This window comes from Salimicrobium halophilum, assembly GCF_900100295.1.
In the GTDB taxonomy this organism is placed as follows: Bacteria; Bacillota; Bacilli; order Bacillales; family Halobacillaceae; genus Salimicrobium; species Salimicrobium halophilum.
The window spans coordinates 113,633-223,454 of record NZ_FNEV01000002.1; the positions used below are offsets into that span (position 1 = coordinate 113,633).

The following is a 109,822-nucleotide window of genomic DNA, read 5'->3' on the forward strand; positions in this document are numbered from 1 at the left end:
GCATCCCGTCTTCTGGAGATTGCAGAGCGATGGTGGATACCGTTGGAAATTACCGTATCGACTGCTGCAGGAAATAAACCTGCGCTTTTCTTTTATAATAAACATGGATTCCGGAAAGAAAGAGAAGAAGAAGTAGAAGAAGGAATCGTGCTTGCTCACTTCAAGAAACATACAGAAAGAGAAGAATGACCAGTAAAAGTAAGAATTTCCCTGCATACATCGGGGAAATTTTTTGAATGACTACTAAGACTTACAGGACGAGGAGGATCTGTGTGGGAAGGTCGAAAGGGAAATTGATGAATATTGCAGGTATCACCATTCCAATGCTCATTGTACTCGGCTTGGCTCTTGGGGCGAACATCGAGCCTGGACAGGGGAAAGAGAATCAGGAGATGAATGAGGAAGAAAAAGCGGTCGCTGTAGCGTCGGAACCTGTAATCGATGTTATTTTTGAAGAAACGGAACATTTCTTCGTGAGGCTTGATGAAGAATTCGCCCACATTGATATTGAACTCGACCGTGAGCCGGAAGTAGAAGATGATCGTTTACTTAGCGGTTTCATCTTTGAATTGTTGAGAGAGGGAATCGTAAAAGAAGGTGAAGTGACCCTTTATTATACGGAAGTTCCCGGGACCGTGGAAAAGGAGAGATTTTGATGGACGTACCGAAAGGTCAGAAGAAGGAAATGAAAGAGCGGATCCAAACGTACATATATGAAGAACACGGGGAAGAGATCGGGGAGCTGGCAGCTGAGAATTGGCTTCAGTTCTTCGCGGAAGAACTGGGTGTCCATTTCTATAATCAGGGAATCGCGGATGCGAAAAACATGGTGGAGCAGAAAGTGATGACGATCGAAGAAGATCTTGATTCATTGAAGCGTCCGGTTCGCCGGGGGTAAAGTACATACGGATGAATCAGGGAGGAGGACTGCTTTCAGGCAGCCTCCTTTTTACTTTTTATCCTCTTTCTTCGCAGCACGCATAGCTTCTTCAGGTGTATAGCCCTGCCCTATGAGTATTCCTGAAAGAATGGATTCTTCTAACAACTGTCGATGTGAAGTTTCTTCCGTCGATCGTTCCAGGGCATGATCGGTGAGCGGACGCATATATTGAACCCACTGATCCGGAATACTATACTGCTGAGCGGGTGCACTCATTCCGAGACAGCCATGGACACACTGTTGCCAGGCGACAGTGCCAGGTCTGTAGCCGAGTTCAAAGCAACGCTGACGGCACTGTTCCCAATTTCCCTGTCGTTCCTCCGGATACCATGTCATAATGATTTCCCTCCTTCACTGATAAAATAGCCTATGCATCAGCCTTGAAAAATGAAACTTCCGAGAATGATCATTCGTAAATTATAGAAAGTAGGTGATGTTATGAAAAGAGAAGAAGAATCAAAAGCGGTTACGTCTTTAGTACTTGGACTTCTATCTCTTCCTGTTCCGCTTCTCGGCTGGTTGCTCGGGTTGCTTGCTATAGGGTATGCGCGAGCGGCGATGAGGAAGATGGACGAAAGGAACCCGAAGCGCTGGTATGCTGTAGCGGGAATCGTGTCCGGTGTGGTCGGGATTGTGATGGATCTCGGGATTGTACTTATTGCGCTGATCATTTACTTGTTTTTGTGATAGGAGGTTTTCTATGGAAGGATTAGTGCTCGGGCTATTAGCATTGAGTGTTTTTTTATTTGCAAGGCTTTTGATGATGAAGAAGAAAATCTCCCGCCCTCCTTTTTCTCCGGACGAAGGCACAGAAAAGGAAATTCGTCAGCTGATGGAAGCGGGAGAAGATGTGAAAGCTGTCAAACTGGCGAGAGAAAGGTATGGATTCTCCTTGATAGAAGGCAAACAATATATCGATAAGAAGAAAAACGCCGGATGATTTGTCCGGCGTTTTGAGTACCTCTATTGTTATACTAATTCATTGGCGTACTTGTTCAGTTCTTTACTCTTTTTCTCGATTTCGTCGATGAAGGCGGCGATTTCTTCTGTAGATTCAGCCTGTTCTTTCCCTACTTCAACAATTCTTTTGATCGAATCATTGATTTCTGCCATGGCGCTATGTACATTGTTCAGTGTGTTGCGGATCTTCTCTGTGGAATCCACTGTTTCCTTGGACAGTTTACGGATTTCTTCGGCGACAACGCCGAATCCTCTTCCGTGTTCACCGGCACGTGCCGCTTCAATAGACGCATTCAACCCCAGGAGGTTTGTCTGATCGGCGATTTTTTTGATGAAGGTAAGGACTTCATCCGTGTTGTCCACTTGTGTCTTGGCGTGGTTCGATTGCTCAAGAAGTTTCCCGGAGGCTTGAGAAAGCTCATCAGCCCCGTTAGCTACACTCGTTACACCATCATTCGCCTGCGTAAGAGACGTGACGATCTGTTCCGAGATATCGAGAAGGTGTTTCTGGTTCTGTTCCTGTAGCTGGATGGCCAGAGCTCCGATTACCTGATTATCGATGACGATCGGAGAGGCGAGGCCGGTGAATTCGAATCCGAAGAATTCAGCGTCTACAGTTGCCCGGATATCTTTCCGTTCCTGGATGCACTCGGTCAAAGGTTCGCGAGGATTGATTTTATCTCCCTGTCTGACGCCGAGGTCTATTTTATCACTGGGGTAGTAGGCGAGCCACTGAGCGCGGTCGGATATGCCGATAGCGATGTCCGGCATCATACGCTGGATGAGAGGGATGATCTGCTGGAAGGACTCCAGGGTGGCGGTCGCTTTGTCGTTCGGTTGTTTGTTGACGGCATGTAGCATTGAAAAACTCCTTTTATAAATAAAGTAGATATTTGCTATGTAAGAAAATGAGCAAAAGAACCTGAGACCTATATACCCTGTATCACTTTCCGTCAAACTGGTTTATTCGACAAAATCCGGTAGTCAGGCACCTTTACTGACCGGACAGTGGTAACAATAGAATCAGCTGGATAGGATTGTAGAAAGAATCTCTATCGCATATAATTTTATAAAGGGGAGTGGACGGCGTATGAAATGGTTTTTTCTTACGGGGAGTATCATTGCCATTATTTCGGTGGTTACGGGATGGCAGACGGCAGACTGGATGCTTACGTTCAAGATTTCAGGAATCGCTTTTCTCGTGCCGATGCTCGGAGCCGGTGTTTTCGCAGGTGGATTCCCTGGCGGCGGTTTCGGTCATGAGCATGCATTCCGCCACGAATCGAAAGAGGACCGGTGGCAACGGGGAGATTGGACGAAAAATCTGTTTTTATTGGCGCTTCCGAATCTGATTGTACTCGTCATTCTTGTTGGGGTCGCCTATATGACGACCTCAAGTTCATAGCATAGAAGGTATTCCAAAGGAGAGCGTATATGAAAACGATAAAGAAATGGGGGATCATTGCTTTCGGAGTTCTTCTGATCCCCATTGTGTTCATGATGATCAATACATATGTGAATCCTGATGTAGAAGGCGGGGTTTCTGAAATCATCGAGAGACCTGAAGTGCTTCAGGAAGATTGGTACGGAAGAAGTGGACTTATCTTTTTTACCGGGTTTGAGAAGCAGGAAAAGATTTTCTGTCAGGGGCATGCCATTAAGCAGGGACTACGGACCGAAGTGAGACGTGAAAGCTGTGTTCCGGCGGATCATATATATACTGGAGAAGGTACATATGGTGTGACCTCCTTTAATGGACAGACCCTTCTTCGAGGTTTTACGGCGGCGGATCGAACAGTTACCGTACCTGGGGAGGATGTTTTCGAAAAAACGGAAGGAAAGGTCAAAAGCTGGTACGCTTTTGTTAATCGTTCGGAGGAAGTCGTGCCCATAATAGAATGAAATAAGGTCGGCTGGTGCCGATCTTTTTTATTTGGAAATTTTGAGTAGCTATCGACTTATATATGAACAACTCATGTCAGAAAAGTTAACATTACCACTTGCGCTAATTTTCAGACAATGGTATAGTCTTTAATAACATAAGATGTTAACAAATCTAACATGAAGGAGAAGAACACACACATGGATGCTATTTTTTTGATGAACAATGTCTGGATTATCGTTTGTACCGCACTTGTTTTACTTATGCAGGGAGGATTTATTCTGCTTGAAGCCGGCTCTACCCGCATGAAGAATGCTGGACACATTGCCGGGAAGACCGTCTTTACCGTAGGAATTGCTTCCCTTATGTTCTGGGCTGTAGGGTATGGACTTATTTACGGAGAAGGAAACGCATTTATAGGTTTATCCAACTTTTTCTATGGAGACGCAACGACAATGGGAGAAGGGCTCGCCGGATCAGTGGACTTCATGTTCCAATTGGCATTCGCTGCGATTGCGCTGACGATTGCTTTCGGCGGATTCGCTGAACGTGCCAAGCTTATGGCTTATGTCATTTTCGCTATTTTATTCTCTATCGTCGTTTATCCGGTCATCGCACACTGGATCTGGGGTGGCGGCTGGTTAGGCGCTCACGGTAAGCAGGACTTCGCCGGTTCTACGGTGGTGCACCTGACCGGAGCGATGGCTGCTCTTGCTGCAACAATGATTCTGAAACCGCGTATCGGGAAATACAACAAGGATGGATCCTCGAATGATATCGCAGGACATAATCAGGTGTTCACGGCACTCGGTGTTCTCATTCTTTGGGTAGGTTGGTTCGGTTTCAATGCAGGAAGTACCTTCGGAGTGGAAGATGCGTTCTTCGGGTATGTCGCACTGAATACACAACTCGCTGCTGGTGCCGGTGCAATCGGAGCGATGCTGATGGTATGGCTCCTCTCAGGGAAAGCGGACGTTCCGACAACTTTGAACGGAGCACTTGCAGGACTTGTTGCGATCACCGCCTCCTGTGCTTTCGTTGAACCGTGGGCTGCTGTACTTATCGGTCTGATTGGTGGAATGTTCGTCTACTTCAGTATGAAATTCTTTGATAAGAAGAGAATCGACGACCCTATTTTCGCTCTTTCCGTTCACGGAACTGTCGGGGTGTGGGGGACGCTTTCCAACGGATTGTTCGCAACTCCTGAGCTTGCAACAGTCGGTCGCCCGGGTCTCTTTTACGGAGGTGGATTCGAGCAGCTAGGTGTCCAGCTTCTGGGTGTCGGTGCTTCCGGTCTATACGCATTCGTCGTTTCTTTCGTTATACTGAAAGTGATGGATGTTGCGATGGGTGGACTTCGAGTGAGTGAAGAAGAAGAAATCATGGGTCTTGACATCAGTGAGCACGGTGGTTACGGATATCCGGAAAACCTTACTCCGCCAAAGAGCACGGATAAGTCAGGAGCGTGAGGGAGAGGATGGTAAGCTTGAAGACGTATGAGGATCTCGGGAGAGAAAGAGAAGCGTTGATTTCAGGGAAGATTACAGACAATGAACAAATGAATGATCGCCATGATGAGATCATCCGTGAGACCTTTGACGTCGCACGAGCTACCATCGAAAGTGAGCAGGGACCGCCCCCTGCTCCTTTTGCATTTTTTTTGATGGGGAGTGCAGGACGCCGGGAACAGACAACTTCGAGTGATCAGGATCACGGAATCATTTTCAAAGGGGAAGATGTGCAGGATTACTTTCTTAAACTCGGTAAAGAAGTGAGTGAAGGCCTGGATACGGTGGGGTACCCATTGTGTGATGGGAATGTCATGGCCTCGAATTCCCTTTGGTGCAGAAGTGTGGAAGCCTTTCATCACCAGGTTGCTGGATGGATTGAGGAAGAGAGTTGGCAGTCGCTGCGAAATTTCTCCATCATTTTCGATGGTCGTGTTCTCGTCGGGGAGCCGGAGTTTTTGGAGAATGTGAAAATTGAAGCGTGCCATCTCATCGAGCGTAACCATCTCTACGGACGCTTGCGTGATAATGTCGGCTATGTCAAAAAAGGAGTCGGCGCCTTCGGCCAGTTACTGACGGATCATCCGCACAGTGATCATCTCGAAATCAAACGCACCGTCTACTTCCCATTCGTCAATGCTATCCGGCTTCTGGCAATGAAAGAGAAAGAAACGAGTGCACCTACTGTCCAACGGATGAATGGCATGGAGGGGGCGTATCCTTTTCTTAATTCCTATCGGGACGATTTCGAAAGCCTTCTCTCACTAAGGGTTGAAAAGGATGTCATCACCCCTGATCGTTTATCAAAAGAAGAGAAGAAAGAGTGGAAGTATCTTATCAGGCGGGGACGCAAACTGTTCCGGGAAGTATCCCGTATCATGGAAGAAGGGAATGAATCATGAATCCATTCACGCAATTCGTCAAAGATGTATCGGATCGACTCGGCAAAGGATTCTCGTCGCTTGGACAGAACGATCCTGCCAAAATGGCTTACATGCGGAACCTTGAACGACAGTTGCAGTCGGAGGACATGATGGAAATGCCGTTTGATGATCTCCGTGTAGTCGTGTTCGATCTCGAGACGACAGGATTTTATCCTTACAATGGGGACGAAATTCTTTCTATAGGGGCGGTGCAGGTGAAGGGGAAACAGGTGCTCGAAGAAGAGACGTTCTATTCCCTTATCTACAGTGATGCCCCTCCTTCTGAAGAAATCGAGGAGCTGACCGGAATTACCCAGGATATGTTAGCGGAAGCGCCACCCATCAAAGACGTGCTCAGGGATTTTTATTCGTTCGTCAAAGGAGGCGTGCTCATCGCGCACCATGCGAGGCATGAAAAGCAATTCATGAGCCATGTTACCTGGCGGGAGCTTAAGAAGACATTTTCTTATCGGATCCTGGATACCGCCTTTGTGACGAAAATCGCTCACAAAGAGAAGAATCTGGTGACGCTCGACGAATGCTGCAGCGTATATGATATAGAAATCGACGATCGACATCATGCCCTATCCGATGCCATGGCGACAGCGAAGCTCTGGACCAAATGCATTGAAGATATACAGCAGATGGGATTTGTGAATTTACGCGATGTGTATACGTATCTGGCCAAAACGGAATACGGACGGTTCTGAACCGAACAACAGACTTTCCGGGGGGAAGTCTGTTCGTGTATGATGGAAGAAAAGGAGGGGGAAGAATGGAGGAACGAACGTACAGAGAAGAATTTTACATACCTGAAGGAAAAATATACATGGACGGAAATTCTCTTGGTCTGATGTCCGTCCGTGCGGAAAAGGCCGTAGAGCGAGCAATGACTTCCTGGAAGGAATACGGCATCGATGGCTGGGGCAAAGGCGAAACACCCTGGTTCTCTTTATCAGAAGAACTCGGGAATCGTATGGCACCTCTCGTCGGAGCGAAGAAAGAGGAAGTGATGGTGACCGGTTCGACGACGGTGAATCTGCATCAGCTCGCCGCCACTTTCTATCAGCCGACGAGGAAACGGAATAAGATCATGACGGATGCTCTTGCTTTTCCGACGGATGTATATGCACTGAAAAGTCAGCTCCAGCTGAAAGGTTACGGGGATTCTGAACTTCTTCAAGTAGAAAGCGTCGATGGCCGTGTATTGGAAGAAGAAACGATCATCCGTACGATGACTAACGATGTTGCGTTGATCGTACTTCCGAGTGTCCTGTACCGTAGCGGGCAGATTCTTGATATGGAGCGTCTCACCAGTGAGGCTCACGAACGTGGGATTCTGATTGGCTTCGATTTGAGCCATTCGATCGGAGCGATTCCTCATGACCTGCATGAGTGGGGTGTCGATTTCGCCTTCTGGTGCAATTATAAATATATGAACGCAGGACCGGGGAGTGTCGGAGGTCTTTTCGTGCATGAGCGTCATTTTGACCGGACTCCCGGTCTTACAGGATGGTTCGGCTCTGATAAAGAGGTTCAGTTCGATATGGATCATTCGTTCCGGAAAGCTCCGGATGTCGGCGCGTATCAGCTCGGAACTCCTCACGTTTTAAGTGCGGCCCCCCTTATCGGCTCGCTTGAAATGTTTGAAGAAGCGGGGATCGAGGAACTCAGGAAGAAATCTCTCCGTCTGACGGCCTATTTGATGGATTTGATTGATGAAGAACTTGCTTCCTACGGCTTCGACATCGCAAATCCACGCAAAGACGTGAAGCGTGGGGGACATGTGTATATCGAGCACCCGGAAGCGGCCAGAATCACGAAAGCGCTGAAAGCGGAAGGAGTCATTCCGGATTTCCGGAAGCCGAGTGGGATAAGGCTGGCGCCTGTACCTCTATATAATACCTTCGACGACTGCCGTCAAACCGTCGAGATTCTGAAAATGATTATGGAAGAAAAACGTTACAAAATGTATGACAACGAGCGTGACGTTATCGCATAAGGAGGTGAAAGTATGACGTGGATCGATATTTCTCAGCCGATGAATGAACGGATAGCTACATGGCCGGAAGATACCCCGTTTTCTTATCGGAGAGCGGTTACGAAAGAAGAAAGCGGGTCGGTGAATATCGGAGACATTACGATGAGTGTGCATACCGGTACCCACATCGATGCTCCCTTCCACTTTGATGATGAAGGGAAGCGTGTGCTCGACCTGGATGTAAACGTATATATCGGTCGTGCAGAAGTGGTCGACTGCCGTGGGTATACATCGATAGGACCGGAAGCGTTTGAAGGAATCGACCTCTCCGGTATCGGACGTGTCCTTGTGAAGACGGATGCGAGTACGGACCCTGCGGACTTCCCGGTGGAAGCTCCATATCTTACGCCGGAACTGGCTCCATTTCTAGAGGAGCGAGACATTCGTCTGATCGGTGTCGACGTACCATCCGTGGATCCGATGGAGAGTGAAACGCTGGAAGCACACCATGCGTTGTTCGCTCATGGCGTACACATTCTGGAGAACGCGGTGTTGGCGGACATAGAACCTGGAACATATGAGCTTTGCGCTCTCCCGCTTGCGCTGGAGGAAGCGGACGGTAGCCCGGTGCGCGCTGTCCTGAAGCAGGTGGGCAAAGAATGAGCCGCCTGAAACCTTACGCCGGGATTGTTGCTTTGTTTACTATTGTATCCACCATTCTTCTGGCTGCAGGAATGCTTCTTCTGACAGAATTCGGTGCAACGGATGTCGAGTGGGTGCGTACGTTCGGAAAAGTATATCTATTGATTGTGCTTCCGTATCTCATGCTGGCCCCGTTGACGGGATTCGTATTTTCCTTTTTTGCTGAGAAACGGAAACCGTGGCTGATGCTGATCAACGGCGGGCTGATCATCGGTGTCAGCTTTTACGCGTTCATTATCTTCATGTTCCGCTATGTCGTTTCTTTTGCTCCCTGAATGAGGGGAGAGCTCTTTGTTCTGCGTAAAAATGAACCGCAGAATGGAGAGCTTTTTTAACCTATTCCATGAATCAATTATGTAAATTTCCTTATATCTCTGATGAATATATTGTTAGGCCAGACTTCAATTAGGGTAAAATGAGGTATAACGAAGGGGGGATGTCCGATGAGAAAATGGCTGATGGGAGCCTTGGTTTTTCTAGCTGGTTGTGCCGGGGGAGCCGAAGGGAACGGGCAGGACCTGTCCGGGAAAAGCTTTGAAGACATACAATCCTCCGCTCAAGGAACAGAAGTGAACCTGTTCATGTGGGGCGGAGATGAAGGGATCAATACATATATCGATGAATGGGTAGCCCCGCGTCTCGAGGAGAATTATGATGTTACTCTGAACCGGACACCGATGGATACCGGAGATATCCTGCAGAAACTCAGAACGGAATCTCAGGCAGGCAAGAACGAAGGGACGATAGACATCCTCTGGCTGAACGGAGAGAATTTCCGTAACGCGAAGGAGAATGGGTTGTTGTACGGCTCGTTCCGCGACCAGTTGCCTCATTTCAATAAGTATTATGAAAAAGAGGACTTCGTCTATGATTTCGGTACAGAGACAGAAGGGATGGAAGCTCCCTGGGGGAAAGTCCAGTTCGCTCTTCAATATGATTCAGAAAAAGTGAACAATCCCCCACGCACGTACGAAGAACTTGCTGCGTGGATCGGACAGAATCCTGGAAAGTTCACGTACCCGAATCCTTCCGACTTCACCGGGAATGCTTTCCTGAGGCAGATGATGCTGGCTGTTTCCGGGCAAGAACAGGAAGTGATCGAAGAACCATTCTCAGAAAACTTGGCTCAGGAAGCTACGCAGCCGATGTGGGAAGATTTGAATGCATGGGAGGAGAATCTGTGGAGACAGGGGGAACACTATCCTTCCTCTCTCAGTGAACTCGACCGATTATATAGCGAAGGAGAAGTCTGGATGACGATGGGATATAACGAAGCCCGAAGTGAGCATCTGATTGAACAAGACGTCTTCCCGGAATCGACAGACACGTACGTGATGGACTCCGGATCACTCGGAAATACACACTTTCTCTCTATTCCTTTCAATAGCACCAATCCGGAGGGAGCAATGACTGCCATCAATTTTCTCATGTCTCCGGAAGCCCAGTTGCAGAAGCTGAAGCCGACGTCGTGGGGAGACAATACAGCGATTTCACTGGAAAAACTGGAAGAAGACATGCAACAGAAGTTTAAAGATCTCGACAGGGGAGACAGCGTGCCATCCGCGGAGCGTTTAGAAGAGACGTTCCTGCCTGAAACGGATACGGCCTACGTCGAATGGATTACGGAGAAGTGGGAAGATGAAGTCGTCCGGGCCCCTTAAACCGTGGCTGTTGCTGAGTCCGGCGCTTCTGTTTCTTCTTCTCCCCCTCTATGGACTGGGTGCGGCTTTCTGGAACAGTATCACGGATCAGGGGGCGCTATCTCTGAAGGTTTACGAGGAACTGTTCCGGGATGAGGAGTTCCTTTCCTCGCTCCTTTATAGCGTTTGGATTGCTCTTGCGGCTACGGTTCTGTCCCTTTTTCTCGGATGGTTCCTCACACGGATGTTCGCATCTCTTCTCGCAAGCACGAGTGGGAAGCTTGCGGCGTGGCTACCGATGATCTTCCCTCATTTTGTGTGGGCGTATCTCGTTCTGCTCTTGTTCCGGGAAGGAGGTCTCATCAGCGGCTTGATTCCCGGTGATCCGTCCCTGGCCCAGGATCCGGAGGGCATCGGTATTATTCTTACTTATATCGGCAAAGAGACGCCTTTCGTCATTCTCATGCTGCTTCCTGTCTATCTCACTCGCGAACGTCACTATGATGATCTCGTGGAAACGCTCGGAGGATCCCTCTTCTTCCGGATTCGCGATGCGGAATGGCCGTGGGTGGCACCCGTATTCATAGAAACAGGACTCATCATTTTCGCTTTTACATTCAGTGCCTACGAAGTCCCGGCGCTCGTCGGTGCCACTTTTCCTGAAATGGTATCTGTCCTTACCTACGACTGGTTCTATTCCGGGGACTGGGGGGAGCGACCGCTCGCCTTTGCTGCTATGGTGTTTTCGAGTGTAGTCATCAGCTTGATCGCGTGGGTCGCTTTCTTCCTTATCAATAAAAAACGTCGTCTTTTGACCGAAGGATTGTAACGTATGAAAAAAATTTCTTTTTGGACGATTTTCCTCTGTTTTGTTTTCGTTCCGATCGGCCTGCTCATCTTGCAGAGTTTTACAGCTCCGGGGAGTCTGACAGAACCGTCTATGAACGGGTGGACAGGATTGTTCGAGAGAAGGCGTCTTGTGGAGGCGACGCTGACTTCTCTCGTGATCGGGGCTTTCGTCGTTCTATTCAATATCGTCATCGGGATGAGTGCAGGGAAGGCTCTTGCTCTCTACCGGTTCCAGGGGAAGGATATACTTGACACGCTGCTTTTGATGCCGATTCTTCTTCCGCTGCTGGCGATAACGTTCGGGGTCCATATCGCGATGATCCGTATAGGTCTTGCAGATACAGCGGCAGGTGTCATTCTTATACACCTTGTGCCGACGGTTCCTTATAGTATCAAGATATTCAGAAATGGCTATGTGTCTTTAGGCGGGAAAATTCTTGAGCAGGCGGAGATGCTCGGGGCTTCCGCGGGGCGTACGTTTCTAGATATAGAGCTTCCGCTTCTCCGTGCTCCGATCCAGAGTGTCGTTTTCCTGACTTTCGTCATCAGCCTCAGTCAGTATGTCATTACGGCTATAATAGGCGGAGGGACGGTCGTGACACTTGCCATGGTTTATTTTCCGTTTCTTGAATCGGCCAACACGACTCTCGTGGCGGCATTCTCCCTCTGGTTCGCTTTGCTTCCGCTATCGTTTTACCTGTTCGCAGAAGGGCTGATACGATTATTGCCTTATCAAAGGAGAAGAAGGAGGAGGACACATGACCTCTTTTATTGATGTTCGTGATGCAGAGAAGTGCTTCTCATCGTCTGAAGTATTCGGGGACGTTTCCTTTCATATTGAGGAAGGAGAGATTTTCAGTATCGTCGGTCCATCCGGCAGCGGCAAGACGACACTGCTTCGCTGTCTGGCTGGTCTTGAGACGTTTTCAGGGGGGAGTGTTCATATCGACGGGGAACCGGTCACCGATGTGAAGGCGAATGCCCGTCCGATCAGTCTCGTTTTTCAGCAGCCGCTTCTCTTTCCGCATATGACGGTTCTTGAGAATATCAGTTACGGACTTAAGTTCAAACATATAAAGAAAAAAGAAAGACTTGCCCGCGCTTCGGTATTCCTCGGAAAAGTGGGGATGGAAAAGTACGGGGCGAGTTATCCTCATGAACTATCGGGAGGGCAACGACAACGGATCGCTCTTGCAAGAAGTCTCGTTCTTTCGCCGAAATTGCTGTTACTGGATGAGCCTTTTTCGAGTCTCGATAAGAAACTCAGGGAAGAGATGCGGGAGTGGGTGAGAACTCTTCTGAAACAACAGGGGATCACCGCCATTTTCGTTACCCACGACCAGGAAGAAGCAGTGATGATGGGGGATGTCATCGGCGTTTTCAAAGGAGGCACATTCGCACAGATCGGAACTCCTCATAGTGTGTACGAGCATCCAGCTACTCCGGATGTCGCTCATTTCTTCGGAGATAACTGGGTGATTGATGAAGACAGGTATGTTCCGAGGCGTCACCTGTACCTGCTTAAAGAGAAACGCGATAATCTTCAGCAATGGCCAGGGGTTGTAAGTGGAAAACGTTTGTTACACGGCATAGCATTTTCTCAGGTTGATCTGGATGGCAAGCGTACAATGATTTATGATTCTACCGGCTTCGAGGAAGGGGCGGAAGTGTTTGTGACGATGGACCCTGCAAATATCCGTACGTTCCAAGAGAAGAAGAGTATCGGATGAGCCGGCGGGGAACGAAGGTGCGTCTCTTCCTCGTTCTGACTGGATTCCTCTTTCTTTTGATATGGGTGAATTACCGGTGGCATATAGGCCCGGAGGAGGTTCGTACCTTCATTATGTCATTCGGTTGGAAAGCGCCGCTTATCTATATGCTCCTTTACATGTTGGCGCCATTTGTGTTCTTTCCAGCTTCTGTATTGTCTTTGACTGCAGGAATCACTTATGGCCTGTGGCCCGGAATGCTGTTCATATGGGTAGGAGCGGTCGGGGCGGCTTCCACCGGCTACCTCATCGGGAGCTTTCTAGGAACGAAAATCGCCAGTCTCCGTCACTTTGAGATCACTGACCGTTTACAGAAACAAGTGGCGACCCAGGGTTTTTTGTTCGTATTAACGTTGAGACTTATACCACTCATGGGATTCGGTTTATTGAGTTATCTTTCAGGATGGCTCGATATCCGCTTCCGCACGTACATAACTGCGACGATGATCGGGATTCTTCCGGGGACGTTCGCTTACGTCACAGTCGGCGCCAGTCTGGATAGTGGTAACCCGTGGCTGATTGCCGCAGCAGTAAGTTTCGCTGCCTGCTTCTTCGGAATTATGTACAAATATCGGGATAAAGTAAGAACCTGGATAGGATTTGAGGATAAGGAATGAGGGAGTACTATGTTGGACACACACGCAAGGAAATACGTAGAACCGTCGATTGAACGTTCAGCCCGCTGGTTTCTAGACAAAGGGAGAACGGCGAATGAAGTGACGATTCTCGCCTTTCTGGTAGGAGTTGGAGCTTCTGTATGGTATATCACCGGCTTTCCGGTAGTGGCTGTACTATTCTTATGGTTATCCGGTTTCCTGGATGCCGTAGATGGAACGATGGCACGGCATTCGGAAACGTCACCGTTCGGCACAGTGATGGATGTAACGTTCGACCGGGTGGTGGAGATCGGCATCATACTGGCCATCGCCTTTGTTCATCCGGAAATGCTATGGCCTCTGCTCCTGCTCAGTGTTTCCATCATTTTTTCGATGACGGTGTTCCTTGTGGTAGGTACCGTTTCAGAAAAAGTGGGGATGAAGTCTTTCTACTACCAGGCAGGAGTCGCGGAGAGAACGGAAGGATTTCTTCTGTTCAGCCTGATGATGCTCGTGCCCCAATGGTTGTTCTTCTCCACGCTTTTTTTCTTCGTCGTAGAGACGTTCACCGGCCTGCAACGATTGTTCGAGGCTAAGAAAATATTGTGACTTATATACAGAAAGCAGGGATAAGTATGTACGATATCATTGTCATCGGCGGCGGAGCAGGAGGACTCACGGTCGCAGCCGGTGCTGCATCACTCGGAGCGAAAACCGCTATTATAGAAAAAAGGGAATCTCTCGGTGGAGATTGTCTTCATTACGGATGTGTCCCTTCGAAAGCGCTCATTGAAGCGGCGAATGAAATATACACAGCAAGGAACGTTGCCTATGCGGGAGTCAAGGCTGAAGGGAAAGTGGATCTTGGGAAGGTGATGAAACGAGTCCAGGAATCCGTCACCACGATCGAGGAGCATGACAGTATAGAGAGGTTCGAGTCTCTCGGGGTGGATGTATACCTCGGGGCTCCTGAATTTACAGAAAATCGAGAGTTATTCGTGAACGGTGAGGTTCTACGCGGGAAAAAGATAGTGATAGCCACCGGCTCTACAGTGAATGTGCCGCCGGTAGAAGGGCTTGAGGAAGCAGACTATTGGACGAATGAAACGGTGTTCCAACAGACAGAACTACCGGAGAGGATGGCATTCATCGGAGCCGGTCCTGTAGGACTTGAAATCGCTCAGTCCTTCGCCCGCCTCGGTACGGACGTGACGGTGTTTGAAGGTGGAGCGACAATTTTGAAAAAAGAAGATCGTGCCATACAGAAGAAAGCAATGGAAATTCTGGAGCGGGAGATGACGATTGTGACGGACGCCCGTGTGCAGAAAGTAAGTTCCGGATCCGGGGAGACGGTCGTTCATTACACGAAGGACGGGAAAGAAGAGACGCTGTCCACAGACCGTATTTTCCTTGCTGCCGGTCGCAAACCGAACACCGAAGGGTTGAATCTCTCGCAAGGAGGAATCGTGACGAATGAGAAAGGCTTCATTGACGTGGATGAGACGCTTCGTACGGAGAATCCGAATGTGTTTGCTATCGGAGATGTGACAGGTGAGATGCCGTTCACCCACGTAGCGGGGGAGCACGGGAAGCTCGTGGTTCAGAACGCTCTGTTTTCATTGAAGCGACGTATGTCCTACGAAGCGATGCCCTGGAACACGTATATCACACCGGAAATATTCCACATTGGACGGACGCAGGAAGAGGCTGCAGAGGAATATGAAGACATACTCGTTTACGAGACGCAGCTACAGGACGTGGACCGGTTCGTTTCCGACCATGCATCGGAAGGATTCGTGAAAATAATTACGGATGTCAAAGGAAAGATCCTCGGTGCTCACGCCATCGGGAAAGGGGCAGGAGATTGGATGCAGCCGGTCGTCGCTGTCATGACGGAAGGAAAAACGATCAGAGATCTCTCAGGAATGGTTTACCCGTATCCGAACCATGCTGCCGCTCTCGAGAGTACAGCAAGCCAATATTGGCGCCAAAAATTATTCTCCGGAGTCGTACCGGCTGTCACGAAAAAGGTGATCAGATGGTTGGGATGAACAGATTGTTGTTGATCGGAGGCGGGCATGCGAACGTATATATTCTGGATGCCCTCCGGAAGGAAAGCGTGGATATGGAAGTGACGATGGTCTCTCCCTCCCGCTACCAATATTATTCAGGGATGTTTTCAGGGTTCACCGAAGGATTGTATGAGAAAGAAGATATCCGGATCGATCTCAGGCGTCTCGCCGAAGATGGCGGAGGTTCCTTCATCGAAGGGGAAGTGACGCATGTGGATCCGCAGCGTAAAGAAGTGAAAGTGGGAGAGGATACGATACGATTCGATCTCGTTTCCTTCGATACAGGGTCTCTCGTTAAGGAACCGAATCATCTGCAGGAAGACGTATACTCCGTCAAACCGAACTACGTCTTTCCTGAGAATATCGATCATCTGAAGAGAACACGGGAGCCGGTCATCGTCGGTGGAGGAGCAGCAGGAGTGGAGCTTGCCTTCTCTATGCTGGCGTGGAGAAAGAAGCACCAGGTCCATCAGCGCGTCACGCTCATCCATTCTTCGCATCTTCTCGAAGAGTTCGGAAAAAAGGCCTCGAGGAAAGCCGAAGAGCTCGCTGCGGAGAAAGGCATCAGCGTCATTACCGGAGAACGGGTGACAGATGTCGATAAAGAAGTACTATGGACAGACAGTGACAGGCGTGTATCTCATACAGGAGTCCTTTGGCTTGCGGGAGCGGAGGCGCCTCCTCTCTATGAAAAATCCGGAATAAAAACCGATCAGGATGGATTCATGCTTGTGAATGATCAACTGCAGAGTGTGAGTCATCCCTCTCTATTCGGAGCTGGAGACTGTGTGTCTTTTCTGAAGAACCGGGTTCCGAAAAACGGTGTGTACGCAATCCGCCAAGCACCGGTGTTGTGGGAAAATCTGAAACGGAAATGTAAAGACGAACCACTATCTTCTTTCCGGCCGCAGCGAACGTATATGGCGATTCTTTCTACGGGACAGAAAGAAGGACTGCTCTCCTACGGAGGACTGGTGCTGCATCATCGTCTGTGTTTCCGTCTCAAGCATTTCATCGATTCCCGTTTCATCAAAAATTACGAAACATGAAGAAAGCGAAGCCGGGTTGTCGGCTTCGCTTTCTTATTTATAGGGATGGGTCTGCATTTCTTTCGATGATCTGATATTTCTTATGATTCACACATGTGAGGTGAGAGTCGACGTCTCTGTCCGGAAGTTCTTCCATGACACTTAAATCTACGACGACGGAATTCGTACAGCCGGAAGGGATGACTTTCCCTTTCCACGTGGCCTTTCCACGAGTGAAGCTGACGATATCTCCCGGTACGGCTTTATTCTCTTCTTTTACCGGAGTGTCCTGATCCTGCATGATGTTCCCCCTGCCTTCCTACATATATTTGGTATTCTCATACCACGTTTGAAAAGATTTCAAACCTCTTCACGTGTTGTAAAATGTGCGGGCAAGGCCGGATTCCATCAGCGTCCATGCCTCCAAAGCTTTTTCTTCCGGTCCGAGGTGGGTGAACGCATGACGACACCCTTCGAACTCGTGCAAGTCACAGTCGACGCCGGCATTCTTCAGTTTCCCTGCGTACCGTTTGCCTTCAGGGTTGAAGGCGTCGTATTCAGGAATGATCATCAAAGCGGGTGCTACACCGGACACCTCTTCCGCAAAGACAGGAGATGCATGCGGATGTCCCATGCTTCTCTCATCCGGGATATAAGATTCATTCAAGAAATGGGCGACCTGAGGGAACTTGGCACGATTCTCGTCAGGTTCCGGTTTATCCGCGTGAGACGTGACGAAATCGAGCATCGGATAAGCAAGTACCTGTAGGACCGGCTGCGGTTCCTGCTTTTCTTTCAGGTAAAGGCAAAGCGCAGCAGCCAGGTTGCCTCCTGAACTCTGACCGCCGATGGCTATTTGGTTCGGGTTCAGATACAGGGAAGGAGCGTATTTCTTCAGCCAGTGCCAGACTTCATAAAGTTGTTCGACCGGTTCAGGGAAGGGATGTTCCGGTGCTTTCGGGTAGTCGACGTTCACGACGGCGCAGTGAGCATGATTTGCGATGTGCCGGCAATAGGGATCATCCATTTCTTTATTGTTCATGATGAAGGCACCGCCGTGCAGGTTTATGTACACCGGGAGCGGGTCGTAATCGTGAGCAGAAGGATAATAAACCGAGATTTCGGTCGTCGCGATACGAGTATCGATGAGGAACTCTTTTTTGTCCTCCACTTCCTCATAGGGTACCATCGTTTGTTTACTTTCTTTGTTCGGTAGTAGTCGCAAGGTCGTCGCGACGGTTTTCTTCAGCATGATCATCCCGCCTTTCTGCAGTTTCTCAGGACGATACCCTATTTTTCAGGATAATAAGCATAGGCTTCCCTATTTCAGGGAACAAAAGTAGAACCAAAGGTTTGAAAAGAGAGGTGTATTGTATGTTTTGGATGGTTGCAGCAATGGTAACGACAGCTGGTCTGTTCAGGCACCGGGTGTCCTTTCCGAAAACAGGAACGAAGACGAAGGGGAGTTTTTCGACCATCATACCGGCACGTAATGAAGAAGATAACCTTAAGAGGTTGTTACCGACGTTAGCTGAATCAGGAGAAGTGATCGTCGTCGATGACAATTCGGAAGATGAAACGGCCGAAGTTGCTGAAAGAAGTGGAGCAAGAGTGATCCGCGCACCTGAGTTGCCGGAAGGGTGGATGGGAAAGTCATGGGCTTGTCATAACGGAGCGAAAGAAGCTTCCGGAGAGACTTTAATCTTCCTTGATGCCGATACGTGGATGGAAGAGGAAGGGACCGAACGGATTGTCCGTTACGTAGAGGACCACGATAGTTTGATAACCGTCCATCCGTATCATGTCATGAAGTCCTTCCCGGAAAAATTGTCGGCAGTCTTCCATTCTGTCGTTTATGCATCTACAGGGATTACGGCTCTCGGAACTAAGAAGGGCAGTTCTCTAGGGGGCTTCGGTCCATGTCTCGCACTTCCTGCTTCGCTGTACCGGAACCTCGGGGGTCATGAAGCGATCCGGGGTGAGGTGACGGAACATCTTGCCTTCTCACGGAAGGCTGCTGAGCAGGGGATTCCTGTCAAAGCGTTCAGTGGGAGAGGGGTACTGTCGATGCGGATGTATCCTGCGAGTTTTCGGGCAGTGACCGCCGGTTGGGCGAAGAGCTTCGCATCCGGGGCGGCCTCCGCTTCTCCCTGGATGACGATTTGGAACGTAGCCTGGATTTCTTCGGTATTCTCATTCCTTGCGCGGATTCCTGATATAGGATGGCCTTCCGTGATCGGTTATACCTTCCTATCAGGGTGGCTGGCACGCTTCTGGAAAGACATTGGGAACTTCCATATTGGAGATGCGCTTTTGTTTCCGGTTCATTTTCTGTTTTTCATCTCGTTGTTCACGTATTCTCTTGCAAGTACGTTTCTTCTCAAGCAGACGACATGGAAAGGTCGCGTCATTACATGAGTAGGGCAGCAGGTCAGTTGTGATAAACTGGAAAGCGAGATTCAGGAAAAGAGGGGTAGAATGACAAAAGCGATCATATTCGATATGGACGGAACGTTATTTCAGACAGAGATGGTACTCGAGCACGCGCTGGAAGCTGTCTTTTCTGATTTGAGAAGCGAAGGGAAATGGGAGGGAGCGGCGCCGGTAGAGACATACAAAGAAATTATGGGAGTGCCGCTTCCGGTCGTCTGGGATACCCTTTTGCCGAAAGAAACGGATAAAGTGAAGGAAGAAATGAATGAACGATTTCAGACGTATCTGATTTCATCCATTCAAGAGGGGAAAGGTGCTCTCTATCCGCATGTGCTGGAGACGCTCGCTGATCTGAAAGAAGAAGGGTATACCCTGCTGGTTGCGTCCAACGGGCTCCCCGATTATCTAAAGGCGATTGTGGAAACTTACCATCTCGACCACTACATAAGTGATGTCTTCAGTATTGCTAGAGTCGCCTCCGGAGATAAAGGGGAGCTTGTAGAGAAAGCTTGTAACTCTTATGGAGTGACAAAAGGGATGGGAGTAGGAGACCGGTTATCCGATTTCAAAGCCGCTCACCGAAACCGTCTGAAGGCTATTGGCTGCCGATTTGATTTCTCCAAAGAGGAGGAGCTGAAAGAAGCGGATATTATTATCGATGATTTGCAGGAACTGATGAATATTTAAAAATTTTCCTTTCTTTGAAACTTCCTCCCGGTTCATTCGTAAGCAGGGAGAGAGACGGGAGGGAGAAAATGAATTGGCTATCCGGATTTTTTGTAGTACTTATTCTGTTCGTCATTCCTATTACTTTGGCTAAAACTGCCGACACCCTTCACCAGCGTCTGTTCAGAAAGTGGCCGGATAAAGTCGTTTTTCTGCTTCTCGTCATAACAACGATCCTTTTTGAGGCTCTATTGACATGGACGGTGGCATGGCAGACAGAGATGAGCTATGGTGACAGTCATTTCACGGTCAGTTTCCTTCTTTTGATTCTGGTTTGGTTCATGGAGTTCAACCGGGAAATGGAGAACCGGGAAGCGACCTCACAGAATGTCGGCTTCGGTAGCGGAGAGAAAACGTATGAAATCGAGGCTTTTTCTTTTCGGGTGACTCCGATTTCAATAGGTATGGGTCTCTATTTCGCTGCTGGTCTGATTTTCTTTTTACTATTGTGACCTTAGGAAAAGGAGAGGGATACCTATGTGGGAATCTTGGGAAAAGCGGAAGGAACGATCGCGAAGACGGCAAAAGAGGGAAGAGGCTTATACATGGGCAGACATTCTTTTCGATATTGTCTTGTGGGTGCCCGAAGTACTCGCTCTTCCCTTCCGCCTTCTATATTATTTCGGTAGACTGATCTTCAAGATTTTCGGGTATATATTAGAAGCTATATAAAGTGGGGGAGCCTGTATGAGTTCAAGAATCAGCTTATTCTCTTCCGGTATCATACCGACAATCATCTTCATTTTTCTCTTTAAAGCTGTACAGGAAGGAATAGGTGACAGTACAGGGTATCTGTTCGCTTCTTTTATTCTGCTTCTGTTATTTGCCTGGAGGTCTTCGTTGACGATTGAGGAAGATACTGTGACCCGTCATATTTCTCTCCTCAACAAAGACATACATCAACGGAGGGTATCCTCGGAAGAAATAAGGGAAATAAAGTTCCGTCGTGCAGGATGGATGAGAAAACGATCCATTATAGTGACGAGCGAAGGAAGAAATATGCACATCGGCCAGGCAGAAGATGGGGTGATGGAGTACCTCGAATCATTTGCAAAGCGCCACGAAATTCCTCGGGATTATGCAAAAGAATACAAATGGTTGTGAGGAGGAAGCTCATGTCTGATAAGAAATTTTTCACCATTACTGGTGCCATTGCCTATCTGTCCTGGCCTGTCTATTTTTTGATCGATCGTTCCCACGATTATAAAGGAGACGAAATCGTGGAAGCGATGACGTTTGCGACCGCAGCCGTAGTGGTCTATGCTCTGGTTCTTTTCCTTCATTTCAAAAAAGGATAGGGAAACTTACTCTTTGCCTTTGGTCTGTTCGCACGTATCAAGGGCCAACTCGAAATAGTAAGCAGCTTTTTTATACAGAGATAGCTGCTTGTAACAGTCGGCTACGAGACGGGCGTAGGATATGATGGCACGCTGATTGTTGCTTTCTTTCAGATACGGGAAGAATTCCTCCGTGATGTAAGGCTCCCAGGCTTCGTGAGGTTCAAAAAGAAACAGCTGGTAAAACTGGAGTTCTTTCCACTGCAAAGATTCCCGGCTCAGGCTGTTTTTTCGTTTCCACGCTTCGTGCCAGGTGGTTTCAGCTTCTTCTCTGTGATCATAGCGGTAATAGATCGAAATGAGAAACACCATGGTCGTCATGTAGCTATGCGCATCCTGTCCTTCTTTGTAGGACAGCGAATTCCTCAAATGGTGGATGATCCGTTCCGGTTCATGCAGGCGACTGTACACGTTTGCCAGGTTATGTTCGACGATGCCGAGGATATGAGGCAGGTCGAGTGCTTTGGCTAGTCTTTTGGCCTTGGTAAGCTGTTCGAGCGCTGCATCGAAGTGACGGGAGCGGCTGTAGGAGACTCCCATCTGAATATGCGTGCGGGCACATTGTTCCAGGCGGTAGTGAGGCTGGTAGATTTCAAGAGCCGCTTTCGCGTATTCGAGACTTACCGCATCTTTCTGCTGTTTGGAGACGGCCAGGCTAAGAAGGTAGTAGGCATCCGCTTTCTCAAGTTCATGGAGAACGGGATGAAAATAGTCCTTGATCGCTTTCGTGAGGGCCCGTTCCGCATCCTGCGTATTTCCTTTAACAAGCTCAAGGTTTCCCGTATGCTTCCAATAGAAGAAACGGTTTCTGTCCGAAAGGCCGCTGGTGAGCTCCCGTGTGGCTTGAATCGAGTCTTCCGCTTTTTGCACATCATTCATCAGAATATAGTGACGGATCGCTAATACGTGATAGTCTTCCAGGGTGTTGGAATGCATCGTCTGGGTTATGTAGGGATCGAGCTTCTGATGGATACGGATGGAATCATCCTTCTGATTCTGAAGCAGAACATCTTCCCATTGTTCGAGTAAACCACGCACCGTATCGATTTCTGAATTCTGACGGGAGACGTCCATACCGACCCGTTCAAACAGTTGGGCCATTGTATCTTCCGCCGGCACGAGCTGGTTGTTTTCAATCCGCGACAAATAAGACGGAGACACGATTCCCCGGCACACTTCCTGCTGACTCAAGTTATTCTTCTGACGGTAATACTTCAGTAACGTCCCCTGGTCCATAGCTGTATCCTCCGTTCATTGTAACCCTCTCTATTCAGGAAAACACAAATAATCAGACTTTTCCATAGAGTTGTGCAACTTATACACATTTTTTTGAAGTGACACATGAATTTCTTCTGCTTTTTCACAATAGAAGAAGTATTCAGTTATCACTGAAAGACTGGTAAAGTGAAGGGGAGAACAACGGAGAAGGAGTAGGGTACGATGAAAAAAGTGGCTTGGACCATCGTTTTCTTAGTGATTTTGAATATAAGTCTGTTTGTATTATACGGCACTGTATTTTCTTCAGACGACGAGCAGCCGATTATACCGGGGGAAGAAGTCGTCGATCTACAGGGAGAAGAAGTGAATAGTGCTCCCCCTTACATCAGTTGATTACGGATTGTCTATTTGTAGCAGAGTTTCTTATAAAGAGGATCATGACAGGTTTTTCAACGTGTTTGCGACGGGGGTCGGTATAGAGGAGGAATAGTGTGGTGAAACAATTTTTCAGCAGGCAGGAAGTGCGTAGTGCGCTTCTGATGATCGTTCTGGCATTTCTATTGCTTGGAGACAGCTGGGTGCTGTTCTGGACAGGGATTGTTGCTCTTGGCGCATGGGAACTGATCTTATACATAAAGGAAGAAAGAGAGTACTCGGATATCAGGAGCAGATAGCCATGCTAAGGGTTTGGAAGAGAAGGTACGGCATGGTTTTCTCCAAAAAATTTACAGGTGTGGTTCAAGAGAGAAACGGTTCTGAAGGGATGGTTTCTTTTTTATGCGACGATTTTAAAGGAAGGTGGAGGAAGATGGGGATATTAGTGAGTATAGTAATAATCGTATCCTTATGGTCTATAACGAATACGTTAGAGAAGCTGGTGGGAAAGGTGATGAAGAATCTTGACTATCAGAATGAACGACTTGCCTCCATTGAGGAATTGTTACGGAAGCGAGAGGGAAAGGATATCGGATCAGTGGAGAATTCCAGCAGGAAGAGGGACGAAGATCTATGAATGAAAAGACGGTGAACAATCTGAATTTTGTCAGTCACAAAGGCAGAAATCATAAGCGTCCCGTGATAAAATAGACCAGTAGTGTTCATTTTGATTTTTTAGGTAAAGCGTTTTTTATAATCGATGGAAAGAAACATAACCATGACTGATAAGGAGCTATGAGTAGTGAGCAAAAAAGGAAAATCCCACATCCCGTTTCGCTTGAATATCATCTTTCTGATCGTATTCATATTGTTCGCAGTTCTCATTCTGCAACTGGGGGTCGTCCAGATACTTACCGGCGAAGCGGCCCAGGACCAGATCAACCGGACAGAGAATGTAACGACAGATATCCCCGTTCCACGCGGTGAAATGTACGATAGGAACGGAAATCTGGTGGTAGCGAACGATTCCATGTATTCCATCACGTATACGCCTCCAAAAGGTGTGCAGGCAGAGGATAAGTTGGAATTGGCGGAGAAATTAAGCAATTTTATGACACTTGATACGGAAGGACTTCGGTTAAGGGATAAGAAAGAGTATTTCTTCCTGAAAAATCCGGATGTTATCGAAGAACGAGTAGATGAAGAAGAAACAGCTGACCTTGAACCTGGTGAAGTGTATCAGGTGCAGTTGGACGCAATTACGGAAAAAGACGTTGCCGGGTATGACCAGAAGACCCTTGAAGTGATTGCGATCAATAAAGAACTGAACAAGGCCTATGCCCTTGCTCCACACGTTGTGAAAGACGAGAATATTACGGAGGAAGAGTATTCGAGAGTCGCCGAACATCTCCCTTCTCTTCCTGGAGTGAACGTAACCTCGAACTGGGAACGTGCTTATCCATACGGAAATACATTCAAGAACTATCTTGGAAGTATCTCCTCCAGGGAGCAGGGAGTTCCGCGTGAGAAGTTGGAGGAGTATCTCGCTCTTGATTATAGCCGGAACGACCGTGTCGGCACGAGTGGCCTTGAAGAAGAGTACGAAACGATTCTGCGTGGCGTGAAAGAGAAGGTTCAGCATACGACGGACCGGAACAATAACGTCATCGACTCCAAAGTGATCCGTGAAGGAAAAAGCGGCAAAGACGTCGTTCTTTCCATCGATATGGAATATCAGAAGCGGGTGGATGAAATCGTAAGAGAAGAACTTGCGAAAAACGCACCTTACAATCCGGAACTGAATAATATGCTGGCCGTCGTGTCTGATCCTCAGACAGGGGAGATCCTAGCAATCTCCGGTCAATCCTACAATAGAGATGCCAAGAACCCGGAGGATCGGATCAGTGATACCTCCCATCAGGCTGTCTACAATGCTTATCAGCCTGGTTCCGTGGTGAAGGGAGCGACCATCCTCGCCGGGCTTCACGAAGGGGCGATCGCTCCAGGGACGACAATTTATGATAGTCCGCTACAGTTCCCGGCATCTGCTCCGATGGGATCTTATGCAAACCTTGGTTACGTGAATGACCTTGATGCGCTGCAACTATCTTCAAACGTCTATATGTATCACGTAGCGATGCGTCTCGGAGATTATTACTATCAGGCGAACCAGCCTCTGGGTATGGATACATCCAAGGCGAACAAACTGCTTCGGAACAATTTCCATCAGTTTGGGCTTGGGGTGCCCACCCATGTCGATTTCCCTTTCGAAGCGACTGGATTCGAAGGAAGCGACCCCAGCGGTTCTGATGTGATGCGTACAGCTATCGGACAGTTCAGCAGTTACACGGCATTGCAGCTGAATCAGTATGTGTCCACAATTGCCAACGGTGGGTATCGCCTGCAGCCTCGATTCGTCACGTCTGTTCATGAACCTTCGAATCAGGAAGGGAAACTCGGAGACGTGTATAAGGATTACTCACCTAAGACACTGAATCGTCTGGAAATGGATCAGGCTTATATCGAAAGGGTCCAGGAAGGTTTCAGACAGGTAACCCAGACACCTGCAGGTACGTCATCAGGTGTATTCAACAATGATCGCTTCGGAAAGTATGACATCGTCGGAAAGTCAGGAACAGCCGAAGCGGATACGTATTATCCGAACGGTACAGTGAAGCGTGAACTGACGAACAAAAACTTTGTCGGGTATGCACCGGAGAACAATCCGGAAATCGCGTTCTCTGTCATCGTCCCTGCCTTGGATGTAGAAAGCGAATCACCGAACTACCAAATCGGAGCGAAAGTCGTCGAAGCTTATTTCCAACTGAAAGAGGAACGAGCGAAAAATGAAACGACTTCAGAAAGCACGGAACAATAACCATAAAGCAGCTCTTCCTGTGAGAGCTGCTTTTTCTTTAGAAAAAAGCGAATCGTCATAGATAATTTTCATGAATCAAATGAGAAGTATTTTCATCTATAGTAAAAATGTTACAATGAAACTAATTCGTTATTAGGGGGTACAATTACATATGAACGTTGCTGGTGTGCTTTTTATTGTCATTCCGATTCTGGTGATAGCTGCGATTATCGCCGTCGTTGGATTCTTCTGGTTGAAGTTGAGATACCGAACCGCCAAATCCAACGAAGCTCTGATTATCACGGGACCAAAGCTCGGGGATCCGGACAAAGAAACAAACATTTTCACCGATGATGAAGGCCGTTCGATGAAAATCATCCGGGGCGGAGGTTATCGACTGAAGATGTTCCAGACATCGACGCCGGTGAATTTGACGAGTTTTCAGCTCAAGCTTGAGACTCCTAAGGTGTATACGAACGGAGGAGTTCCGATCGTAGCTGATGCCGTAGCTATGATCAAAGTGGCGGATAGCCTGAAAGGAATCGCAAATTATGCAGAGCAATTCCTGGGAAAAGAACAGGATGAAATCGAACAGGAAATCGTCGAGGTCCTGGGCAGTAACCTGAGGGCCATCCTGTCGAAGATGACGGTGGAAGGAATCAATGAAGACCGGGAAAGTTTCAATGAACAGGTGACGAATATTGCCCAGCGTCAGTTGGATGAAATGGGCTTCAAAATTACATCCCTAGGTCTTACCGACTTGCGTGATGCAGACAAAGATAACGGATACTTAGAAAACTTGGGACGTCCTCGGATTGCCGAGGTCCGTAAGCAGGCGGAGATCGCCGAAGCGAACAGCCAGAGAGAAACGCGTATGCACGTAGCACGCACGGACCAGGAAGCGAAAGAAGAAGAATACAAACGGGAAAGTGCTATTGCGCAGTCCCGAAAAGAGAAAGACATCAAGGACGCGGCGTTCAAAGAAGAAACGGAACGAGCGCGTGCCCAGACGGAGCAGTCCTATGAACTCGAACGTACCAAACTGGCCAAAGAAGTTCAGGAAGAGGACTTACTGATCAAACGTCGTGCCAAAGAAGAAGAACTGGACTTGAAACATATCGAGCGGGAACGCCTGGTTAAGCTTGAGGATGAAGAAGCGAAAGTCCGGAAAGCGAAAGCCGACGCTCAAGCCTACGAAACGACGAAACACGCGGAAGCCGAAGCTCAGAAATCCTCGATCGCCGGGGAAGCTCAGGCAAGAATCAAGAAGGAAGAAGGTTTTGCTGAAGCCGAAGTCATCCGTGAGAAAGGTAGAGCCGAAGCGGAGTCTCGCCGTCTGCTCGCGGAAGCGATGGAGAAACATGGCGACGTGATCATCGTTGAAAAAATAATCGAAATGCTTCCGTTGTTCGCTGAGAAAGTCGCTGAACCGATGAACAACATCGATTCGGTGAAAATCATCGACTCAGGAAACGGACAGGGAGTGCCATCTTTCGGGAAAAGCGTAACGAAATCGATGATGGATATGCAGGAGCCACTGAAAGAGCTTACAGGATTCGATGTGACGAATATGCTTTCTTCTCTAGGGAAAGGGAAAGATCAAGAAAGTGATTCGGAAGCGGTTGGTAGTCTTACAGGTGAACAGGAAGACCTGCCAGAAGATAAAGAGGCAGAGTAATTCAAAACAAACAGAGAGAAGATCACCAGTCACAGGTGTCTTCTCTCTTTCTTATTGTTTGCCCGTCTTTTTTCTCTTCCAGATCCAAAGACAAGCCATGAACAAGGATACGGAAAAGGCAACAAGTGTAGAGAAGAAATAAGGGGGGCGATAGACGAACTCCACTTCGTTGTCTCCGGGCTCAATCTTCGTGCCGATCATTGCATAATTGACTTTCTCCACTTCTCTTGTTTCTCCGTCTACTTCTACACTCCAACCTTTTTCATAAGGGATAGGAATAGAAAGATAGCTATCCTTTTCAGTATCTATGCTTTCTATGGTGATCCGGTTTCCATTGAATTGTGCATTCGGTTGTTCTTCTTTTCCTGACACCTGTTCCAACGTATCGTAATCCGCTGCATACATCTCAAGCTCGTTCAGCGTATAGTCCCCTTTTGGTACACGGAGGGAGATCAGTTTTTCTTTCGGGACACGGATGGTGATATCGTTCACCCCTGTTTTGTAGATGGAATCCCGAGACTTCCGGCTCGTCTGGAAATCATTCACTTCCAGACCGAAGAGCGGGGCTTCTTTGACATTGTTGAACAGATAAAAAGATACATAAATGTCTTCAGCACTTGATTCCATAATCTTCTCAGGAAGCTGGAGATCAATGCCCCCTTGATCTTCGGTAACGACGAGTTGGTCTTCAGAGTAGGTTGCGCCAACGCTTTTGACCTGAACCTGACTCATGAAGTTCTCATGCTCCGGTACTGTTTTGGCCGTCGTGCTTCCATCTTCTACGACTATTCCTTCTAGCATGGCCTGTTCGCGTGAAAGAAAGTGCCTGTCTGCAAGTGATTCTTCAGAATATACGACATCAGACAAACGAACAAAAGGAAGAGGGTTCGTGTTCTCATACGTCACGTAATTTTCACTTTCCTCCGATTGCTCGAAGCCATATGGAATCGTGTACTCGTTTCCTATTTTTCTTAAGACATGATTACTCCGCCAGAGGCTGTGAAGGTTGGCCCGGTCGCCGAAGCCTGAATATCTGCTTACGCTTTCCCGTTTCATATCGATTTCGAGGTCATGGTAATAGTAATTCAGAAGGTCTCCGTTCAAGATGCTGGAGTAAGCACTCGTACCTTGGAAATCCTGGATGAGAGGGGTGTTGTATCTACCATCTGCCATCCATGTCACCCGGGGGAAAGAAGCATCGAGCGACGAGTCGATCAAGTTCTGTTGCTCGCTACTTACATAGTTGTTGCTTAAGATATAGTCTCTCGAGCTCTCATGAACTTCGCCTCCGGCATACAACTCATAATGCTGATAGACATTCATCGTGACGAGCTGAATGAGAATGGTAACGGAAAATAGTCCGTACCATCCAATCGTTCCGTATCTCTGAGTCAGGAAGATGAGGAGTAACGTAAGGAGAACGGATGTAAGGATCAGCTTGGCCCACACACTGTTGAAAGAAAGAGTGGGATCTCCTGCAAGAAAGGCGGCATACAGTACAATCGTACCTGTTGCGACCAGGCTTGAGTTTTTTATTTTTACGTGTTTTAACAGCGGAAACCCTGCAGCTATCGCGCCACCTATAGTAAAAGAGGCGAGATATTCGTAGCGGTGCTGAGGTGCAGATAGGCCATTGAAAAAGCTTGCTGCATACGGAATGTAATGCAATGCGATGAACAGCAGACTCAGCACCGAGAAAAAAAGGAATGCCGGACTTTTGAACTGCCTGAATAATAAAAGCATAACTACGAACAGAGCCGGAACAATGAGATATAGGCTGTCATAAAGTATATTCGTCGTAGCCTCAAAAAGAGGGATCTCCTGCTCATAAGCGGGGCGTTCATTCTGAAGGAACCCGCGGACGGCCGGAATGAACCCGACGGCTCCCACGCCGAATCCGAGCACTACCGATATAGCATAAAGTTTCAATTGCTGAAGTTTCGGTACTTCTTTTCCAAGGAGGGGGATGAGCCACCGGAAGAGAATATAAACGCCTGTGAAGAAGCCATTGATATAAGCGAAATAGAAGTTATCGAAAAAAGAGATCGCTACGGCCAGAATCAGCCATCCGGGTTTCCCTTCTCGAATCACTTTCTCTACTCCGAGAATAAGGAGTGGCAGCCACAGGAACGCATCACCGAAGAATTCCCAATACGTCACGTGATGGTAGTATTTGGCAGCTGTCGCATAAAAAACCGCCCCGAGAAAAGCGGGGAGGGTCCTGCCGTTGATATATCGGAAAACATAGGTCGTAATCATCAAAACGAAAGTCATCCGCATGATACTTATGAACACAGAAGACTGCGCCCAGAATAATATATCCGGCGAATCGATGATGTTCAAGGTTTCCATCAGAAAGACGATCAGAACCGTCGCATAAAAGAACAAGTTGATGCTGTAATAGTAAGCAAGTTGACTGTATGTATCTCCGCCGAGACCGAATTCATAAGAGTAGAAGAAGTCGCCGCTCGTGAACTGATCGTATAGCATGTCACGGAACGGAACCATTTGGGATAATCCGTCATTCGGTCCGGTCATATAGATGCCTTGTGTCCATTGGTATATGAAATACCCGTGGGCGAGAGTCGCCACCAGGAGACTGGAAATCAACAGCAGGATCGTTTTCTTATTTCTCATAGATGTTCACGCCTTACCTTTTCAAAATTTTGCCCGTTACCACAAAGGTGATGGGTACGGTGAAAAACACCGCTGCCAGTGGTGCCACGTTGCCATTCCAGTGAAAGAGATCAACGAACACGAATGTCAGCAGGGAAGATACGGACATGTTGACCACCTGGGTGAAGGGAAACATGAGAAACTTGGTGATCGTCGGCTTTACCCTGTACGTAAAGTAGACGTTCAAAAAGAAAGAAATGACCATGCTGATAAAAAAGGCCAGAATGTGGGAGAGGAGATAGTACCACTCCAGTACGTTGTAAAATAGTACATAAAATATATAGTAGTTGGCAGTATTCATTCCGCCTACCAGAACGAATCTGGTAAGCTCATTGTTCAATTTTTTCATAAACATCCTCTTCTACATTACTTTCTTCGATTAGATAGTGGGGGCGTTTCTTCGTTTCCATATAAATTCTTCCGACGTATTCACCAATGATCCCCAGGCTCATCAGCTGGATACCACCAAGGAAAAGGATAGAGGAGATAGTGGTGAAATAGCCAGGGACATCCACGCCGCGGAACAGAATCATGATGAACATGATAAGGATGTAAACCATGCTGAAGCCCATAATGGCGAGTCCTGCATAAAAAACGAAACGGAGAGGCCGCTGGTTGAAGGAGACGATTCCTTCGATTCCGTATTCCAATAGTTGTTTCAACGACCAGTGGGAATCTCCGTTTTCCCTCTGTACGTTGTCGAAGTGGACGATCTTTTTCCTGAAGCCGATCCAGGAAAACAATCCTTTCGAGAAACGGTTTCCTTCACTAAGAGCAAGTATCGCCTGCACCGCTTGTCTGCCTAGCAGCCGGAAATCTCCCTCTCCATCGGAAAGATTCACCTGAGCCAGGCTATTCACCCCTTTATAGTATAGCTTGGAAAGCATAGAACGGAATTTCGATTCCCCGTTTCTGTTACGTTTCGCTACAACTTGCTGGAAACCTTCGAAGTACCCGTTCAGTAAGTCCGGGATAAGCGAAGGCGGATGCTGAAGATCTGCATCCATGATGATGACAGCCTCCCCTTCCGCATGCTGGAGACCGGCAATGAGTGCCGGTTCTTTCCCGAAGTTCCGGCTGAATGATATATATTTCACTTCTTTTGCATGCCTCGCCCTATTCTTGAGCCGCTGCAGGGTATCATCTTTGCTTCCGTCGTCTATGAAAATCACCTGATAAGAGTAGGGAAGATGTCGGAATTCTTCTTGAAGTGCTTCATGCACCAGATCGATATTTTCACCCTCGTTATAGGCAGGGATCACGATAGAAATCAATAATTCATTCATAGTCTTCCTCCGTCTCCATACTAGCTGTAACCATTCTTCCCTAGCCTTGTAAAATTGAAACTCGTACAAAATACGTGGGACCTATTCACTTTTTCAATTATTGTTTTACCGTGCGTGAGAGAAGGGAAAAGAAGTAACAATGTAATCAGTGCTGAGGAGGCGGTTGCTATGAAGAGGTACATAAGGAACTATATCGTCGGAGTGTCATTCCTATTGTTTTTTCTTGCGGGAGCGTATTCTGCAGAAGCGACTTTCGGGCCGGACTCGTGGCTCGAGTATCGTTTGAATGACAAGAATAACCCTGTCTATGACGAGGATGGGACGGACCCTCTCGAAGCGGTGACTTTCGAGACGGGGGATCAGATCCGTTCTACCCCGGTAGTCATCGGAGACCGGTTATTCGCAGGTAATCATAATACGGGAGAGATGTTCGCCTTCGATATCAAAAGTGGGGAATTGTTATGGGAAAACCAGGCCCCGAATTGGATACACTCTGAAATGATCTACCAGGGCGGAACCGTCTATGTCGGATTCGGGAACCGGTTTTTCGAAAACGGTATCCGTGGTACAGGACAGAGCGGGGTTATGGCCGTAGATGCAGAAACGGGAGAGACCTTATGGCAGACCGAAACGGATGGAGAAGTCATGCCAACGCCTGTGTACCATGAGGGATATGTTTATGCTGCGACAGGAGACAGACATCTCTATAAAATGGAAGAAAGTAGTGGAGAGGTCGAAGAAAAGATTAATCTCGGCCATATCGTAAGTATGTCTTCCCCTAATTATTATGAGGATCACATATTCGTAGGAGGCGGTGCGCCTCGGCCTTATACGTTTTCGGCTGTAGATGTGGAGGAAGATACCGTCACATGGCAGACCGAGATGCCCGATGCTTTCGCAGGGCTTGATGATGTCCCGCCGGCTATCAGCGAAGATATTGTAGTGACAACCGCTTTGGAAGGTCCCGGGCCTCTACCGTTGAAGCAGGTATACGACAACTCAGGTGCTGTAGAAGCATATAAAGAACTCGTTAAATCTCTTGTCGGGAATCAAAAAGAATATCCGGAACATGTAATGTATGCCATGGACACAAATAATGGAGAATTGTTGTGGAAGAAAAGCCTTGGTTCCGGAGAAATGGTGAAAAACAACAAATCGGGAGCACCGATGATCTATGACGGGCGTGTGTATGTAGGGAGTCCGATCACAGAAACGTTTTATTCTTATGATTTACAAACGGGAGAGAAACAGTGGGAATTCAGAAATACTACTATGAAAGCACCCCCTGTAGCCGACGATGGTGTCGTCTATTTCACGAACGCGGAAGGATATGTCCATGCCATGGATGCCGAGACAGGGGAAGAAATCGGTCGTAAAGAACTTGGAGGTACTTTGGCACCCTCTGGTCCGATCATAATGAACGACACTTTGATCGTAGGAAGCCAGGATAGCAACGTCTATGCACTTCCGGTTGAAGAGATTCAGGGGTCTTCGGATGAATTCACTACGAACCATCATGAAGAAAAGAGTATGCTCTCTTTTGTTTCAGTTGTATACGGCGCACCCACCATTCTCCTTATCGTACTGATGATACTTGGAGTAGCAGGCGTACGTATGTTCAGAAAGAAACATCACAATAAATAGGAAGAATCCGGAGAACAGGGACCTGCTTCTCCGGATTCTTCAGTTAAAACTCTTCATATATAGCGGGGTTCTGATTATTCAATCGCCCATCGTCTTTAGTCAATTCATCAATCATTCTCATTTCTCCATCTTCGAGTGTGAAATCGAAAATGTTTTTGTTTTCTTTCTGTCTCTCCGGAGAGGATGATTTAGGGATAGGGATGGTTCCGAGCTGGTAGTGCCAGCGCAGAATCACCTGAGACACCGACTTTCCGTGGCGAGCGGCGATTTCCTGGATGACTTCGTTCCCCAGAATATTGGTCACTCGTGCCAATGGGCTCCATGACTCTGTCTGTATTCCTTTCTCCTTATGGTAAGCGATCTGGTCCTTCTGATTGAAGAAGGGGTGCAGTTCAACCTGGTTGATGGCAGGTAGGATACCCGTCTCTTCTTCCAGGCGTTCTATGTGTTCAGGGAGGAAATTACAAACACCGATGGAGCGGATCAATCCCCATTTCTTCGCATCGATTAATGCCTGCCACGCTTCCACATACATATTCTGTTTCGGATTCGGCCAGTGGATCAGGTACAGGTCATAATAATCGAGTCCTGCCCGGTACAGGGATTCCTGTATGGAAGTGACTGCTTTATCATGTTCATGGTACCGTCCTGGAAGTTTGGAAGTGATGCGAAGTTCGTCACGGGGAACACTGCTGCGACGTACAGCTTCTCCGACGGTACCTTCGTTTTCATAATTGTAGGCTGTATCGATCAGACGATACCCGGAATCGATGGCACTGTGGATGGAAGTCGCTCCATCGTTTCCGTTCAGACGATACGTTCCGAAACCTATCGAAGGGACGATCAATCCATCATTCAGAGTGATCTCAGGGATAGCATTACTCAATATTCATCTTCCTTTCTATGTATTTGTTTAAATATACCTCTCCAGAGAAGAGAGTAAACTTCGGCGCTCATTTCCTGATAATGAGTAGAGGATTCCTTTTCAATTACTCGAAAATCTGACTTCGGTTTGAGTGATATTTTCACCTTTTGTTCTTCTGGATAATTTTGAAACGGATGACTGTTTAATACGTATCACTAGTAAAGGCGGTGATCGGTTGTTACTTCTAGGAGAAATATTTCAGTGGGGAGCGGCGTTCATATTTATTATCAGTTCTTCTTTTTACCTTAATGATTTAGAAAAAAGGAAGAAAAGAAGAGAATTATCTTCTTTTGAAGCTGCCATGCGATTCATCCTTCAGACAGCTTATATTCTGTTCGCTATCGGGTTACTTCTTCAAATCTTTTTCAGGTAGGTGACTTTCTCATGAGAATAATACAAGATGAGTCTTCGTACGGGCTATTCGTCGTGATAACTGTGCTTTCTTTGATGACACTGCAAAAAATCGAACGACTTGAGAAATCGAGGAGGAAGCTATCCGATCAAGTAGCAGGAGAAGCTTTGAGAAAAAAGGAGTATAGCCCTGGGAGGATTCTTCGTTTTTTCGACGGTAAGACCGGGAATAGGGAGAGTAGCTTGTAAGAATACAGAGGAGGACCAGGCATGGAAAATGAAGAGAAAGTCATCCATCACTTCACGGATTTCCGTGAATTTGAAACAGAAGGATTAAAGAATAAAGGAATAGATTTCCCGGAGCTCGAGCAAGTACTCAGTGACTACATATTGAGTCAGGATAGGGATACGCTGATCTTCAAAGAATGTATCGTTCAGATGAAGCAGCGAAGCGATGGAGAAATCCGCACTGTGAAGATCGTTTACCAGGATGATGATATGAACAGTGATATCCGATTATGGGGAGCAAGGAATGACCAGAATGGAGAGGTTCTTAATATGAACGTGGATGCTGTGAACCTTGTGACGGAAGAAGTAGTATATGAACGTTCACTTATTTGAATAGGAAAAGGGTTCTGCTTTAAGTGGCAGAACCCTTTTCCTTGTTCAGCTTCGATTTTCGACTTCCCCGAGTCCCTGTCTCTGCATATTGCCCCACATCCGTTTGCGTCTCGTGAGAAACATCCAGAGGCCTTCGCAGCGCCACCAGACAAGAAGAGGACGATACCAGAACGTTTCCGTCAAAGCGAAGAAATAGAGGATCAGAATACTCTTGATATCCGGGTATTTATGATACGTCCATTCCTCGAGGAGGACAGCCAGAGAAGAGAGAAGAGAGCCGTAAGCTACCGTCACAATCGTCATCAGTATAGCCCATTCAATGGATACGAATGAGAAGAGAATCCCCAGCAAAATAATGAGTATGCCGATGAGTTCGAATACGGCACTTAGGAGCTCGACGAAAAGGTAATAAGGAAGAGAAAAAAGCCCGACCCCTTTGTATTTCGGATTGAAAAGCATCGCCTTATGGATCCAAAGCGTCTCAGCAAGTCCTCTCTGCCAGCGTCTTCTTTGAGCACGCAGAGAAGCATATGTCGAAGGAGCCTCTGTCCAACAGACAGGATCCTGGATATATTCGATTCTCTGTTTGGACTTTTCATCCTTCAAAGAGCGGTGAATGCGTACTACCAGTTCCATGTCTTCTCCCACAGTGGCTGTATTATATCCGCCTGCTTTGATGACGCGACTCTTTTCGAATATTCCGAAGGCTCCCGATATGATGAGTAGCATGTTCATATGAGACAGCCCGAGGCGTCCGATGAGAAAAGCCCGGAAATACTCGATGATCTGGAGAAGGACCATCGGTTTTTTAGGGAGACCGATTTTCCTGACTTCACTCTCCCTGATTTCTGAACCATTTGCTATTCTTACGGTACCTCCAGTCACGGTCACCTGGCCATTCGAATCGATGATCGGTTTCATCGTTTTCAGTAAGGCATCTTTATCCAGAAGAGAGTCTCCGTCGATCGCTGCAAAGTAAGGGTATTTGGAGAAATTGATCCCGGCGTTCAATGCATCTGCTTTCCCTCCATTTTCTTTGCGCAACAAAAACAGATTAGGAAATTCCTTAGAACGATAGCCTTCGAAAACTGGTTGGGTTTGAAAGTGATGCCTGGTGGCAAGGGTGATTCTTTCCATGCCGAACGAGCGGATCATGCGGGACGCCGTTTCATCCTTGGAACCATCGTCGATAATGATGATTTCGTGCGTAGGATAGTTGAGTTTCAGCATGGAGTTTGCCGTATTCACGATTCCTACCTCTTCATTATAAGCCGGTACAAGTACAGACACCGGAAATGTATCCTGGTTAACAGCTGTTTCTTCGATGGTTTCTTCCCGTTCGAGACCCTGTTCCTTCCTTATTTTCGGTCCGGCAATAAGAAAGAGGGTCACGTAAACGGCTGCCACGATTCCCATATACGCAATGACTAGAATAGCTACGATATCGATGATAAAAGTGAACTGGTCCTGATTCATCATTAACTAACCTCCATCGTCAGAAGACGGGATGCCATATCTCTGGCGTATCTGTCTTCATGATGCTCCGACACCTCTTTAAGAAGAGATGCCCCTTCAGGTAATTGTCGTAAAGCTTCAAGAGCGGCGAAACGAACCCACCACTCCCTGTCTCCGGCTAAATCGTTCAAATACATTTCAAACTCCGAGAGACCCAGACGACCTGCTGCCTTAGCAGCCAGCATACGTTCCTCCCAATGAGAGGATTGGAAAAAATCCAGTAACAACTCTTCATCTGAACACGACCCTATCTCAGCAATGGCACGGAGAGCTTTTAAACGGATCTCTTTATTAGGAAGAGAGAGACGCTTCTCGATGAAGGGAAGGGAGGCAGCATCTTTCTTTTCCCCGCAATAGGAAACCACTGCCAGTTGAAGGGAATGAGGGAGCCGACTCTTCGACTGGTCCATCTCACTCTTCAATTGCTCTATGATAGAAAAGGGGAATCTTCTTAACAGCTCTTTGATCATTCTCTGAGAGAGTCGTGAGTCCTGTAATAGAACATCCACTAGTCTCTCTTCTCCGAAAACAGCCAAGGAACGTAACGACTGGCGGTACTCTTCGTCATAGTGTTGGCTTTTCGAAAAAAGGTCCCATATGTCATCTTTCAGGTCTTCCATATGAAATTCTTCGATGAAATACAGGGTGTTCACCCGCTGGGACCAACTTCCTTTCTTCAAATAAAGCCTATAGGATCGACTGAGATGAAGATGAGCAGCATGGGTTAGCTTCCCTTTATCTATTTTGCGGTTACTGTGATCGATCAGATGGTTCAATATCTTTTCGATAACAAGGACACGCGTGGATCCATATAAATCAGGATCCGGAACATCCTGCTCGCTTCCGGTTGTATAAGAGGAGAAGGGAATATACCATTTTTGATACCCTGCATTTACTTCTTCTTCGATGGATATACGTTTTCTTTTGGCGGTAAGTAGATAAAAAAGAACGGATAGCTGCAATAGAAATAGAATAATGATGAACCACAATGCGAATTCAACCATAAGTATGACTCCCTCCCTAATGGAATAGGAATTCGTTCATGATAATGAACACTGATCATTAATTATTACCCTTTATCCAAACATTTGAAAAGTGTTTTTCTACTTAGCAGAGATTAGAAAATACCCGAAGGAGGCTAGTCTGTCCTTCGGGCATCAGAGATGACGATTCAGTGATTGTTGAACGTTTCCTTCATAATGTCATAGGATTTTTTCAATCGTTCTTCGAATTCCGGGATGTCCCACTTCTCCCAGGAGTAATTCATAAACGTATCTACAACATCCTCGGGCTGAGCAGGTAATATGTCTGAAATACCGTTTTCCTTCTCTTGTGTATAAGCAGCGAAGCGGAAGGATTCGAACTCTTCGGATGCTTCAAGACCTCCGGCATACAGGTCAGTCATTTGCTGTTTGGTGCTGGGGTCTTTGACGTTCAACAGCAGCCACGGGATTCTGATCTCGATGATCCCTTCTCCGGTAGAGAAATCTGTCAGAGAGTTATAGTCTTTGGATTCCGGATCTGCATCCCCGTGTGTAAGTTCGCCTGTTTCATAGGAAGTGAAGGGAATCACCTCTCCGGATTCCGGCAATGTGAGCTCTTTGTTCAAAGCGAGTCTGACAGGGTGGAACGTTCCGTTATCCTTGTTCTCGGCATAGGCTTTCTTCTCGATACTATTCAGAACGTACCCGTATTGATAATAGAAAGGATCGTAATAACTGTCCACTTTCAGAGAGGCATCGTCCTTGCTATTGATATCAAGCCGGAAGTCTATACCTTCCTGGAAGGGGACCCCGGAGACATCGGTGATGCCCTGACCTTTGATGGTATCGAAAGCGATGGTGAGAGATTGTTCTTCGAAGGAGAAGGACTTAGCCGTTTCTAAACGAAGATAGAGATATCTTTCGTCATGATCAGCTGCCAAAGAGCGCAAAGGCCCTGATTCTTTTCGTTCGAGTTCCTTGTCCTCCCATGATTCTCCTTTTCCGTCGATCGTCCGCTTCAGACGATCGAAAGCCAACAAACCGAACTGTTGCTCATTCGTCTGAGCGTTGGACCAGAACGGGCGTCGATCCGGATCGTCCAGGTCCATCGTATTCCACGTACGTTTGAACCACTCATCCTGCCATGTGAAGACTAAGCCTCCCATCGCTCCTTCCGCAATGATGTCTTCGAAGAGGCGCTTGTTTATCTCTCCCTGTTCTTTCTCAGAATGGTGACCCTGGTCGAGCCCGAAAGGATTCTCATGAGTTTTTCCCCGGGAGCCGGGTACGCCGAACTCAGCGATGAGCACCGGCATCTCGTGTTGGGAAATCAGGTCGTTGAGATATCCGGCATAACTGTTCTTCTCTCCACGATGATCCGTATAAGCGAGGTATTCTTCGTCATAGTTCAGGAAATCCGGATAATACGGATAGACGTGATAGGATGCGAACATCCCACTGGTGAACGTTTCTTTCGTCTGTACGACGTTCGGATTCACACTTGCCAGGTCTTCCTGAGGCAGAGGTTCGGACGGGTGATCGAGTAAATCGGTCGTCACCCAGTTCGTGAAGCTGATCGGTCTTTCGACATGGTACGTGCCTTTTTCGTACTCAATGGTGAAGTCCATCATGGAAGTGAGCCAATGTTCGAAAGGGGACGCACCCTCTGTGAAGAGATATTGGCCGTCGTAGTCCCCGATTTCCTGGTGTTTTTCATTTGTACCCTGGACCATTTCCGGGTACCACTCGACACCGATGATCCATCCAGCTACATAGTCGGAAATGTCTGCAGTATAGGTGCCACTGGCGTGTCCTGGTTGTTCTGGGATATCAGCATTGCCATGGATGACGTCGATAAGATTCTTGATCTCTTCCCGGAACTTGGTCGTACTTTCTTCGTTGAAACTGTCGAGCGTCTCCTCGAGTGGTTCTTCTTCCGCCCATACGCCGTGAAGCACATAAAGGGGTTCTTCCGCCTCGTCATTGTGGCGTTTCAACGCTTTATAGAACGCCGGGGGATGTCGTGTATATACGCGGAGAGCATTGGCATTCATGTCACTGATCTGTCGGAACCAGCGCGCATATTCCTGTTCGGTAATGGCAGCTTCACCCGGGAAGGCGCCCGGCTTAGCCATCCCCATATTCACCCCTTTGATGACTTCCGTCGTCCATTCCCCGTCTTTATAAATTTCGAATTCATTGGACTTCACCCGTGCAGGACTTTCTTTAGGCTCATTCGTTGTGCTGGCCGCTTGTTCAGGGGAAAATGTACGTGCTTCTTCAAGAATCTTCTGCATCATCGGTACGTATGTTTTCCAGTAGAAAGGAGAGGGGTCACTGTCATCCCCGAAAGAAACCCACTTCATCAATGAAGGGAGTCCTTGGATTCTTTTGAAGCCCGGAAGATCATCCATATCAGCATAGTCTCCTGCGAAATAATAGAAGGGAGCACCATCTCTTTCCGATCTTGTGATGGCAGGGAACGAAGCAGGGATGCCGGCTTCCTGTAATTTCGCCTCTCCTTCCTCTGTTACTTGAAATTCATAAGAAGCCAGAACAGAATCTTCGCGATTGGCCTCGATGACATCGAACCAGTAAGGGTAGGGAGGGGAATCTTCAAGCCCGAAAAGGGATTTGCCTGCTTCACTGAAAGTCAATGTAAGGCTCTCCTCAGAAAGATCCGAGTCAGCTTCGAGCACGTTGATCCTTCCGTCTTCATGAACGAAAAGGTATCCCGCTCCTTCGAAACCCCAGTCTTCAGAGGTCTGCTGTTCGTAGCTTTGCACAGCCCATTCCGGTATTTCTGTATCTGAAGTATTAGCAAGAGAAGAGAAGTACCTACCTCTCCAACCGGTAACCTGAATATCCAACATATCAGTCATAAGTGTTCTAGCTTCTTCCTTAGTGGGGCTCGAAAACGAATTGAATTCAGCAACGAAAGGTCTCGGGTTTTCAGAAAGCGCCCCGGTGATCCGCTCTGCTTCCTGCAAAGACAGGCCTCCGTTTGCCGTGGGGGAGGCTTCTTCTGTGTCGATGCCATATGTGTCAGCCACATAAAAGAATTCGAAAGAAGAGAGGTCGTCCGGGAGAGAAGTCATCTCATCCGTGTCCGGATCGTAACCTCTATAGTCTTCATCGAGGGTATACGAATCTCCATCACTATCTACATATTTTTCATGATTCATGATCCACATCAATCCTTTGTGTTCCCGGTAAGTGTCGTCCGGGACAGTCTTGTCGACTATGAGCGTATGAAGGACCTCGCTCGATTGCCAGTGCCACCATAGGATCGGAGTGAGCAAAACAAGAAGAATTCCTGCAGCGAGTAACAATTTCTTCATAAGAATCCATGCTCCTTTTCCTGTAAAAATCATGAATATATTATCTCATGAAATAGGTGTTCCGCCTACTATAATGAACAAAATTCGACATATCGTTACCTGTATCCGATAACGTGTTCACTGTTCCTGAGCGCGAGTCTGTAATAGTGGGAAGCCTTCTTGTAAAAGCCTTTCGTTTCATAATAGTCGGCGAGAATTTTTGCGTATTTCATGACTTTTCGTGAATCTCTGTTCTCTTCCAGCTGCGGAAAAAACGTCTTTTCCATAAAAGGCTCCCATTCTTCTTTAGGAAAGATGAGGAAATGGTGGAAGAACTTCATTTCCTGCACGGGTGTAAGTCGATCCGGAAGGTCTTCCATCAAAGTGTCGTACTCGCTCAAAAGCTCTCTGCAAGTGGCATATTCATTCTTCTCATAGTGAACTTCAAGCAATAGCACGAAAGAATGGGCAAAGCTTTCGGTCTTCTCCTCTTTCTGCTTCAACGCTTCCTTAAGGTGACCGATAGCTCTTTCATAGTCCTGCATGCGGACGTACATATTCGCAAAGTTATGCTCGATGATTCCGAGATGCTTGCTATCTTCCAAGAATTCTGCAAGTCCTCTCGCTTTCTCATAGTGGGAGCGGCAGGTAGGGAAATCACCGACACGACTGTGACAGATTCCGAGTTGGATATGAACTTTCATACATTGCTTCGGACGGTAATGGGACTGGAAAATTCTCAATGCTTCTTCCGCATTGTAGAAGCACAAGGACTCTTTTTTCTGCGAATAAAGGACAAGGGAATATAGAAAATGAAGGTCCGCTTTTTCGAGTTCATGGAAATGGACTCCGGAATATTCCAGCATTGCTTTATCGAAATGATACTCGGAAGATCCGAGGTCCGAAGTCATCATCCAATAATAATTGCCTATATGTTTATGGAACAGAAATCGAAGACGACTATCCAGTTGTTCAGCGAATTCCTCGGAAAAGTCGACGGATTCTCTTGCTTTCTCCGAATCGGGATGGATCAGGAAATAGCGGATTCTTTTAACGTGGAATTCCAGCTGCAGAGGAAGAGGAGTCATCTCTGATAAAAGCGGTTCCAACGCTTCGAATGTTTTTCGGGTACAGTTTTTGTCGTTGTCCAGAAGAGGGGCCTCCCACTCCCTAAGGAGCTTTTGGATCGTCGAGTCTTCACTCTGCTGGTTGAAATAGTCGACGCCGACCCGTTCGAACAATAAGGCCATTGTTTCTTCATTAGCATCGATTTTGCCGTTCTCGATCCTTGATAGATAGGAAGTGGAAACGATCGATTTCGCAATCTCTTCCTGACTCATCTTATTTTTCTGGCGCAGATTTTTAAGGATTTTCCCCTGACCCATAGCATCATTCTCCCTCCTGGTTTGGAAAAGCTAGTTAATATTTTACATGTAACCACAATAATGAATAGAAAGATGATACCATACAACCAAGTAGGGATAAAGGAGGATTACGATGTTACAGAAAGCCTGGAGACGCTATCTATTTTTGTTTGTACTGACGTTTCCGTTATATTTGACCGTCAATTTCGTTCTTTTCAGAGAAGAGACGGAAGTAGTGGAGGCTCTGATCTTCGCTACTGTGTTCACAATCATTTGGGCAGTCATGGAGAGGAAAATGCCGATACGAAAGGAGAATCGATGATGTTTGTAAAGCGAGCGGAAACTAAGCACGTCGAGGGTATTTCAAACGTGTGCCGGGAAGGATGTCTGGATACATATGAGGGGCTTCGTAGTCGGGAGAATATTGAACGGAACAATCAAACCTTTTACAACCACGAACGGATCAGTGAGGAACTGGTTGAGCAAAAAGGGTGGGATGGTTACTTCGTCGCTGTAGAAAATGATAAAGTGGTCGGCGCAATCGGAGGCGGTATGACGGGAGAGGCGACGAGTGAAGTGTACGTCCTTTATCTTGATCCGTCCAGACGCGGGGAAGGTATTGGTTCGAAGTTAATGGAGGAACTGACGGGCGTGCAGAAAGGAAAGGGCTCCTCAGAACAGTGGGTCTCTGTCCAGAAAGGGAATGACAAAGGGATTCCTTTCTACGAAGCTCGCGGATTTGAATGCGTAGGAGAACAGGCAGCCTATTCGAACGAAGGTGGAGAGGAATATGTGTCGCTACGGTATAAGCGTAAGCTTTAGTATGTTCCTGAGTATATGAATTTCAAGAAAAGCATAATGCAACGATTTAGACACCTGCAGGAAAGGTGTCTTTTTCTTTTAGAGCAAAATGGATATGGTATAATGAAAGTGTTAACCTCGACCTGTCCCCCATGTTCTGCACATCAGGTCGCAGGCACAGGCTTCAGTGCCATGCAGATGAAGAAGAGCTATATTCGTTTATGTCTTTGGTGCAGAATGATTTTCAGGTAAAGGGGAGAAGAAGATGGAAGAGCAGATTTTGAATTATCTAAAGAAGATGAGTACCGACTTTGAAGAGCTGAAAGAAGACGTTCATTCATTGAAGGAAGACAATCAATTATTCAGAAGCGACATCGCATCATTGAAAGAAGATAGTCGCACGTTGCAGGAAGGGTTCGAATCACTGCGGGAGGACAACCGTACGTTGCACGAAGGGTTCGAATCATTGCGGGAGGACAACCGCACGTTGCAGGAAGGGTTCGAATCACTGCGGGAGGACAACCGTACGTTGCACGAAGGGTTCGAATCATTGCGGGAGGACAACCGCACGTTGCAGGAAGGGTTCGAATCACTGCGGGCGGACAACCGTACGTTGCACGAAGGGTTCGAATCATTGCGGGAGGACAACCGTACGTTGCAGGAAGGATTCGAATCATTGCGGGAGGACAACCGTACGTTGCACGAAGGGTTCGAATCATTGCGGGAGGATAATCGCTCGTTGCAGGAAGGATTCGAATCATTGCGGGGGGATAACCACGCAATGCAGAAAGATATTTCTTCCTTGAGTGAAAGGACATACTCCTTACAGACCAGCATGGTATCTCTGAAAGAGGAGCATCAGTCTTTGAGATCTGAAATGCATGAGCGGTTTGACGGGGTAGAAGCAAGGCTCGAAGGTGTAGGGAAGCAGTTCGAACAGACGAACGAAACCCGGATGAACGAATACGGTTTTGTGTTGAAAAAAGTGAATGACGTGGAGAAAGATGTATATATGCTTAAGAATAAAAATAGAGAATGATTTGAACTCCTACCGCAGAGAAGCCTCTGCAGTGGGAGTTTTATACTATGAACAAATTACTTATCAGCTTTTTTGGTTTATAGCCTTGTAATACGAGGTACATCGTTATACAATGTAACAAAAGTTACCAGAAACCTGAGGGGAGGGTCCGCTATGTTTAAAACGAAGAGGAGACTATGGGGGTCGGCCTTTGTTATCACCTTGCTTTCCCTAGCCGCTATTTATCAATTCGCTTTCGGCGGACAGTATCTTGATTACGGTATGACGGAGGAAGGGCAATTCGTTTTGAAAGAAGGAATCGGGCAAGGCACGCCCATCACCAATACGGACGTGCGCGGAGAAGAGGAAGGATTGAATCGCCTGGGTGGCTATATGAACACATTCAACATGGGAATTTGGGTGCTGATTCTTGCTGTATCTCTCTTTGCAGCAACGTTCATAACATTGAGGAATGATCACCTCATGGGCAAACATCCAAAACGGAAACGCTATCTTTGGTGGATGTGGATTGGGACAGCGTTGGCTCTCGCCATGTTCGTCGTTTACTGGACCAGGTATATCAAACTGATCAATGAAGGAATTCACAGCGTTCTATTTTAAAAAACGAGGAGGGATCATGAATGGACCGTGAAATCATGAAAGGAAGCATCGACATATTGATGTTGAACCTGATCAGTCGTCGCGACCGATACGGATACGAAATCGTAAGAGACCTGAAGCAGCAGAGTGAAGCGCTTTACAACATGAGTGAAGGGACGCTTTATCCTGCGTTGAAGCGTTTGGAGAAGAAGGAGTGGCTTTCCTCCTACTGGTCGGAAACAGATAGTGGCCGGCGGAAGTATTACCGAATCACGGGGGATGGTCGGGAGGTACTTGATAAAAAGCTGGAAGATTGGAAGAGCGTGAACGACCTTATCATCAAAACGTCGGAGGACCTGTCATGAAGAATCTGGAGAAGCATGTCGAACATATACTCGATCATATGCAGAGTCCTGAAGAGGAGCGCGAGGATATTCGTGAAGAACTGCTATCTCATCTTCAGGATTCCTATACTTATCATAAAAATCAAGGGGATTCGGATAAACAGGCGGAGCGGAAAGCTTTGTCCGACTTCGGGGACCCGGATGTAATCGGGAAAGGGATGCAGGATAGCATGTACCCCTTCCAGCGACAGTTACTCTATATTATCGGTGGAGCGACGATTCTCTATGGGATATTGTTCTATCTGTTCGTTGTGTTCACAAGTGGAGAGGAATATCTGTACTGGCTGATGATTCAATTTCTTACCGGAAGTGCTGTCGTTCTTGCCGGCATCAACATTGCATGGATGGGGCGTCATTACTGGCTTCTGAATGTGATTGTGATGCTTTCCGCTATCTGGAATGGGTTCAACATAACGATTGTGGTTTATACTACCGGCTTTGTCATATTTAGTGCATTTAGCATCCTGCTGATAATCGCCGCTCTTATTTTCATGGTGCGCAATTCTTATTTATCAACAAATGTAGCGGAAGTTCCGAAACGGGAGCGGGTTGCAATGAAGATCAGCTACACCGTCAATATTCTGTTCGGAGTAATGATTGCCGCAGCTGCATTGTTCATCATATTCGGCTTCATGGTGTTCGGGGGGTTCTCCCGTATTCTCTTAATACCAACAGGGGCAATCGTCGCCTGGCTGATCTTTTTCCGTTGGCAGATGAGATGGATCAGGAAGAGTCCTGTTTCTGCCATGATCGGTGGGCTCGTTTTTCTAGTGGCAGTCGTCGGAGGACCGTTTTTAGTCATGTATGTCTGGTAAGGAGGAATGATGATGAGAACAAAAAAGAAAAACATCCTTTTTCTCACAGGTATGGTTGTTCTGTTCGGTCTGTTGTACGGAGCAGGGGTTTATTTTGCGGAGGAACCGGTGGGAAAAAGCGGCTTCACCAGGGCTCCGGCTTTGTCAGAAGATGGAGAGCAACTCGCGTTTGTTCATTATAATAAAGGCGTATCGTCGCTCTATACGGTGGATGCTTCAGGAGGGGGAGCGAAACAACTGCTGCAGGCGAAAGAAGGAAAGGAATTCGAAAAACCTGCCTTTTCCCCGAATGGAAGTAAAATTGCTTATTTAAGGACATGGCGGACAGAGGGGATTCCCTATAGTCAGCTGATGATGTATGACCTTGAAAGGGGAAAGAACTATCCTGTGCAGAGTTCAGATGCTTATATTTCCAAAGCTGTCTTCGCACCATCGGGCGATTCGATGTATGTAGCGGAAGGAGCGGAGTATGATGAACAGCCGCAAGGGGATGGTTTTTTCGCCAGGGATTACGATGTACATGAAATCGATCTCGCTTCGGATGAGAAGACGAAGCTCACCGACATGGGATTGACCTCTCTTTCGTCTATCGAGGTGTTTCCTGAAGGAGAGCGCCTTCTTCTTTCCTATTATGCATATGGAAAAGGAGATATGGTCCAGATATTTAATATGGAAACGGAAAACATCGAAACTCTAACCGCTGACTCGTCCTATGAATCCGGGGCGATGGATGGGCCTTCCTACGGAGCACCTGCGATTTCTCCGGAAGGGGACAGGATTGCTTTCTCAGACGTGACGCGGACGACTGATGGAACGTATGAATATGAAGTCATGTCTATGAACATGGACGGCACGGACGTGAAGCAGGTGACAGAATTCTATGAAATGACGACGGAGCCTATATATTTCCCGGACGGAGAGCGGATGCTCGTTACGGTCGATCAGAACTTCGCAGGAAGAACGGAAGAATATGAATACTGGAGTGTCGATTTGGAAGGAAATGGCCGGGACAAAATAGAAATAGATATACCGGAGGAGGGATAAGGTTGAAGCTGGTATTTTATATGCTGGCCATGCTTTCAGCTGTCTTTACCGTATCGGTCGTCTATTCTCTTTTCGTCTATGAGGATTTTCGTTTACTGGATGCTGCAGCGGTCGTTGTGTTTGCATGGCTGGCATCGATAGTAAAAAGGAAAGAGCAGACAGCATAGGAAAAGCGCCCGTATTATGCGGGCGCTTTCAGTGTCTTATTTTTCAGAGCGTAGGGGAGGACCGTATTCGTTTAGGTCTCCGTTGTTCAAGTCATCGACGTGTTTGTAAAGAATGTCGTCGATTTCTTTCAGGTCGTCCGCGGAAAGATTCGCTTCATCTGCCCCCTGAACACCTTCGACTTGGGAAGGTTTACGGGCACCCCAAAGGACGAAGTCTGTGCCGGATTCGTGATCCATCAGCCAGCGGACGGCAAGCTGAATCAGGTTCAGGTCGCGCTTATCCGCGAATTCTTGCAGTTCTTCAACCGCATCGATGAAAGCAGGGAAACGGTCGCCCTGGAACAATTCGATATTGCTTCGAAGGTCCCCGTCCGGGAACGTTGCATCTTTCGTATATTTCCCGGTAAGCATGCCGTGAGCAAGAGAACCCCAGGAGAGTGTGGCGATATCATGCTTATGACAATAATCGAACCAGTCGATCAGGTAACGCTGCAGCATGTTCAAGTGCATCTGGGATGTATGGATCGGAGCATATTTCTGCCATTCGTCCATTTGTTCAGGGCTGAAGTTGCTGACGCCGATCGCTCGGATCTTCCCTTCATCGAAGAATTCTTTCATTTTCTTCGCGGTCGTTTCGATCGACTCATCCGTGTCCGGCCAGTGGATCTGGTAGACGTCGATGTAGTCGGTCTGAAGACGATGCAGGCTGTCGTTCAGTTCTTTCTCCAGTCGCTCTGGTCTCGTGTCACGGAATGCACCATCGTCACTAAAATTGATTCCTGCTTTCGTTGCAAGGACGAGATCTTTGCGGTCTACCTCTGAGGTCTGGATCGCTCTTCCTACAAGCTCTTCAGACAGTCCCTGTCCATAAGCAGGCGCTGTATCTATCATTGTTACCCCTTTGTCGATCGCTTGTTTCACTGTCTGTATGGAAGCTTCTTCATCCGTACCTCCCCATCCGGAGCCTCCGATGGCCCATGTGCCGAGAGCGATACGTGTCGCTTCTACGTTGCTTTTTCCTAATGTACTTTTTTCCATAATGTAAAACCTCCTATGAGATTCTGCTATTCCCCGTGATATGGAAAAGGAAACATGGCAGAAAAATAAGGGAGCAAAACGAAACGTAAATGATTCTGAAACGTAAGCAAAGAGGAGGAGGGAGCGAAATGCCAGAATGTGAAAACTGCAAGTATACATGGACGTGGAAAGAGACTATCAGAAAAAGCTTCCGAAGTTCGTTGGGAATGAATTGTCCGAATTGTGGGGAAAAGCAGTACTGGACGCTTAAATCAAAGCGGATGAATGGTTTATTACCGATGACCGTTCCTCTCGTCATGGTGCTTTACCTTTTGTTTGATCTGCCTGCGGCTGTAGCCCTTGCGGCTTTGTTCCTGGCTTTTCTTGTAATCATGATTATTCAACCGTTTCTTGTCGACGTAGGGAATGACGACGAAATGATCGGTTAGAAGAGGGAGGGATACGATGAAGACCTATCATGTATTGTTCAGTATCATTCTGCTTTTACATACGATGACACTTATTAATGTCACATTTCTTGACGGAGGTTGGAATGGCATAGTGATGTGGCTGTCCACCGTCCTATTTTTGATAGCGGTACTCTTCTTTTCGACAGAGTTCCGGGCAGAAAGACGGCAGAAATCATGAAGATAGGAGTGGTTCTTTGGCTGGCTTCACTTATGATGACGGGCTATTCGCTCTACGCCAACCTTGAAAACAAGTGGCTCCTCATGCCTCCGGTGTGGGTAATGTTCATCATGACGGTCATAGCTTTCATTCTTATTTTCAGAGACCGGAGTCGTGGAAGATTTCTTGCGCTCGTAGGGACAGGCGGGACAGCTATTCTCCTGATAACAGCGCTGATGCTGACCAGTTTAGCTTCTTCTATGGGGGCGAGGGAGTATATAAAAAGTGTTGAATCTCCAGAAGGGGACTATAAGGTCGAAGTTTATCGAATCAATCCAGGAGCTTCCGGAGGATACCGCATACTTGCAGAGTTGCACGGAGCTCTTTGGTTCAAAAAACGTATTTATAACCAGGAGCGGGTGGAAGATATACCGGTCCGATGGGAAGATGAACATACTGTCGTATTCGGAGAGCTACCACTTGATCTGAAAGAGGGAGAAACGCATGGATATGGGCAGTAAATTACATAAGTTCAAGAAGGTGGGTGTTCTGAGTCATGCGCAGTCTTAAATTATTTCTCGCGATCATTGTACTTATTATCGCCGGGGTAGGTCTTATCACTGATAACAACGCGCTACTTCCGTATATGTTTCTAGTCCTAGGTGCAATGACGTTCGTACACGGGCTGGATGAAAGGTTGAAAAATACGCGATCATTTTGGGCGTATCTAAGCTTTGCGATTACCGCTTTTGTATGGTTCATCGCTTTGGCGATTCTTTTTGAATCTTGATTTGATGGGAGGAGGAACGTATGAGTAGAAAACAAATAATGATGGCTATCGGAACGGTCGTACTTATTCTTGCGATAGCAATCATCATTGGTTCGGAGTCGTATTTCAATCATCAGGCTATTATGAATGCGAGTGATCAGTGTTATGACAAGGGTGGCAGCCCGGAGGTAGTGAAAAGTTTTCTCGGTATGGATTATTCTTTTTCATGTGATATGTAAAAAACCAGGGGAAAGGAGGCTGCCCCTGGTTTATCATCAACGTTCGTCGTTTTCCTGATTTTCCTGATCATAAGGGAAAATCTCTTTGGAAGCTTCGGTTCTGAGATCAGCGGAAGGGTTCACTTCACGCATTTCTTTCTTCTCATTCTCGATGCTTCTCGCTACCGACTGGTGGAAGAAATACTCAAAAATGGTGAGTGACAAAGCGGAGATCAGACTGGCCGCAAATACCCCGTCACCGATAGTCAACGCATCCGACATGAAGTAGACGACAGCAAACGTAAGGACGAAGTCTCCTCCTGTAGCTATCGAGTTATTTGTACTCGGAAGCAACAGGGCATCACCAAGATATCCGATTCCTGCAAGCACAAGAGAAATGAGGAATACGTTTCCGAAAGATACGTCAAATCCCATACCTAAAATGACTAGAAGAATGCCGAACGTAATCAGAAATTTCGTTGCAAATAATCTAAAATGTGTCACAACATAACACCTCCTCAAGTTATACTCTCTGCAGATCCGCTGAAACTATTCGGTCCTGCATTTTCCTGTAAAAAAGAAGGATAATCTGAAGAGCGCTGTAGTCAGGTTTGAAAGAAATGAGAAAAGAAGGTGGAACAATGGAATTCACAGCGAAACCTGCAAGAAGCATCCTTGTTTTCTTTCTGTTGTTGAGTGTTACAGGCGTCAGTCGCAGCAATTACCTGAATGTAACGATTGTTTTCCTATGTGCTGCTGCTTTTTTACTCGTGAGCTTACTGCTAAGTTTCCGGATGAAGATCGAAGACAGTCGCTTATCATACGTGGTGTTTATCGCAAACTTGAAGGTATATCAAAGAACAGTTTCACCTGAAGATATCAAGAAAATAAAGTTCAAACGTGCCGGATGGATGAAGAAGAAGGTGGTGGTAAAAATGACTAAAGGATTCAACTGGAGAGTTCTTCATTTTGAGCCTGAGACGATATATAGGGAATTGGAGTTGTATGCAAATAGCGAAGAGATTCCTGTTATAAAAACGAATAATTATTGCGTGTTGGAAAAATAATTGCGCTGAGAGGAGGATTAGAAATGGGGTTCGTTATTGCAGTGTTGTCCGTTCTTTCGTCCGTCGTGTTCCTTTACTATATGGGGAAATCGGGGTTCAAGTGGGGAGAGAGAAACAAGGATTGAATAGTATACAGAAAGGGGAGTAGTAATGATTTTACATACGGAAGTCCAGGGAGACGGAGAAGCGGTTGTTTTTCTCCATAGCGGATTGCAGACAGGGAAAACAGACTTCGTGCATCAGAAAGAAATGCTGAAAGATGAATTCAAAACAATCGCTCCGGATTTGCGCGGGCATGGTAATTCTGTGAACGATGATTTAAGCAATTTCTTTGAAGATGCAGCAGAGGATCTCAAAAAAACAATGGATCACTTAAAAATTCATAGCTTTCATTTGGTTGGGTGTTCATTAGGAGCACTGGTAGCTATCGTTTTTGCAAAAAAATATCCATCTTCTTTAATAAGCATTACTTTGTCGGGAATAACTGCAGATAAACCGGAGAACTGGAAAGAAATTCATAAAGAAGATGTAGCTATGCAACAACAACTTTTAAATAACGAGGAAATGAGTGCGGAACTTAGCGAATTACATAAATCGGATTGGAAACAGTTCATACATATGGCTGAAGATGAAAATTGGTATCCATTTGATTACACGACCGATTTATATGGGATTAAGGCTCCGATCCTTATTATTACCGGAGAAGAAAACAAAAATGAAGTGATTACCGCTTCAAAATATCAGCTGATGCATGACAACGTGCACGTCGGTGTTATTCCTTTCGGGTCTCACTTGATTCATGAACAACAACCAGCAGTGTATAATGAAATGTTAGCAAATTTTCTTCGTTGAATAAGAGAATCATTTTCTTCCAAGCTTCGTACAGCAAGATAAACTACTCATTTTTCCCTCTCCCTGAAAATAAACTAAGTAACAGCTTCAAAAAAGGGAGAGGAGCCGATGGAGCACGGTCATAACAAGGAAGAATTCGACAAGTGTCTGGAACACTTGCACCTGGAACCGATCAGCAGAAGGATGAAAGCGTATCTTCTGCCTAAGGAAACGGAATTGGATTCCTATGTCGATTACCTTATCCAAATCGGTATGGAAAACGATTGTGATAAAATCATTTTTTTCGTAACTGGGGAAGAGACCCGTTTGATGCAGGAACGTTTTTACAGTTATGAAGGAAGAATCGGTGGATTTTTCGATGGGGAAGACGCTTATGTTTATGCTCTATTTCTTGATGAGAAACGGAATATTAGAAGTGCAACCGAAAAAGAAAAACGAGTGCTGCAAACCGCTTTTTCCTATGCGACGAAGGAAGAAGGAGAGGCTGGAAAGTCATATTATATCCGCCGGGCACAGAAAGCCGATCGATTCGGGATGTCGCAATTATATAAACAAGTGTTCGCTTCCTACCCGACACCCATGGATGATCCTGATTTCATCTTAGAGATGATGGAAAGCGGCGTCTACGCTATGGTCGGAGAATACGAAGGGCGAATCGTAAGTTCGTGTGCCGGAGATTGGATGCCTCTCTATAACGCATGTGAACTTACGGATTGTGCTACGCTGCCGGAACATCGAGGGAAAGGCTTGTTGGTCAGCCAGGCGCGGCGGATCCTTGAAGCTTGCAGGGAGAGAAGAGTGAAGACGATCTTCTCTTATTCCAGATCTCTGTCTACTGGTATGAACATCATCAATGCAAGGCTCGGCTTCAAGTATGGCGGCAGGATGGTGAGAAACAGCAACATTGCAGGCAGTTTCGAAAATATGAACATCTGGTACCGGAATCTGTAAAACAGGTTCCGGTTTTTCTTATGGGCGCTTATATTTTTGCGGCAAAATGGTCACCCTTAGTAATGCGGTTAATAATGTTGAAAGGGTGAGCGTACGTTGCCAATAGCCAGGAGATCGGAAGAAGATTTTCGCTTTAAAGAGAATGACCAGAAGGATCGGGAGAAGTTGTACAAGCTTCGATCGGGACCTGTGTCTGTGAACCATAACAAACGAAAGGAAAATACGAAGATCGCTTTGATCGGGTGGGGGCTCCCTTCGATGGAAGCGATGCAGCGAGTGAATCGTGATTTTATCGTCGTGAGTCTTCCTGAGTTTGAACCTTACGCAAAGAAACACGAGATTCCCTTTATTGCCTGGGACTTCGGAAAAGAACCCACGTATGAGGAGGTGTATGAACGTTCGGCAAAACTCCATGATCGGTTGCGAGAGATGAATGTCGATCATGCGGTCCCTATTTTCGAAGAAACGGTAGAATGGGCTGGTGCGCTGAACACCCGCTTCCGCGAAGAGCCGGGACTGTTCGACCACGCCATTCTTTTCCGTGACAAAGCGATGATGAAGCGGAGAGCTCATATGGGTGGTCTCAATGTAGGAGTGTTTGAAGAAGCCGGAAACAGAGAAGACGTGCGGCGCTTTTTCAAACGGATCAACCAGGCTCAGCTCAGACGGCATCAGAAGGAAGCGGATCCTGTGCATGTCAAAGCGTTCAACAAAGCAGGTGCATCCGGCCACCGAATGATCATGAGTGAAGAGGATATCGATAAAAAACTGTCGGATTCCCATTTTCCATCACTCGTCGAAAGTCACCTGCCTGGACTCGAGATTTCCTGTGAAGCTTTTGTTCATAATGGAAAAGTCCAGTTTCTGAACGTCACGGAGTATATCGTCTTCGGGTATTCCATGATGGTGCCTCCGACGAAACGGGTGGAGAAGCTTCGTCCACAGATTCGTGAGGAAGTACAGAAAGTCGTGGATGCTTTTAACATCGAATACGGCGTCATTCACCCGGAATTCTTCATTGCTGATGATCAGAAGCTCTATTTCGGAGAAGTGGCGTATCGGCTTCCGGGAGGTCATATTTTCGACCTGATGAAGAAAACGTACGGGTTCGACCCTTATCAGGCACATTTGCTGTGCTGTGATCCGAACACAACGAAAGAAGAGCTGGAAGGTCTATTTCCTGATGAAACGAAAGCGAACGGGCACGCCGGAAGCTTTCTTGTCTATCCGAAGAAAAATTTCATTTCAAAAGTGAATGTACCTCAGGAACTGGAGGACCACGATTACTTCGAGAAACACACGCTGTTCAAACCGGCGGTGAATAAAATCGACAGCAATCAGGAAGGGTATGGAAACCATTTGGGAACGGTGTTCTTTTACGGGGAAGATGATGAAACCGTGAAGCAGCTACTCCAGGATTATGTCGATCACGATTTCTTCCAATAGTCAGGGGCGATCCCTGACGTTTCTACTTATATTTCAGAAAGAAGGGTGAGTATGGGAACGAAAGCAGAGAAGAGTAAGGAAAAGCAGTTTGAAGAGGCACTTGAAATGATGGAGGCGGCTTTCCCTTATGCAAAGGAAATGTACCAGGCGGACGCCTTGCAGGCGGCAGCAAGAGTGATGGATGAAGAGGACGGCATGCAGACGTTATATAAATACGCAGACCGATTCGAGGAAGCGGGACTATTTTTGAACGGTCCGTGGGCGGAGCCTTCGAAACTGCTTCCTCACCTGGTCCAGGGTTCCCTTCGTGCAGGCGGGATGACGCCGATCGTTGAAATTCTGAGTGATGTCCGCATGCTGGCTCTGGCGAAAGGAGACCATAAGCGTGAAGAGATGTCTGCGGAAGAAGCGAAGCGTTTCCTTCATGAAGTGATGGCGCTGAACATCGATACTTTGTTTCCGGAAGAGACGGAAGCAGCCCGGATCGAAGGGAATGAAAAAGAGAAGAAGCGGGCGGAGCGTCTATTCCAGTTCCTTGCGAATGAGTTGTCTTTAGAGGCGGCTTCCGGCGCACTTGTCAGGGAAATCGATGATCTTGTAGCCCAGCGACCGATTATGGTGAACCGTACAGTGAAAATGATCGAAGACGCGAAGCAGTTGCTGGATTCAGGTATCGATTCCAAGGAGAAAAAGGCGATTGAATTGTATGCGAGAGCCATCAGTCATCCGACGGAATTGAGCAGGGACCATGGGTTCAAAGAGTACAAAGAAACCTTGAGGAAACTCGGAAATAAAGATCTGAAACAAGAGGCTGAGATGTTCGCCAAGAGTATGAGAGATACCGGACTCGTCTCCGGTCATCATACGATTCTGATCAGGTACCTGAATCGTAAGAAACCGGAAGTTCTTCCAACGGCGCTTGGACTGAATGCCAAAGGAAAAGCGAACCTCGAAGAACACTTTTCCATCGTAAACAAGTTGATCAACGTGGCGATCCATCCCGCCCTGAAGCAGACGGTTTATGGTCTTGCCTGCATGCTCGAGCGCGGCGTACTCTCGAGCGCACCGGTGATTCCAGGGTTGAACCGTTTGATCGAACTTGATCTTCAGCCTGACGTGAGAAAAGTACTTTTGTCTTCCATCAATGGCAACGAAGGGATAACGGCCAACGATATTCTCGTTGCCGGAACAATTTGTGTCCTCGGTCAGCCGCTCGGTGTAGGACAGGGGATGAACCCGACGTGTCAGACGGCAAGGGGTATCAGCCTTTGGTCCCTCCACGCACCGGGGTATCTGCTGGAACTAATTCCGAGAGCCGCCCGGGACGGGGACGTCGATGTGATGTTTGAAGGACAGATGATCCATTCCAAAGAACTGCGGAAAGGGCTGGTGGAAGACCTTCACGAAGAGCTCGATCCTGTCTCGCTTGTGCTCGTCCCTCATTTGGATAAAATATACGGGGAACTGGTGCGGCTCGTGAAATTCCGCGGGGAAGACGTACACAAGTGGGTGAACCCCGCTTTTTACGGGGACTGGGTGTCGAACGGCTTCAGCAGTGCTATCGATCCGATGACTGGATCTGTCGCGGACTACACTGGATTCGTGCGGTTGTTCTATTCGACCCATCATCCTGATTACAACGAAGGGTACGAGTTGATTTATCCGAACCCGGTCGGTATTTTCATAACGACGCCGACGGGCGATTTACTCGGGCTTCACGCTGTATCTATTCAGCGGATCGCCAAGGATAAGAACGGCGAGTATCGCGTCTACTTTTACAATCCGAACAACGACGGAGCCCAGGACTGGGGGCAGGGAATCGAACCGACCGTTTCCGGGAACAAAGAGATTCCGGGCGAGTCTTCGCTACCTTTCCACGAATTCACAGCCAGGCTGTATGCGTTCCATTACAACCCATATGAGCAGGGAGACGCGTTCGCGGTCGATGATGAAACGGTCCGGGACATTGAACAGGTGGCAAAAGAGAGCTGGGGGAAAACGTATACCTGGGTAGAAATCTGAAGCGGCGCATAAAGCGCTGCTTTTTGTTTTCTTTTCATTTAGATATAATGGATATATAAGAAGAGGGGGGAGCTTCATGTCCGAAGGGAAAGAGACCAGATGGAGACAAAGATTTGATAATTTTGAAAAAGCATACCTCATATTGAAAGAAAATACAGAGAGGGAAATCGAAACGGATTTGGAGAGAGCGGGGCTTGTTCAACTATTTGAAGTGGCTTTTGAACTTTCGTGGAAAGTATTGAAAGACTATCTGGAATCAGAAGGCGTGCTTGTAAGAAGTCCGCGTGAAACATTGAAACAGGCGTTCCAACTGGGATTTATCGAAAATGGTCATGTATGGATGGATGCCTTATCCGACAAAAATCTGACTACCCATACGTACAGCCGTGAGCTCACGGATAAATTGATTGCCCGTATTAAGAAGACATATGTTCCTGCAATGGAAGAGGTATATCAGATGCTTAAAAAGGAGGTGTAACCATGTATGGTCTATTGGATAGAGATTTTGAGTACATGAAAAAAGCTATCAACCATTTGCCTGAAATTGAACGGGTGTTCTTATATGGAAGTCGTGCCATCGGGAATTATAAAAATGGATCAGACATAGACTTGGCGATCGCAGGAGAAGGTGTCACGGATGAAACGATAGCCCGTCTGAATGATTATTTGAACGAAACGTATCCTCTGCCTTATATGTTCGACCTCGTTCATTATGAAACGATTTCGAATCAGGAATTGAAGAAGCACATTGATACGCACGGGAAAGAGTTGTGGAAGAACGGAGCAATGGTCAGGGAATGAAATTTTTTCACACATTATTTGTAAAATTCTAAACATATGATATGATGAACATATATTCAGGAGGAAGGGGCTGATGTATGCAGAATCTGCGCGAAGACATCATCCGGACAGCTCTCGAATTATTTGATACTCAAGGCTTCCACCGCGTCAGCGTCAATCAGATCGTGAAAGCGGCCGGAACAAGCAAAGGCGGATTCTATCACCACTTTCAGTCGAAAGACGAACTACTTTTCGTCATCCACGATACCTTCATTACATACGTACTGAAAGAAGCCGAAGCAGCCACACACACCCACCACTCACCTAAAGATCAGATACAGGCAATCATCCAGTCGTTCGTACACGTCTTTGATTTGTATCAATCTCACATCACTGTATTCTACCAGGAAAGTAACTACGTCGATGCCAGCTACGAAGAAGAGATCAACCGAAAACGCGATCAGTTCAAGGAGAAAATTTTCACTGTCGTTAAAGAAGGCCAGGAAGCTCATGAGTTTCGCAGGGAACTACCCCCGGAGATCACCGGGATGGCGATCCTTGGCATGGTCAACTGGATCAACAAATGGTACCAGAGAGACGGAGCCTACACCATCGGAGAAATCGCCGACGTGTTCACCGATCTCGTGCTGCATTTCTTGTTGCCGGGTCATGAAGGAGTAAGTCAGGCAGAGCAATACATCCCTTTTTTTTACGACAAAAAGTAAGCGTTTTCAACATGTTGTGTCCGATACCGACCAACCAGTCGGTCTTAAAAGAATAAAGGAGGAAACCGATGAATTTTGAACTGTCGAAAGAACAGGAAATGACACGGAAAATGGTCCGTGATTTCGCAGAAGAGAAAATCGCCCCTCGTGCCGTAGAGATTGATAAGAATTCGGAATTCCCGGAGGATCTGTTTAAAGAAATGGGGAAACTCGGCCTTCTAGGCATTCCTTTCCCTGAAGAGTATGGAGGAAGCGGAGGAGATACGATCACCTATGCCCTCGCTGTAGAAGAGATCGGTCGCGTATGTGGATCGACGGGTCTAAGTTACGCGGCAGCCGTTTCGCTCGGAGCCAGTCCCCTTTATTACTTCGGTACGGAAGAACAGAAACGGGAATTCCTTGTGCCGCTCGCCAAAGGAGAAGGACTTGGTTCATTCGGACTGACGGAGCCGAACGCAGGATCGGACGCCGGCGGAACCCAGACGAAAGCGGTGCTTGAAGGTGATCACTACATCCTGAACGGAGAGAAGTGCTGGATCACGAACGCCGAATACGCCAGGTCCATTACGGTGACAGCCGTTTCCGGAAAGAGAGACGACGGCAGGAATATCATATCTGCATTCATCGTTCCGAAAGATACCCCGGGCATGACGGTACGCAGCGATTACGACAAAATGGGCGTCCGCGGATCCAACACCTCGGAAATTGTGCTCGAAGACGTGAAGGTACCGAAAGAGAATATTCTCGGTGATCCACAGAAAGGTTTCGGTCAATTCCTTCATACGCTGGATGGCGGACGGATATCGATTGCTGCCCTCGCGGTAGGAATTGCGCAAGCCTCCCTTGATCGCGCACTTGCCTACGCGAAAGAACGGAAGCAATTCGGAGAGCCCATTTCGAAATTCCAGGCGATCCAGTTTAAGCTCGCGGATATGGCGATGGAAGTTGAACTCGCCCGTAATATGGTGTTGAAAGCTGCCTGGCTGAAAGATGAAGGAAAGCCGTTCACGAAAGAATCGGCCTATGCGAAGTTGTTCGCTTCAGAGACGGCATTCCGCTCCGCCAACCAGGCCATCCAGATCCACGGGGGCTATGGTTACATGAGAGAGTACGAAGTCGAGAGATTCCTGCGTGATGCGAAGCTACTTGAAATAGGGGAAGGCACATCTGAAATCCAGCGGATGGTCATTGCCCGTCAACTCGGTTGTTAACGGATAATAAAGGAGGAATAGAATGACGTTATTGCAGGTGACGATGGGCGAGTTGTTGAGGCAGCAGACAGAGAAAGCTCCGCAAAAAGAAGCATTCGTTTTTCCGGAACGAGGGGTCCGTGGAACCTATCAGGACCTTGATGAATGGACGGACCAGGTCGCAAAAGGATTGATGGCGCTCGGCATAGAAAAAGGGGACCACTTCGCCGTCTGGTCCGACAACAAACCGGAGTGGCTTGCGTCCCAGTTTGCCTCCGGAAAAATGGGCGGCGTACTCGTGACCGTCAATACGAGCTATCAGGCGAAAGAACTGGAATATCTGTTGAAGCAGTCCGACACGGAGACGCTCATCATGGCGGAGTCTTTCAAGGGAACATCTTATGTTGATGTACTGAAGGAGATATGTCCGGAACTCGAGCATTCGGAAAAAGGTGGGCTTCAAAGTGAGAAGTTGCCTGCCTTGCGGAATGTCATCGTGCTCGGAGACAAGGAATACCCGGGCTGTTATACGTGGGAGGACCTTATCGAGAAAGGGAAGGACATAACGGATGAGGCACTGAAAGAGAGGGAAGGTACCCTTTCCTACAAAGACGTCATCAATATGCAGTATACGTCCGGAACGACCGGGTTTCCGAAGGGAGTCATGCTGAGCCACTACAATATTGTAAACAACGCGAACCAGGTGGCCGACTGCATGGACATGACGGATAAAGACCGTTTGTGTATCCCGGTTCCTTTCTTCCACTGCTTCGGCTGTGTGATGGGGACGATCGCTACGGTGGCGAAAGGGGCAACGATGGTGGTCATCGAACAGTTCGATCCGAAACGGGTGCTCGAAGCGGTGAAGGAGGAATCCTGCACAGCGCTGCACGGGGTGCCGACGATGTTCATCGCGGAATTGAATCACCCCGACTTCGAATCCCTGAAGCCGACGACGTTGCGAACAGGGATTATGGCAGGTTCCACCTGTCCGATGGAAGTGATGAAGAGTGTCATCCAGGACATGGGGGCAGAGGAAGTGACAATTGCCTACGGCCAGACGGAGTCTTCCCCTGTCATCACACAGACCAGACCGGATGACCCAATTGACCTTAGGGTGAAAAGCGTCGGGAGGGCTCACCCGAACGTCGAGGTGAAAGTCGTCGAGCCTGGGACAGGAGAAGAAGCAGAGCGGGGAACACCGGGAGAACTGTGCACACGCGGGTATCTCGTCATGGAAGGGTATTATAAAAATGACGAAGCTACAGAAACAGCCATCGACCCGGAAGGATGGCTTCATACCGGTGATATCGCGGTCATGGACGAAGACGGTTATGTGGAAATCACCGGACGCATGAAGGACATGATCATCCGCGGTGGAGAGAACATTTACCCACGGGAAATCGAGGAATTCCTGTATCAGCACCCGGATGTTCTGGACGTTCAGGTCGTCGGTATCCCGGATGCGAAGTACGGTGAAGAGATCATGGCCTGGATCATTCCGAAAGAAGAAGTGGAGGCCTCGGAACAAGATATCCGTTCCTTTTTCGAAGGGGCGATTTCGAAGCATAAGATTCCGGCCTACATTTCTTTCACTGAGGAGTATCCGATGACGGCCAGCGGCAAAATACAGAAATTCAAATTAAGAGAAGCAGCGGTCGACATGATCGGCGCTGAGCAAGAAAGGAGATAGGGAATGTTCGAGAAAATACTGATTGCCAATCGGGGTGAAATCGCCTCCCGTATTATACGGACGTGTAAAAGCCTAGGTATCAGAACCGTCGCCGTGTATTCAGAGGCGGACGAGAATGCCAATTTCACTTCTGAAGCCGATGAATCTCATCTGATCGGCAAGTCACCGGTGAAAGATTCTTACCTGAATATGGACAAAATCATCGAAGTGGCAAAGAACAGCGGAGCCGAAGCGATTCATCCCGGCTACGGACTTTTGAGTGAAAATCCCGATTTCGCAGTGAAGACGAAAGAAGCGGGGCTTGTGTTCATTGGACCGACGGCGGATGTGATCGGGATGATGGGGGATAAGATCGCTGCCAGGAAAGAAATGAAAGAAGCGGGCGTGCCGGTCATCCCAGGTACGGAAGACGCGGTGGCGGACGTGGAGGAAGCTAAGCGTACGGCTGAAGAATTCGGATATCCGGTCATGCTGAAAGCTTCCGCAGGGGGAGGTGGCATCGGCATGCAAGCGGTGGCTTCCCCGGAGGAGCTGGAGAAAGCCTTCGAAGGAAACCAGAAACGAGCAGCGAACTTCTTCGGAAACGGGACGATGTTCATCGAGAAACTGATCGAAGAACCACGTCACATTGAAATCCAGGTGCTTGCGGATACGCACGGGAAAGCCGTTCATCTATTCGAACGGGAATGCTCGATTCAGCGACGCCATCAGAAGGTCGTCGAAGAAGCCCCGTCGCCTGTTTTGACAGAAAAAACCCGCGAAAAGATGGGCGAAGCTGCACTGAAAGCGGTACGGGCACTCGGCTACGTCAACGCCGGTACCATCGAATTTCTCGTAGACGAGGAGGAGAACTTCTATTTTCTCGAGATGAATACCCGCCTTCAGGTCGAACATCCGGTGACAGAAGAAATCACAGGCCTCGACCTCGTCGAACAGCAACTCCGCGTAGCGAATGGGGAAGAGCTGAAGGTGAGTCAGGAAGACTTGAAGATATCCGGGCATGCGATAGAAGTACGCATTTACGCAGAAGACCCGGACCGGTTCTTCCCGTCGCCTGGAAAAATAACGGATGCGGCATTTCCGGAAGGAGAGGGCATTCGTCTGGAGACGGCGGTGCACGGTTCGTCCGAAGTGACCCCGTTCTACGATCCGATGATAGCGAAGCTCATTACGACCGGTTCAGACAGAGAGGAAGCGATTCAAAGAATGACGGAAGCATTGAAAGATTTCAAGATTGAAGGGATCAAGACGAATATTCCAATGCTTCAGAAGGTCATCCGGCATGAAAGGTTCAAGGCCGGCGATACGAAAACATCATTTGTAGAAAAATACTATCAGGGAGGCTGATGACGATGGAAGTGAAAGCGTCGATGGCAGGAAGCGTATGGAAAATGAACGTAACAGAGGGAGCAGAGGTGAAAGAAGGCGAAGATATCGCCATTTTGGAATCCATGAAAATGGAAATACCGATTCCTGCGGAGAAGGGCGGAACGGTGAAAGAGTTGAAAGTTGCAGAAGGGGACTTCGTCAATGAAGGCGACGTACTCGTCATCCTGGAATAAAGGAGGGATTGAATGCTTCATGTGCCGGAACAGGTGACGATCCGGGAAGTCGGTCCGCGTGATGGGCTGCAGAATGAGCCCGCGGAAGTACCTACAGAAGACAAGATCGCCTGGATCGATTCATTATCGGAAACAGGACTCGGGTATATTGAAATCTCTTCGTTCGTGCATCCGAAATGGATTCCGCAACTGAAAGATGCCCGGGAAGTGGCGAAAGCGATCAAGCGCCATCCGGATATTACGTACGCAGCCCTGGTCCCGAATAAGAAAGGATTAGAGGCGGCCATCGAAACGGGTGTCGATGAAGTCAGCGTATTTATGTCAGCGAGTGAAACCCATAACAGGAAAAATATAAACAAATCGATCGAAGAGACGTACCCGGTCTTGGAAGAAGTCGTGAAGGAAGCGAAACAGGCGGGAAAAACCGTAAGAGGCTATGTATCTACCGTTTTCGGCTGTCCATACGAGGGGGATGTGGAGCCGGACAAAGTATTCCAGGTAGGAAATCGCCTTTTTGAGATGGGAATCGATGAACTGTCGCTCGGAGACACGATTGGCGTAGCCGATCCGAAACAGGTCGACAGCTTCCTAGCGAACATGGACGGAAGGATTCCTTTTTCAAAAGCTGCGATGCACTTTCATAACACTTCCGGGATGGCCCTTGCGAATGTCCTCGTGTCTCTTGAACGTGGAGTTACGATATTCGACGGGGCTCTTGGAGGTCTTGGCGGCTGTCCGTATGCGGACGGAGCAAGCGGGAATCTGGCGACGGATGATCTCGTGCATATGCTTGAACGGATGGGCATAGACACAGGAATCCATAAAGGAAAGCTTACGGATGCTGCTGCCTTTATCCAGGAGAAAATCGGAATAGAATTGCCGAGTCACCAGATGCAGATGTTCAACAGAAAAGGAGGGTGAGTCATGGCGAAAACAGTTACAATCGATCGCGCGGATGAACATATCGCAGTCATTACGCTGAACCGTCCAGATGCTGCAAACGCGCTTTCACATCAATTGCTTGAGGAACTGCAGAAAGCTTTGAAGAAAGTGGAAAAAGAGGAAGGCGTGCGCGTCGTGTTGCTGACGGGAAGCGGATCGAAAGCGTTCTGTGCCGGAGCGGATCTGAAAGAGAGAAAAGGGATGACCGACGAGGAAGTCATAGGGACCGTGAAGAAAATCGGAGATACCGTCCGGATGATCGAGACGCTGCCGATGCCGGTGATTGCTGTCATGAATGGAGTAGCCTTCGGGGGAGGGCTCGAGATGGCACTGGCCTGTGACCTTCGCATGATCAGTTCTGTGACGCGCGTGGGCTTGACAGAAACCTCTCTAGCTATCATTCCGGGTGCAGGAGGAACGCAGCGTCTCGCCCGTCTGATCGGCAAAGGACATGCCAAGGCTCTGATTTATACAGCGAAGGCCGTGGAAGCGGAACGTGCTTACACACTCGGGATTGCCGAGTATATGCATGATCCGCAATTCCTGATGGATGAAGCGATGGAGCTTGCTCACATGATTGCACGTAATGGACCGGTTGCTGTTAAGGAAGCGAAGAGAGCGATCGATAACGGGATGGAAACGGATCTCGAAGCAGGCCTTTCCATTGAACGTGGCTGTTACAACAAAACGATTCCGACGGCGGACAGGCAGGAAGGGCTTACAGCTTTTTCAGAAAAACGGAAGCCTGTCTACCGCGGAGAATAAGGAGGAATTTTGAATGACGATGGACCGGACGCTTCAAGAAGCGAGAGAACGCATCGCTTCCGGAGGCCTGGATAAATATCATGAGAAAAATAAAGAAAAAGGGAAGATGTTTGTCCGGGAACGCCTCGAGCAGCTATTCGACGATAACATCGATATTGAAGATGCATTTTTTGCGAATAATCAGGACGAAGGGTTACCGGCCGATGGCGTAGTAACGGGCATCGGTCGCATCAATGGCGAGAAAGTATGTGTCATGGCCAACGACTCGACCGTGAAGGCAGGTTCCTGGGGGAAACGTACGGTAGAGAAAATCATCCGCATCCAGGAAACGGCATTGAAGCTCGAGCTGCCGATGTTGTATCTCGTCGACTCAGCGGGTGCCCGTATCACCGATCAAGTGGAAATGTTCCCGAACCGTCGGGGAGCAGGACGCATTTTCCATAATCAGATCAAAATGTCCGGACGCGTGCCACAGGTTTGTCTTCTATTCGGACCGTCCGCTGCCGGAGGAGCCTACATACCTGCGTTTTGCGATATCGTCGTGATGGTCGATGGCAATGCATCGATGTATCTCGGTTCCCCGCGGATGGCGGAGAAGGTCATCGGGGAGAAAGTCACGCTCGAAGAAATGGGAGGCGCGAATATGCACTGTTCCGTTTCCGGGTGCGGAGACGTGCTGGCGGAGAACGAAGAGGAAGCGATCCAGTTCGCCAGGAAGTATTTGAGTTATTTCCCTCCTAACTTCAGAGAAAAGCCGATGACCCATGAATCAATAGAAACGGCTTCTTTTGAAAAATCGATCCATGACTTGATTCCGGAGAACCAGAACGCACCGTTCGATATGTATCAACTGATCGAACGGTTGATAGATGAAGATACATTCTGTGAAATCAAGAAGAAGTTCGCTCCGGAACTGATTACGGGGCTCGCCCGTATCGACGGGAAATCGGTCGGGATTATCGCCAACCAGCCTAGGGCAAAAGGAGGCGTTCTGTTTCCGGATTCCGCCGATAAAGCGGCGAAATTCATGCAGCTGTGCGACGCCTTCAATATTCCGTTGTTGTTCCTTGTGGATATCCCGGGCTTCATGATCGGAACCCGCGTAGAGCAGGCGGGGATCATCCGTCACGGCGCGAAGATGCTGGCGGCGATGAGTGAAGCGACGGTTCCGAAGATTTCCGTCATTGTGCGCAAAGCTTATGGAGCCGGACTCTATGCGATGGCCGGTCCTGCTTTTGAACCTGACGCGTGTCTCGCTTTGCCTAGTGCGCAGATTGCTGTCATGGGACCGGAAGCGGCAGTGAACGCTGTGTATGCAAATAAAATCGCTGAATTGCCGGAAGAAGAACGGTCTGCTTTCATCAAAGAAAAGCACGAAGAGTATAAGGAGAATATCGATATTTATCGTCTCGCCTCAGAAATGGTGATAGACGATATCGTACAGCCGGATAAATTACGACATGAACTTGTCACACGCTTCGAGATGTATGAATCGAAGAACGTAGCGTTCACGGAACGTAAGCATGGCGTATATCCTGTATAAAGAAAAAGCCGCTCCTAACCTGAATAATTCAGAGGGAGCGGTTTTTTGAAAAGAAGATATTATTTGGGTAAAGAATATTGCTGGCGTGGAGTGACGAAAAACTTTGATACGATAAGAATCCCTACGAATAAAAAGCAGGCAGCATTTGCAGCACTGCTTGAGATGATGGCGTCAGAAACGATACCCAGACCGATTCCGATATTGTAGACGAAAGCGATCAGAAAACCGGCAAGGGCTAAAGCGGAAAGGCTATTTCCAATCAACGTTCTTTTGTAGGCGGGGGTGTTCTTCCAGCCATTGATTCTTAGGACAAGTCGAATATGGTGATACAAACTATACATAAGACCGGCAACAAATATAGCTACCACGATATAGCCGAAAATCTCTCCCATTGGTTTCATCCTTTCCCGAAGTACTTCACTTCTTTCAGCATAGAGAAAACTTTATGTTCCTGCAACAGGAGGAGCTTTGATTATAATGGACGGAAACAGGGAACAGTACCGAATCGGAGGGATGATTATGGCAGATAATGAAGATATGAAAACGAAAGAACAAAAAGAAAACAAAGAAACAGAAGCCTCTACCGAGAAGATAGACAGACCGGGGAGGCAGTTCTACATCCCCTCGCAAATCGTCGATGAATTCGGGGAAAAGGGGAGAGATCACTTAAGCAAAAATCTCCCGGCACAGTTTCTTCTGGCACTGACTGCAGGGTCTTTTATGACCTTCGGAGCAATTTTTTCCATTCTTCTTGCGATTGATATAGAAACAGAGGGCTTGTTCTATTTAATGTCCGGCGTCGGGTTTGCAGCCGGGTATGCGATGGTATTCATCTCGGGAGCGGTGCTGTTTACAGAAGTCAACGTGCTTTTACCTTCTTATCTTTTCAATAAAGCCGGTCTGATGAAAGTGAACATTTATAGGTTCTGGATGGCTACTTATCTCGGGAACTTGATTGGCGCATTCGCCGTCGGAGTGCTCATTCAGATGTCGGGATCACTGTCCGATCCGTTCTATTCGGAACTTTCCATGTACCTGGATAAAAAGATGAAGTTTCTTGATTACGGGGTGAAAGGCTGGTTCGAAATCCTTGTGTCCGGTATTTTGGCAAACTGGTTGATCGGAATGGCGGCGTTCCTTACAACAGCAGCTCGAGATATCACCGGCAAGATTCTTGGAACCACATTGCCCGTCATTCTTTTTGTTGCGGGTAACTTCCAGCACAGTGCTGCTAACATGGGGTATTTCAGTATGGGATTCCTCGCGACAGACCAGTATACGTGGTATGAATATATTTTCTTCAACCTTGTTCCGGCAAGTATCGGGAACCTGATTGGGGGAGGAATTATGGTATCTCTGTTATTCTCTTATGCTTACAAAGAAGATATACAGACTTCTCTTGGTAAAGGGAATAAGAAATAAAAATTGTATTTAGAAGGTTATTTGTAGAAAAGATTGGGAAAACAGGCAGTAACACTTCAGAATAGGAGGCTCATGATGGCAGACAAAAAAGGTATGAGTGATAAGGTGAAAGGCGCAGTCAACAAAGTGAAAGGCGAAGCGAAGGATCAGGTCGGGAACGCCAAAGACGATCCGAAGCTCCAACAGGAAGGCCAGAAACATAAAGCGAAAGGTAACGTACAAGAAGAGATCGGAAAAGCGAAAGAGGATAAATAAAGAGTCTGCCCGCGGGCAGACTCTTTAATTTGTAGTAGCACCTATTTGCCGGATTTCCTCTACCGCTTCCGGGTTCTCCAGAGCACTTAAATCTCCGGAGTTCTGGTTCAGGAAGGCGGACTTGATAGCTCGTCGCATAACTTTTGCGTTTCTCGTCTTTGGCAGGTCACTGACCGTATACACTTTCTTCGGTGCGATTGCTTTTCCGAGCTTCTCAATAAGGAGAGCTTGGAGTTCTTCTATCAGCTGATCGGTGCCCCCGGATTTCGTCACAACGAAGGCGACTGCTTCTTCGCCTTTCATATCATGAGGCGCGCCGATGACACCGGCCTCTACAACTTCTTCGTGTTCCACCAGAACTGATTCGATTTCTGACGGACCGATCCGTTTCCCGGCTACGTTCAGCACGTCATCGGAACGACCGGAAATCAGGAAGTAGCCTTTCTTATCGACCGTCGCCCAGTCTCCGTGGACCCATGTGTCTTTGAAGCGGTTCCAGTACGTGCGGCGATAACGATCGTCATCTTTGTAGAAACTTTTCGTCATGCCGACCCACGGCTGTTTCAGTACGAGTTCACCGACATCGTTTTGCACAGGGTTGCCATCATCGTCGAAGACGTCGACGTCCATCCCTGGAAGGGCGGCGTTGAAAGTGACTGGTTGTATCGGTTTAACAAGGACATTTCCAAGCATACCTCCAGATATTTCCGTACCTCCCGAATAGTTGAAGATCGGCGCCTGTTCTTTTCCGACGTGGCGATATAACCAGTGCCACGGCTCGGGGTTCCATGGTTCGCCGGTCGAGCCGATCACCTGCAGCGAAGACAGGTCGTGTTTATTTACCCAGGCTTCCCCGTGTTTCATCATTCCTCGCACGAGCGTCGGAGAAATACCGAGATGGGTGACGTTGTAGCGCTCCACCAACTCCCACAAACGGTCCGGTTCCGGGTAGTCAGGCGTTCCTTCGAACATGACGATGGAAGCCCCGTTCACAAGACCACCATATACGAGGAAAGGTCCCATCATCCAGCCCATATCCGTAAACCAGAACAAAGTATCATCTTTCTCGACATCCATACATACACCTGCATCAAAGGCGGACTTTGCAGGGAAACCGGCGTGCGTGTGGACCGCTCCTTTCGGTGTACCTGTCGTCCCCGAAGTATAGATGAGCATGAATGGATCATCCGCCTGCATCTGTTTCGTCCGGACAGCACCACCTTCCACTTTTACATCCTGGAAGCTCACGTCACGTGTCGTTTTTTCAAAAGGTTCCCCGGACCGTTCCAAGACGATGACGTGTTCAAGCGTCTCGGAACCCTCAGCGGCTCGATCAGCTTCCGTTTTCATATCAATCGTCTTTCCTCTGCGGTAAAAGCCGTCCGCGGTGATCATCGCTTTCGCCGACGCAGCATCGATTCTCGTTTTCACGGCATCCGCTTTGTAGCCGGAAAATGCCGGAGAGAAAATAGCGCCGATTTTCGAGATGGCGAGCATGCTGATGACTGTTTCCGGAAGCATCGGCAGATAAAGGGTAACGATATCTCCTTCCTCGATTCCTAGCTTCTCGAGTCCCGCAGCGAAAGCGTTCACTTCTTCGTCCAGTTCAGCAAATGTGAAGGTCTTCCTGTCACCGTTGTCCCCTTCCCAGTAAAGGGCTACCTCGTTTTTCTTTTGAGAATCTTTCGTCCATTTGTCGAGCGCGTTCAGCGTTGCATTCGTTCTACCACCGAGGAACCAGTTAGGGTGGGAAATTCCCTTCGAGAGATCGACCGTTTCTTCATAAGGATCGAACCATTCAAAACCGATTTCCTTTATCGCCGCATCCCAGAACCAGGATATATCTGATATGGTGTCTTTCTGGAATGTATCGTAATCATCATATCCGAGCCGCTTCATCCATCGATAGAGTCTTGTCGTCTGCATCCTTTGTTCTGTAGGAATCCAGACATCTTCATATGTAGTCATACTAATGCCCCTCCCTTTTAGTAACCGCTTACATTTATTATAACGAAGATGAAAGAAAGAAGAAACTGCGACAGTGAATCACCGGTGTGGTACGATAATGATAGGAGGGATTTTATGAAAAAGTCGGCCATTGCAGCTTTTCTCCTGGTGATGCTCAGTGGATGTATGAGCGACTCCCAGGCGGGAACTTTGTTTGAATATGAAGGAACGTTAATCGGGAACAACAGTGATGTTCTCGCTATTGTAAATGGGATAGAAAACGGATCGTCTGTGGAAGAGATCGAGTTACATACGAAAGAGAAGCCTTATGGGCTGACGATTCACTATGCCGACGTTCCTGATGGAAAAGTGGAACGCTGGACTCGTGAAAATGCCGGAAGATTATTTACATTGATCGACAATGTGGAGGACGTAGATATGGTGATAGCTTCAGAGACGTATGCCTATTCCAGGAAAGAAATGGAGAAGGAACTCGGCAAAAGTTTTGATGAAGTTACAACCGTCGATCAATGGAAGGAGGTACAGGAATGGATAAACTGAAAGTCATCAACCTGATAAGTCTTGCGCTCGGAATCATTTTTCTCGTCTATTTTCTGATCGCTACGTTTACGGACGTTACGATGTCCCCGATATTTCTGCTGATTGCGATACCGATTCTGTTCACGTTGAATGCCATCCGTGATTTTTCAGATGGACGAAGAATTCTCGGAACGGTGAACGTTGTGATTCTGGGGCTGTTTCTTCTGCTTGTACTGACAGAACTGTTCTGAAAGAGGTGATAGGGTGAAGATCAACAAGGGTGGACCATTGGAAAAATTCGTTCGTTTTCTATTCTCCGCAGCAACCCTTGGATTCGCTCTGTATGGGTTGATCACCGGCGATTTCCGATTCCAATACCTGATGCTTCTTGGTCTTTCGGGAGTAATGGCGATTACCGGTATGGATGATTATGAACGAGGTAAGAAATTCTGGAGTTATGCTTCTTTTGCGGTGGCGATCTTTTGTCTCGTTGTTGCCGTGCAAATATTTTTCACAGATTACGGCTTATAACTTTCTCTGGAGGGTATATACATAATCACGGACAAAATAGAGAGACATATACAGGATGGGAGGAGAAACGGGTGCTTAAGAACTATCAGACCGGAATGTTTTTCGATGAAATGATGAACAGCGATGCTACGCCTAAAGCACACTATGATTGGTTTTATAAGCTGGTGGAGAAGTTTTCCGACCAGGAATTGAGCGAAAAGCACGAAACCGCCCAACTGAGTTTCCTTCGCCAGGGCATTACGTTTACCGTCTATAATCACGAAGGTCAGACCGAACGTACGATGCCGTTCGATTTCATCCCCATCATCATCCCGGAAGAAGAATGGGGCAGGATAGAGACAGGGATGAAACAACGGATGAAGGCCCTTAACTTGTTTCTCGAAGATTTGTATCATGATCAGAAAATCCTGGAAGAAGGGATCATTCCTCGGGAGCTCGTAGAGAATAATCCATACTATTACCACAAACAGATCGGCGGCGTGGATATACCCCTAGACAATCATATCTTCCTCTCCGGTGTAGATCTGATCCGCGATGAACACGGTCAGTATCGTGTGCTGGAGGACAATTTACGTAACCCATCCGGGATGAGTTATGTCTTTCAGAACCGCTATGTGATGCGTCAAGTATATCCGGAGCTATTCTTCAATCACGACATCCGTACCCTGGAGCACCAGATATCAGAGCTTCACGACACAGTCATGAGTCATGCACCGCAAAAATGTGAGGGGGATCCGGTGGCTGTGCTGCTGACCCCGGGTAGTTATAACTCGGCTTATTATGATCACATGTTCCTCGCCCAGCAGATGGGAATCGAACTCGTGGAAGGCAGAGACCTCCTGGTACAGAACGACGTGGTCTATATGAAGACGATCCGCGGATTGAAGCGGGTCGACATCATTTACCGCCGCATTGATGACGACTTCCTGGATCCGGATGCGTTCCGTCCTGATTCGGCTCTCGGCGTGCAAGGATTGCTCCAGGCTTATAAAAAAGGGAATGTCGCTATCCTGAACGGCATCGGCAACGGAGTCGCTGATGATAAAGCGATGTATGTCTACGTTCCTGATATGATCCGTTTTTACCTCGGGGAAGAACCGATCATTCCGAACGTGGAGACGTATTTTCTTAGTGATCCGGAGAGATTGGACTATGTCCTGGAACATATGGAAGAGCTCGTCATCAAGAATGTCGGAGCCTCTGGCGGCTACGATATGCTGATCGGACCTCAGTCGACGGAAGAAGAGAGGGAAGATTTCCGGGAGAAGGTGCTGGAAAATCCCAGACAATATATCGCTCAGCCTACCATCAAACTATCGCGTGCCCCTGCCTATCAGAAGGGACGTATGTACCCGTGCCACGTAGATTTACGTGTGTTCGTCATGAATGGAAAGGAAATGAACGTCCTTCCGGGAGGGTTGTCGAGAGTGGCACTGAAGGAAGGCTCTCTAGTGGTCAATTCTTCGCAAGGTGGAGGCGGCAAAGATACATGGATTCTCAGAAGCGGGGGTGAGAGAGATGCTTAGTCGGACAGCTGATGCGCTATACTGGATGGGACGGAACACGGAACGGGCGGAGAACAATGCAAGAGTGCTGAACGTTCAGTTGATTCATATGCTGGAAGCGAAGGATCGTAACGTACTCGATCGTGACTGGAAAGAAGTCCTGGAAATATGCGCTTCCTATTCGGATTATATGGAGAAGTACGGGCGCCTGGAGACGAAGACGATTGTCGAATACCTGACGACGAGTCCCTTGAACATGAATGCCATGAAAGCGTCCATGTCGATAGCCCGGGATAATGCCAGAACGACAAGAGATATTTTACCTGCAGAGCTTTGGGAGGTCCTGAATGAGTTCCATCTGGATCAGCCGGGCCCCGGCGAAGACGGCGATGCGATGATGGGTACGAAAGACTACCTGAAGACATTGATGCGTACATCGATGACTGCACAGGGGGTCATCGAATCCTCGATGAGCCGCGGTGTTCCTTATACATTCATTAAAGTAGGTAAGTGGCTCGAACGGGCGGAGAAGACGGCACGGATTCTGAACGTCATTTGTGAGAAAGAACGTTCGGATAAAGGGGACGTCCCTCGCAACAGTTATTACTACTGGCTCGCTGCCCTGCGTTTCCTGAATGGGTACGATGCGTTCATCAAAGAGAATCCTCCGACGATGGAATCGGGACAGGTCCTCGATTTTCTTATCAAAAAGGAAACCTTTCCACGCTCGATTGCGTATTGTGTATCACACGTGCGAGAGGCGATCACGGACCTTGAAGGAGGAGAAGTTCGCCATTATTCGACCCGGCTTTTCGATCTTCTGGAAACGGTGGAAGCTGATATCCACGAAACGGCGATCGGAGATATGGAAATGGAAGAACTTATGACGTTTCTCGACCATTTCCAGAGGCAGTGCATGAATCTCAGTCAGGTATTCATGGAAACGTATTATCTTACTCCACCGGTAGCGGTGCGATGAAAGGAAGCAGGAACGCCGATGAAATATCAAATTGAACATACCAACACGTTCTATTATGAGAACTTTGTGGATCAAAGTATGAACCATATAAGATTGAAGCCACGGAACGACGAATGTCAACGTGTTCTTTCCTATCGTACAGAAATAACCCCGGTTTCTGTAACGAAGGAGTACACGGACTTGTGGGGCAATCATGTCGAGACATTTTTCATTCCGGAGAAACATGAGCATTTAAGAGTGAAAACGATGTCTACTGTCAGTATCCAGAAAAGCCCGTTTATTCGGATGATCCGCTATTCCGATGAGATGAAAGAGATTTTCCATTCTTCTCTTTTTAAAAGGCATTATCTCGCGTTTTTGAATGAAACTCCGTACACCTTCATGTACAAAGAACAGATTGCAGCGATCACGAAAACGGTAGGAGACCCTACGGACCCTGTCCAGTTCTCCATCGACCTGATGAAATATATCCATGATACGCTATTTTACAATACGGCGACGACGGATGTGAGTACGAAAGCGTATGAAGCGTGGCCGTTACAGGGCGGAGTGTGTCAGGATTTCGCACACATCATGATCGCCGTGTTACGAGGGAACGGAATCCCGGCGCGATATGCCAGTGGCTATCTTTATATCGGTGAGAATTCAGCACTGATCGGGGATGCAGCCACGCATGCCTGGGTAGAAGTAATGGTTCCGGGTATCGGCTGGGTTGGTCTCGATCCGACGAACAATGTGGAAGCACTCGAGAACCATATCCGCATCGGTACGGGACGTGACTACGCGGATGTCAGCCCGCTTCAGGGTGTCTATCGCGGTGGCGGTCAAGAGCTTGATGTGTCGGTAAGTGTTACGCTTATAGATCAATGAAAAAGGTCAGGGAGCTGCATAGAGCAGTTTCCTGATTTTTTGCATCAACGTTTGTAGCCTTAAGTATTCAGTGATAAACTCACGGTAAGATGGAATGTTTAATTTTTACATATTTCTTTCTGGAAATTTGATGGAGGGAGGGGGATCGAAGTGAAAAATAGGGTACTTATTCTGGTGGTTTTTCTTCTCTTAGCAGGCTGCGGCAATTCAACTACAAAGGGGATTGACTCAGGGGACGAAATGGACTATGAAGTCCTGGCTAGTGCTAAAACATTGCCTGAAGACTTTGAAGAAACTGCTTTCCATAGAGAAGATTCTCCACACTTTTTGATGCGTCAGGCCGGGAATGAAGCGGAGCTTGAGAAGTGGTGGAAGACTTATAGATTGAAGAAAGAAGCACCGTCCGTTGATTTCTCGGAGAACACCGTGTTTTTCCTTGGATTGTACGAATCCGGTACCTGCCCGGTAGAGATTGGAGATATCAAGGCGAATGCGGATAAGGATATGATGACCGTCACTACTTCGGTGTCAGATGGAGCCTGCACAACTGACCAAACCCCCAGAACTATCATTTATGCGGTCGATCGTTCTGTTGCGGAAAACATAGAAGTGATTGAAATGAATACCGGGGGAAGCACGTTTTTGCCTTTGTAGAATGTAGAAGCCAGGGAGTCTGCTGCAAGCAGTACCCTGGCTTTTGTATATCTTATTCTGCATGATCCATTTTCAATATAGGTTTCACTGTCTGACCATTTGCGGAGTCATCAAAGGCTTCGTTGATTTCTTCCAAGTTGTAGTATTTCACTAGTTTATCGAACGGGAAGCGACCCTGTTTATAATAATCCACGAGTTTTGGAATGAATAGTTGAGGGACAGAATCACCTTCAATGGCCCCGATCAGTGATTTCCCTTCCGCCATGATTTCTTCGAAGACGTTGAAGGTAGTATCAGGAGTTACTCCTACGACTGCGGATACACCAAGAGATCTCAAAGCGAGCACGGATTGTCTTGTTACGCCTGGTACGCTGGTCGTTTCGACAGAATAATGGACGCCTCCGTTACTTAGCTCTTTGATTTTTTCAACGACATCTTCTTCCTGTTTGCCGTTGATGGTGTGAGTGGCTCCGAGGGATTTGGCAAGTTCTAAACGGCTGTCATGTACATCGATAGCGATGATTTCGGAAGCACTGGTGATACCGGCTGCCATAATGGCACTGAGGCCTACAGCTCCACAACCGAAAACGGCGATGGTTTCACCGAACTGTGGCTTCAACTTGTTCAAAACCGTTCCTGCTCCTGTTTGAATTCCACATCCAAGAGGCCCGAGAAGTTCAAGTTCTACGTCTTTGTCCACTTTGACGACATTTCGTTCATGAGCGACGGCATAGGTTCCAAAAGAAGACTGTCCGAAAAACGTAGATAATTCCTGGTCTCCTTCATAGAGGCGGTGAGTACCGTCCGGCATGATTCCTCCGAAGTTCAGTTCCATCATGTGGTGACAGTACGCGGGTCTTCCCATCAGGCAATTTTCACACTGCCCACATGAAGAGTAAGACAAGACGACGTGATCTCCTTCTTCAACGGAACGAACGCCTTCTCCCACCTTTTCAACGATGCCTGATCCCTCATGACCGAGAACAGCAGGCAGCGGGACAGGAGCATCCTGGTCACGTGCGACAGCATCCGTATGACAAACTCCAGAAGCTACGACTTTAATTAACACTTCATTCGCTTTCGGCTCTTTCAGTTCCACTTCCGAAATCTCGAACTTCGCACCCTGGTCATAAGTAACAGCGGCTTTTGTTTTCAAATCCCATTCCTCCTCTTCATAATTAATGAACATTTCCCTTTAATTCAAGATAGTAAACAAGCGTAAAGATTGAAACGAATTGGAAGCTCAATCGTATGTAAAGAAGAGTAAGTCATCGAACTCATCTATCAGGTAGGGGGGATCTCATTGTTCGTCTTGATTGATATCTTCGTGATGGCAGGCTATATCGGAGCGGTCTTACTCCTCTCTACCATTACTGAGGATAAGCGTAAATTTATACATACGGAACCTTTCGTTATCCAGATATGTCTTTGGCTATTTGCATTCCTCGTGTCTATCGCTTTCTCTGTATTGACGAATGTCTCGAATGTGTCGGGAGGACTACTATACGATTTCGCGACTTATCTTACAGGCGGGCTTTTCGTATATGGAACAGTGGTCCATTTTTTGGTACGTCCCTTAAATCGAGGGTTGTACCGTAGACTCATCACTCCCTGGGATAAAGGATGAAGAGGGTTATGGAAGCGAAGCTGCGATTATTGTTTGAATAAAATTAAAATAATATTTAACTATGTTAAAAATAATGTTATAGTTTATTTAAATAATAGAAAAGAGGGGGCTTGAGAATGAAAGAGTTACCTGCCTGGATCCTCGCGTTGGATGAGGAAGATCTGCAGTTTATCAAAAACTTTATCCTCCACTCCGGTTCTCTGAAAAAGATTGCTGCCGTCTACGAAGTATCGTATCCGACGGTTCGGGTGAAGCTCGACAAACTGATTCAGAAGATTGAGATGAACGATACCCTTGAGAATGAAGAATTCATTTCGTTTATCAAACAGTTGTCCATCGATGATCGGATCAATATCGAAGAAGCTAAACTGATCATCGACAAATATAAACAGGAAAAGGGGAAAGAAGAATGAATGACATTTACGTAGTGTTATTGATTGCCGGATTACTGGGATTACAATACTTTTTCTCGACCAGAGAGAATAAATTCCTAGGACTCATCGTGCCTGGATTATTCACGGTAACCATGATAGGGATGTACATCATAGGAAGAATTGAGCACCTTCTGTTTATCGTGCTGCTTCTTCCGGTAGTATTATTGTTTTTCTATGAACAGTGGAAGAGGGGCAGAGAGTCTGTCCAAGTAAAAAGAGAAAAAGAATTGAGGAAGATGAGGTCCCATGATCTCCACTGAAGAAAGGGGTAACTTTAATGATAGCGTTAGCGAAACGGGAATTCTTCGATTCATTTAAAAGTATCAAGAGTCTGCTTATCATCTTATTCACGACGCTGGTGTCCTGGCAGACAGCGCAATATTTGTCTTCGAACCCACTTCTGATACAGGAGGCGGCTGTGCAGGGGAAAGAAAGTGAATTCGTAACAGCCGTCACGGCTTTCATAGTAATCTCGCTCGGGTTTCTGTTCGTTTTTTCGGTGTCACACGACATCATTAATAAAGAAATAGAAGGCAAGACGATCCGCTTATTGGTTACGAAGAAGCCGAGATCTCAAATCATGTTTGGCAAATTTCTCGGAACTCTCTTATTCTGGGTAGCGATTTTCTCGATTTCCTATTTGGTGACCTCGCTCATCGCTCAAGTATGGGTGACTGAGGAGTATCTAAGGATGGTGGCTTTCCTTACTTATATCGTAGGAATGGTTTTCCTTGTATCCACGCTTGTAGAGAGGACGAAGCTGACGATGTTCATCGGTGTATTCGCCGGTATCATCATTCCGATTTTGGGTATCGCTTCTACGATCGTCGATAAGTGGTGGATGATCGGTATCGAATATCTGCTGCCTTATACATATATTGAAAAAGGGTTTCTCATGATCATTCCTTTTTTGATGGGACTGATGTTTTTCCTTATTTCTATGAAAATTATGAGCGGAAAGGATCTGTGAGATATGACTACTGTACATATTGAAGAGTTGACGAAGAAATTCGGAGGGAAGGTGGCCCTCGATGGTATTTCGCTGACGGTGGAAGAAGGGGAGATATTCGGGTTCGTCGGTCATAATGGTGCGGGTAAATCTACGTTCATCCACACCATAACAGGAGTTCTCCCTAAGTCATCCGGGAAGATTACTATGCTCGGCGAGGAGAATCTGGATAATGTGAAGGACCGTATGGGAGTCATGCCTGATACTGCGAATTTGTATGAATATATGAAAGGGGTCAAGTTTCTGAAATTCATGGGAGAATTGAAAGACGATAAACGGACAAAGAGAGAGTATGTCTCCCTGATGGAAGCGGTAGGGCTCGGAGCAGAAGGAGATAAAAAGATAAAGGATTACTCTTTCGGGATGCGTAAGAAAATAAGCATTGCTCAGGCCTTATTAGGGGATCCGGATCTCATTATTCTCGATGAACCCACGTCAGGACTGGACCCTGAATCCTCCATCAAAATCAGGCAACTGGTCAAACAGTTACAGCAAGAAGGAAAAACTGTGTTTCTTACCTCCCATAACTTGGATGAGATAGAGAAAATCAGTGACAGAGTCGGTATATTGAAAGAAGGGCGTATCGAAAAGTTGGGCACTCCTGAAGAATTGAAAAATGAAAAACAGGAAAAGATCACTCTTGCGATAAGAACGACCCCTGCTCTCGAGAAAGAAGATGTCGACCAAATGAAGAAAGAAGTGGTCTTTCTCCAGAAAGAAGGAGTGTATACGTGGTTAGAAGTCGATTCGGAGAGGTTGGTTCCGGATATCAGCAAAGCTATCATTGATTCAGGGAAACAATTGTATGAAATTACACCGAAAAAAGAGTCGCTTGAAGACATTTTTATAAATACATAACTTTTTCACAGTGGAAATAACCACCAATTAAGATTTAATAATGTTAGAATTTTGTAAGAATTAAAAATACATTTTCAATCTCTATCCGCCAGATCTTCATTAATCGTAGGCGTGCTGACGGATGTTTTTGGAGTCCGGGTCGTTAAGATTTCAGGTCTCTTACTTGCCACTGAGAGTGTGATTATTTACAAACACAAACTGTTATTAGTTAAGAACGTTGTACATTAATTAGAAAAGGTGAGAGTTCAGAGAATGAATTCTTGCCTTTTCCCTTATTAGAGTATTAGATGAATCTCTATCAAGATGGGAAAACATAGGGAAGAAATGAAAAAGGTCGTAATGGTACGGGAAGGAATAATGAGAGAAGACTTGCTGATCAAAGATGGGTGGCGGGACTCTTTTCTCTACAGTATTTTGGAAAGCGACTACAAGGGGGCGAAGCATGAAAATTCGTAACGTTACAAGCGAGGATTATTATATTCTTTCTCCACTAATCAATGAGTGGTGGGGTGGACGACAAATGTCAGAAATTTTGCCGAAGCTGTTCTTCGATCATTTCAACACCAGCAGCTTCATCGCTGAAGAAGACGGGGCCATCTTCGGTTTCCTGATCGGGTTTATGTCCCAATCGAAGAAAGAAGAAGCATACATACATTTCGCGGGCGTTCATCCTGATCACAGACAAAAAAAGGTTGGAAAAAAGCTGTATGAGGAGTTTTTCAGAGTGGCGTCAGAGAACGAGAGATCTACCGTTAAAGCGGTAACCTCCCCCGTAAATAAGACATCCATCGCCTATCATTCGAAAATTGGTTTTAGCATTAAGGATGGGGATAAGTCAGTAGACGGAATCATTGTTACTCAAGATTATGACGGTCCCAGGAAGGATAGGGTGTTGTTTGAAAAAAGAATAACTAAATGAACTTCATGAAATTCGAACTCCTATTACGCTTACTACCTTCAAGTAAAACAACTAAGAATTTAAAGAGGTGATCGATTGAAAATAGCTGCAAAAATTTTGGTGGCTATCGCCTTTGTCTCAGTGGTGACGGGATGTGCAGGTCTAGGAACAAAAGAAATATCAGTGCCGGAAGACAGGGGGTATGAGGAAGTCCTGATACAAACCATAGGCAAGGACGGTGCAACATCTCCTGATGATAGAACAGAAATAAAGGACCAGAAAGACATAAAGTGGCTGATGAAAAAGATTTCGGGGTACGAAGTCGAGGACAAAGACAGAGATACCATTATCGAGATGTTGGAAGCTACTAGAGAAAAACCAGGAACCTATACAATCGCCTTTTTTCCTGAGAACCTGAACCAAGGGTACTCCGTAGTAATGTTTGAAGATGGAACCATCATATATCAAGACAAAGATATGCAGCGGATGACTATGGTTTCCAAGGAGAAGCACGAAGAATTGTATGAGGATATCACCCATCGTTTCGATTTAGAATTCTAAAATTTAATTTAACAGGAGGAGTAATGGTTGAAAGAAATACATGGGAAGAAAGTAATGTTGAAAGAGGCGACGGAGAAAGACATCCATGAAACGAAAGTGACTAAAGCCGAATACCACCGTGAATGGTCTGATGAGGGTATTTTACCAGAGGTACCTTCCGCACTCATCATCGAAGCCGACCAACAACTGATCGGATATGTCGGAGCGTATTGGATCGATAAAAATACGAACTGGCTGGAGACGGGAATCGTGATTTACGACAGTGATTATTGGAATGGTGGATATGGTTCTGAGGCTTATAAATTGTGGATAGATTATCTTTTTGAAGCCACAACCTTACATAGAGTAGGTATGTCGACGTGGTCAGGGAACGACAGAATGATCAAAGTAGCGCAGAAATTAGGGATGAAAGAGGAAGCGAGAATCAGAAGAGCGCGTGAGGTCGATAACAGGTACTATGATGCTGTCAAAATGGGAATCTTGAGAGAAGAATGGGACGGCGGCTCTTAATGTTGAACCTGCTTACTACTACCAGCGGCTTCCACGTGGGGGATGCTATTGCTCAGCTCGTTTTTTTAGGCATGGTCCTGGCGATTCTTGGGGTAGTGATTTTTCTTATAGTGACGCTCGTAAAAAGGAACAGCAGAATAAGTCGTCTTGAATCAAAGGTGGATCAGTTGATGGAAGAGAAGGAAAATAAGGATAAGACACGGAAATAAGAGCGAATACAGCGAAAGGGGACCTATTCGATGCGCATACTTTATTTGCTCGCTGGATTGCTATTGCTTGCTGCATGCACGTCTAATGTTGGAACCGAACGATTGTCTACGGAAAAAGTCGGTGTATACCATGGATTGATAGTATATAGTAATGATGCAGATGCAATGGAAAACCCTGAATTTCTGCGGAATCTGGACGAAGTCGTTAAAGATCGCTCAGAACTTCAGCCTGAAGTGACTATGTTGTCGAAAAGCTCAGCAACAGAACAGTATCCGGACCTCGAAATCCCGACCACCCCTTATTATGTATTTTATGATAAAGACGGAATTGGCGTAGAAACCGCTGATAAAAAGAAAGCTGAAACATTTCTTCTGGAAGAAGCGGAAAGGAAAAACCTGTTAAAAGAAGAGCCTTCCCTCGGCACCATGCCTGAACCTCCTGAATTGACTGTTCATATCGGAAAGCAGGAATTGAGTCCTACGCTTGGAAGTTATGATTGGCGCGTTGACCAGGGGGATGGCACAGGTACTCAAGTTCAAGCTGATTCCATGCCTCCTCCTGAACTTGTGAAAAATAATAAACCACTGAAAACATCCAGGGATGTCAATATTGAGCTTGAATTCGAGAATCAACCGGAGAGTTATAAGGTGAAAATTTGGAACGTAGAAAATGAAGTGATTAACACTTCGGAGAACATAAATCTTTCCGGGAAAGGTGAGATTATTTATGAAATTTTTGCGGATTGGAAGCAAGGAACAGCCAGTTATGCCTTCAAATTATATATCGAAGATTAAAGTGATTTTGAAAACAGGGAACTCTTACTTAGGGTTCCCTATTTTTTTCTTACATTTTTTAATAAATCTGAGAATTGAGAATTATACTCGGAGAAAATAGGGTATACAACTAGGAAAAGTGTAGATAGTAAGTCCTATTTCGTCAGATTTTGTGATAGAATGATAGCTGAAATATTCGACAAAATTCGACAGCATGGAGGGATAGCCTATGAATGCAGTACCACTTGATCAATTCAGTATCGTCTATATTGTGTTGACAGTTCTGGTGACAATAATAGTTTGTTACACCGGTATCGTTTTTGTGAAACGGGTGAAGCGAGTAGCTACCAGTAAAATGCCTACAAAGACTATGGTCTTGTACGCTGCTATTCTTGGTGTGATGTTCTGGATCAGTCATATATTCATTTCGTTGTCTACAGGTCTGCCGTTAGATACGGCTTATTACGGGATATACATAATCATCAATTTTCTCCTTTGCTTTGTTGCTTCATTCTGTGCAATTTGGGTGGCTCAGTTCGAAGTGAAAAGCAATTTCGTATTTCTGATGGCTAGTGTGTTTATCGCAGTAGCTGTCATGGCGGCAAATGTTACGGGATTTTATACATTGTTCAACGATTATATACAAGTGAACGTTCCGTTATCTTTATTGACTGTTGCGATGACCATCAGTATGACCGTTCCCATGTTGCGTTATTTGTTGCTGATAACGAATGAAGGAATCAAGGATATGCGAAGAGGATGGGAGTGGGTCGGAACGATTGCCACAGGTTTTGCTTTGGCGGGTATTCCATATATCATCCTCATAGCTATGCTTGATTACACTGCTGGTGGCGGCTGGATTCTTCTGCCGTTCATTTTTACGATTTTCACAAACTTGATCTTGTTACTCATTCCTGACTTTCTGGGGAACCAGTATCAGATGCGAAACGCCGAAGCATTCCGTTCTCTCTTTCACCATAACCCTAATGCCGTCTTTTCTACGGACAAAAAAGGGAAAATTGTAGAGGTCAATGAAGAAGCAAGTCGACTTACCGGATATACGGATAAAGAACTTGCGAATCTGGATGCTTTTCATTTTTTTGGAGGGAGAGATAAAGAACGAGTAAGGCAGTATTTTGATAATATCCTTGCCGGGAATGTAGAGCGTCTTGAGACGAAGCTTAAAATGAAAGATGGCGAAGAGAGAGACGTGAAGATTACTGCTGTACGAACAATCGTCCAGGGTAGGATTATAGGGGTCTTCGGATTGATCGAAGATATAACCGAGCAGCTGAAAGCGAAGAAAACCATCGAGCACCTGGCTTATCATGATGAATTGACCGGGCTGCCGAACCGTCGGAAATTGAATAAGGTGACAGATAAGCTGAAAACAGAAAAAAAGGATTATGCTTTTCTGATGATGGATTTCGATCGATTCAAGCGTGTGAACGATACGTTTGGTCACTCTTTTGGAGATGAACTCCTCATCGTTATAGGTAATTATATAAGACAAATTGCAGAAAAATATAATGCTTCTGCGATTCGGTTGGGTGGAGACGAATTTCTGGTCGTTTGTCAGCGGAAGGATGCGTCTCTCGTTTCAGAAGAAATATTAGAGAACTTCAATGAACCGATGACCATAAATGGAGTGGAAATTTTATTGACAGCTAGTGTTGGATGGACGGATTCGATCGATTCGGAGGACCCTATAACTCTGCTAAAATATGCTGATATGACGATGTACGTCTCGAAAGAAGAAGGAGGGAACCGTGTTACGAAATACGACCCTACCCTTTTCCGTGAAGAAGAAGAGAACCTTTCCATCGAAAGGGAGTTGATAGCTGCGATTCACAGAAAAGAATTGACCGTTCATTATCAGCCGAAGTATGTATTTAATCATAGTTATTCTCCCGGTCTTGTAGGTGCGGAGGCCCTCGTACGTTGGAATCACAAGGGGAGAGGGATGATTTCACCTGGCATATTCATTCCGATTGCAGAGAAGAGCAAACTAATCGTCGATTTAGAGAAGCACGTCATTCAATCTGTCGTTGCTCAGATTCAGAAATGGAAGGCTGAGGGGGTCATGAGAGGAAGAGTGTCGATCAATATTTCTATGGATACGCTTTTCCGAAAAGAGTTTGTTCCGTATTTGGTTACGCTTCTCTCTTCTCATAATGTGGAGGGAACCATGATTGAATTGGAAATCACTGAAAGGATCGTTATGAAAAATGAAGATGATCTAAAGGAGAAGTTGCAACGGCTGCATAAGCTCGGCATCCGAATCAGTCTTGATGATTTCGGTACAGGTTACAGCTCTCTCAGTTACCTGGATCACCTGAACATAGATATATTGAAAATCGATCAATCTTTCGTTCATAAATCAATGACCCAATCAGGAATCATTGCTGCTATTGTCCAGATGGCTGAGAACCTTAGTCTCGAGGTGATTGCCGAAGGTGTGGAGACGAAAGAACAGGCCGAGACACTCGCAGATCTCGGCTGTGATCGCATGCAGGGGTATTACTTCGGGCATCCATCATCACCGGAGGATTATGAAGCATCCTTCCTTCATTCGTGGAGCCGCGATGACGGATTCTCCTAAGGTTGTCGTGATTAAACGGGAGACCCTAATTCGAGTTCCTCATTGATACGAGCTAATTCTTCTCGGAGTTCCTCGGCCCCTGCATCTTCAATGTCGAGGTCCTGGAGTTTTTCATCAATGGCGGATACTCGGTCATAGAAGCTGGTCAATTCCTTTTTCGTCTCTTCTGTTAGCGCGCCGTCTGAATTAATTTCCTTGTAGGCTTGTAGGACAGGGGTACCATGATAAATGTCAAAGTTGATTGGTAACTCTGCATGTCTTCCTATAGGTGAAGCGTTTGCGGTTACTTTATTTACTTTTTCAAGAAAAGAATAAGTATAGTGAAGATTATCATCCACTTGGGCTGCGTCCCCGTATGAATCTATGGCGCGCCCTAACATTTCGGTCATTTTGTGGTGATTGAACTTATAGTGAAGAACCAGATCTTTCTCCATCGCTCTTGTCTCTTTCTCTGCTTGAAAGGTGAATATGCCGAGGGTGATACTTACGGCTAGCAAGATGAAAGTTGCTACTTTCCATTTGTTCATACGTGAGCCTCCTGAGTAATTGGTAGGTAATGAGTGAAGAAGTGTACATATATGCTACCATAATAAGTAAACGGACGGAAACATAGATACAAGGAAAGAGAGGAGAAAGATGACCTATACGTTTAGAAAATTAAATCAGAAGGAAGCTGAAGAAATCGCATATACGTGGCATTATGAGGGAGACTATTCTTTTTACGATATGGAAGCGGATGAAGAAGATCTGGAGGAGTTCCTTGATGAAGAGAAGCGTGGCGATAATACATACGCCGTTTTTAACGATGAAGAACTCGTCGGTTTCTTCAGTTGGACCTATAAGGGAGAAGAGGCGTATATCAGCCTGGGATTGCGTCCGGATCGTACAGGCCGGGGAGAGGGACGGACATTTCTCGATGCTTGCCTGGTATTTCTGAACGCTTCTGTCGTGACTCTGGATGTCGCCGCTTTCAACAAACGGGCCATCCGTTTGTACGAAAATGCGGGTTTTCAAGAAATTTACCGCTTCCCCCAGAAGACGAACGGCGGCACCTATTCGTTTGTCCACATGAGGAAAATCACTTCGTAAGTTCCATTTGCATCTTTTTGGGGGATCGGGCATAAACGTTCTTGAATACTCTGTAAAAGCTCGAGTAATCGGAAAACCCTGATTGGATGGCTACCTGTTCGAGTGTCAGGTTGCCTTTTTTCATAAGTGCAATGGCATTCGAGAGACGTTTCAAGAGAATATAACGATAAACCGGCAGATTCATCGCTTCCTTGAAATAATGGGAGAAGTAATGTTTGTTCAAATGGAAAGCCTGAGAAATGCTGGCGAGATTCAAGTCTCTGTCTGTCAGGTGATCTTCGATGTATGTAAGGATGCTTGTGAGGCGTTCGTCTTTCTCCACCATATCCGGTAACTTGACCGTAGAAGGAGCGAAAATCATCTGCATGGACTGGAACAACAAGTAATGGAGGGTGAAGGTATGATGACCTTCGCCTTGTTTAATGTGGTCGATCAATTGTTTCAGTAACTGGATCACTTCATGAAAAGACTCCTCATTACGGGTGACGTATGCTCTCTGAGAGTGGCGGTAATCAATGTTCTTCTTTAATTCAGCATCACTCTCAGTGAAATCTTCAAGCAGTCTTGGACTGATGTTCAGAATCATGCGTTCGTAGGTTGATGAGTCTTCAACTTTTGCTTGATGAACTGCGTAAGGGGGAATAAGGACGATATCTCCTGGACGTAACGTGTACGTTTTACCTTCGCAGAAGAATTCACAACTTCCTCCGAGGAAGAAGAACACTTCCATCACGTCATGTGTATGGAGGTGGAAGAGAGAGTCCGAGTTCGCGAATCGTTCGGCGGAGTCGTTGTGCAGAGGCAACCAGTGATCGATGAGCGCCTGGTTCGTTTCGCCGGAGAAGTCATAGATCTCGAAACTTTCATTCGTGACAGGTAAGTGGATGGATTCCTTCATTTTTTTATCCTCCAGACAGCAAGATATGCAAGAAACGACGCAAAAATTAATCAGTTTTTCTGATGATTTCCTAGTATTATAGCATATAGAAGAGTGATTCATGAAAAAATGTATACGCTATCAGGAAAGGATGAGAGACATGGCTAAACGTCAGCCAAAACTCGAGGTCAGAAAGAAACAGTTGATAGAAGAAGACGGACAGACGTTCAAAGATCTGAATGGCAACGGGAAATTGGACCCTTACGAAGACTGGCGCCTGGCGCCTAAAGAACGGGCTGAGAACCTGGTTTCTCTTATGACTACGGAAGAGAAGATCGGCATGATGCTGATAAATTCAAGGAAGATGGGACTCGCTCAGGAAGAGAAAGAGAAGACAAGCCATGACGGTATTCTGGACGAAGGGGAAGTGGAAAAAGGGGAAACGATTTTCGCGCTTTCCAAAATCTTCGGTACGACGAAAACGATCCAGGAAATGAACCTGCGTCATTTCATTCTTCGGGACAATTTCAGTGCGAAGGATATTGCGGAATGGATCAATACCATGAACGAAGTGGCGGAAGAGACGCGTCTCGGAATCCCCGTGTTGATCACGTCCAACTCCCGCAACGAGAATGCGGAAGCGGTATTCGGTATGAACGAAGCCTCCGGCGTCTTTTCGACATGGCCCGGTACGCTCGGGTTGGCCGCTGCTGCCAAAGGGGATATCGAACAGGGAGGAGACGCTTCTCTTATCAGTGATTTTGCAGAAACGGCACAGAAGGAATGGAACGCTACTGGTATCAGAAAAGGGTATATGTACATGGCGGACACCGTCACGGATCCGCGCTGGCAACGGACGTATGGAACGTTCGGGGAAGATCCGACCTTCATCGCTGACGCTATCGGCAGAATCATTGATGCTTTTCAGGGACCGGAAGTCGGAGAAGAAAGCATTGCGATGACGACGAAACATTTCCCGGGTGGCGGTGCGAGAGAGAACGGCTTCGATCCCCACTACGAAGAAGGAAAATGGAACCTGTACCCGACTCCTGGAAGTTTGGAGAACTATCATCTTCCTCCGTTCCGAGCAGCTGTCGAGCATGGAACGTCTGCGATCATGCCCTACTACTCCATTCCGAGCATCAAGAAGAGTGTCGTTCAAGAAGTGGATGGGGAGGATGTAGCATTTGAAGAAGTAGGATTTACGTTCAACCATTATTTCATCCAGCATCTCCTTAGGGACAAGCTCGGTTTCAAGGGGTATGTGAACAGTGACAGCGGCATCGTCAATAAGATGAGCTGGGGCATGGAAGATTCCAGTGAAGCGGAGCGGTTCTCCAAAGCGATCAATGCCGGGACGGATTTGATTGCGGACACGAATGATATTGAGAATCTTCGTATCGCCGTCAGCAAAGGGTGGATCAGTGAGAAACGTCTGAATGGGGCGAATGTGCGTCTTCTTACGGAAATGTTCGCGCTCGGTCTGTTCGATGAACGAACTTATAACTCTCCTGAAGAGGCAGAGGAAATCGTAGCGAATCCGGAAAATCAGAAAGCCGCGGACGAAGCACATCGGAAGTCTGTGACAGTTCTGAAGAATTCAGACGGAACGTTGCCGCTCACAGAAGAGAAAGAAGGAAAGAAGAAAGTATACGTCGAAGCGTTCCATAAAGAAAAAGAGATGGCGAGAACCTTTACGGAAGAAGTGAGAAAAGAAGCTGGGCATTTCACACTTACAGATGATTATGAAGAAGCACACACAGCGCTTCTTTTTCTTCAGCCGAAATCAGGCGCTTACTTCTCAGCGACACCAGGGTTGCTTGAACTCGAGCTATGTGAAAACAAAGTGAAATCCGCGATCGATGGAGAATTGTATCAAGAGACTACGCTTAGCGGAATATCACGGGTGAAAGAAATAGCTGAAGATATCCATCGCCGTGGAGGGAAGGTAGTCATCAGTGTGAATGTCGTTCTTCCGTGGATTCTCGGAAACGTAGAGCCGCTGGCAGATGCTCTGATTGCCGGATATGATACCTTCTTCGATGCGCAACTAGATGTCATGGCAGGAGCATTCATGCCTTCAGGTGTGCTACCGTTGACGCTGCCGGCGAGTGATGAGGTGATTGCTGTAAAACAGGATGGTTCATGTGTTTCGAGAAATGATGTTCCGGGCTACGACAAAGATCGATATATGCCTGAAGGAATGAACTATGCTTATAAGGATGAAGACGGAAATGCATACAGGTTGGGTCATGGATTGACGTTCTACTAAATAGGAAACACCCTGATTCGAGGAGCCGCCTCTGATCAGGGTGTTTTTTGATGAGAATCAGTTTAAGTTCATGCTACGTTCGATGAATGCTGCAAGTTCCTGTCGGGTCACGGTCTTGCCTGGTTTGTAGCTTCCATCTTCATAACCGGCGGCTACTTCGTTGGCAGCAAGTGTTTCAATATATGGGCTCGCCCAGTAAGAATCAGTGACGTCCGTGAAGGTTCCTGTCGTTTCGACTGGTTCCATATCGAAGGCATTCACAAGAATCTTCGCCATCTGTCCGCGGGTAAGCGAGTCGTCAGGTCGGAAAGTATTGTCCAGGAATCCGTCCATAATCTCTTCACTCGTCAATTTGACGATAGAATCGTAAGCGACCATGCTGTCATCAATGTCACTATAGGATGATTCAGTTGGCTGATCTTGGCTGAGTACGATGCTTCGGTCAAGCATCAGAATCGCTTCCGCACGGGTCACGTCCTGTCCGGGTGCGAAGTGTTCTCCGTCATATCCTTGTAGAATCTTCTTCGCTGTGAGGTAATCGATGCTTTCAGCGGCGAAGCTGGATTCAGAGACATCTGTGAAATCCATAGGTTCCTGGAGTGTCATCTCTTCCCAGAATTCATTGGCAAGCACCTGGTAGCCCAGTTCGTTCGGATGGATGTCCGTCGGATCGGGCAGGTAGTCCATTGCACGTCTATCGATAGCTTCTGAGGTAGGGACAAATGTGCTCTCTGTCGCCGTGGCAGTCTGGCTGATGACGCGGTTCAATTCATCTAGTGCCAGATTTAGCAATTCCTGCTGTTCTGCCTGTAGGTAAGGATATGGATTGTAATAGCCCATGACATAGACGTCCGCTTCAGGGTTCAGTGAACGTATGTCAGTCACAGTATTAGCGAGATTCGCCCCGATTTCTCCAAGTTTTGCCTCGAAAGATTCAGGGTCATACGAAACTTGTCCTGTTTCGCTATCGATGGACAGTTCACTGATCACATCATTCGCTCCAGCAGAAATAGTGATGACATCAGCGTCGCTGACCGCCATGCGGATACCTCTGTCATCAGTATCCTCCGAAGGCATACGGACATCGTTCTGAAGGTCGTTCAGGACATTTTCTGTCGTATAACCAGGGTAGGAGTACTGATTGGTGAAGGAATCGAGTTCTCCGAGCTCATCGATATGGTGAGCTAGTAGATGAGCGTAGCCGCTATCCGGTACACTCTGCTGATCCCAGGTCGGCGTTACTCCGAAAGCGAGGGAATCTCCGAGTGCTACATAATCCACTTCTTCTTCAGCAAGGCTTGTCAGGGGAGCGGGAAGAATAAAAGCGAGCAGGGTCATAGTAATGACAGTCAATCTGAGTGACAACAGTTTCTTTTTCAAACGATCCTCTCCTTTTTCTGTTTTCCGAATATGTATTCGACATCTTTTTGTGATACCCTTTTTACAAATGTTTGAATCCTAATTTTTGAAATTGAGGAAATCGGAGAGAATACTTAATCTAGACGTTCGTTTCTTATTACTCTTTGAACTTGTCTGATCACGGTGTGGGCAGTGAAAGCAGTGAGTACGGCGAACAACAGGAGTCCCCACCCTTCAGCAAATAGGGAGAAGGTACCGTGAAGGGTGAAAATATATGTAATGAGTATGCCTGCCATTTTAAAAAGAGCGTTGACTCTATCATTCTTCAACATAGAAATTTCTCCTTACAAGTATTACAGAATCTTACTTAATGATAGCATGCAGGTGAGCTCTCTTGTAGTATCGAACCTAATTAAAAAACCCTTCCGCATAAGAGCGGAAGGGCTTAAGTTCGGAAATTCTTGGTGCTACATGCACAGATGGATCTCCTCGGAGGATGAGGAGTCTTTCCCACATTTCGATGGCTCTTTGAAAAGAGCACACTTTCATTGTAAGTGGAAGATATATCCTTGTCCATGCTTGTGAAAAAGAAAGAATGACAATTTTTTGACTACCCATCCCTATGTTTTCCCTTTGAATCTTTCGGATATATAACTTATGTATCTGAAAGGAGAGATAAGCAATGAAGTCATTAGATAAAGCGAAAAAACATAACATTGGGCTTGGAACGGCACCACTTGGGAATATGTTCCGTGATGTGCCTGAGAAAGAAGCGGAAGAGACGATACAGAATGCCTGGGACCAGGGCATCCGTTACTTCGATACGGCACCATTCTACGGAGCGGGACTTGCGGAAATCCGCGTAGGCAACGTCCTCTCTGAGAAGAATCGTGATGATTTCGTACTCAGCACGAAAGTCGGTCGTTACATGAAAGAAGAAACAGAAGATAAAGAAGGTCTGTTTGAGCACGGCCGGGACAATGAAGTCGTGACGGATTATAGTGAAGAATCCACACGAAAATCGATCGAACAAAGTCTCGAGCGTCTGAAAACGGACAGACTCGATATGGTATTCGTCCATGATGTGTCGCCTGATTTTCATGGGGATGCGTGGGTCGAGAAATTCGATCAGGCACGAAAAGGAGCGTTCAAAGTTCTGGATGAAATGAGAGACGAAGGCGTCATTCAGGGCTGGGGGTTAGGTGTAAATACTACGACACCAATCGAGCTTGCGATGGAACTCGAAGACGTGAATCCGGATGTTTGTCTGTCCGCTACCCAATATACACTGCTGCAGCACGAACGAGCGCTTGAGCGCATGATGCCGCTAGCCGAAGAGAAGGGCGTCGACATCGTCGTCGGTAGTCCTTATAACTCAGGTGTGCTGCTTGGCGGAGATCACTTCAACTATGCAGAAGCCGGAGAGGAAATTCTGGAGCACGTAAGACAGCTGAAGGAAATCGCCGATAAGTATGATGTTCATCTGAAAGCAGCCGCCCTTCAGTTCTCTACCGCTCATCCAGCTGTTTCTTCGATTATTCCGGGATCCACTCGTCCGGATCGCATCGAAGAGGATTTGAAGATGATGGAGGCCGACATCCCGAAAGACTTCTGGAATGAGCTCGTGTCGAAAGGATTCATCTCAGAAAAAGCCCCACTTCCGAAATAATGCAACGAAGCCCTTTGCCTGAAGATAGGTGAAGGGCTTTGTTTTTTGGTATGGTAGAATGGATAGAGGAGTTTAAGCATACGTATACAGTACGAACGACTATGCACACACGGGAGGGCTGAGATGGAATTCATCATGGATATGCTGATCGGCATTGGGCTCGTATTCTTCATTCTGGTGACGTTCGTCATCTTTTATGGATGGAATAATCGTAAGTAATGTAGGAAGAGAGTCAGGTTTTGCACATACCGCTACCATTCAGTTACTATAATCATGGACTACATAACGAAAACAATGCAGCAGGAGGACTCATAAGTGAGCTTTTTGAAAAACAATGGATACGAATACTACAACCTGAAAGAAATGTTGCAATATACACAGATGGACGAAGACTTGGAAGAACTGAAGCAGGAATTCTCAACACTTCCGGTGGATTCTTATGCCAAAGAATTGAATAGATACAGAAGGTATGCGCGTGCCGTTATCGTTCCAGGGACCGACGAAGTACACTGGCTTCCATCGGTTCATACGGAAGAAGGAGAGATGTATAAATACTTCCAGGGAAGCTTCAACCCGGAATATACGAATGCGGCCCGTGATTTTCCCGCCATTTCTGAGAAAATAAGAGCCAACAAGCTGCTGAACGATATTGTAATGTTCGACTACAAGCAGACGTTCTGGAGAGAAGAAGACATGCTGCTTCCTGTCCATGCAGGTATCCATTTCGTGAAGTTGGAAGTGGAAAATGACGAGGACATCGCAGTCTCCTCTCCGAACCACTTGCATCAGGACGGAGAGCCGTTTACGTTCGCTCACCTCGTTCATCGGCAGAACGTGGAAGGTGGCTTGAACGCGATCGGTGTTCCGGAAGTGGCCGGTGATGTGCCTGAGAATGTAGACGATAGTAAATTACTAAAGCAAATGACGCTGACAGAGCCGCTCGAATCCTACGGAGTGTTCGATCCGATGGTCAGTCACTATGTCGCCCCTGTAACGAAAGGGCAAAAGAATGAAAAAGGCCAGCGCTCGATGATTCTGATCGATTTTCAGCCGACGGTCTGCCCGGATCCGGATGAGATTTCTGCTCAACTGAAAAAGAGCAAATTGGTATTCGCTAAATGAAAAAATGAGGTGCAGGGGACAAGTGTCCTTCCTGCACCTTCTTTCATTTCGTCGGGACCGGGGAGATAGAGAATTCCTTCAATTCCTGCACGACTCGTGAGATAGGAAGTCCCATCACGGTGTAATAGTCGCCGTTGATGCGTTTCACGAACATGGCACCGAGACTCTGAATGCCATACGCGCCAGCTTTATCATAAGGATCCTGGGTTTTTACGTACCAGCCAAGGTCTTCTTCATTGATGTCCCAGAACTCGACTTCCGTAGTTTCCGTAAACAATACAGCCTTTTCTTTGGAACGGATGTATACGCCCGTCATCACTTCATGAACATCCCCGCTCATGGCTTCCATCATTGCACGAGCTTCTTCTTCGGAATTCGGTTTTTCAAATATCTGCCCCTGGTAAGAAACGACGGTGTCGGAGGAAAGGATGACTTCTCCGTCTTCGATAGGTACGTCTTTTCCTTTGTTCCAGGCGAGCTGTTCCACCTTTTTACGTGGATCGGTCTCTGTGATCAGGGATTCATCAAAGTTCTGTTTTCTTAATGAAAAAGGAATATGTACCTGCTGGAGAAGTTCCTGCCTCCTTGGGGAAGACGAAGCGAGAATGAGTTGTTTGGTCATAGCGAAGCCTCCTGAATATCGGGTGGATTTTTTTGAAAGTAACACAGGGCTATACCCTTGTCCACTATTTGTAAGCGGAATATTCTGTGGTACGATGGCGGGAAAGGGAGTGTTTGGAAATATGAAGAAAATAATCACCGGGTCTCTTTTGCTGGGGATCGGGTTATCGATGAGTCTATCTTATTTTATGACCAACAGAATCGATGAGGAAGAAAAGAAACTCTTAGGGAGTTGGGCTTACAATATGCAAGTCGAATATAGTGATTGGTCATACGCTTTGACTAATGCTCTTGCATCAGGAACACCGGACAAAACGCTGTCTTACCTTGAAGAAGTCGAAAGCGCGGAAGGTCATTCCTGGATAGATGGATCGATTCTTGAAATCGCCGATATCCCTCCTGGGCAAGAAGGTTATGCGTATCAGGACCGCTTTACATATGGATACATAAGATATCTGACAAATACGTGGGAAGACGATGGTCTCTCTAAGCAAGAACGTGAAGTTGTTACAGCAATACGTGATTATGCCAACGTCTCTTCAGAAGCTTATAGAGAAATAAGAAAGATGACCTCTCCACAAGAAGAAGGAGACTTTGCCATTAAAATTGGAGAGCGACTTAAAGAACTCCGGGAAGAAGTGGATCCTTATCAGGAAGTTGTACATAAAGATGAAAAATTCAGGGAGTATCAACAAGGGGATTCCCAGAAAGTAGGAACTCTATTCCAAGGAGAACCTGCGCTTGAGCATGAAGAATTGAAAGAAAGAGCGAAGCAGCAAGTGGAGAGTGTTCTTGATAAAGAGATGACTCTCGATGGTTCCGGAGTCGGTACAGGACACCTTTATAGAGATAGTGGAGCAGGAGAAGTTCACTTTTATACAGGAAATGGTGAGAGATACAGGATGGCTGTCAGTACCCATGGAGGGCATTTGCTGGGGATCACGATGGATTCGTTGGATGTTTATCCTGTGAAGGGAAATCTGGAAGAGGCCGCCCTTCATATGGTTGAAGCATCAGAGGTACCAGGAGAAAACTGGACCACAGATGTCCGTGAATTCGACGATGAAGTAGTTGTCTCAGTTTTTCAAACAAAGAATGGAGTCGAGCAACGGGATTTTGCGGTGAAGGCTGACTTTCAGAAACAGGGAGATGGATATGCTTTGACGTGGCTTGATCTTTCTTTCGCCTACAAGGATAAATCACAACAAGATGTTTCAGTGGAAGTGACGCCTGAACAAGCAAGAGACTCGATCAGCTCATCAGTGACCGTTGAAGGAGATTCGAAACTGGCGCAGGACGATAGCTCGCGTCTCGTGTATATTTTTCCTATTTCCGGATTGGAAAGATATTCGAAAGCTCTCGTTGATGCGACGACAGGGGAGTTCATAAGAGTGAAATGATTAGAAGGAAGTAGTTCAGTTCTGAATGCAATAAGAGATGTTGCAGACGTAATTGAACTACTTTTTTTATAGAAACTATAAAAAAGGGGGCGTATCATTATCAAATTCGCAATTACTGTCGTGCTAAGTCTGCTCGTTGTGATCGGGGTTTCCTTCTCCCTGTTTTTTTGGGATGAGTCACCGAAGAATGAAGAAGCGTTACAAGGAGAACAGAATGAGGGGGATGGCTCTCGAAAGGGCGCATCGCTCATTACTTCGGAGGAGGTAACAGCTTCTTTGAAGGAACAAGGTTTGGATTTGAAGGGGGCGGACCTTCCGAGGGAGAACGTTTTCATCCGTGAGCTAAACGGTGTCACTCCTCAACCATATAACCTAGAAGGGCGCGCCCTGTCCATTTATGTCTACCCGACGATTGAAGCGAGCGTCAAGGGGATGAAAGAGTTTGGGGAAAAGACGGAAGCGGCGGAATTAGAGCCCTATAAAATGTTTACGAATAATAACCTCCTCGTGTTCTATGTAGACGGAAGCGAAGAGATGAATCGTACGTTGCAAGAGACTATCAATGGTCTGGATACTTCGCAGGGCAATCAGGAACTAGAGGCTGACGATGTTACTAATTTCGTTGAGTTCAAAGGGGAAGTAAAGAAAGTAGAACGTGAAGGCAATCTCCAGGGAATCCTTGTTTCGCCTCATGTAGAAAACGAGACCATCGATTATGAAGAGGCCTGGTTTTTCACAGATAACAATCTCTCTTATGAACCGGGGCAAGTCGTGTTAGTGAGCTATGATACAACTCAAGTCCATACGTCACAGTTCCCACCTCACTATGGTGCAGAGAAAATTTCAATTGTAAAGGACTAGAAAAGCATTAGCTGCGCTTATGAGGAACCTCTTTTAAAATTTGCTATTGTGATTTGTTATCTCGAAATTGAGTCTTCAAGTAAAGGAGCAGTTTAGTGGAATAAGGGGGCTATATTTTTGAAGAACGATCAAGAGTTTAAAAATCATTGGAAAAGGTTTATCATCTTCTCGCTTTCCATTGGGATGGTAGTTGGAATTTTTTCTGTAATTTCCGACCACATTCCAAGTACGGGTGAGGAATTAATGGTTCTTGAAATCGTAATTACGTATTTAGCGGTAATGATAAACTCCTTACCAGTCTGGTTTATAATTGCTATGATTATTGGTTATAAATTTGGGAGGAATATTAAGGAAGCATTATTTTTTGGTGCCTTTTATACAATCATTGCAATCACTTTTTATTTCTTGTTTGACTACATTTATGAAAGCTTCTTTTACGAGGGGGTTATACCTGTAGCGACATCATTTAAAGATCAAATAAAATTCTACGCAGAATGGTACGGAGTCTCAACTGCCGGTGGTCTTGTAGGAGGAGCGTTGGGGTATCTATTTAAGAAGAATCGTTTTGTTTTATTATTCTTGGTTTTGGGGATAACCTTACAATTGTTTGTAAATGGTGCAAGAAGTTGGAGCAATCTTATTGGTATTGCTCAAAATGTGAGCTTTTGTCTTATGATTACAAGCATTTTCATTTATTTAGCAATTGTTTGGAGAAAGAATAGGAATAAGAAACAGAGTCTCGCATAACGCGATTATTTCGTAAAAAGGATAGTTTGTAAGGAGAAAAACCTAAACTGGCGAGTGTGTTAGTTAAAACCCTGCTTCAATATCTCAAAATTAACTCTACCGTCATAGGTGGCGGTTAATTAGCGAAGAGTAGTTGCTTTTTTCAATTTAATGAAGACAATTGACAATAATAAGGGCTTCCTCCATACTATTGTTAAAATAATTTTACCGAGTAAATGGAGTGAACGGAATAAATGAAGGATATAAAGTTATTGACCACCCATGAACAGCTAAAAGCATTAGCTGATCCATTTCGATCCGAATTACTACTACGCCTAATGGAAAAACCTAAAACCGGGCAACAACTTTCCGAGTTATTTAATCTATCAAGAGCTCGTATTCACTACCACTTGAAAGAATTAGAGAAGAATGAATTAGTAGAAATCGTTCATAAAGAAGAGAAAAACGGTATTGTACAAAAATTTTATCAAGCTGTTGCTGGTGGTTTCGTACCTGATCAGTCCCTTATTCCTTATTCTGATATGACAGAAACTGTTAGACACATGATGGTCAGTATGTTGGAACAATCAAAAAGACGAATCCTCGCTGCACCCGAAGAGTCTCTACAAGACGAGTCAGGTTCTAAGGATCCAGCTATGTGGAAGTACCGATCCAGTGCATATGAGATTCATGCAAAAGAAGAAGATTTCTTAGCCTGGCAGCAAAAGTTCTCAACATTAATGGAGGAACTTGCAGAAATACAAAGACCGGAACCTTCCTCAGACTCTAAACTCTATTATTTCCATATCCTCGGCCTACAAATAGAAGAAGGCCAGTATGAAAAGAAAAAAGGAGAATCTTAAAAGTTCTCTCTTTTTTTGAACTAACGGTAAGATAAATTTAACCGTGTAAAAATGATTATTAAAGGAGAGGTCAGATGATACTTATAAAGCAATCGGAAAGAGGAGAAACGCTTCCTTTATCAAAATCTAAGTCGTTTATGTTGCTATGGTTTACAACTGTCGTTTCAAGCTTAAGTCTTTCCATGTTTATGTTCATACAATCATGGTATGTAGTAGAAAATCTCGGTATGGAAGCCTCTCTTGGTATAGTATTAGTTTGTTTAACGACCATGCGGATGGTTTCTATGGTCATAGGAGGGGTGGTTGCAGATAGAAGCAGACAAACGAAAATCATGTCCTATTCCGATTTATCGTTAGCCATCCTGGTCATTATACTTGCGGTACTTTTCGTTTTACTAAAAGAAGTGCCTATATGGGTGCTCGCTATTAATGCAACTTTCTTTGGAGCATGTGGAGGATTATTTGAGCCATCCCGGGATGCATTGGTCCCGAAAGTCGTTGAAAATCATCAACTAACAAGAGCAAACTCTTTACTCCAGGGGGCTATCCAGATTGCATTATTCAGTGGTCCTTTACTCGCAGGTATTTTAATCAGTATTTTTAGCTACAGTGCCGTTTTATCTTTGATTGGTTTATTTTTAATCCTGTCCGGCATCGGTGTTTTATTCATAAAAACCAGAGACATTGATCGAAACAATCAAAATCATACTAATCGGCAATCTTTTAAAATCCAGTTAACAGAAGGATTAACATACACATGGAATTCTTCTTTGTTAAGGGCTTTGCTTATCATTACAATTATTGTTAACTTCTTTATTTCAGGGCCTTTATTGATGGGGTTACCTATCTTTGTAGAAGGAGTGCTCAATGGAAACTCTGTGGACTTTAGTTTTGTGCAAGGTGGATTTACCTTTGGGATGGTATTGGGTTCAGTGCTTATAGGAGTTATGAACATTCAACGTAAGAGAGGGGCTTATGCCCTGTACCTCATTGCTCTTCAAGGAGTGGGGATGTTTGTTTTCAGTCAAGTGACTTCTGTAGTAGTTGCGGTTAGTATTATTATTTTCATCGGTATGCTGAATCCTGGAGTGAATATTCCTTTGATTTCATTGGTACAATCGTATGCCAGTGAAGAGAAAGTAGGGCGTGTAATGAGTCTGATTCGTACTGGATCGTTAGGGTTGATTCCACTTTCCTATGCAGTTACTTCTATTTTCTTGGGAATGGGAGTAAACATTCAAACTTTGATGGTGTGGAGTTCTTTTCCATTAATATTTAGTGTGATCTTATTGTACTTTACATTTCCAATTCTACGGAGAGCGGACTGATGTCTATAAGTGAAAAGCCTCTCCTCTTAGAATAAGTTGCGATCACTTCACTCTAAAAGAAAAGGCCTTCTTTTTATTTTCGCTGCTTAAATATTTCCTCAACCTTCTCATGCCTATACCTGAAAATTTCATTCAGCTTCTTACTGATATTTATCTTATGTGCTAATTTCCCGAAAATAGCGTAGGGGAGTGCGTAATGGACAATATCCGTCATCTCTACGCCGTTTTCCACTTCTTTAAAATGATGCTGATGATGCCAGAATCGGTATGGTCCATGGCGCTGTTCATCAACAAAGAACCTGTTCTCCTCCATGTGAGTGATTTCCGTCATCCAACTTAATGTAATCCCAAGCACCGGCTGCAAGCGATAAGTCGCAATCATCCCGGGATACATGCGGTCAGGGAGCTCTCCGGTAACTTCAAACTTCATCCATGGTGGAGTGATTCTGGATAAGTTCTCTGCACTTGAAAAGAACGACCATGCCTCACTTATGGTAATAGGAAGCTGCTGGGTTCTTTCTATCTTATATATTTTCAATGATTCTCACCTCTAAATAAGGTGTTCCACTTTTTAATAAAAGTTAATCCTTATTCATACTCCTTCAGGTAACAATAGTATAAAAATTTTGAAGGAACTCAATGGGTAGCCTTACTCCCCTTTATCAATAGGACCTACTGTGTCTTGCTCATAGTGTTCAATACCATTCAATTTCTCAAGCTCTTCTACTCTTCTTTCAAGCTCCTTACGTTTCTGACTCATGTGAACAAGTACGGCTACAAGAAGTAATATTAGAAAAATAACAATGCCCATGCAAGCGACCTCCTTTTAAGAAAATGTTAACATATGGAAGAGGAGATTTTTTCAACGATATGAATTTCTTTTAATGCGATCTTTATCAGGCTATGAAAGTACCAGCTACGTCTTATACTTTTGAAACTGAATCGGATTGGTATCGTATATGAAATAAGATAAATGAATTACGGAGGGATTATATGGGAGATGAAAAAGAAACTCCTGAAAAACGAAGAGAAAGATTGAGACAAGAAGAAGTGAAAGGAAACCCTACTGGAAATTTGAACGATTCCTCACATAGAGCGCATCATGGCAGCCTTGTTGATTTAGTTGGTGGAATGGGTTGGAAAGGAACAGGGGTGCTCATCATTTTGGTGATAGCAGCGTTTGTAATTTTTCCCTTATTCTTCAGGTGAAATCTAGTCAAGGGGAGAAATTTAGAGAGGCGTTGAATAAATAACCATCTCTCCAGATTCATGAGTTATGTTTTGTTTTGGTGTATCGAAAGTTACGGAGGTGGTTAAGATACTTGGTTATTTAAAGTTTTTTCTATTTATGATAGTAGGTCTTTCATTATGGCAGATAGTCTTCTCATCATTTAACCCTGTAGGTATAGTTGGGTTATCTTTCTTAACGACATTTTACAAATGGTTGTTTGAGGTGACTTGGGAAAGAAAAACAGATGGTGCTAATTAATTTTGAAATTAAAATCTATAGAATAAATGAGGGTCTGGAATAGTGTCCTTATTTTTTTATAATGAGATATCTACAGGTAACAGTACTTTAGGAGGGTCAATATCAGTAATATTATTGCAGAGCAATTGGTAGCACTGTTTTTGTTTGTAGTTATTCCGATTCTGTTCCTGATTGTCATCGCATTATTGGTGAATGTAAAAAAGCAAATCGAGCAAATGAGAGAGAACATTAATGAAATGTCTCAGGGAGAAGACAAAAAATAGAGAAAGATGCCGAAGACAAAAAAGGTGCGGGGCGAGCAGGTGGCCCTTTTTGATCGAGGGTAATGAATATAGCTGAAAGGAAAATTCCCGCTGAGTATAGAATTTAGTCATAGGCGAATTGTGTCATATTTTTTAGGGGGCTTAAGAATATGAAAGCGAAATCGATAGTCATTGTCCTTCATGTAATACTACTTTTTCTGTACGGATGTTCTGCAGGTGCAAATGATAACATGTATGAAGTGAGCAGAGAGGATGTTACTCAAAACTTAGAAGGAATTGAATTTGATTATGAGCTTCCTTCTGAAATGCCCTTCGAAATTGCGAATGTAGATGTAAGCAGGCCTTCTCTTAGCCAACCTTTGTTTGCCGTCGATTACATAGGGGAGAACGAGAAGCATATCTCCTTAGAGGTAACGAATTCTGATGTTACTTGGACCTTACCTGATGAAACAGAAGAAGTTGATGTAAATGGGAATGAAGGTATGTTCATGGAAAATGATCAGGGGGCCAAAATTCTTGCTTGGAAAGCGCAAGGAGTAAGTTATGAGCTGAGTACGAATACCGATATTGGTAAAGACATGCTGATCAATGTGGCAGAGTCCTTCGACTAGTACCTTACGCGCGTATATTGAGGAGGGATAAGGTTGAGACTCAAGTATGTTATTTTAGCTGTTCTTACTATCTCAGTGTTAGTCAGTTGTCAGAAGGGAGAAACAGATGTCATAGAGGATGAAACATTTCCTACCGAAAAAGAAGCGATTCATCATTTCCTCGATGAAAATCCAAGGAGTGACGTGGAACGAATCGATACGACCGATAAAGAAGAAGTTTTTCTGGTTCGCTCCGGCAATGATCAGTATAGTTTATTTGGAATGAAGGCTGCTAAGAAAGAGTATTCCATCGTAAAACTCACAGCTACTTTGTCTCTGCACAATACTGCCTGGGGTGCTGGTGAAATGACAACTGCCAAGGGAAAAGACTATACCTTTCTGATTGGGAAGAAAGGTAAGCAAGCTGAGCTTGATCCTGCCAAAAAGGCTTATATTTTTTCTGACGTATATGCGGGAGACGGAAAGGTATCGTTAAACAAAGGTCATCTATTGGAAGAAGATAAAGATTCCGCAGTACCAGAGAGTGTAATAGAAACTACAGAGACGATATCGAGCTTGGATGGCTCTTCTTGAAGTTTTAAGGTGGCAGGTGACAAGTAATTAACAGAGGAAAGTCTGTTTGGAGTGGTTTCTTATCAAGAAAATTGCAGTATTAATCAGTGTGTTTCTTCTATTATCTGTTCTATTCATCTTTTATCAGCACAATCAGCCACCAGTAGCAAAAGATATTACTAACAGTAAACAGGCAGGGGCTATTAATGTGTTAACTATAGAGAAAATAGGTGGGGGATGGTTTTCTTTGTATTATAATCATCAGCAAGAAATCAAATTGGGATTTCTTGAACAGAACGTCCTGGGTACTTGGGAAGTGAATAGTGTTGATAATAGAGAGGAAGCAAAACGTGAACCTTTTGAAGCCGGCATATATTGGAACGTTGAAAGTTCTCCAGGTTCTCAAAAATGTTATTATTATGGAGCGGCTTCTAATCAAATTGTAGAGAAAATTAAACTGTCGATTAATGAAGAATCTTATAAAGTACTGGATTTAAAATCAAGTGGAACAAGCAATGTGCGCTATTTTTTAGAAGTTCATGACGACGATGAATGCGGCCCCTATCATTTTAAGGCAGTATCAGAGGGTGGCCATTTAATTGCGGAGGAAAAAGTATTCAGTAATACATATTGATAGAGTTAATGAGCGAGTTTAGGTGAATAATATCATCATGCTGAACAGGTCTTCCAATTATTTGGAAGACCTGTATTTTTACGGACACCAAATTAAGTGGTATTGAGTTTTTTAAAGGATAGTATGAAAGTCAGAATTTTGCTATGCTTTCTTAAAGACAACTTATGCAGAAAAGAGGAGATTGCAGATGGATAGTATTATTTTCGATTTAGATGGAACATTGTGGGACCCGATTGATACGGTGAAGGACGCATGGAACGAGACGATCCTATCTTACCGACCGGAAGAAGAGGAGTTAACTAGAAAAGACCTGGAAGGGATTATGGGACTGCAAATCGAGGGGATCGGTGAGAAACTATTTTCCCATCTTGAGAAAGAAGAGCGCGAAAAAATCATCAATGCCTGCTTTGATGCAGAAACAGAGGTGATAAGAAAACAGGGAGCGAGACTTTACCCTGGACTTGAAGAAACGTTGCAGCATCTCGAGAAAAAATACCCTCTCTTTATCGTAAGTAACTGCCAGGACGGCTACATCGAGGCGTTCTATGAAGCTCATGGACTGGAGAATTATTTCAACGACTATGAAAATCCGGGGCGTACAGGACTACCAAAAGGAGAGAATATCAAACTCGTGATGGAACGGAACGGATTGAAGAAGCCTGTTTATATAGGGGATACGTCAGGAGATGAGAAAGCGGCACGTCATGCTGGTATTCCTTTCTATTATGCTTCCTACGGTTTTGGACAGGCGGAATCGTTCGAGAAAGAGATCGAAAGAATTACTGATTTGAAAGAGATGGTTTGATGAAACCTCATCAAGGCTTCGTCCGTAAAGAAAACAGGGGGGAGTCTATTGAACTATAAATATAAAGATACAAGCAAGTGGAGAAAAAAAGGGTTCAAATCCCTCGGGAATGTAGCGGTTGTCATTGGCTCGAATATCCTTACGATGACGTCGATGGATACCGGTCCTTTGTTGATCGGCTTCGTTCAGACGGTAACTGTTGTATTTACCATCATCGGAGTGACAAGAGCCGTGCACTATTTCACGAGACCTGAGAAAGATTATGTCGTCGTTGATGATCAGGGAGTCCTCATAGACAGAGGGCCGTTCCAGAGTAAGAAAGAAATTCCTCTGCAGCAAATCAGAAAGCTGGTGGAAAGAGAAGAAGTCCTTGTCGTGGATCAGAAAGCGAAAGCAGATGGGTTGATCAATGACGTGGAAAGAGAGAAATCGCTTGCCTTCGAACAACATAACAGCAAAGAAACGTTGATTGATTTAGATAATATTACTTCACAGGATGTGCAGAGGCTGAAACAGGAAATGAAAGAACGTGTCGGTACTACGGCAGAAGTGCTTTGAAGGAGGGATGAATTGGTCATTTTACAATATTTAATCGTATTCTTAGTAGGAATTCTGGTGTTTACTCTCCAAATATATATAAGTAAGAAATGGGCGGTGACGCTTGCCATCCTTTTTGTAGCTGGAGTGGGTTGGTATGTATGGCACAACGAAACATACATGATAGTCCAAGAAGACTTTGATTCGATCTATTCTGAGGAACATACGGTGGATCGATTGGAGATTACGAATATGGAGAATGAGGAATCTTTCGATGTGACCGACCAGGACGCTATGGAAGAAGTGCTTTCGATCCTCGGACCGATCAAAGGCAAAAGAGTAGAAACGTTGAGCAATGATGAATACGAGTATAGACTCCGGTTCCGTATAGAAAAACCTGTAGATAACGGAGATACTACCCAAGAATATAACTCTGTGTACATAAGTGATGATTATATCAGCAATTATGAAATCACCGAAGGAGAAGCACACATGGAGCTCATCAGAGAGCTCGAAGCAGAGGCAAAGGAATGATGGAACGGTTGCTACGGTTCGGGGTAGCCATCATAATTTTTTTCTTGCTGTGGCAGGTGATGGCGTACGCGTGGAATCTGTTTGTACCTCTCAATTATAAGACGAATCTTTTAGGCGTCATATTCGTCATGCCTCTCATGGTTCTTGTATCGTTCATCGGTTCTCATCTGTTCATCGAACGTTTACGAAGGTGGTTCAAACAGGGAGGGAGAATATGATGAGAATATCTTTCCTTTTTTTGATGCTGAGTGGAATTCTTATCGCTGGTTGTCAAACGAACGAAGAAGCGATGGTATCTATTGATCAACTCTCCATTTCGAGCGAAGGGCTTGCTGATGGTCAGAACTACTATATAATATCACCTTTCAAATGGAAAGGGCCGGAAGAGGCGGAACTGGTAGACATTAGTATCGTTGATGAAGAGGGCGAACCGGTGAATTCGTCACAGGGAATCTCGGCTTCCTTTTATGTCGCAGCGGATACGAAGCAATCAGGAGTTTACAGGCGGGATGATATAGGAGAAAAGCAAAGAGTTGACGGATACGAACTAACTGAAGAGCAAACCCTTATTATGCAACTCAAATTGAATAATGTAAGGGAAAATGAAAACAGAAGACTGAAAGTACTGTTTACATCAGGGGATGAAGTGCATGAGAAATTACTGGAGTGGGAAGCGGTAGAAGGTTTGAAATCCTCTGCTTCCTAGAGGGGAGGAGTAGGTTGTGCTGATAGACAAATTACTGATTATGACAATAGCAGGGATGCTTATCATATCTGTTTATTTTGCGAAGATCACAAGAATGACCGGTTTCTCTAAATGGAGCCGTTTCATTCTCAGTCTAAGCAGTGGATGGATTCTTGCCTTGACGACTATTAGTGTTTCCCTGTTCCTCAGAAGTCTGCTTCCATTTCCAGTTGTGATGATGTATGTAAGCGTCGTTCTAGCTTTTGTTGCATTCATAAGTTTTCAAATTTTTTTGTATCACGAAGATGGAGAAAAACGTAACTGAAGTGGGGATGACCAAAATAAAAAAGCAGAAACCATCCATGGATGGTTTCTGTGTGGTAGTCATAGATTTTTGAAGTGACGGTTCCAATTATCCGCATTGGCGAGTGCCATAGCATCTTTTTGAATAGTTCCCGGTTTCCGGGCCTCGCCGATCAGAGCATCCTTGAATTCCATGCCGAAGAAATCGCAGATATAACCGAACTGCTGGACGCACGGAAGGGCTTTTTTGCGTGGAGAATCTCCGCCGACGATGATGACGTATACTTGCATCTCTTTCAATCGCTCCTTGAAGTCGGGGAACTTCTCATCCCTGGCCGTCTGGCTGAACCGGTCGATGAATCGCTTCATGACTCCGGTCATTCCGTACCAATAGAGCGGAGTCGCGAATACGAGAATGTCCGAATCGATGATGGACGAAATGATGTCATCATAATCATCATCCACTTCATCGAACCCTTCCGGATCATGACGCTGATCGATGATATCCTTGAAGAAATACTGATTCAGATAAATTTTATTCACATCGATGCCGTCAAAGACGCGCTCCGTCAATTGCTCGGTATTCCCGTAGTCCCGGGTGCTTCCATATAAAACGGAAATCTTCATAACTCCACCTCATTTTTTCTTTTCATTATACGTGCAAGTCGTGTTTCTTTCCTAGCGAAAGGGTATGCACTAGGTGAGGGAATCATGCACAGAAGAAATCATAAGATGGAGGAGAAGAATGAAGACGTACATAACAGCATTACTTATATCTATACTATTTTTGAGCGGTTGCAGCAGTGAGTTCACGAAATCCTTCGAAAAGAAAGGCGATATGGAGAGCCTCGTCGTCCAGAAAGTTGTAAACGGAGAAACATCCTCCTCACGTGCGAAAACAGTTACGGATCCAGATACCATTGCTGAGATCCTGCAGAAAGGGGAAGGGCTTGGAGCGAAGACGATTACCGGCGAAGAAGCTGAAGGGAAAAAGACGGCTGCTTCGTCTTATTATACGTTCAGAAGTTATAGTACCAGTGAGACGCCTGTCTACAGCATCGTTGTATTAGAGGATGGAACGTTTCTGGTTGAAGGAACTAAGAAAGATTCAGGAATAATGATGACGACGGATACGCATGAAATACTGCTGGACGATATGAAACAATTGGCCGACGTCAATTTTTAAAAGGATAACGAAGAGAGCATTGGATGCGATTCAATGCTTTTTTTGTGCGCCCAATGCGGATAGGTGGGTATTTTCTCTTAACTCGTTTCAGTAACATCGTTTCAACTTTTAGAAAATTCCCAATTCATCCGTTGTAAAGAAGGGTATCCTGTAGTATTTTATTTATATGAAGGATAAACTTCAGAATTGAGGAAGGATGAAGGTATGTGAATATCAGCAAAGTAGTTGTACGGCAGATGAAGATGGACCTTAAACATCCATTTACGACAAGCGTGGGGACGGAACAGCACAAAGACGTTATTCTCGTAGAGGTTCAATCAGAGGATGGACAGTCCGGCTGGGCGGAATCGGTGGCAATCAACGAACCGATCTATAACGAAGAAACGGTACATACGAACTGGCCGATTATGAAAGAGTTTTTACTACCGAAGTTGTGGGAAGTCCCTGTCACTCATCCTTCAGAAGTGGCGAAGCGTTTTGAAGCGGTGAGGGGGAATTTCAATGCAAAAGCTGCGGTGGAACAGGCAGTGTGGGATCTGTACGCAAAAGAACAAGGAATCACTCTGAAAGAGGCTCTTGGTGGAGAATACAGTCAGATTCACGTAGGAGTGAGTGTCGGAATTACCGAGACGATGGAGGAGCTGATCGGGAAAATAGAAAGTCATGTGGAGAAGGGCTACAAAAGGATTAAAGTGAAAATCATGCCGGGATGGGATGTGGATGTGCTTACTGCCATCCGTGAGAAATTCCCGGATATCGAGCTGATGGCCGATGCGAATTGTGCCTACACGCTTCAGGATGTGAAGCATTTGAAGAAGCTCGATGCGTTCAACCTGACGATGATAGAACAGCCGCTCGCTCATGATGACATCATCGATCACGCTGTGCTTCAACGGCTTCTTGAGACTCCGATCTGTCTGGATGAAAGTCTCCATACATACGAAGATGTGCGAAAAGCTGTCCAGTTCGGCAGCTGTCAGATCGTCAACTTGAAAGTCGGGCGCGTAGGTGGACTGACGGAGACGCTCAAGATCCACGAGTTCTGCCGGGAAAATAATGTGCCTATGTGGTGTGGAGGAATGCTCGAGACCGGGATAGGTCGTGCGCATAATGTGGCGCTTTCCACCCTTTCCCAATTTACGTATCCAGGCGATACGGCACCTTCCTCTCATTACTGGACGAAGGATATCATCACGCCGGAAGTTACGATGGAAAATGGAGTCATTCAGGTTCCTGATAAACCGGGGATCGGGTATGAAGTGGATGTCGACTTTGTGGAATCCCTTACTGAACGGAAGGAGGTTTTCACGCGTGACGAAAACGCTTAGAGAGGAAACGGTGCGGCATCAGCCAAGTCAGGAAAAGGAAAAAGTCACTTTTTCTCTTCTGGGTTTGCCTCATATTTCTGAAATCAGAAGTCTTCAGGAAAAAGTGAAGGAGAAACTGCAGCAGAAAGAGTTGCTGCAGGCACTGACCGATGAGGAGCTCACTTTTGTTCTCGGAGAGGGAGGCATGGTTCTGGGTGTTTACGCGGAAGAAGAACTGATCGCCTTCCGGGCGATGATGTATCCGGAAGCGGATGACCCGGAAAACCTCGGGAAGGACCTTGATCTTGATACTACGAAAGTCGCTCACCAGGAAATATCTTGCGTCGACCCGGATTATCAGGGGAATGGCCTGCAGAAGAAAATGGGAGAGACGATCATGCAGGAATTCAGCGAAGCAAGACCTGATCTTGTGCACGTGTTATGCACGGTTCACCCTGGCAATGAAGCGAGCCTTCGGGATAAATTCCACCACGGGATGGTCATCGCGGATCTGAAGGAGAAATACGCCGGCAAGTTGCGCTATATCATGTATCTGCCGATGAATGAAACCATCCATTTAGATGCAGAAGAAATCATTTCCGTACCCGTCAATGATATCGATCAACAAAAAGAACTGCTGAAAGAAAATTACATCGGCTATGATTACGCGGATGGGAAAGTATTGTATGGAAAACGGAATAATTAAACAAGAGGAGGATCCTTATGAATAAGACGATGACGTTCTGGAAAGCTATGATTCCTCTGACGCTTATGATTCTTGCGATGTTGTATACGATTGTAGTTGCCGAAGGAGCTCCTCATATTCCTTTGCTGTTCGGAGCTCTCGTCGCCGGGTTGGTAGCCTGGTGGAGCGGCTACACGTGGGAAGATATTGAAACAGGGATGTACAAAGGCATCAATCTGGCTCTGCCTGCCATCGTGATCATTTCACTCGTCGGGTTGACGATCGGATCGTGGATTGGTGGCGGAGTTGTCGGCACAATGATCTATTACGGACTGCAACTGATTTCCCCGTCGCTTTTTCTTGTCGCTATCGCTGTCATTTGCGCGATCGTAGCTATATCGATCGGAAGCTCCTGGTCGACGATGGGCACGATCGGGATCGCCGGTATGGGGATTGGAGCCAGTATGGGAATATCCGCTCCGATGGTAGCTGGTGCCATCATTTCAGGGGCGTATTTCGGAGATAAGATGTCACCGCTCTCTGATACCACGAACCTTGCTTCCGGCCTGACACGGACGGATCTATTCGTACATATCCGGCATATGCTTTATACGACGGTCCCGGCTTTTACGTTGGCATTGATCATTTATTTTATCATGGGACGTAATACGGGAAACGGAAATGCTTCCACCGGGGATATCGAAAAGACGATGGCCGCTTTGCAGGATTCCTTTCTGATTTCTCCGTGGCTGCTTTTGGTACCGCTTGCAGTCATTATACTCGTCATTCGTAAGGTACCTGCAATCCCGGCGCTTGCCGTCGGAATCATTCTCGGGTTTCTGGCACAGATTTTTGTACAGGGTGGTGCGGCCGGAGATGCCGTAGTCACGCTCTATTCCGGGTTCAGTATTGAATCAGGGAATGAAGTCGTGGACTCTCTGTTCAACCGTGGCGGATTGTCCTCGATGATGTACACGATTTCCATGACGATCGTGGCGATGATTTTCGGTGGAATCCTCGAACACACCGGAATGCTGAAAGCGATCGTCGATCAGATTCTGAAAGTCACGAAGACAGCGCGTGGTCTTATCCCGACGACGATTGTTTCCAGTTTCGCAACGAACTTGACGTGTTCGGAGCAGTACATATCCGTGGTGGTTCCGGGGCGTATGTACGCAAGAGCCTATACGGAACATAACCTGGATTCGCGTAACCTTTCACGTGCAGTAGAAGACGGCGGAACGCTGACCTCCGTATTTGTTCCGTGGAATACGTGCGGGGTATTCATTTATGGGACACTTGGTGTTCACGCGTTCGAATATGCTCCTTATGCTTTACTGAATCTGTTCGTACCGATCATCAGTATCATTTTCGCCTGGATCGGGTTCAGTATCGTGAAAATTTCCGACGATGAAAAAGAAAAGATTCTGGAAGAGACGAGAGATCTGGATGAACGGTCTGTCGTCTGAATAGATACACAGTCTCCTTGGCAGGAGGCTGTGTTTTCATATTGTGGAAAAGATAGAACTTTCGTTTTTGAAGAGGCAGCGTTAAAATGGACAGGTAGGATAGAAGGAAGGGGGAGGACCAATGATTTTCTTTTACATATTGATGGCAGGGTTCATCGGCTTGATCACACTTGGATGGAGAGGGTCTATTCTAGGACTGGTAATAGGTATTGTCTATGCAGTTGTGGAAATCAATGCGAAAAAGATCACCCGGCTGGAAGAAGAGATTCATACACTGAAAAAAGAGCTGGCGGAGAAATGACCAACATCATTTATAGTATCGGGCATTCTACCCACTCAAAGGAGTTTTTCCTTACGATGCTTAAAGAAGCGAAGGTGGATGCGGTGGCGGATGTTCGTGCCTTTCCGGCTAGTCGTAAATTCCCTCATTTCAATCAGGGGACGATGAAGGAATGGCTAGCGGGTGCAGGGATTTCCTACTCGCATCACCCGCTTCTCGCTGGACGTCGTAACAAAGCAGGTCACGTACAGCCGGAAGTGAACGGGGCGTGGGAGAACCAGTCGTTCCATAATTATGCCGACTACACGCTTACCGAGGAGTTCAAGGAAGGCGCGAAAGAGCTCGAGGTGCTGGGAAATGAAAAAACGGTCGCCTACTTTTGTGCGGAGAGGCATCCTTCTAGGTGTCACAGACTTCTGATCAGTAATCATTTGGCGGCAAATGGATGGGAAGTCTTTCATATAATGGATGACAACGATGAACCATCCCTCGTCACACATGAACAGGGGCGCTGGGGCGCGATGCCGATTGTAGAGACAGATGGAACGGTGGTGTATCCGGAGGAGTGAAGACTGGGAAGCGGGGCACGGAGCTCCGTTTTTCTTTTGGGACAAAGTAGGCTTTTCTGTAAATTTATGAAACTATTTCAGATCTCACACGTAGAAAGTGATGATCTACATAGGAACAGAAAACGATTCGGTAAGGAGGGAATGGAATGAAAAAGATACTACACTTATTTATACTTTCGTTCGTTGCCATGTCCGGAGTGCTATACCTGATCGGCGGGGAAGTGGGGAGTTCACTTTTATCCGGGCTGGTCTTCGCACTCCTGCTGGCTTTGGTGCTCGGCGGATTGAATCAGTTCAACGGAGGACATGATACGGTTCAGGAAGAACTGATGGATCTGCCTCTTTCGTTCGAAGAAGCCTTCGA

At 46.3% G+C, this 109,822-nt stretch carries 134 protein-coding genes (2 of these 134 cut by a window edge); 108 read left to right on the top strand and 26 right to left on the bottom strand.

Features of this window, described 5'->3' with window-relative positions; all coding sequences use genetic code 11:
* From BLQ44_RS03805 to BLQ44_RS03815, 3 genes are all read left to right on the top strand, one after another.
* Positions 1 to 189: the 3' portion of a GNAT family N-acetyltransferase gene (locus BLQ44_RS03805; protein WP_093192268.1), read on the top strand. The gene continues 273 nt to the left of window position 1, outside the view; only the last 189 of its 462 coding nucleotides appear in the window; the start codon falls outside the window, past its left edge; the stop codon is at positions 187 to 189.
* 83 nt (positions 190 to 272) lie between these two features.
* Positions 273 to 656, top strand: a complete 384-nt coding sequence (locus tag BLQ44_RS03810) for a hypothetical protein (RefSeq protein WP_093192271.1) — start codon at positions 273 to 275, stop codon at positions 654 to 656.
* Positions 656 to 898 carry a DUF2164 domain-containing protein gene (locus BLQ44_RS03815; RefSeq protein WP_093192273.1) on the top strand — a complete coding sequence of 81 codons (243 nt, stop codon included), beginning with the start codon at positions 656 to 658 and terminating at the stop codon, positions 896 to 898. Before BLQ44_RS03810 ends, BLQ44_RS03815 begins: the two co-directional genes overlap by 1 nt.
* 51 nt (positions 899 to 949) lie before the next feature.
* On the opposite strand, the gene BLQ44_RS03820 is transcribed toward BLQ44_RS03815, so the two are convergent.
* On the bottom strand, positions 950 to 1,276 hold the full coding sequence (locus BLQ44_RS03820) for a hypothetical protein (RefSeq protein ID WP_093192275.1): 327 nt from the start codon (positions 1,274 to 1,276) through the stop codon (positions 950 to 952).
* Between the two features lie 102 nt (positions 1,277 to 1,378).
* Between BLQ44_RS03820 and BLQ44_RS03825 the strand changes: the two genes are divergently transcribed.
* Both BLQ44_RS03825 and BLQ44_RS03830 read left to right on the top strand, forming a co-directional pair.
* The gene (locus BLQ44_RS03825; RefSeq protein ID WP_093192277.1) at positions 1,379 to 1,627 is read left to right on the top strand and encodes a hypothetical protein; all 249 of its coding nucleotides are present in this window, start codon (positions 1,379 to 1,381) and stop codon (positions 1,625 to 1,627) included.
* A gap of 13 nt (positions 1,628 to 1,640) precedes the next feature.
* Positions 1,641 to 1,880 (top strand): hypothetical protein, encoded by a 240-nt coding sequence (locus tag BLQ44_RS03830; RefSeq protein ID WP_093192279.1) that lies wholly within the window; start codon positions 1,641 to 1,643, stop codon positions 1,878 to 1,880.
* A 29-nt stretch (positions 1,881 to 1,909) separates the two neighbouring features.
* Here the strand turns inward: BLQ44_RS03830 and BLQ44_RS03835 are convergent, their stop codons facing one another.
* A complete protein-coding gene (locus tag BLQ44_RS03835; protein WP_093192281.1) occupies positions 1,910 to 2,761 on the bottom strand; it encodes a methyl-accepting chemotaxis protein in 852 nt (283 codons plus the stop codon).
* Positions 2,762 to 2,990: 229 nt separating this feature from the next.
* On the opposite strand from BLQ44_RS03835, the gene BLQ44_RS03840 reads away from it, so the two are divergent.
* The 16 genes from BLQ44_RS03840 (at position 2,991) to BLQ44_RS03915 (ending at position 16,871) form a co-directional block, all read left to right on the top strand.
* Positions 2,991 to 3,305, top strand: a complete 315-nt coding sequence (locus BLQ44_RS03840) for a DUF5316 family protein (RefSeq protein WP_093192283.1) — start codon at positions 2,991 to 2,993, stop codon at positions 3,303 to 3,305.
* A 29-nt stretch (positions 3,306 to 3,334) separates the two neighbouring features.
* Entirely contained in the window at positions 3,335 to 3,802 is a 468-nt protein-coding gene (locus BLQ44_RS03845) for a hypothetical protein (RefSeq protein WP_093192285.1), read from the top strand.
* A gap of 180 nt (positions 3,803 to 3,982) precedes the next feature.
* On the top strand, positions 3,983 to 5,251 hold the full coding sequence (locus tag BLQ44_RS03850; protein WP_093192287.1) for an ammonium transporter: 1,269 nt from the start codon (positions 3,983 to 3,985) through the stop codon (positions 5,249 to 5,251).
* Between the two features lie 17 nt (positions 5,252 to 5,268).
* A complete protein-coding gene (locus BLQ44_RS03855; RefSeq protein WP_245688087.1) occupies positions 5,269 to 6,192 on the top strand; it encodes a DUF294 nucleotidyltransferase-like domain-containing protein in 924 nt (307 codons plus the stop codon).
* Positions 6,189 to 6,923, top strand: coding sequence for an exonuclease domain-containing protein (locus BLQ44_RS03860; RefSeq protein WP_093192291.1), 735 nt, complete (start codon positions 6,189 to 6,191; stop codon positions 6,921 to 6,923). The genes BLQ44_RS03855 and BLQ44_RS03860 overlap by 4 nt, the downstream gene beginning before the upstream one ends.
* 65 nt (positions 6,924 to 6,988) lie before the next feature.
* Complete coding sequence (gene kynU / locus BLQ44_RS03865; RefSeq protein WP_093192293.1) at positions 6,989 to 8,215, top strand: kynureninase; 1,227 nt, start codon at positions 6,989 to 6,991, stop codon at positions 8,213 to 8,215.
* A gap of 12 nt (positions 8,216 to 8,227) precedes the next feature.
* Entirely contained in the window at positions 8,228 to 8,857 is a 630-nt protein-coding gene (kynB, locus tag BLQ44_RS03870) for an arylformamidase (RefSeq protein ID WP_093192295.1), read from the top strand.
* Entirely contained in the window at positions 8,854 to 9,171 is a 318-nt protein-coding gene (locus tag BLQ44_RS03875; RefSeq protein WP_093192297.1) for a hypothetical protein, read from the top strand. Before kynB ends, BLQ44_RS03875 begins: the two co-directional genes overlap by 4 nt.
* A 168-nt stretch (positions 9,172 to 9,339) precedes the next feature.
* On the top strand, positions 9,340 to 10,557 hold the full coding sequence (locus tag BLQ44_RS03880) for an ABC transporter substrate-binding protein (protein WP_093192299.1): 1,218 nt from the start codon (positions 9,340 to 9,342) through the stop codon (positions 10,555 to 10,557).
* Positions 10,535 to 11,365, top strand: coding sequence for a hypothetical protein (locus BLQ44_RS03885; protein WP_093192300.1), 831 nt, complete (start codon positions 10,535 to 10,537; stop codon positions 11,363 to 11,365). Before BLQ44_RS03880 ends, BLQ44_RS03885 begins: the two co-directional genes overlap by 23 nt.
* Positions 11,366 to 11,368: 3 nt before the next feature.
* Entirely contained in the window at positions 11,369 to 12,160 is a 792-nt protein-coding gene (locus BLQ44_RS03890; RefSeq protein ID WP_093192302.1) for an ABC transporter permease, read from the top strand.
* Complete coding sequence (locus BLQ44_RS03895; RefSeq protein ID WP_093192304.1) at positions 12,144 to 13,115, top strand: ABC transporter ATP-binding protein; 972 nt, start codon at positions 12,144 to 12,146, stop codon at positions 13,113 to 13,115. Before BLQ44_RS03890 ends, BLQ44_RS03895 begins: the two co-directional genes overlap by 17 nt.
* A gap of 113 nt (positions 13,116 to 13,228) precedes the next feature.
* Entirely contained in the window at positions 13,229 to 13,771 is a 543-nt protein-coding gene (locus BLQ44_RS03900) for a TVP38/TMEM64 family protein (protein WP_245688088.1), read from the top strand.
* 9 nt (positions 13,772 to 13,780) lie between these two features.
* Positions 13,781 to 14,359: a CDP-alcohol phosphatidyltransferase family protein gene (locus BLQ44_RS03905; protein WP_093192308.1), complete on the top strand. Its 579-nt coding sequence runs from the start codon at positions 13,781 to 13,783 to the stop codon at positions 14,357 to 14,359.
* A 26-nt stretch (positions 14,360 to 14,385) separates the two neighbouring features.
* Positions 14,386 to 15,801 (top strand): dihydrolipoyl dehydrogenase family protein, encoded by a 1,416-nt coding sequence (locus tag BLQ44_RS03910; protein ID WP_093192909.1) that lies wholly within the window; start codon positions 14,386 to 14,388, stop codon positions 15,799 to 15,801.
* Complete coding sequence (locus BLQ44_RS03915) at positions 15,798 to 16,871, top strand: FAD-dependent oxidoreductase (protein ID WP_093192910.1); 1,074 nt, start codon at positions 15,798 to 15,800, stop codon at positions 16,869 to 16,871. The genes BLQ44_RS03910 and BLQ44_RS03915 overlap by 4 nt, the downstream gene beginning before the upstream one ends.
* Before the next feature lie 37 nt (positions 16,872 to 16,908).
* Here the strand turns inward: BLQ44_RS03915 and BLQ44_RS03920 are convergent, their stop codons facing one another.
* Both BLQ44_RS03920 and BLQ44_RS03925 read right to left on the bottom strand, forming a co-directional pair.
* Complete coding sequence (locus BLQ44_RS03920; RefSeq protein ID WP_093192310.1) at positions 16,909 to 17,151, bottom strand: YkvS family protein; 243 nt, start codon at positions 17,149 to 17,151, stop codon at positions 16,909 to 16,911.
* A gap of 69 nt (positions 17,152 to 17,220) precedes the next feature.
* Positions 17,221 to 18,102 (bottom strand): alpha/beta hydrolase, encoded by an 882-nt coding sequence (locus BLQ44_RS03925; RefSeq protein ID WP_093192312.1) that lies wholly within the window; start codon positions 18,100 to 18,102, stop codon positions 17,221 to 17,223.
* A gap of 122 nt (positions 18,103 to 18,224) precedes the next feature.
* On the opposite strand from BLQ44_RS03925, the gene BLQ44_RS03930 reads away from it, so the two are divergent.
* The 5 genes from BLQ44_RS03930 (at position 18,225) to BLQ44_RS03955 (ending at position 21,307) form a co-directional block, all read left to right on the top strand.
* Positions 18,225 to 19,268 carry a glycosyltransferase gene (locus BLQ44_RS03930; RefSeq protein WP_093192314.1) on the top strand — a complete coding sequence of 348 codons (1,044 nt, stop codon included), beginning with the start codon at positions 18,225 to 18,227 and terminating at the stop codon, positions 19,266 to 19,268.
* Between the two features lie 60 nt (positions 19,269 to 19,328).
* Positions 19,329 to 19,970, top strand: a complete 642-nt coding sequence (locus BLQ44_RS03935; protein WP_093192316.1) for an HAD hydrolase-like protein — start codon at positions 19,329 to 19,331, stop codon at positions 19,968 to 19,970.
* 68 nt (positions 19,971 to 20,038) lie between these two features.
* Positions 20,039 to 20,461, top strand: a complete 423-nt coding sequence (locus BLQ44_RS03940) for a hypothetical protein (protein ID WP_093192318.1) — start codon at positions 20,039 to 20,041, stop codon at positions 20,459 to 20,461.
* A gap of 235 nt (positions 20,462 to 20,696) precedes the next feature.
* Positions 20,697 to 21,113 carry a hypothetical protein gene (locus BLQ44_RS03950; protein ID WP_093192322.1) on the top strand — a complete coding sequence of 139 codons (417 nt, stop codon included), beginning with the start codon at positions 20,697 to 20,699 and terminating at the stop codon, positions 21,111 to 21,113.
* Positions 21,114 to 21,124: 11 nt separating this feature from the next.
* Positions 21,125 to 21,307 (top strand): hypothetical protein, encoded by a 183-nt coding sequence (locus BLQ44_RS03955; RefSeq protein WP_093192324.1) that lies wholly within the window; start codon positions 21,125 to 21,127, stop codon positions 21,305 to 21,307.
* Positions 21,308 to 21,313: 6 nt separating this feature from the next.
* Here the strand turns inward: BLQ44_RS03955 and BLQ44_RS03960 are convergent, their stop codons facing one another.
* The gene (locus BLQ44_RS03960; protein ID WP_093192326.1) at positions 21,314 to 22,582 is read right to left on the bottom strand and encodes a helix-turn-helix domain-containing protein; all 1,269 of its coding nucleotides are present in this window, start codon (positions 22,580 to 22,582) and stop codon (positions 21,314 to 21,316) included.
* Positions 22,583 to 22,786: 204 nt separating this feature from the next.
* Here BLQ44_RS03960 and BLQ44_RS16465 point away from each other — a divergent pair, with 204 nt between their 5' ends.
* The 5 genes from BLQ44_RS16465 (at position 22,787) to BLQ44_RS03980 (ending at position 27,474) form a co-directional block, all read left to right on the top strand.
* The gene (locus tag BLQ44_RS16465; RefSeq protein WP_176757419.1) at positions 22,787 to 22,957 is read left to right on the top strand and encodes a hypothetical protein; all 171 of its coding nucleotides are present in this window, start codon (positions 22,787 to 22,789) and stop codon (positions 22,955 to 22,957) included.
* A 98-nt stretch (positions 22,958 to 23,055) separates the two neighbouring features.
* Complete coding sequence (locus BLQ44_RS03965; RefSeq protein WP_093192328.1) at positions 23,056 to 23,238, top strand: hypothetical protein; 183 nt, start codon at positions 23,056 to 23,058, stop codon at positions 23,236 to 23,238.
* A 2-nt stretch (positions 23,239 to 23,240) separates the two neighbouring features.
* Positions 23,241 to 23,576: a hypothetical protein gene (locus tag BLQ44_RS03970; RefSeq protein ID WP_093192330.1), complete on the top strand. Its 336-nt coding sequence runs from the start codon at positions 23,241 to 23,243 to the stop codon at positions 23,574 to 23,576.
* Positions 23,577 to 23,741: 165 nt separating this feature from the next.
* Entirely contained in the window at positions 23,742 to 25,817 is a 2,076-nt protein-coding gene (locus BLQ44_RS03975) for a peptidoglycan D,D-transpeptidase FtsI family protein (RefSeq protein ID WP_093192332.1), read from the top strand.
* 151 nt (positions 25,818 to 25,968) lie between these two features.
* Positions 25,969 to 27,474 carry a flotillin family protein gene (locus tag BLQ44_RS03980; RefSeq protein ID WP_093192335.1) on the top strand — a complete coding sequence of 502 codons (1,506 nt, stop codon included), beginning with the start codon at positions 25,969 to 25,971 and terminating at the stop codon, positions 27,472 to 27,474.
* A 51-nt stretch (positions 27,475 to 27,525) separates the two neighbouring features.
* On the opposite strand, the gene BLQ44_RS03985 is transcribed toward BLQ44_RS03980, so the two are convergent.
* Genes BLQ44_RS03985 through BLQ44_RS03995 form a run of 3 tightly spaced genes read right to left on the bottom strand, consistent with a single transcriptional unit; the run spans position 27,526 to position 31,436 of the window.
* Entirely contained in the window at positions 27,526 to 30,111 is a 2,586-nt protein-coding gene (locus BLQ44_RS03985) for a YfhO family protein (protein WP_093192337.1), read from the bottom strand.
* A 13-nt stretch (positions 30,112 to 30,124) separates the two neighbouring features.
* A complete protein-coding gene (locus BLQ44_RS03990) occupies positions 30,125 to 30,499 on the bottom strand; it encodes a GtrA family protein (RefSeq protein WP_176757420.1) in 375 nt (124 codons plus the stop codon).
* The gene (locus BLQ44_RS03995; RefSeq protein ID WP_093192341.1) at positions 30,480 to 31,436 is read right to left on the bottom strand and encodes a glycosyltransferase family 2 protein; all 957 of its coding nucleotides are present in this window, start codon (positions 31,434 to 31,436) and stop codon (positions 30,480 to 30,482) included. The genes BLQ44_RS03990 and BLQ44_RS03995 overlap by 20 nt, the downstream gene beginning before the upstream one ends.
* 168 nt (positions 31,437 to 31,604) lie before the next feature.
* Here BLQ44_RS03995 and BLQ44_RS04000 point away from each other — a divergent pair, with 168 nt between their 5' ends.
* Entirely contained in the window at positions 31,605 to 33,080 is a 1,476-nt protein-coding gene (locus tag BLQ44_RS04000) for an outer membrane protein assembly factor BamB family protein (RefSeq protein ID WP_093192342.1), read from the top strand.
* A gap of 43 nt (positions 33,081 to 33,123) precedes the next feature.
* Here the strand turns inward: BLQ44_RS04000 and BLQ44_RS04005 are convergent, their stop codons facing one another.
* On the bottom strand, positions 33,124 to 33,966 hold the full coding sequence (locus BLQ44_RS04005) for an aldo/keto reductase (RefSeq protein ID WP_093192344.1): 843 nt from the start codon (positions 33,964 to 33,966) through the stop codon (positions 33,124 to 33,126).
* Between the two features lie 423 nt (positions 33,967 to 34,389).
* Here BLQ44_RS04005 and BLQ44_RS04015 point away from each other — a divergent pair, with 423 nt between their 5' ends.
* Together BLQ44_RS04015 and BLQ44_RS04020 are read left to right on the top strand one after the other, a co-directional pair.
* A complete protein-coding gene (locus tag BLQ44_RS04015) occupies positions 34,390 to 34,605 on the top strand; it encodes a hypothetical protein (RefSeq protein ID WP_093192348.1) in 216 nt (71 codons plus the stop codon).
* A 21-nt stretch (positions 34,606 to 34,626) separates the two neighbouring features.
* Positions 34,627 to 34,977, top strand: coding sequence for a hypothetical protein (locus BLQ44_RS04020; protein WP_093192350.1), 351 nt, complete (start codon positions 34,627 to 34,629; stop codon positions 34,975 to 34,977).
* Positions 34,978 to 35,022: 45 nt separating this feature from the next.
* Here BLQ44_RS04020 and BLQ44_RS04025 read toward each other — a convergent pair whose 3' ends face one another.
* The 4 genes from BLQ44_RS04025 to BLQ44_RS04040 form a co-directional block, all read right to left on the bottom strand.
* Complete coding sequence (locus tag BLQ44_RS04025; RefSeq protein WP_093192911.1) at positions 35,023 to 36,453, bottom strand: glycosyltransferase family 2 protein; 1,431 nt, start codon at positions 36,451 to 36,453, stop codon at positions 35,023 to 35,025.
* A 2-nt stretch (positions 36,454 to 36,455) separates the two neighbouring features.
* Entirely contained in the window at positions 36,456 to 37,496 is a 1,041-nt protein-coding gene (locus BLQ44_RS04030; RefSeq protein ID WP_093192352.1) for a HEAT repeat domain-containing protein, read from the bottom strand.
* Positions 37,497 to 37,663: 167 nt separating this feature from the next.
* Positions 37,664 to 40,816 carry a hypothetical protein gene (locus BLQ44_RS04035; RefSeq protein WP_093192912.1) on the bottom strand — a complete coding sequence of 1,051 codons (3,153 nt, stop codon included), beginning with the start codon at positions 40,814 to 40,816 and terminating at the stop codon, positions 37,664 to 37,666.
* Positions 40,817 to 40,911: 95 nt separating this feature from the next.
* Positions 40,912 to 42,180 (bottom strand): helix-turn-helix transcriptional regulator, encoded by a 1,269-nt coding sequence (locus BLQ44_RS04040; protein WP_093192353.1) that lies wholly within the window; start codon positions 42,178 to 42,180, stop codon positions 40,912 to 40,914.
* 112 nt (positions 42,181 to 42,292) lie between these two features.
* Here BLQ44_RS04040 and BLQ44_RS04045 point away from each other — a divergent pair, with 112 nt between their 5' ends.
* The 8 genes from BLQ44_RS04045 (at position 42,293) to BLQ44_RS16470 (ending at position 47,008) form a co-directional block, all read left to right on the top strand.
* Positions 42,293 to 42,481, top strand: a complete 189-nt coding sequence (locus BLQ44_RS04045; RefSeq protein WP_093192355.1) for a hypothetical protein — start codon at positions 42,293 to 42,295, stop codon at positions 42,479 to 42,481.
* On the top strand, positions 42,481 to 42,981 hold the full coding sequence (locus BLQ44_RS04050) for a GNAT family N-acetyltransferase (RefSeq protein WP_245688089.1): 501 nt from the start codon (positions 42,481 to 42,483) through the stop codon (positions 42,979 to 42,981). Before BLQ44_RS04045 ends, BLQ44_RS04050 begins: the two co-directional genes overlap by 1 nt.
* A 244-nt stretch (positions 42,982 to 43,225) precedes the next feature.
* Positions 43,226 to 43,999, top strand: a complete 774-nt coding sequence (locus tag BLQ44_RS16695) for a hypothetical protein (RefSeq protein ID WP_245688090.1) — start codon at positions 43,226 to 43,228, stop codon at positions 43,997 to 43,999.
* A 153-nt stretch (positions 44,000 to 44,152) separates the two neighbouring features.
* A complete protein-coding gene (locus tag BLQ44_RS04060; RefSeq protein WP_093192359.1) occupies positions 44,153 to 44,599 on the top strand; it encodes a hypothetical protein in 447 nt (148 codons plus the stop codon).
* 20 nt (positions 44,600 to 44,619) lie between these two features.
* Positions 44,620 to 44,943 (top strand): PadR family transcriptional regulator, encoded by a 324-nt coding sequence (locus BLQ44_RS04065; RefSeq protein ID WP_093192361.1) that lies wholly within the window; start codon positions 44,620 to 44,622, stop codon positions 44,941 to 44,943.
* Entirely contained in the window at positions 44,940 to 45,797 is an 858-nt protein-coding gene (locus BLQ44_RS04070) for a permease prefix domain 1-containing protein (RefSeq protein WP_093192363.1), read from the top strand. The genes BLQ44_RS04065 and BLQ44_RS04070 overlap by 4 nt, the downstream gene beginning before the upstream one ends.
* 12 nt (positions 45,798 to 45,809) lie before the next feature.
* Positions 45,810 to 46,841 (top strand): TolB family protein, encoded by a 1,032-nt coding sequence (locus tag BLQ44_RS04075; protein WP_093192365.1) that lies wholly within the window; start codon positions 45,810 to 45,812, stop codon positions 46,839 to 46,841.
* A gap of 2 nt (positions 46,842 to 46,843) precedes the next feature.
* On the top strand, positions 46,844 to 47,008 hold the full coding sequence (locus tag BLQ44_RS16470) for a hypothetical protein (protein ID WP_176757421.1): 165 nt from the start codon (positions 46,844 to 46,846) through the stop codon (positions 47,006 to 47,008).
* Between the two features lie 36 nt (positions 47,009 to 47,044).
* Here the strand turns inward: BLQ44_RS16470 and BLQ44_RS04080 are convergent, their stop codons facing one another.
* Complete coding sequence (locus tag BLQ44_RS04080; RefSeq protein WP_176757422.1) at positions 47,045 to 48,046, bottom strand: aldo/keto reductase; 1,002 nt, start codon at positions 48,044 to 48,046, stop codon at positions 47,045 to 47,047.
* 128 nt (positions 48,047 to 48,174) lie between these two features.
* Here BLQ44_RS04080 and BLQ44_RS04085 point away from each other — a divergent pair, with 128 nt between their 5' ends.
* The 5 genes from BLQ44_RS04085 to BLQ44_RS04105 are packed head-to-tail and all read left to right on the top strand — an operon-like array spanning position 48,175 to position 49,660.
* Complete coding sequence (locus BLQ44_RS04085) at positions 48,175 to 48,474, top strand: TIGR04104 family putative zinc finger protein (protein ID WP_176757423.1); 300 nt, start codon at positions 48,175 to 48,177, stop codon at positions 48,472 to 48,474.
* 16 nt (positions 48,475 to 48,490) lie between these two features.
* Positions 48,491 to 48,673 (top strand): hypothetical protein, encoded by a 183-nt coding sequence (locus BLQ44_RS04090; RefSeq protein ID WP_093192369.1) that lies wholly within the window; start codon positions 48,491 to 48,493, stop codon positions 48,671 to 48,673.
* Positions 48,670 to 49,173, top strand: a complete 504-nt coding sequence (locus BLQ44_RS04095) for a DUF5412 family protein (RefSeq protein WP_093192371.1) — start codon at positions 48,670 to 48,672, stop codon at positions 49,171 to 49,173. The genes BLQ44_RS04090 and BLQ44_RS04095 overlap by 4 nt, the downstream gene beginning before the upstream one ends.
* A gap of 35 nt (positions 49,174 to 49,208) precedes the next feature.
* On the top strand, positions 49,209 to 49,442 hold the full coding sequence (locus BLQ44_RS04100) for a DUF3953 domain-containing protein (protein WP_093192373.1): 234 nt from the start codon (positions 49,209 to 49,211) through the stop codon (positions 49,440 to 49,442).
* A 20-nt stretch (positions 49,443 to 49,462) separates the two neighbouring features.
* Positions 49,463 to 49,660: a hypothetical protein gene (locus BLQ44_RS04105; RefSeq protein ID WP_093192375.1), complete on the top strand. Its 198-nt coding sequence runs from the start codon at positions 49,463 to 49,465 to the stop codon at positions 49,658 to 49,660.
* Positions 49,661 to 49,696: 36 nt separating this feature from the next.
* Here BLQ44_RS04105 and BLQ44_RS04110 read toward each other — a convergent pair whose 3' ends face one another.
* A complete protein-coding gene (locus BLQ44_RS04110) occupies positions 49,697 to 50,143 on the bottom strand; it encodes a YndM family protein (protein WP_093192377.1) in 447 nt (148 codons plus the stop codon).
* A gap of 137 nt (positions 50,144 to 50,280) precedes the next feature.
* Here BLQ44_RS04110 and BLQ44_RS04115 point away from each other — a divergent pair, with 137 nt between their 5' ends.
* The 15 genes from BLQ44_RS04115 to BLQ44_RS04185 all read left to right on the top strand — a co-directional run bounded on the left by BLQ44_RS04115 (position 50,281) and on the right by BLQ44_RS04185 (position 65,177).
* Entirely contained in the window at positions 50,281 to 50,706 is a 426-nt protein-coding gene (locus BLQ44_RS04115) for a hypothetical protein (protein ID WP_093192379.1), read from the top strand.
* Positions 50,707 to 50,856: 150 nt separating this feature from the next.
* Positions 50,857 to 51,558: an alpha/beta fold hydrolase gene (locus BLQ44_RS04120; RefSeq protein WP_093192381.1), complete on the top strand. Its 702-nt coding sequence runs from the start codon at positions 50,857 to 50,859 to the stop codon at positions 51,556 to 51,558.
* Between the two features lie 108 nt (positions 51,559 to 51,666).
* Entirely contained in the window at positions 51,667 to 52,509 is an 843-nt protein-coding gene (ablB, locus tag BLQ44_RS04125) for a putative beta-lysine N-acetyltransferase (protein ID WP_093192383.1), read from the top strand.
* 96 nt (positions 52,510 to 52,605) lie between these two features.
* Entirely contained in the window at positions 52,606 to 53,955 is a 1,350-nt protein-coding gene (locus BLQ44_RS04130; protein ID WP_245688091.1) for an ATP-grasp domain-containing protein, read from the top strand.
* 51 nt (positions 53,956 to 54,006) lie between these two features.
* The gene (locus tag BLQ44_RS04135) at positions 54,007 to 55,977 is read left to right on the top strand and encodes a hypothetical protein (protein ID WP_093192385.1); all 1,971 of its coding nucleotides are present in this window, start codon (positions 54,007 to 54,009) and stop codon (positions 55,975 to 55,977) included.
* 76 nt (positions 55,978 to 56,053) lie between these two features.
* Complete coding sequence (locus BLQ44_RS04140; protein ID WP_093192387.1) at positions 56,054 to 56,455, top strand: nucleotidyltransferase substrate binding protein; 402 nt, start codon at positions 56,054 to 56,056, stop codon at positions 56,453 to 56,455.
* Between the two features lie 2 nt (positions 56,456 to 56,457).
* Positions 56,458 to 56,778 (top strand): nucleotidyltransferase family protein, encoded by a 321-nt coding sequence (locus BLQ44_RS04145; RefSeq protein WP_093192388.1) that lies wholly within the window; start codon positions 56,458 to 56,460, stop codon positions 56,776 to 56,778.
* 77 nt (positions 56,779 to 56,855) lie between these two features.
* Positions 56,856 to 57,482 (top strand): TetR/AcrR family transcriptional regulator, encoded by a 627-nt coding sequence (locus BLQ44_RS04150; RefSeq protein WP_093192389.1) that lies wholly within the window; start codon positions 56,856 to 56,858, stop codon positions 57,480 to 57,482.
* A 68-nt stretch (positions 57,483 to 57,550) separates the two neighbouring features.
* Positions 57,551 to 58,693: an acyl-CoA dehydrogenase gene (locus tag BLQ44_RS04155; RefSeq protein WP_093192390.1), complete on the top strand. Its 1,143-nt coding sequence runs from the start codon at positions 57,551 to 57,553 to the stop codon at positions 58,691 to 58,693.
* 22 nt (positions 58,694 to 58,715) lie between these two features.
* Positions 58,716 to 60,365: an AMP-binding protein gene (locus BLQ44_RS04160; RefSeq protein ID WP_093192391.1), complete on the top strand. Its 1,650-nt coding sequence runs from the start codon at positions 58,716 to 58,718 to the stop codon at positions 60,363 to 60,365.
* 3 nt (positions 60,366 to 60,368) lie between these two features.
* Positions 60,369 to 61,712 (top strand): acetyl-CoA carboxylase biotin carboxylase subunit, encoded by a 1,344-nt coding sequence (locus BLQ44_RS04165; RefSeq protein WP_093192392.1) that lies wholly within the window; start codon positions 60,369 to 60,371, stop codon positions 61,710 to 61,712.
* Positions 61,713 to 61,717: 5 nt separating this feature from the next.
* Positions 61,718 to 61,927, top strand: a complete 210-nt coding sequence (locus tag BLQ44_RS04170) for an acetyl-CoA carboxylase biotin carboxyl carrier protein subunit (protein ID WP_093192916.1) — start codon at positions 61,718 to 61,720, stop codon at positions 61,925 to 61,927.
* 12 nt (positions 61,928 to 61,939) lie between these two features.
* Positions 61,940 to 62,848 carry a hydroxymethylglutaryl-CoA lyase gene (locus tag BLQ44_RS04175; RefSeq protein WP_093192393.1) on the top strand — a complete coding sequence of 303 codons (909 nt, stop codon included), beginning with the start codon at positions 61,940 to 61,942 and terminating at the stop codon, positions 62,846 to 62,848.
* A 3-nt stretch (positions 62,849 to 62,851) separates the two neighbouring features.
* A complete protein-coding gene (locus BLQ44_RS04180) occupies positions 62,852 to 63,634 on the top strand; it encodes an enoyl-CoA hydratase (RefSeq protein ID WP_093192394.1) in 783 nt (260 codons plus the stop codon).
* A 13-nt stretch (positions 63,635 to 63,647) separates the two neighbouring features.
* Positions 63,648 to 65,177 (top strand): acyl-CoA carboxylase subunit beta, encoded by a 1,530-nt coding sequence (locus BLQ44_RS04185; RefSeq protein WP_093192395.1) that lies wholly within the window; start codon positions 63,648 to 63,650, stop codon positions 65,175 to 65,177.
* A gap of 59 nt (positions 65,178 to 65,236) precedes the next feature.
* Here BLQ44_RS04185 and BLQ44_RS04190 read toward each other — a convergent pair whose 3' ends face one another.
* The gene (locus tag BLQ44_RS04190; protein ID WP_093192396.1) at positions 65,237 to 65,569 is read right to left on the bottom strand and encodes a hypothetical protein; all 333 of its coding nucleotides are present in this window, start codon (positions 65,567 to 65,569) and stop codon (positions 65,237 to 65,239) included.
* An 85-nt stretch (positions 65,570 to 65,654) separates the two neighbouring features.
* Here BLQ44_RS04190 and BLQ44_RS04195 point away from each other — a divergent pair, with 85 nt between their 5' ends.
* A complete protein-coding gene (locus BLQ44_RS04195) occupies positions 65,655 to 66,599 on the top strand; it encodes a formate/nitrite transporter family protein (RefSeq protein WP_322787515.1) in 945 nt (314 codons plus the stop codon).
* 75 nt (positions 66,600 to 66,674) lie between these two features.
* Positions 66,675 to 66,854, top strand: coding sequence for a CsbD family protein (locus BLQ44_RS04200; protein ID WP_093192397.1), 180 nt, complete (start codon positions 66,675 to 66,677; stop codon positions 66,852 to 66,854).
* Between the two features lie 24 nt (positions 66,855 to 66,878).
* Here the strand turns inward: BLQ44_RS04200 and BLQ44_RS04205 are convergent, their stop codons facing one another.
* On the bottom strand, positions 66,879 to 68,822 hold the full coding sequence (locus tag BLQ44_RS04205; protein ID WP_093192398.1) for an AMP-binding protein: 1,944 nt from the start codon (positions 68,820 to 68,822) through the stop codon (positions 66,879 to 66,881).
* A 114-nt stretch (positions 68,823 to 68,936) separates the two neighbouring features.
* On the opposite strand from BLQ44_RS04205, the gene BLQ44_RS04210 reads away from it, so the two are divergent.
* The 7 genes from BLQ44_RS04210 (at position 68,937) to BLQ44_RS04235 (ending at position 73,880) form a co-directional block, all read left to right on the top strand.
* On the top strand, positions 68,937 to 69,362 hold the full coding sequence (locus BLQ44_RS04210) for a DUF4825 domain-containing protein (RefSeq protein ID WP_176757424.1): 426 nt from the start codon (positions 68,937 to 68,939) through the stop codon (positions 69,360 to 69,362).
* Positions 69,350 to 69,592 carry a hypothetical protein gene (locus tag BLQ44_RS16370; RefSeq protein WP_143004687.1) on the top strand — a complete coding sequence of 81 codons (243 nt, stop codon included), beginning with the start codon at positions 69,350 to 69,352 and terminating at the stop codon, positions 69,590 to 69,592. The genes BLQ44_RS04210 and BLQ44_RS16370 overlap by 13 nt, the downstream gene beginning before the upstream one ends.
* A gap of 13 nt (positions 69,593 to 69,605) precedes the next feature.
* A complete protein-coding gene (locus BLQ44_RS04215; RefSeq protein WP_093192400.1) occupies positions 69,606 to 69,872 on the top strand; it encodes a hypothetical protein in 267 nt (88 codons plus the stop codon).
* Between the two features lie 71 nt (positions 69,873 to 69,943).
* A complete protein-coding gene (locus BLQ44_RS04220; RefSeq protein ID WP_093192401.1) occupies positions 69,944 to 71,398 on the top strand; it encodes a circularly permuted type 2 ATP-grasp protein in 1,455 nt (484 codons plus the stop codon).
* The gene (locus tag BLQ44_RS04225) at positions 71,391 to 72,356 is read left to right on the top strand and encodes an alpha-E domain-containing protein (protein WP_093192402.1); all 966 of its coding nucleotides are present in this window, start codon (positions 71,391 to 71,393) and stop codon (positions 72,354 to 72,356) included. Before BLQ44_RS04220 ends, BLQ44_RS04225 begins: the two co-directional genes overlap by 8 nt.
* An 18-nt stretch (positions 72,357 to 72,374) precedes the next feature.
* Complete coding sequence (locus BLQ44_RS04230; protein ID WP_093192403.1) at positions 72,375 to 73,226, top strand: transglutaminase family protein; 852 nt, start codon at positions 72,375 to 72,377, stop codon at positions 73,224 to 73,226.
* A gap of 150 nt (positions 73,227 to 73,376) precedes the next feature.
* Complete coding sequence (locus BLQ44_RS04235) at positions 73,377 to 73,880, top strand: hypothetical protein (protein ID WP_143004688.1); 504 nt, start codon at positions 73,377 to 73,379, stop codon at positions 73,878 to 73,880.
* A 52-nt stretch (positions 73,881 to 73,932) separates the two neighbouring features.
* Here the strand turns inward: BLQ44_RS04235 and BLQ44_RS04240 are convergent, their stop codons facing one another.
* Positions 73,933 to 75,036: an NAD(P)-dependent alcohol dehydrogenase gene (locus BLQ44_RS04240; protein ID WP_093192405.1), complete on the bottom strand. Its 1,104-nt coding sequence runs from the start codon at positions 75,034 to 75,036 to the stop codon at positions 73,933 to 73,935.
* 147 nt (positions 75,037 to 75,183) lie between these two features.
* Here BLQ44_RS04240 and BLQ44_RS04245 point away from each other — a divergent pair, with 147 nt between their 5' ends.
* From BLQ44_RS04245 to BLQ44_RS04295, 11 genes are all read left to right on the top strand, one after another.
* Positions 75,184 to 75,507 (top strand): hypothetical protein, encoded by a 324-nt coding sequence (locus tag BLQ44_RS04245; RefSeq protein WP_093192406.1) that lies wholly within the window; start codon positions 75,184 to 75,186, stop codon positions 75,505 to 75,507.
* A 116-nt stretch (positions 75,508 to 75,623) separates the two neighbouring features.
* Positions 75,624 to 75,920: a DUF2089 family protein gene (locus tag BLQ44_RS04250; RefSeq protein ID WP_407690362.1), complete on the top strand. Its 297-nt coding sequence runs from the start codon at positions 75,624 to 75,626 to the stop codon at positions 75,918 to 75,920.
* Positions 75,917 to 76,201 carry a hypothetical protein gene (locus tag BLQ44_RS04255; RefSeq protein WP_093192410.1) on the top strand — a complete coding sequence of 95 codons (285 nt, stop codon included), beginning with the start codon at positions 75,917 to 75,919 and terminating at the stop codon, positions 76,199 to 76,201. The genes BLQ44_RS04250 and BLQ44_RS04255 overlap by 4 nt, the downstream gene beginning before the upstream one ends.
* A gap of 17 nt (positions 76,202 to 76,218) precedes the next feature.
* Entirely contained in the window at positions 76,219 to 76,911 is a 693-nt protein-coding gene (locus BLQ44_RS04260) for an ABC transporter permease (protein WP_093192412.1), read from the top strand.
* 3 nt (positions 76,912 to 76,914) lie between these two features.
* Positions 76,915 to 77,808, top strand: coding sequence for an ABC transporter ATP-binding protein (locus tag BLQ44_RS04265; RefSeq protein ID WP_093192414.1), 894 nt, complete (start codon positions 76,915 to 76,917; stop codon positions 77,806 to 77,808).
* A gap of 442 nt (positions 77,809 to 78,250) precedes the next feature.
* Positions 78,251 to 78,727 (top strand): GNAT family N-acetyltransferase, encoded by a 477-nt coding sequence (locus tag BLQ44_RS04270; RefSeq protein WP_093192415.1) that lies wholly within the window; start codon positions 78,251 to 78,253, stop codon positions 78,725 to 78,727.
* A 75-nt stretch (positions 78,728 to 78,802) separates the two neighbouring features.
* Positions 78,803 to 79,267, top strand: coding sequence for a hypothetical protein (locus tag BLQ44_RS04275; RefSeq protein ID WP_093192417.1), 465 nt, complete (start codon positions 78,803 to 78,805; stop codon positions 79,265 to 79,267).
* Positions 79,268 to 79,294: 27 nt separating this feature from the next.
* Positions 79,295 to 79,777, top strand: coding sequence for a GNAT family N-acetyltransferase (locus BLQ44_RS04280; RefSeq protein ID WP_093192419.1), 483 nt, complete (start codon positions 79,295 to 79,297; stop codon positions 79,775 to 79,777).
* The gene (locus BLQ44_RS04285; protein WP_093192421.1) at positions 79,777 to 79,986 is read left to right on the top strand and encodes a hypothetical protein; all 210 of its coding nucleotides are present in this window, start codon (positions 79,777 to 79,779) and stop codon (positions 79,984 to 79,986) included. The genes BLQ44_RS04280 and BLQ44_RS04285 overlap by 1 nt, the downstream gene beginning before the upstream one ends.
* A 30-nt stretch (positions 79,987 to 80,016) precedes the next feature.
* On the top strand, positions 80,017 to 80,781 hold the full coding sequence (locus BLQ44_RS04290) for a hypothetical protein (RefSeq protein ID WP_093192423.1): 765 nt from the start codon (positions 80,017 to 80,019) through the stop codon (positions 80,779 to 80,781).
* 208 nt (positions 80,782 to 80,989) lie between these two features.
* On the top strand, positions 80,990 to 83,362 hold the full coding sequence (locus BLQ44_RS04295; protein ID WP_093192425.1) for a putative bifunctional diguanylate cyclase/phosphodiesterase: 2,373 nt from the start codon (positions 80,990 to 80,992) through the stop codon (positions 83,360 to 83,362).
* Between the two features lie 11 nt (positions 83,363 to 83,373).
* Here the strand turns inward: BLQ44_RS04295 and BLQ44_RS04300 are convergent, their stop codons facing one another.
* Entirely contained in the window at positions 83,374 to 83,889 is a 516-nt protein-coding gene (locus tag BLQ44_RS04300; RefSeq protein WP_093192427.1) for a hypothetical protein, read from the bottom strand.
* Positions 83,890 to 83,998: 109 nt separating this feature from the next.
* On the opposite strand from BLQ44_RS04300, the gene BLQ44_RS04305 reads away from it, so the two are divergent.
* The gene (locus tag BLQ44_RS04305; protein WP_093192429.1) at positions 83,999 to 84,451 is read left to right on the top strand and encodes a GNAT family N-acetyltransferase; all 453 of its coding nucleotides are present in this window, start codon (positions 83,999 to 84,001) and stop codon (positions 84,449 to 84,451) included.
* On the opposite strand, the gene BLQ44_RS04310 is transcribed toward BLQ44_RS04305, so the two are convergent.
* Complete coding sequence (locus BLQ44_RS04310) at positions 84,441 to 85,349, bottom strand: AraC family transcriptional regulator (RefSeq protein WP_093192431.1); 909 nt, start codon at positions 85,347 to 85,349, stop codon at positions 84,441 to 84,443. The genes BLQ44_RS04305 and BLQ44_RS04310 overlap by 11 nt on opposite strands.
* A gap of 139 nt (positions 85,350 to 85,488) precedes the next feature.
* Here BLQ44_RS04310 and BLQ44_RS04315 point away from each other — a divergent pair, with 139 nt between their 5' ends.
* Positions 85,489 to 87,600: a glycoside hydrolase family 3 protein gene (locus tag BLQ44_RS04315; RefSeq protein WP_093192918.1), complete on the top strand. Its 2,112-nt coding sequence runs from the start codon at positions 85,489 to 85,491 to the stop codon at positions 87,598 to 87,600.
* Between the two features lie 57 nt (positions 87,601 to 87,657).
* Here BLQ44_RS04315 and BLQ44_RS04320 read toward each other — a convergent pair whose 3' ends face one another.
* Positions 87,658 to 88,980 carry an S-layer homology domain-containing protein gene (locus BLQ44_RS04320; protein ID WP_093192433.1) on the bottom strand — a complete coding sequence of 441 codons (1,323 nt, stop codon included), beginning with the start codon at positions 88,978 to 88,980 and terminating at the stop codon, positions 87,658 to 87,660.
* 113 nt (positions 88,981 to 89,093) lie between these two features.
* The gene (locus BLQ44_RS04325; RefSeq protein ID WP_093192435.1) at positions 89,094 to 89,291 is read right to left on the bottom strand and encodes a hypothetical protein; all 198 of its coding nucleotides are present in this window, start codon (positions 89,289 to 89,291) and stop codon (positions 89,094 to 89,096) included.
* Between the two features lie 350 nt (positions 89,292 to 89,641).
* Between BLQ44_RS04325 and BLQ44_RS04330 the strand changes: the two genes are divergently transcribed.
* Positions 89,642 to 90,628: an aldo/keto reductase gene (locus tag BLQ44_RS04330; RefSeq protein ID WP_093192437.1), complete on the top strand. Its 987-nt coding sequence runs from the start codon at positions 89,642 to 89,644 to the stop codon at positions 90,626 to 90,628.
* A gap of 315 nt (positions 90,629 to 90,943) precedes the next feature.
* Positions 90,944 to 91,750 (top strand): 2OG-Fe dioxygenase family protein, encoded by an 807-nt coding sequence (locus BLQ44_RS04335; protein ID WP_093192439.1) that lies wholly within the window; start codon positions 90,944 to 90,946, stop codon positions 91,748 to 91,750.
* A gap of 43 nt (positions 91,751 to 91,793) precedes the next feature.
* Here the strand turns inward: BLQ44_RS04335 and BLQ44_RS04340 are convergent, their stop codons facing one another.
* Positions 91,794 to 92,372 (bottom strand): Maf family protein, encoded by a 579-nt coding sequence (locus BLQ44_RS04340; protein ID WP_093192441.1) that lies wholly within the window; start codon positions 92,370 to 92,372, stop codon positions 91,794 to 91,796.
* A gap of 121 nt (positions 92,373 to 92,493) precedes the next feature.
* Here BLQ44_RS04340 and BLQ44_RS04345 point away from each other — a divergent pair, with 121 nt between their 5' ends.
* The 5 genes from BLQ44_RS04345 (at position 92,494) to BLQ44_RS04365 (ending at position 97,549) form a co-directional block, all read left to right on the top strand.
* A complete protein-coding gene (locus tag BLQ44_RS04345) occupies positions 92,494 to 93,771 on the top strand; it encodes a hypothetical protein (RefSeq protein ID WP_093192443.1) in 1,278 nt (425 codons plus the stop codon).
* A 276-nt stretch (positions 93,772 to 94,047) separates the two neighbouring features.
* Positions 94,048 to 94,632 carry a hypothetical protein gene (locus BLQ44_RS04350; protein ID WP_143004689.1) on the top strand — a complete coding sequence of 195 codons (585 nt, stop codon included), beginning with the start codon at positions 94,048 to 94,050 and terminating at the stop codon, positions 94,630 to 94,632.
* A gap of 117 nt (positions 94,633 to 94,749) precedes the next feature.
* The gene (locus BLQ44_RS04355; RefSeq protein WP_093192447.1) at positions 94,750 to 95,379 is read left to right on the top strand and encodes a hypothetical protein; all 630 of its coding nucleotides are present in this window, start codon (positions 94,750 to 94,752) and stop codon (positions 95,377 to 95,379) included.
* 233 nt (positions 95,380 to 95,612) lie between these two features.
* Positions 95,613 to 96,221, top strand: a complete 609-nt coding sequence (locus BLQ44_RS04360) for an ArsR/SmtB family transcription factor (RefSeq protein WP_093192449.1) — start codon at positions 95,613 to 95,615, stop codon at positions 96,219 to 96,221.
* A gap of 74 nt (positions 96,222 to 96,295) precedes the next feature.
* Positions 96,296 to 97,549, top strand: coding sequence for an MFS transporter (locus BLQ44_RS04365; protein ID WP_093192451.1), 1,254 nt, complete (start codon positions 96,296 to 96,298; stop codon positions 97,547 to 97,549).
* 73 nt (positions 97,550 to 97,622) lie between these two features.
* Here the strand turns inward: BLQ44_RS04365 and BLQ44_RS04370 are convergent, their stop codons facing one another.
* Complete coding sequence (locus BLQ44_RS04370; RefSeq protein WP_093192453.1) at positions 97,623 to 98,087, bottom strand: SRPBCC family protein; 465 nt, start codon at positions 98,085 to 98,087, stop codon at positions 97,623 to 97,625.
* 111 nt (positions 98,088 to 98,198) lie between these two features.
* The gene (locus BLQ44_RS16475) at positions 98,199 to 98,360 is read right to left on the bottom strand and encodes a hypothetical protein (protein ID WP_176757425.1); all 162 of its coding nucleotides are present in this window, start codon (positions 98,358 to 98,360) and stop codon (positions 98,199 to 98,201) included.
* Between the two features lie 182 nt (positions 98,361 to 98,542).
* Here BLQ44_RS16475 and BLQ44_RS04375 point away from each other — a divergent pair, with 182 nt between their 5' ends.
* From BLQ44_RS04375 to BLQ44_RS04420, 10 genes are all read left to right on the top strand, one after another.
* Complete coding sequence (locus tag BLQ44_RS04375) at positions 98,543 to 98,758, top strand: DUF6366 family protein (protein WP_093192455.1); 216 nt, start codon at positions 98,543 to 98,545, stop codon at positions 98,756 to 98,758.
* Positions 98,759 to 99,450: 692 nt separating this feature from the next.
* Positions 99,451 to 99,912: a DUF4367 domain-containing protein gene (locus BLQ44_RS04380; protein WP_093192457.1), complete on the top strand. Its 462-nt coding sequence runs from the start codon at positions 99,451 to 99,453 to the stop codon at positions 99,910 to 99,912.
* A 33-nt stretch (positions 99,913 to 99,945) separates the two neighbouring features.
* Positions 99,946 to 100,485, top strand: coding sequence for a hypothetical protein (locus tag BLQ44_RS04385; RefSeq protein ID WP_093192459.1), 540 nt, complete (start codon positions 99,946 to 99,948; stop codon positions 100,483 to 100,485).
* 46 nt (positions 100,486 to 100,531) lie between these two features.
* Positions 100,532 to 101,098, top strand: coding sequence for a hypothetical protein (locus BLQ44_RS04390; RefSeq protein ID WP_093192461.1), 567 nt, complete (start codon positions 100,532 to 100,534; stop codon positions 101,096 to 101,098).
* Between the two features lie 187 nt (positions 101,099 to 101,285).
* Positions 101,286 to 101,903 carry an HAD family hydrolase gene (locus BLQ44_RS04395; RefSeq protein WP_093192463.1) on the top strand — a complete coding sequence of 206 codons (618 nt, stop codon included), beginning with the start codon at positions 101,286 to 101,288 and terminating at the stop codon, positions 101,901 to 101,903.
* A gap of 48 nt (positions 101,904 to 101,951) precedes the next feature.
* Entirely contained in the window at positions 101,952 to 102,461 is a 510-nt protein-coding gene (locus BLQ44_RS04400) for a hypothetical protein (RefSeq protein WP_093192465.1), read from the top strand.
* Positions 102,462 to 102,473: 12 nt separating this feature from the next.
* Entirely contained in the window at positions 102,474 to 102,974 is a 501-nt protein-coding gene (locus tag BLQ44_RS04405) for a hypothetical protein (protein ID WP_093192467.1), read from the top strand.
* Entirely contained in the window at positions 102,971 to 103,192 is a 222-nt protein-coding gene (locus tag BLQ44_RS04410) for a hypothetical protein (RefSeq protein ID WP_093192469.1), read from the top strand. Before BLQ44_RS04405 ends, BLQ44_RS04410 begins: the two co-directional genes overlap by 4 nt.
* Positions 103,189 to 103,680: a hypothetical protein gene (locus tag BLQ44_RS04415; RefSeq protein WP_093192471.1), complete on the top strand. Its 492-nt coding sequence runs from the start codon at positions 103,189 to 103,191 to the stop codon at positions 103,678 to 103,680. Before BLQ44_RS04410 ends, BLQ44_RS04415 begins: the two co-directional genes overlap by 4 nt.
* A 16-nt stretch (positions 103,681 to 103,696) precedes the next feature.
* Positions 103,697 to 103,984 (top strand): hypothetical protein, encoded by a 288-nt coding sequence (locus BLQ44_RS04420; RefSeq protein WP_093192473.1) that lies wholly within the window; start codon positions 103,697 to 103,699, stop codon positions 103,982 to 103,984.
* Between the two features lie 59 nt (positions 103,985 to 104,043).
* On the opposite strand, the gene BLQ44_RS04425 is transcribed toward BLQ44_RS04420, so the two are convergent.
* Positions 104,044 to 104,589 carry a flavodoxin family protein gene (locus BLQ44_RS04425; RefSeq protein WP_093192475.1) on the bottom strand — a complete coding sequence of 182 codons (546 nt, stop codon included), beginning with the start codon at positions 104,587 to 104,589 and terminating at the stop codon, positions 104,044 to 104,046.
* A 118-nt stretch (positions 104,590 to 104,707) separates the two neighbouring features.
* Here BLQ44_RS04425 and BLQ44_RS04430 point away from each other — a divergent pair, with 118 nt between their 5' ends.
* From BLQ44_RS04430 to BLQ44_RS04460, 7 genes are all read left to right on the top strand, one after another.
* A complete protein-coding gene (locus BLQ44_RS04430) occupies positions 104,708 to 105,148 on the top strand; it encodes a hypothetical protein (RefSeq protein WP_093192477.1) in 441 nt (146 codons plus the stop codon).
* 206 nt (positions 105,149 to 105,354) lie between these two features.
* Positions 105,355 to 106,476, top strand: a complete 1,122-nt coding sequence (gene menC, locus BLQ44_RS04435; protein ID WP_093192478.1) for an o-succinylbenzoate synthase — start codon at positions 105,355 to 105,357, stop codon at positions 106,474 to 106,476.
* The gene (locus BLQ44_RS04440; RefSeq protein ID WP_093192480.1) at positions 106,460 to 107,161 is read left to right on the top strand and encodes an N-acetyltransferase; all 702 of its coding nucleotides are present in this window, start codon (positions 106,460 to 106,462) and stop codon (positions 107,159 to 107,161) included. The genes menC and BLQ44_RS04440 overlap by 17 nt, the downstream gene beginning before the upstream one ends.
* Before the next feature lie 17 nt (positions 107,162 to 107,178).
* On the top strand, positions 107,179 to 108,609 hold the full coding sequence (gene nhaC, locus BLQ44_RS04445) for a Na+/H+ antiporter NhaC (RefSeq protein WP_093192482.1): 1,431 nt from the start codon (positions 107,179 to 107,181) through the stop codon (positions 108,607 to 108,609).
* A gap of 121 nt (positions 108,610 to 108,730) precedes the next feature.
* Positions 108,731 to 108,910 carry a hypothetical protein gene (locus BLQ44_RS04450; RefSeq protein WP_093192484.1) on the top strand — a complete coding sequence of 60 codons (180 nt, stop codon included), beginning with the start codon at positions 108,731 to 108,733 and terminating at the stop codon, positions 108,908 to 108,910.
* The gene (locus tag BLQ44_RS04455) at positions 108,907 to 109,458 is read left to right on the top strand and encodes a DUF488 domain-containing protein (RefSeq protein ID WP_093192486.1); all 552 of its coding nucleotides are present in this window, start codon (positions 108,907 to 108,909) and stop codon (positions 109,456 to 109,458) included. The genes BLQ44_RS04450 and BLQ44_RS04455 overlap by 4 nt, the downstream gene beginning before the upstream one ends.
* A 146-nt stretch (positions 109,459 to 109,604) precedes the next feature.
* Positions 109,605 to 109,822: the 5' end (the start) of a hypothetical protein gene (locus BLQ44_RS04460; RefSeq protein ID WP_093192488.1), read on the top strand. It continues 262 nt past the right edge of the window; only the first 218 of its 480 coding nucleotides appear in the window; it begins with the start codon at positions 109,605 to 109,607; its stop codon lies off the right edge, out of view.

What these genes read in the sequence shown, in the direction of transcription:
- BLQ44_RS04360 (WP_093192449.1), top strand. Translation starts at nt 95,613, where the DNA reads ATGAAGGATATAAAGTTATTGACCACCCATGAACAGCTAAAAGCATTA.
- BLQ44_RS04415 (WP_093192471.1), top strand. Translation starts at nt 103,189, where the DNA reads ATGATGAGAATATCTTTCCTTTTTTTGATGCTGAGTGGAATTCTTATC.
- BLQ44_RS03905 (WP_093192308.1), top strand. Translation starts at nt 13,781, where the DNA reads ATGTTGGACACACACGCAAGGAAATACGTAGAACCGTCGATTGAACGT.
- BLQ44_RS03910 (WP_093192909.1), top strand. Translation starts at nt 14,386, where the DNA reads ATGTACGATATCATTGTCATCGGCGGCGGAGCAGGAGGACTCACGGTC.
- BLQ44_RS03845 (WP_093192285.1), top strand. Translation starts at nt 3,335, where the DNA reads ATGAAAACGATAAAGAAATGGGGGATCATTGCTTTCGGAGTTCTTCTG.
- BLQ44_RS03890 (WP_093192302.1), top strand. Translation starts at nt 11,369, where the DNA reads ATGAAAAAAATTTCTTTTTGGACGATTTTCCTCTGTTTTGTTTTCGTT.
- BLQ44_RS03925 (WP_093192312.1), bottom strand. Translation starts at nt 18,102, where the DNA reads ATGCTGAAGAAAACCGTCGCGACGACCTTGCGACTACTACCGAACAAA.
- BLQ44_RS04330 (WP_093192437.1), top strand. Translation starts at nt 89,642, where the DNA reads ATGAAGTCATTAGATAAAGCGAAAAAACATAACATTGGGCTTGGAACG.
- BLQ44_RS03835 (WP_093192281.1), bottom strand. Translation starts at nt 2,761, where the DNA reads ATGCTACATGCCGTCAACAAACAACCGAACGACAAAGCGACCGCCACC.
- BLQ44_RS04040 (WP_093192353.1), bottom strand. Translation starts at nt 42,180, where the DNA reads ATGGGTCAGGGGAAAATCCTTAAAAATCTGCGCCAGAAAAATAAGATG.
- BLQ44_RS03880 (WP_093192299.1), top strand. Translation starts at nt 9,340, where the DNA reads ATGAGAAAATGGCTGATGGGAGCCTTGGTTTTTCTAGCTGGTTGTGCC.
- BLQ44_RS03930 (WP_093192314.1), top strand. Translation starts at nt 18,225, where the DNA reads ATGTTTTGGATGGTTGCAGCAATGGTAACGACAGCTGGTCTGTTCAGG.
- BLQ44_RS04250 (WP_407690362.1), top strand. Translation starts at nt 75,624, where the DNA reads ATGAAAGAGTTACCTGCCTGGATCCTCGCGTTGGATGAGGAAGATCTG.
- BLQ44_RS04295 (WP_093192425.1), top strand. Translation starts at nt 80,990, where the DNA reads ATGAATGCAGTACCACTTGATCAATTCAGTATCGTCTATATTGTGTTG.
- BLQ44_RS04230 (WP_093192403.1), top strand. Translation starts at nt 72,375, where the DNA reads ATGAAATATCAAATTGAACATACCAACACGTTCTATTATGAGAACTTT.
- BLQ44_RS04100 (WP_093192373.1), top strand. Translation starts at nt 49,209, where the DNA reads ATGCGCAGTCTTAAATTATTTCTCGCGATCATTGTACTTATTATCGCC.
- BLQ44_RS03875 (WP_093192297.1), top strand. Translation starts at nt 8,854, where the DNA reads ATGAGCCGCCTGAAACCTTACGCCGGGATTGTTGCTTTGTTTACTATT.
- BLQ44_RS03915 (WP_093192910.1), top strand. Translation starts at nt 15,798, where the DNA reads ATGAACAGATTGTTGTTGATCGGAGGCGGGCATGCGAACGTATATATT.
- BLQ44_RS04075 (WP_093192365.1), top strand. Translation starts at nt 45,810, where the DNA reads ATGAGAACAAAAAAGAAAAACATCCTTTTTCTCACAGGTATGGTTGTT.
- BLQ44_RS03840 (WP_093192283.1), top strand. Translation starts at nt 2,991, where the DNA reads ATGAAATGGTTTTTTCTTACGGGGAGTATCATTGCCATTATTTCGGTG.
- BLQ44_RS04265 (WP_093192414.1), top strand. Translation starts at nt 76,915, where the DNA reads ATGACTACTGTACATATTGAAGAGTTGACGAAGAAATTCGGAGGGAAG.
- BLQ44_RS04185 (WP_093192395.1), top strand. Translation starts at nt 63,648, where the DNA reads ATGACGATGGACCGGACGCTTCAAGAAGCGAGAGAACGCATCGCTTCC.
- BLQ44_RS04065 (WP_093192361.1), top strand. Translation starts at nt 44,620, where the DNA reads ATGGACCGTGAAATCATGAAAGGAAGCATCGACATATTGATGTTGAAC.
- BLQ44_RS16695 (WP_245688090.1), top strand. Translation starts at nt 43,226, where the DNA reads ATGGAAGAGCAGATTTTGAATTATCTAAAGAAGATGAGTACCGACTTT.
- BLQ44_RS04205 (WP_093192398.1), bottom strand. Translation starts at nt 68,822, where the DNA reads ATGACTACATATGAAGATGTCTGGATTCCTACAGAACAAAGGATGCAG.
- BLQ44_RS04000 (WP_093192342.1), top strand. Translation starts at nt 31,605, where the DNA reads ATGAAGAGGTACATAAGGAACTATATCGTCGGAGTGTCATTCCTATTG.
- BLQ44_RS03830 (WP_093192279.1), top strand. Translation starts at nt 1,641, where the DNA reads ATGGAAGGATTAGTGCTCGGGCTATTAGCATTGAGTGTTTTTTTATTT.
- BLQ44_RS04115 (WP_093192379.1), top strand. Translation starts at nt 50,281, where the DNA reads ATGGAATTCACAGCGAAACCTGCAAGAAGCATCCTTGTTTTCTTTCTG.
- BLQ44_RS04290 (WP_093192423.1), top strand. Translation starts at nt 80,017, where the DNA reads ATGCGCATACTTTATTTGCTCGCTGGATTGCTATTGCTTGCTGCATGC.
- BLQ44_RS04410 (WP_093192469.1), top strand. Translation starts at nt 102,971, where the DNA reads ATGATGGAACGGTTGCTACGGTTCGGGGTAGCCATCATAATTTTTTTC.
- BLQ44_RS04315 (WP_093192918.1), top strand. Translation starts at nt 85,489, where the DNA reads ATGGCTAAACGTCAGCCAAAACTCGAGGTCAGAAAGAAACAGTTGATA.
- BLQ44_RS03980 (WP_093192335.1), top strand. Translation starts at nt 25,969, where the DNA reads ATGAACGTTGCTGGTGTGCTTTTTATTGTCATTCCGATTCTGGTGATA.
- BLQ44_RS16370 (WP_143004687.1), top strand. Translation starts at nt 69,350, where the DNA reads ATGGATAAACTGAAAGTCATCAACCTGATAAGTCTTGCGCTCGGAATC.
- BLQ44_RS04080 (WP_176757422.1), bottom strand. Translation starts at nt 48,046, where the DNA reads ATGGAAAAAAGTACATTAGGAAAAAGCAACGTAGAAGCGACACGTATC.
- nhaC (WP_093192482.1), top strand. Translation starts at nt 107,179, where the DNA reads ATGAATAAGACGATGACGTTCTGGAAAGCTATGATTCCTCTGACGCTT.
- BLQ44_RS03940 (WP_093192318.1), top strand. Translation starts at nt 20,039, where the DNA reads ATGAATTGGCTATCCGGATTTTTTGTAGTACTTATTCTGTTCGTCATT.
- BLQ44_RS04270 (WP_093192415.1), top strand. Translation starts at nt 78,251, where the DNA reads ATGAAAATTCGTAACGTTACAAGCGAGGATTATTATATTCTTTCTCCA.
- BLQ44_RS03935 (WP_093192316.1), top strand. Translation starts at nt 19,329, where the DNA reads ATGACAAAAGCGATCATATTCGATATGGACGGAACGTTATTTCAGACA.
- BLQ44_RS04425 (WP_093192475.1), bottom strand. Translation starts at nt 104,589, where the DNA reads ATGAAGATTTCCGTTTTATATGGAAGCACCCGGGACTACGGGAATACC.
- BLQ44_RS03815 (WP_093192273.1), top strand. Translation starts at nt 656, where the DNA reads ATGGACGTACCGAAAGGTCAGAAGAAGGAAATGAAAGAGCGGATCCAA.
- BLQ44_RS04050 (WP_245688089.1), top strand. Translation starts at nt 42,481, where the DNA reads ATGTTTGTAAAGCGAGCGGAAACTAAGCACGTCGAGGGTATTTCAAAC.
- BLQ44_RS04305 (WP_093192429.1), top strand. Translation starts at nt 83,999, where the DNA reads ATGACCTATACGTTTAGAAAATTAAATCAGAAGGAAGCTGAAGAAATC.
- BLQ44_RS03825 (WP_093192277.1), top strand. Translation starts at nt 1,379, where the DNA reads ATGAAAAGAGAAGAAGAATCAAAAGCGGTTACGTCTTTAGTACTTGGA.
- BLQ44_RS04175 (WP_093192393.1), top strand. Translation starts at nt 61,940, where the DNA reads ATGCTTCATGTGCCGGAACAGGTGACGATCCGGGAAGTCGGTCCGCGT.
- BLQ44_RS04025 (WP_093192911.1), bottom strand. Translation starts at nt 36,453, where the DNA reads ATGAATCAGGACCAGTTCACTTTTATCATCGATATCGTAGCTATTCTA.
- BLQ44_RS04060 (WP_093192359.1), top strand. Translation starts at nt 44,153, where the DNA reads ATGTTTAAAACGAAGAGGAGACTATGGGGGTCGGCCTTTGTTATCACC.
- BLQ44_RS04135 (WP_093192385.1), top strand. Translation starts at nt 54,007, where the DNA reads ATGGGAACGAAAGCAGAGAAGAGTAAGGAAAAGCAGTTTGAAGAGGCA.
- BLQ44_RS04095 (WP_093192371.1), top strand. Translation starts at nt 48,670, where the DNA reads ATGAAGATAGGAGTGGTTCTTTGGCTGGCTTCACTTATGATGACGGGC.
- BLQ44_RS03995 (WP_093192341.1), bottom strand. Translation starts at nt 31,436, where the DNA reads ATGAATGAATTATTGATTTCTATCGTGATCCCTGCCTATAACGAGGGT.
- BLQ44_RS04090 (WP_093192369.1), top strand. Translation starts at nt 48,491, where the DNA reads ATGAAGACCTATCATGTATTGTTCAGTATCATTCTGCTTTTACATACG.
- BLQ44_RS04225 (WP_093192402.1), top strand. Translation starts at nt 71,391, where the DNA reads ATGCTTAGTCGGACAGCTGATGCGCTATACTGGATGGGACGGAACACG.
- BLQ44_RS04255 (WP_093192410.1), top strand. Translation starts at nt 75,917, where the DNA reads ATGAATGACATTTACGTAGTGTTATTGATTGCCGGATTACTGGGATTA.
- BLQ44_RS04020 (WP_093192350.1), top strand. Translation starts at nt 34,627, where the DNA reads ATGGAAAATGAAGAGAAAGTCATCCATCACTTCACGGATTTCCGTGAA.
- BLQ44_RS04145 (WP_093192388.1), top strand. Translation starts at nt 56,458, where the DNA reads ATGTATGGTCTATTGGATAGAGATTTTGAGTACATGAAAAAAGCTATC.
- BLQ44_RS04375 (WP_093192455.1), top strand. Translation starts at nt 98,543, where the DNA reads ATGGGAGATGAAAAAGAAACTCCTGAAAAACGAAGAGAAAGATTGAGA.
- BLQ44_RS04160 (WP_093192391.1), top strand. Translation starts at nt 58,716, where the DNA reads ATGACGTTATTGCAGGTGACGATGGGCGAGTTGTTGAGGCAGCAGACA.
- BLQ44_RS04120 (WP_093192381.1), top strand. Translation starts at nt 50,857, where the DNA reads ATGATTTTACATACGGAAGTCCAGGGAGACGGAGAAGCGGTTGTTTTT.
- BLQ44_RS04035 (WP_093192912.1), bottom strand. Translation starts at nt 40,816, where the DNA reads ATGAAGAAATTGTTACTCGCTGCAGGAATTCTTCTTGTTTTGCTCACT.
- BLQ44_RS04395 (WP_093192463.1), top strand. Translation starts at nt 101,286, where the DNA reads ATGGATAGTATTATTTTCGATTTAGATGGAACATTGTGGGACCCGATT.
- BLQ44_RS04190 (WP_093192396.1), bottom strand. Translation starts at nt 65,569, where the DNA reads ATGGGAGAGATTTTCGGCTATATCGTGGTAGCTATATTTGTTGCCGGT.
- BLQ44_RS03990 (WP_176757420.1), bottom strand. Translation starts at nt 30,499, where the DNA reads ATGAAAAAATTGAACAATGAGCTTACCAGATTCGTTCTGGTAGGCGGA.
- BLQ44_RS03885 (WP_093192300.1), top strand. Translation starts at nt 10,535, where the DNA reads ATGAAGTCGTCCGGGCCCCTTAAACCGTGGCTGTTGCTGAGTCCGGCG.
- BLQ44_RS04380 (WP_093192457.1), top strand. Translation starts at nt 99,451, where the DNA reads ATGAAAGCGAAATCGATAGTCATTGTCCTTCATGTAATACTACTTTTT.
- BLQ44_RS04045 (WP_093192355.1), top strand. Translation starts at nt 42,293, where the DNA reads ATGTTACAGAAAGCCTGGAGACGCTATCTATTTTTGTTTGTACTGACG.
- BLQ44_RS16465 (WP_176757419.1), top strand. Translation starts at nt 22,787, where the DNA reads ATGAAAAAAGTGGCTTGGACCATCGTTTTCTTAGTGATTTTGAATATA.
- BLQ44_RS04430 (WP_093192477.1), top strand. Translation starts at nt 104,708, where the DNA reads ATGAAGACGTACATAACAGCATTACTTATATCTATACTATTTTTGAGC.
- BLQ44_RS04200 (WP_093192397.1), top strand. Translation starts at nt 66,675, where the DNA reads ATGGCAGACAAAAAAGGTATGAGTGATAAGGTGAAAGGCGCAGTCAAC.
- BLQ44_RS04165 (WP_093192392.1), top strand. Translation starts at nt 60,369, where the DNA reads ATGTTCGAGAAAATACTGATTGCCAATCGGGGTGAAATCGCCTCCCGT.
- BLQ44_RS16475 (WP_176757425.1), bottom strand. Translation starts at nt 98,360, where the DNA reads ATGGGCATTGTTATTTTTCTAATATTACTTCTTGTAGCCGTACTTGTT.
- BLQ44_RS03850 (WP_093192287.1), top strand. Translation starts at nt 3,983, where the DNA reads ATGGATGCTATTTTTTTGATGAACAATGTCTGGATTATCGTTTGTACC.
- BLQ44_RS04180 (WP_093192394.1), top strand. Translation starts at nt 62,852, where the DNA reads ATGGCGAAAACAGTTACAATCGATCGCGCGGATGAACATATCGCAGTC.
- BLQ44_RS04260 (WP_093192412.1), top strand. Translation starts at nt 76,219, where the DNA reads ATGATAGCGTTAGCGAAACGGGAATTCTTCGATTCATTTAAAAGTATC.
- BLQ44_RS03985 (WP_093192337.1), bottom strand. Translation starts at nt 30,111, where the DNA reads ATGAGAAATAAGAAAACGATCCTGCTGTTGATTTCCAGTCTCCTGGTG.
- BLQ44_RS03895 (WP_093192304.1), top strand. Translation starts at nt 12,144, where the DNA reads ATGACCTCTTTTATTGATGTTCGTGATGCAGAGAAGTGCTTCTCATCG.
- kynB (WP_093192295.1), top strand. Translation starts at nt 8,228, where the DNA reads ATGACGTGGATCGATATTTCTCAGCCGATGAATGAACGGATAGCTACA.
- ablB (WP_093192383.1), top strand. Translation starts at nt 51,667, where the DNA reads ATGGAGCACGGTCATAACAAGGAAGAATTCGACAAGTGTCTGGAACAC.
- BLQ44_RS03950 (WP_093192322.1), top strand. Translation starts at nt 20,697, where the DNA reads ATGAGTTCAAGAATCAGCTTATTCTCTTCCGGTATCATACCGACAATC.
- BLQ44_RS03900 (WP_245688088.1), top strand. Translation starts at nt 13,229, where the DNA reads ATGTCATTCGGTTGGAAAGCGCCGCTTATCTATATGCTCCTTTACATG.
- BLQ44_RS03860 (WP_093192291.1), top strand. Translation starts at nt 6,189, where the DNA reads ATGAATCCATTCACGCAATTCGTCAAAGATGTATCGGATCGACTCGGC.
- kynU (WP_093192293.1), top strand. Translation starts at nt 6,989, where the DNA reads ATGGAGGAACGAACGTACAGAGAAGAATTTTACATACCTGAAGGAAAA.
- BLQ44_RS04210 (WP_176757424.1), top strand. Translation starts at nt 68,937, where the DNA reads ATGAAAAAGTCGGCCATTGCAGCTTTTCTCCTGGTGATGCTCAGTGGA.
- BLQ44_RS04340 (WP_093192441.1), bottom strand. Translation starts at nt 92,372, where the DNA reads ATGACCAAACAACTCATTCTCGCTTCGTCTTCCCCAAGGAGGCAGGAA.
- BLQ44_RS04155 (WP_093192390.1), top strand. Translation starts at nt 57,551, where the DNA reads ATGAATTTTGAACTGTCGAAAGAACAGGAAATGACACGGAAAATGGTC.
- BLQ44_RS04300 (WP_093192427.1), bottom strand. Translation starts at nt 83,889, where the DNA reads ATGAACAAATGGAAAGTAGCAACTTTCATCTTGCTAGCCGTAAGTATC.
- BLQ44_RS04150 (WP_093192389.1), top strand. Translation starts at nt 56,856, where the DNA reads ATGCAGAATCTGCGCGAAGACATCATCCGGACAGCTCTCGAATTATTT.
- BLQ44_RS04285 (WP_093192421.1), top strand. Translation starts at nt 79,777, where the DNA reads ATGTTGAACCTGCTTACTACTACCAGCGGCTTCCACGTGGGGGATGCT.
- BLQ44_RS04015 (WP_093192348.1), top strand. Translation starts at nt 34,390, where the DNA reads ATGAGAATAATACAAGATGAGTCTTCGTACGGGCTATTCGTCGTGATA.
- BLQ44_RS03970 (WP_093192330.1), top strand. Translation starts at nt 23,241, where the DNA reads ATGCTAAGGGTTTGGAAGAGAAGGTACGGCATGGTTTTCTCCAAAAAA.
- BLQ44_RS04030 (WP_093192352.1), bottom strand. Translation starts at nt 37,496, where the DNA reads ATGGTTGAATTCGCATTGTGGTTCATCATTATTCTATTTCTATTGCAG.
- BLQ44_RS03960 (WP_093192326.1), bottom strand. Translation starts at nt 22,582, where the DNA reads ATGGACCAGGGGACGTTACTGAAGTATTACCGTCAGAAGAATAACTTG.
- BLQ44_RS04195 (WP_322787515.1), top strand. Translation starts at nt 65,655, where the DNA reads ATGGACGGAAACAGGGAACAGTACCGAATCGGAGGGATGATTATGGCA.
- BLQ44_RS04140 (WP_093192387.1), top strand. Translation starts at nt 56,054, where the DNA reads ATGTCCGAAGGGAAAGAGACCAGATGGAGACAAAGATTTGATAATTTT.
- BLQ44_RS04345 (WP_093192443.1), top strand. Translation starts at nt 92,494, where the DNA reads ATGAAGAAAATAATCACCGGGTCTCTTTTGCTGGGGATCGGGTTATCG.
- BLQ44_RS03820 (WP_093192275.1), bottom strand. Translation starts at nt 1,276, where the DNA reads ATGACATGGTATCCGGAGGAACGACAGGGAAATTGGGAACAGTGCCGT.
- BLQ44_RS04070 (WP_093192363.1), top strand. Translation starts at nt 44,940, where the DNA reads ATGAAGAATCTGGAGAAGCATGTCGAACATATACTCGATCATATGCAG.
- BLQ44_RS04170 (WP_093192916.1), top strand. Translation starts at nt 61,718, where the DNA reads ATGGAAGTGAAAGCGTCGATGGCAGGAAGCGTATGGAAAATGAACGTA.
- BLQ44_RS04455 (WP_093192486.1), top strand. Translation starts at nt 108,907, where the DNA reads ATGACCAACATCATTTATAGTATCGGGCATTCTACCCACTCAAAGGAG.
- BLQ44_RS04325 (WP_093192435.1), bottom strand. Translation starts at nt 89,291, where the DNA reads ATGTTGAAGAATGATAGAGTCAACGCTCTTTTTAAAATGGCAGGCATA.
- BLQ44_RS03955 (WP_093192324.1), top strand. Translation starts at nt 21,125, where the DNA reads ATGTCTGATAAGAAATTTTTCACCATTACTGGTGCCATTGCCTATCTG.
- BLQ44_RS03920 (WP_093192310.1), bottom strand. Translation starts at nt 17,151, where the DNA reads ATGCAGGATCAGGACACTCCGGTAAAAGAAGAGAATAAAGCCGTACCG.
- BLQ44_RS04310 (WP_093192431.1), bottom strand. Translation starts at nt 85,349, where the DNA reads ATGAAGGAATCCATCCACTTACCTGTCACGAATGAAAGTTTCGAGATC.
- BLQ44_RS04365 (WP_093192451.1), top strand. Translation starts at nt 96,296, where the DNA reads ATGATACTTATAAAGCAATCGGAAAGAGGAGAAACGCTTCCTTTATCA.
- BLQ44_RS04450 (WP_093192484.1), top strand. Translation starts at nt 108,731, where the DNA reads ATGATTTTCTTTTACATATTGATGGCAGGGTTCATCGGCTTGATCACA.
- BLQ44_RS04085 (WP_176757423.1), top strand. Translation starts at nt 48,175, where the DNA reads ATGCCAGAATGTGAAAACTGCAAGTATACATGGACGTGGAAAGAGACT.
- BLQ44_RS04105 (WP_093192375.1), top strand. Translation starts at nt 49,463, where the DNA reads ATGAGTAGAAAACAAATAATGATGGCTATCGGAACGGTCGTACTTATT.